Genomic DNA, 110,277 nt, shown 5'->3' with positions numbered 1-110,277 from the left:
CTGGCGCGTCGAGATCAAGCGGTATCCGAGGCTGACGGAGGTGGGTTCCTGGCGGGCCCGGACCAAATTCGGCCACCGTGCCTCACCGCTCTGGGAGGAGAAGCCGCACGGGGGCTTCTACACCCAGGACGACATCCGCGAGATCGTCGCCTACGCCGCCGAGCGGCATATCAGCGTGGTCCCCGAAATCGACGTACCGGGGCACTCGCAGGCCGCGATCGCCGCGTATCCGGAACTCGGCAACACCGACGTCATCGACACGACCTCCCTCTCCGTCTGGGGCAACTGGGGCGTCAGTCACAACGTACTCGCCCCCACTGACAACACCCTGCGCTTCTACGAGGGCGTCTTCGAGGAAGTCCTCGGTCTGTTCCCGGGGGAGTTCATCCACATCGGCGGCGACGAGTGCGCGAAGGAACAGTGGCGGGAATCGCCCACCGCGCAGGCCCGCATCGAGGAACTCGGGGCAGGCGACGAGGACGGGCTCCAGTCGTGGTTCGTACGGCACTTCGACACCTGGCTCACCGCGCGCGGGCGTCGGCTCATCGGCTGGGACGAGATCCTGGAGGGCGGTCTCGCACCGGGCGCCGCCGTCTCCTCCTGGCGCGGATACGCGGGCGGCATCACTGCCGCGCGCGCGGGTCACGACGTCGTCATGTGCCCCGAGCAGCAGGTGTACCTGGACCACCGTCAGCACGACGGCCCGGACGAACCGGTCCCCATCGGGTACGTCCGCACACTTGAGGATGTCTTCCGTTTCGAGCCGGTTCCCCCGGAGTTGGGCCCGAAGGAGGTGCCGCACGTCCTCGGCACCCAGGCCAACCTGTGGACCGAGGTGATGGAGGACGAGGGGCGCGTGGACTACCAGGCCTTTCCTCGGCTGGCCGCCTTCGCCGAGGTCGCCTGGAGCGCCCTGCCCGCCCCCGCCGAACGGGACTTCGCCGACTTCGAACGCCGGATGACCGCCCATTACGGGCGACTTGACGCCCTCGGTGTCGGCTACCGGCCGCCGACCGGGCCGCGTCCGTGGCAACAGCGGCCCGGCGTTCTCGGACGCCCGATCGAGGGAACGCCCCCGAACGTGTGAGGCGGCAAGGGGAACCGGTGTGTCGCCGTACGCGGGGCACCGGGACTTCGAAAACCCGTCCCCCTGTGAGGAGAAACGCACACAACGGGCACCGAAGGGAACAATCGGAACTGATTGGTGATGCCGTGCGAAAACGGACCATCCCTCTGACGAGAGGGGCGAATGCCTCCTAGCGGACCCCCGCGTTCGGGTCTCGCGAGAATGTGCCAGAGTTGCCACGTCCGCCCTGTCAGCACGTACCGTACGGCAACACAGGCGGGACCAGGTGGGGCAGCGGGAAGGGGCAGCCGGTTTGACCACGCACGCACCGCAGGCGGCGCAGGCCGTGACGCTGCCCGCCTCGCTGGACGAGGCTGTCGCGGCGCTCGCCGCCATGCCGACGGCCGTCCCCGTGGCGGGCGGTACCGACCTCATGGCCACCGTCAACTCCGGGCAGCTCAGGCCCGCCGCACTCGTCGGCCTCGGCCGGATCAGCGAGATCCGCGGCTGGCAGTACCAGGACGGCCACGCCCTGCTCGGCGCCGGACTCACCCACGCGCGGATGGGCCGCCCCGACTTCGCCGCCCTGATCCCGGCCCTGGCCGCCTCCGCGCGTGCCGCGGGCCCGCCGCAGATCCGTAACGCGGGCACCCTCGGCGGCAACATCGCGACAGCCGCCCCTACGGGGGACGCGCTTCCCGTGCTGGCCGCCCTGGAGGCGACGCTGATCATCGCGGGCCCCGGTGGCGCCCGCCGGGAGATCCCGGTGTCGCACCTGCTGGCCGGTGTGGAACTGCTGCGCGCCGGTGAACTGATCGGCTTCGTGCGCGTGCCCCTGCTGCACGCGCCCCAGGTCTTCCTGAAGGCCACCGGACGCACCGGCCCCGGCCGTGCCCTCGCGTCCGTCGCGCTCGTCCTCGACCCCGCCCGGCGCGGAGTCAGATGCGCGGTGGGCGCCATAGCTCCGATGCCGCTGCGACCCCTGGACGCCGAGCAGTGGGTCGCCCGGCTCATCGACTGGGACAACAACCGGACGATCGTCCCGGAGGCACTGGGTGCCTTCGGCGAGTACGTCGCGGCGGCCTGCATTCCCGACCCGGTTCCGGCCGAGGACGGCTCCGTACCACCGCTTCCGCCCGCGGTCCTGCATCTGCGGCGCACCGTCGCCGCGCTGGCCCGACGAGCACTGGGGAGGGCACTGTCGTGACCGACGACCAGTACGGCGACGACCAGTACGGAGACCGGCACGGGAGTCAGCAACGGGAGCAGCCCGGGGATCAGCGCGCGGAAGGCGCTCCCCGTGGCGGCGGCCGCTGGGACCCGCTGCCCCAGGGCGACTACGACGACGGTGCCACCGCCTTCGTGAAGCTCCCCGAAGGGGGCATCGACGCGTTCCTGGCTTCCGTGGACAGCCCGCTCGCCGCGCCCGGCCACGGCTACGTACCCCCGCAGATCGCTGCGGCGCCGGGGTCCGAGGGTGGCTCCCCGGGCGCGCCGGACGCGTGGGGCATGCCGCCCGCGCCCCCCGGGGGTGCCCAGTGGCCGGACCCGAACGCCGTGCCCCAGGAGGCCGCGCGGCAGGACGGGTTCGGCTACGACCAGAGCTCCACCGGCCAGTGGGCCTTCGAGCAGGGAGCCGGCGCGCCGGACGCCGCGGCTCCCGGAGTCGCGGGCCGCGAGGTCACCGGAGAGTGGCGGATCCCCGTCGCCGGGGGCGACCTTCCGGACGAATCGGGCGAGTTCAGTGCGTCGGCACTGGTCGAGCAGTGGGGCGGCACACCGCCCGCCACGCTCCCCGGTGGCGCGCCCGCGCCCTGGGCCACGGAGGGGGCGGGCCAGCCCTGGGCGGCCGGACTCGACCCCGAGCCGGGATCCGACGGCACGATGGGCGCGGGAACGACGTACGCGCCCGAAACCGGGCACGAAACCGAGCGCCGAACGGGCGACTCCGGTCGTACGGCCGACGGGATCGGTCACCCGGCCGACGGATCCGGTCACGCCGGTACCGAAGCCGGTCACGCGGCCGGCGACGAGGATCATGGCCCCGCCGAGGTCCCGCACGACCCCGCTGAAGGGCCTGGCGGCCCCGCAGAAGCCGCCGCGGAGCCTGAGCCTGCTCCCGGGCCGGAAAGCTCGCCGGAGGCCGCTGAGGAGGCCGTGGCGGGCGAGCCGGACGCGGTCACCGAGGCATCCGGTGCCACCGCGACCGACGCGGAGCCCGCCACAGAGCCCGACACCGCCGACGCGCCCCCCGGACTTCCCGGCGAGGAACACCCCCTCGCCTCCTACGTCCTGCGCGTCAACGGCTCCGACCGGCCCGTCACCGACGCCTGGATCGGCGAGTCGCTGCTCTACGTCCTGCGCGAGCGCCTGGGCCTCGCCGGCGCCAAGGACGGCTGCTCCCAGGGCGAGTGCGGGGCCTGCAACGTCCAGGTGGACGGACGGCTCGTCGCCTCCTGCCTGGTGCCCTCGGTCACCGCCGCCGGCAGCGAGGTGCGCACGGTGGAGGGCCTCGCCACCGAGGGCCGCCCCTCGGACGTGCAGCGGGCGCTCGCCAAGTGCGGTGCCGTGCAGTGCGGTTTCTGCGTCCCCGGGATGGCGATGACCGTGCACGACCTCCTGGAGGGCAACCCCGCCCCGACCGAACTGGAGACGCGCCAGGCGCTGTGCGGCAACCTGTGCCGCTGCTCGGGCTACCGGGGCGTCCTGGAGGCCGTCCGCGAGGTCGTCGCCGAACGCGAGGCGCACGCCGCCGACGCCGACGGGGACGACGGCGAGGCCCGCATCCCGCACCAGGCCGGACCGGGCGGCGGCGGGGTCAACCCCTCCGCGTTCGACGCCCCGGGCTTCGAACCCGCCCGCAACCACGACTCCCACGCGTATGACCAGGCTCACGGCCAGGACGGAGGCGAGACGTGAGCAACGAAGCCGCCACCGCCACCACGGCCGCGGAGTCCGCCCCCGACGCGGAGGCACTCCCGCACGGCCTCGGCGTGTCCCTGCCGGCCGCCGACGCTCGCGCCAAGACGGAGGGCACGTTCCCGTACGCGGCCGACCTGTGGGCCGAGGGCCTGCTGTGGGCCGCCGTACTGCGCTCACCGCACCCGCACGCGCGCATCCTCTCCATCGACACGACCCACGCGCGCGAGATGCCCGGCGTACGGGCCGTCGTGACCCACGAGGACGTGCCGGGGACCGAACTGCACGGCCGCGGCAGGGCCGACCGCCCGATGTTCGCCTCAGAGGTCGTACGCCACCACGGGGAACCCATCGCCGCCGTCGCGGCCGACCACCCGGACACCGCGCGCATGGCGGCGGCGGCCGTCATCGTCGAGTACGAAGTACTCGAACCGGTGACCGACCCCGAGCAGGCCTTCGAGGCCGAGGCGCTGCACCCCGACGGCAACCTGATCCGGCACATCCCGCTGCGGCACGGCGACCCGGACGCGATCGGCGAGATCGTCGTCGAGGGCCTCTACCGGATCGGCCGCCAGGACCCGGCCCCCATCGGCGCCGAGGCGGGCCTCGCGGTACCGCGCCCGGACGGCGGTGTGGAGCTGTACCTCGCCTCCACGGACCCGCACGCGGACCGCGACGCGGCCGCCGCCTGCTACGGCCTGGAACCGGAGCGGGTGAAGGTGGTTGTCACGGGAGTCCCCGGCGCCACCGCCGACCGCGAGGACCAGGGCTTCCAGCTCCCCCTCGGCCTGCTGGCGCTCAAAACGGGCTGCCCGGTGAAACTGACGGCGACCCGCGAAGAGTCCTTCCTGGGCCACGTCCACAGACACCCCACCCTCCTGCGCTACCGCCACCACGCGGACGCCGACGGCAAGCTCGTCAAGGTCGAGGCACAGATCCTGCTCGACGCGGGCGCGTACGCGGACACCTCAGGGGAGGCCCTCGCGGCGGCGGTCTCCTTCGCCTGCGGCCCGTACGTCGTCCCCAACGCCTTCATCGAGGGCTGGGCGGTGCGCACCAACAACCCCCCCTCGGGCCATGTGCGCGGCGAGGGCGCCATGCAGGTCTGCGCGGCCTACGAGGCCCAGATGGACAAGCTGGCGAAGAAACTGGGCGCCGACCCGGCCGAGCTGCGCCTGCGCAACGTGATGGCCACCGGGGACGTACTCCCGACCGGCCAGTCCGTCACCTGCCCCGCCCCGGTCGCCGAACTCCTCCAGGCGGTACGGGACTTCCCGCTTCCGCCGCTCCCCAAGGACACCCCCGAGGACGAGTGGCTGCTCCCGGGCGGCCCCGAGGGCGCGGGCGAACCGGGCGCGGTCCGCAGGGGCGTCGGGTACGGCCTGGGCATGGTCCACATGCTCGGCGCCGAGGGCGCGGACGAGGTCTCGACGGCCACCGTCAAGGTCCACGACGGCATCGCCACGGTCCTGTGCGCCGCCGTGGAGACAGGCCAGGGCTTCACCACCCTGGCCCGCCAGATCGTCCAGGAGACGCTGGGCATCGACGAGGTCCAGGTGGCCCCCGTCGACACCGACCAGCCCCCGGCCGGCCCGGGCGCCCGGGGCCGTCACACCTGGGTCTCCGGCGGCGCGGTGGAACGGGCCGCGAAAATGGTCCGCACCCAGCTCCTCCAGCCCCTCGCGCACAAGTTCGGCATGTCCACGGAGCTGCTCCAGATCACCGACGGCAAGATCACCTCGTACGACGGTGTCCTGTCGACCACGGTGACGGAGGCGCTGGACGGCAAGGAACTGTGGGCCACGGCACAGTGCCGCCCGCACCCCACGGAACCCCTCGACGAGGCGGGCCAGGGCGACGCCTATGTGGGCCTCGCCTTCTGCGCGATCCGCGCGGTGGTGGACGTCGACATCGAACTCGGCTCGGTACGCGTGGTGGAACTGGCGCTGGCCCAGGACGTCGGCCGTGTCCTCAACCCGGCGCAGCTGGCAGCCCGTATCGAGGCGGGCGTCACCCAGGGCGTGGGCATCGCCCTCACGGAGAACCTGCGCTCCGCGCGCGGGCTGATCCGCCACCCCGACCTCACGGGCTACGCCCTGCCGACCGCGCTGGACGTCCCGGACATCCGCATCGTCAAGCTGGTCGAGGAGCGGGACGTGGTCGCCCCCTTCGGCGCGAAGGCGGCGAGCGCGGTTCCGGTGGTGACATCCCCCGCGGCCATCGCGTCGGCGGTACGCGCGGCGACGGGCCGCCCGGTGAACCGCCTGCCGATCCGCCCGCAGGCAGCGGTGGTGACGACGCCGTGACGAATCCGACGCCGACACCGACACCGTCTCCGGAAGAGGAGCCGCGCTACGAACCCGGGCCGACGCCCGGCAAGGTGCTGGCGTGGGTGCTGCTGTTCCTGGTGGCGGCGGTTGTCGTGGTCGTGGGTGGCGTGTACTTCGGCTGAGATCGGGTTTGATCCCAGGTCAGAGGCTGTTGTCAGTGGTGCCGCGTAGTGTTCTGGGCAGTGGGAGGGCCTGCCGGGCAGCGGACGTTTTCGACGTCGCGTCCGGGGGACCGAGAACAACCATGCGCGGGGGAAACCATGAGCACGACGATCACGCCGACCAGGGGCGAACTGCTGACGCGCGTGGGCCTGCCGGCCGGCAAGGGCCAGGTGAGGCTCGGCGCACTGCGCACCGGGACCGTACGCACGGGGACCGTACGTACCGAGGCCGTACGGAGCGGCGCGGTGCGGGCCGGAGCCCTGCGGACGGTGGCGGACCCGACACCCGCCCGCCCCGCCCCGCTGGACCGGCGCTCGCCGGGTTCCCCGCTGGAAGTCCTGCGACGGTTCGCGGCGGCGACCGAGGAGATGGCAGCCGCGCGAGGCCAACTGGCCTTCTGTGCCGACAGCTTCGGCCCGCGGACGCTGGCGGAGACCTCCCGGCACCTGCTGATGGTGTTCGCCCAGGGCGCCGGCTGCGATGTGCTGCCGTACTGGAAGATGGCCGCCCTGATCCGCCCGCTGGCCCGGATCGCCGCCTCCGGCGCGGAGTCGGGCCTCGCCCTCGACCTGCCCGCCCGGCTCCTTGAGCAGGAGTTCGGCCACTCCAAGGTGGCCCGCTTCGAGGACGTCGACTTCCCGGCCCCGCTCACCCACGAGCCGACCCGCCGCTTCCTGAGCGGCACGGGACTCCCGGAGGACGGTGCCCACTTCGACCCGGACACCGACATACCGCTGCCGACCCTCGCGGAGTACTGCGCGGACGAGGACACGGCGACCGAACTCCCTGCAGGCGCAGGCGACTTGATCCGCCTGGGCCACCTGTCCGGGAGCAACAGCCTGGTCCTGGACGGCAGAACGGGCGCGGTCCTCACCTGGAACGAGGCAGCGGCCACCCTGCACCGCCTCAACACGGACGTCTCGACCCTCGCCTTCACGCTGTGGCTGCTGCGCCGCGCGAAGACGATCGACTTCGACGGCGAGGCGGGCAGGGTGCTCTGAGGCGGGGTGCGCGCGGTACCGAACCCCCCGTCTCGCGTCAGCTGGTCGGCCGCACGGGTGTACTGCCGCGCCCGTGCCGGCGACCGCTGAGCTCGGCGTCGAAAGTCTCCTGGGACACGCGCATGGCCTCGGCGTACACAGGGTCCTGCAGCCGCTTCCACATCTCCTCCTCGGAGACGTCCTCGACGCGGCTGACCACCCACCAGATGTTGCCGAAGGGGTCCCTGACACGGCCTCCGCGCTGGCCGAAGGCCTGGGTCGCCACGGGGGTGACAACCCGGCCGCCCGCAGCCAGGGCCTGTGCGAACGCCTTGTCCGCGTCGGCGACGAACACACGCAGCAGACTCGGCATGACGGGCCAGTCCGCACTCCGGTCGAAGGCCAGGACGACGGTGTCGCCGACCCGGATCTCACCGTGTCCGACGGAGCCGTGCTCCGTCAGCACCCGTCCCAACTCCTCGCCGTCGAACGCCTGGGTGACGAAGTCGAGGAACGCCCCGGTGTCGTCGGTGACGACCCAGGGCGCGACGGTGGTGTAGCCCGCAGGGGCGGCACTGGTCTGCTCGGTCATCGTGATCATGGTCCTCTCGTCGATGCTGAACGGCGGCACGACGCTAGGTGAGATGTAGGTCTGGTTCTGTCCCAGATGTGGGAGATGCGGTGAAGCCCAGGACGAGATGAACGGCAGCTGGGGCGGCCCTCTCCAGGAGGGCCGCCCCAGTTGTGCGCGACGGTCGGGCTGTTTGAGGCCGTGGCGGGAATCGAACCCGCGTAATTCGCTTTGCAGGCGAATCCCTGAACCACTCGGGCACACGGCCAGGTCGGGGGGCGGAGGGCGGGCGCGGTCCTGGTGGCCGTTCCCTTGTCCGGTCCGAACTTGGTGACTTGACCGTAGGGGCGGGGAGCGGGCGGGAACAAGGGAACCGGGCGGGCTGCAACGGGACTGCCACACGCCGTTCATGAACGGGGGCGCGGGGAGAGAGGCAGGGGAGGAGGGACGGCGCCGGTGGGCGTACGACCAAGGTCCCGGAGTGGCTCCTACCTCCGACAGGGGTCAACGTCAGTGGTGACCCTTACGCTGGCCTGCATGACCACCCTGGAACCGGGCGACACTGGCGTCGCATCCGACATCGCCGACGCGGACATCCCTACGGCCGCTCCGGCCGCCGTACCCGGTGAAGGTGAGGGGGTGCTGGGGCGTTCCTATCGGGCGCTCAGTATCGGGATCGTGTCCGTCGTGCTGCTGATCGCCTTCGAGGCGACTGCCGTGGGGACGGCCATGCCCGTCGCCGCGCGGGAGCTGGACGGGGTGTCGCTGTACGCGTTCGCCTTCTCCGGGTACTTCACGACCAGCCTCTTCGGCATGGTGCTCGCCGGGCAGTGGTCCGACCGCAGGGGGCCGTTGGGCGCGCTGACCACGGGCATCGCCGCCTTCGCCGCCGGGCTGCTGCTCTCCGGGACCGCCGGGGTCATGTGGCTGTTCATCGCCGGGCGGGCCGTGCAGGGGCTGGGGGGTGGGCTGGTGATCGTCTCCCTGTACGTGGTGGTCGGGCGGGCCTATCCGGAGCGGTTGCGGGCCTCGATCATGGCCGCGTTCGCCGCCAGTTGGGTGGTGCCGTCGGTCGTCGGGCCCCTGGCCGCCGGTGCCGTCACCGAGCAGCTCGGCTGGCGGTGGGTGTTCGTGGGGATTCCGATACTTGTGGTGTTTCCGCTGGCCCTCGCGCTGCCTCAGATACAGCGGCTGGCGGGCGGGCCCGTGAAGGCGGGGGAGCGGGATGAGCAGGAGGATCGGCGGCGTATTCGGCTTGCCCTCGGAATCTCGCTCGGTGCGGGGCTGCTTCAGTACGCCGCCCAGGACTTGCGGTGGGTCTCGGTCGTTCCCGGGCTCCTCGGAGTCTCGTTGCTCGTACCCGCCGTGCGCGGGCTGCTTCCCCGGGGGACCTATCGGGCCGCGCGCGGGCTGCCGTCCGTCGTGTTGTTGCGTGGCGTGGCCGCGGGGTCCTTCATCGCCGCCGAGTCCTTCATCCCCTTGATGCTCGTCACGCAGCGGGGGCTCTCGCCGACGATGGCCGGGTTCTCGCTCGCGGCGGGGGGCGCTACCTGGGCGCTGGGGTCGTCCGTGCAGGCGCGGGCGCGGATGGAGCCGTACCGGGAGCGGATGATGACGGTCGGGATGGTCGTCGTCGCCGCCGCCATCGCCGGGGCGCCCGCCGTGCTGATCGACGCGGTGCCGGTGTGGACCCTTGCCGTGGTGTGGGGGTTCGGGTGCTTCGGGATGGGGCTGGTCTTCGCCGGCACCAGCGTGCTGCTGCTGCGACTTTCCGCGCCCGAGGAGGCCGGCTCCAACTCCGCCGCCCTGCAGATATCCGACGGGCTCTCCAACGTGGTGCTGCTGGCAGCCGGGGGTGCGGCGTTCGCCGCGCTGGGCGGGGGGTCGGTGGCTGCTCATGCCTCCGCCGCGTCCGCCGGCGGCTCCCATCCGGGTGCCTTCGCGGCGGTGTTTCTGCCGATGGCGGGGGTGGCGTTGGTGGGGGCCTGGGTTACTACGCGGGTGCGGGCGGAATCTCGGTGACACCAGCTGGTACCGCGTAGTACCATCGGGGCATGGCTGGACTGAACCTGCGGTTTTCGGACGATGAGCTCGACGCGCTGCGTGAACGTGCCGCAGCGGAGGGGCGCAGCATGCAGGCGTTCGCGCACGACGCCGTGATCGCGGCCATAAACGAGCATTCGAGACTGTTCAACGAGGCCGCTGATCACGTACTGAAGGCCAGCGCCGAGCTGAACCGGAGGCTCGCCTGATGCAGTACCTGACCCTCCCCGAGTCGCTGAACCTCGCGAAGCGGCTCGGGGCGGACGACGTGCGCGACTTCGGACTCCTGGACTCGGCCCTCGTGCGCCCTCAGTCGAGTGTGTTCGGGCAGGACGCCTATCCCGACGTCTGGCAGAAGGCCGCGGCGCTGATGGAGTCCCTCGCTCGCAACCACGCACTCATCGACGGGAACAAGCGCATCGCCTGGTACACGACCTGGGTTTTCCTGCACATGAACGGACATCCACTGGACGCGGAGTTCGACGTGGACGAGGCCGAGGCGTTTGTCCTGGACGTCTGCCAAGGCGCCCTGGACGTGCCGAAGATCGCCTCCCAGTTGCCGCGCTTCGCGCGCTGACCCTTCCAGATGTGAGCTGAGTCCCATCCCCGGGTCCCCCCGCGGCGTACGCACGTTGACAGGCCCGGGCCGCCGGTAGGGTGGCCCGGTTGTCATACGCAGCCTCAGCCGTCGCTGGGGCTTCAGCCGCCGCAGAGCCGCCCGACCCACACCCCGGAGACCGTGACTACCACCGCCGCTTCAGCCGGTACCGCAGCCAATCATCACCTCTCGCCCGCCTATCCCGGCCGTGCCCCCTGGGGTACCGCCGGCAAGCTGCGTGCCTGGCAGCAGGGGGCGATGGAGAGGTATCTCAAGGAGCAGCCGCGCGACTTCCTCGCCGTCGCCACCCCCGGCGCCGGCAAGACGACGTTCGCGCTGACGCTCGCCTCCTGGCTGCTGCACCACCATGTCGTGCAGCAGGTGACCGTGGTCGCGCCCACCGAGCACCTGAAGAAGCAGTGGGCCGAGGCGGCGGCACGGATAGGGATCAAGCTCGACCCCGAGTACAGCGCCGGGCCGCTCAGCAAGGAGTACCAGGGCGTCGCCGTGACGTACGCCGGTGTCGGGGTGCGGCCCATGCTGCACCGCAACCGCTGCGAACAGCGCAAGACGCTCGTCATCCTCGACGAGATCCACCACGCCGGGGACAGCAAGTCCTGGGGCGAGGCCTGCCTGGAAGCCTTCGAGCCCGCCACCCGGCGCCTCGCGCTCACCGGTACGCCGTTCCGCTCCGACACCAACCCCATCCCCTTCGTCACGTACGAGGAGGGGAACGACGGGATCCGACGATCCTCCGCCGACTACACCTACGGCTACGGCAACGCGCTGGCCGACCACGTCGTGCGGCCCGTCATCTTCCTCTCCTACAGCGGGCAGATGCGGTGGCGGACGAAGGCCGGTGACGAAATCGCCGCCCGGCTCGGCGAGCCGATGACCAAGGACGCGATCTCGCAGGCCTGGCGTACGGCCCTCGACCCGCGCGGCGAGTGGATGCCCAGCGTGCTGCGCGCCGCCGACAAGCGGCTGACCGAGGTGCGCAAGGGCATCCCGGACGCGGGGGCGCTCGTCATCGCCTCCGACCAGGAGTCCGCCCGCGCCTACGCCAAGCTGATCCGCGACATCACGGGAACCCGGGCCACCGTCGTCCTCTCCGACGACACCGGCGCCTCCAACCGCATCGACGAGTTCGCGAACAACGACTCCCGCTGGATGGTCGCCGTCCGCATGGTGTCCGAGGGCGTCGACGTGCCACGGCTGGCCGTCGGGGTCTACGCCACCACCATCTCCACGCCTCTCTTCTTCGCCCAGGCCGTCGGGCGCTTCGTGCGCTCCCGGCGGCGCGGCGAGACGGCCTCCGTCTTCCTGCCGACCGTCCCCGACCTCCTCACCTTCGCCAACGAGATGGAGGTCGAGCGCGACCACGCCCTCGACAAGCCCAAGAAGGAGGGCGAGGAGGACCCGTACGCCGAATCCGAGAAGGAGATGGAGGAGGCGAACCGGGAGGAGGACGAGGACACCGGGGAGCAGGAGCAGTTCTCCTTCGAGGCGCTGGAGTCCGACGCCGTCTTCGACCGGGTGCTGTACGACGGTGCCGAGTTCGGCATGCAGGCGCACCCGGGGAGCGAGGAGGAGCAGGACTACCTCGGGATTCCCGGGCTCCTCGAACCCGATCAGGTGCAGTTGCTGCTGCAGAAGCGGCAGGCCCGGCAGATCGCGCACAGCCGTAAGAAGCCCGACGACGAGGCAGACCTCCTCGAACTGCCCGCCGAGCGGCGGCCCGTGGTCTCCCACAAGGAGATGCTGGAGCTGCGGAAGCAGCTCAACACCATGGTCGGCGCGTACGTCCATCAGACGGGCAAGCCGCACGGGGTGATCCACACCGAGCTGCGCCGCACCTGCGGCGGGCCGCCGAGCGCGGAGGCGACCGCGGGACAGTTGCGACAGCGCATCGCCAAAGTGCAGGAATGGGCGACCCGGATGCGGTGACGGCGCCGGCCGGGCCTCACATCCGCCCGGCCTGTCCGGTGAGGGGCGTGTGCGGCCATGCACACGCCGTGCATATCGGGAGGAAGGGCGCCAGTCCGTACCGCGGAGTGACCGGATTCTGGACGGAGCCTTCCGCTGAGCGAACCGCCTTCGCTACTGTCCCCGCAACGCACACGCCCCGTGGCAGCGACGCCGCGGAGCGCAGTCGTGAAGCGACAGCGCCCGGGAGAGCCCGGGCCGCCGCCGATCGGCCGCCTCTGACGCGCGTCGCCCACGGGACCGGCGACGCATCCGCCGTCAGGGAGCTGCCGACCTCACCACGTGAAGGAGTGGGCGTCGTGACCGCGGAGACCTCCCAGACGCTCGACCGGGGACTGCGCGTCCTCAAGCTGCTCGCCGACACCGACCACGGTCTGACGGTCACCGAACTGTCGACCCGGCTCGGCGTGAACCGGACCGTCGTGTACCGCCTGCTGGCCACCCTGGAACAGCACGCGCTCGTACGGCGTGATCTGGGCGGCCGGGCCCGCGTCGGGCTGGGGGTGCTGCGCCTCGGCAGCCAGGTGCATCCCCTCGTACGGGAGGCCGCGCTGCCCGCGCTCAGGTCGCTGGCCGAGGACATAGGCGCCACGGCCCACCTGACCCTGGTCGACGGGACGGAGGCGCTCGCGGTCGCCGTCGTCGAGCCGACCTGGACCGACTACCACGTGGCCTACCGGGCCGGATTCCGCCACCCCCTGGAGCGCGGCGCGGCCGGCAAGGCCATCCTCGCCGCCCGGCAGCAGCCCCCCACCACCCCCGGATACACCCTCACGCACGGCGAGCTGGAGGCCGGCGCGAGCGGGGCCGCGGCTCCGCTGATCGGCGTGACCGGCGTCGAGGGGAGCGTCGGGGTCGTGATGCTCGCCGACGCGGTGCCCGAGCGGGTGGGGCCGCGGGTCATGGACGCGGCCCGGGAAGTCTCCGAGGCGCTGCGCTGACCGGCCACCCTTCACCGGGCCTTCCTCGGCCTTCCGCCGACGAGGGCACGGCAGCCGCCCCCGGCCGGGAAACGCTCCCACGTTAGATTGACCTCGTGCTCTCTCGCCTCACGCGCCCCTGGGCCGTCGCCGTCTGTGCCCTGCCTGTCGTGGCCCTGCTCGCCACGGCCGCGTTCGCGCCGCTGCCGTTCACCCTGGCGCAGCCCGGCCTGACGGCGAACGTCCTCGGCGAGAACAAGGGCGACCCGGTCATCACGATCACCGGCGGGACGCCCCGCAAGACCCGCGGCGAGCTGCGGATGACGACGATCGAGGCGACCGGCCCCGACACCCACGTGAGCCTCGGTGACGTACTCGACGGCTGGTTCAGTACCGACCAGGCAGTGATGCCGCGCGACTCGGTCTATCCGAGCGGGAACAGCACCAAGGAGATCGAGGAGCACAACACCGCCGAGATGAAGCAGTCGCAGGACGCGGCGGCCGAGGCGGCCCTGAAGTACCTGGACGAGGACTCCGGCAGGATCAAGGTCACCCTGAAGCTCGCCGACGTCGGCGGCCCCAGCGCCGGGCTCCTCTTCTCCCTCGGCATCGTCGACAAGCTGGACGGCGACGGCAAGGGCGGAGACCTCACCGGCGGTCGCACCGTCGCCGGTACGGGGACGATCGACGCGGACGGCACGGTCGGCGCGGTGGGCGGGGTGGCCCTGAAGACGCAGGCCGCGCGTCGCGACGGCGCGACCGTCTTCCTGGTGCCCGAGGCGGAGTGCTCGGACGCCAAGTCGGAGCTTCCCAAGGGGCTGCGGCTGATCCCGGTGACGACTCTCAAGGGTGCCGTCGGAGCGCTGGTGGCGTTGGAGACAGGACAAGGGGATGTGCCGAGCTGTTAGCTCCGCGCATCCCCTGCCCACTTCACACCGCTGCCGACCTCACCTCACGTCGGCTCACTTGACCAGTTTCCAGTCCTGCGAGCCGTCCGTCGCCGCGTTCTGCAAGGTCAGCGGGGCTCCGGCGGACGCGCCGGTCAGGTACAGGGCCGTGTTCTTGAGCGACTGGAGTCGGTAGTAGCCGTCGGCCGTCTTGATCAGGTCCCAGCTGCCCGTCGAGCTGTTGTCGACCCACTGGCCGACACGCTGGCCGACCGTCGCGTTGCCGGTCCAGATGGCCGCCGAGCGACCGCCCGACCTGTTCAGCAGGGTCGTACCACCCTTCGGCTCGGTCACCACGTGCCAGGACTGGGTGTCGGGGTTCGCCGCCGCCCCGGCGTCCTCGAGGACCACGTCAGGTGTGTCCCCGTTGCCGAGGTTGGCGTCGTTGGTCTTGTTGCCGGTGCCGATCACCTGGCCGGTCTTGCGGTTCAGCAGCTGGTAGTAGGTGCCGGCGGAGTCGCCGAGGTCGACCTCGGCGTAGGCGATCGTGGACGTGCCCTGGTTGTTGAGGATCGCGACGCGTCCGGTGGAGTCGACGTACTGCAGGCTGCGGCTGTAGCCGGCCGGCGAGGTCGTCTGGTACTCCGTCCACACCCCGTCGCTGCGCCCGCTCTCGTTGACCCAGACGTCGCCGCTGTTCGAGGCGTTGTACACCAGGCGTCCGTCGGGAATCCGGATGAGGACCGGGCTGCCGCCCTGCGAGAGGGGCCGGGAACCGGCGACGACCGGCAGCGTGCCGACGGACATGCCGGTCTGGGAGCCGCGGAAGAACTTCAGCGGGCTGTCGGCGATCACATAGCGGGTGTTGGCCCCGCCGCCCCAGTACTCGAACGTGAGCAGCCACCGGCCGTCCGACGTGGCGACGACGTTGGTCATGCCCGGCCGTCCACCGCCGATCTCCGTCTTGCCGCCGCCCATGTCCTGCGTGGCACCGGCGACGTCGACGACCGGGACGCTCCACGCGGTGGCGCTGCCGTCCCAGGTCCGGTGGGCGAGGATCTGGCCGTGCGAGTCGGTGGCCGTGTCGTTCGCGGGGTCGAGGATCGGGACGCCGGTGACCGGGTCGAAGCCCGTGTAGTCGTTCTCGTCGGAGTAGAAGCAGACCAGCTTGCCGCCGTAGACCATCAGGTACGGCTCCCAGAGGGGGTCCACCTGCTTGTTCGTGTTCGCCGCCGCGATGTTCTGGCCGACCGCGCCCGCGCTGCCGCCCTGCCAGCCCGCGGACGCGATGACGTTGACGACCTTCCAGCTCCTGCCCTCGTCGACGCTGGAGTACAGGGCGATCGCCAGATCCTTGCGGTCACCGTCGTTGTTCGGCGTCCAGCTGGGGTCGGCGGCCTTGTGCTCCTTGTAGTAGTAGTCGTCCCCCGACACGACACTCGCCAGCAGCAGGGTGCCCTTCTTCAGCGCACCGACGTTCTGCGGAAGGACGTAGAGGTACGGGTTGGTCCAGTTGCTCGTGTACTTGGCGTACCTGGGGTCCGTGGAGAGGTACGCCGGGGCCTTGACCTCGGACAGCGGCTGCCAGCTCGTGCCGGCGTCGTCGCTCTTGTAGACCGGGAGGGTCTGGCCGTCGGCGCTGCCCGACTGCGTCACGACGGTGGACTTCTCGAACGACGCGACCAGCCGCCCGCCGGGCAGCTCGGCCGACTTCGGGTAGATCGCGCAGTTGCCCCGGCCCTTCAGGCACGGCTCGTTGCCGAGCTGGTAGAGGATCCCGCCGGTCGGGTCGTAGGCCTGCGCACTGGCCATGGGCACCGCCAGCAGCGCGCCGGCCGCGAGGAGACTCCCCAGCGCCTTCGTCAGCTTTCCTCTACTCTGCGTTCTCCGCATCACCGCTCCGATCGCTGTGCCCCGACTGCACGCATGACTGCGTAGTCAGGCCGGATTCTGTTGCCCGGATCGAGCCGCCGTCAATACTTGTGTCGCAGCTGTTTCCCGCTGTTTCCTGCGGATTACGGCTTCGATTGACGATTTCGAGGACCGGGCCGCACACTGTTCGCGACGGTTTTCTGACAGCGCAGTCCTGTAAAGGCAGTCCTGAGAAGAGGGAGCTTCGGTGGCTGGCACCCAAGGTCGTGAAGGCCGTGACGGAGTCTCGCGGCCACCGGCGACGAGCACCGATGTCGCACGGCTCGCCGGCGTCTCCCAGAAGACGGTCTCGCGTGTCATGAACAACGAGCCGTACGTCCGCGAGGAGCTCCGGGAGCGGGTTCTGCGGGCGGCCCAGCAACTCGGGTACCGGCCCAACGGTGCGGCGCGCAGCCTCACTTCGGGCCGGAGCCGCAGGCTTGGCGTGATCTCCCTCGGGGCCCGGCTCTACGGACCCATGACCATGCTCGTCGCGATAGAGCGCTCGGCGCGCCGGCTCGGCTACTCGGTGAGCGTCGCCCACACCACCGAGGACGACGAGCACAGCATCGCCGAGGCCATCGACAGCCTCCTCGAACAGGGCGTCGACGGCATCGTGCTGTCGGAGGCGATCGACGAGGGGAGCCCCGTCAAGGTCTGGCTGGACGTCCCCATCCTCACCATCGGCCGCTTTCCCGGTCTGGTCGCCGCGCGGCGGATCCGTTCGGCGGAGAAGTCGGACCGCAGCGGGTATGTGGCGACCAGGCACCTCATCGACCTGGGGCACACCGAGATCCGGCATGTGTCGGGGCCGGGCCAGTGGTGGGCGTCCCGTGACCGTGCGGACGGCTGGCGCTCGGCGCTGACCGAGGTGGGCCTCCCGGTGGCCGAGCCCGTCGCGGGGGACTGGTCCTGCGCGAGCGGTTACGAGGCGGGCCTTCGGCTGGCGGACGACGAGGCGATGACCGCGGTCTTCGTGGCGAACGACGACATGGCGATCGGCCTGGTCAGGGCGTTGCACGAGCGGGGGCGCCGGGTTCCGGACGAGGTGAGTGTCGTCGGGATGGACGACATCCCCGCCGCCCGCTTCCAGCAGCCCGCGCTGACCACGGTGGCGCAGGACTTCGACTCGGTGGCGACCGAGGGCATCGGCTTCCTGGTCGACGAGATCACGAACCCCGGCTCGACGGAACGCGTCCTGCACGAGGTGGACCCGCCGCTGGTGGTACGGGAGTCGAGCGGGCCTCCGCCGGGGAGGGGCCTGGGTTCGGCCTAGGTTTCGGTCGGGCCCTGGTTTCCCGAGGGCGCTGGCTTCGGACGGGCTCTGATTTGGTCAGGTCCTGGTTCCGGGCGGGCCCTGTATTTGCTCGGGCCCTGGATTCGGTCGGCCCCCGGTTTCAGGCGAGCCGGGGCTTCGGCGGCGCGGAGGCCAGACGCAGGCCGACCTCTACGAGGGTCCAGCCGACGCGGGTGCGGAGGTCCCGCGGGGGGCGCTTGGCGGCGAGGGCGAGACGGTGGGCGTCGGCGTCCGCGCGGAGGTCGGCGGCGCGGAGGGTGTGCGGGGCGAGGTAGGTCTCGGAGTTCATCGGGCTTCAGCCTCTCAAGTCAGGGCAAGTCGTTTCAGGGCAGGTTGAGTCAGTTCAAGTCAGTTCAAGTCAGGGCGGGGCAGGGCAGGGCGGATCAGGTCGTGCGGGTCGGGAAGACGTGGGTGTGGACGCGGACCGTCTCGGCCTCCGGGGTGCCTTCGGCCGGGGCCTGGGCGCGGTAGCTGTCGACGAGTTCGTGCATCCGGTGGATCAGTTCGAGGGCCGTCTCGGGTGTCAGCCGTAGCGTCATGTCGCTCATGTCCGAGGAGCGCTGCCAGGCGTCCGACCAGTCGTTCGCGTTGCCGAGCCAGGTCGAGATCTCCCGGGTGTGGCTGTTCGCGACCTCGTGGATGAACAGGTCGGCGGCGCCGCGGACGGCCGGGTCGGGGTCCTTGAGCAGGGCGTCGTCGAACTGCACAGCTTCGTGGGCGGCCCGCCACCAGCGCTCCCGCCCCTTGCCGTGCTCGGGCGCGTCCTCGACGAAGCCGTGCGCGGCGAGCTGACGCAGGTGGTAGCTGGTCGCCCCGCTCGACTCGCCCAGTTTCGCGGCCAGTTGAGAAGCGGTTGCGGGACCGCCACGGCGGATTGCGGTCAGAAGCTGCATCCGCAGGGGATGGGCGAGACCGCGCAGTGAACGGGCGTCGAGTACGTGGGGTGTGAGTTCTTCGGGCTGCTCCGGCATGAGTACAAAGGTAGCGTTGCAAAGAAGTACTTGCAAGGGTTTCTTTGCAACTACTTCTTTGGAACTCCCGTCACCCGCCGTGCTCCGACGCCGCCTGTTCCACCAGCGGGATGATCCGCAGGGGGACGGGGTTCTCCATCACGATCGCCGTGGCGGCCCGGACGATGCCGTCGAAACCGACGACCCGGTCGATCACCCGCTGGAGATCGGCGTTCGAGCGGGCCACCAGCCGGCACAGCATGTCCCCGTTGCCGGTGGTCGTGAGCAGCTCCAGCACCTCCGGCACGGACGCCAGGTGGGCCCGTACGTCCGGCCCCTGTCCCTGCCGGATCTGGAGCGTCGCGAAGGCGGTGACCGGGTAGCCGAGCGCCGCCGGGTCCACCTGCGGCCCGAACCCCCGGATGACGCCGTTCGACTGAAGCCGGTCGAGGCGCGCCTGCGCCGTCCCCCGTGCCACACCGAGCCGCCGGGACATCTCCAGCACGCCGATCCGCGGCTCCCGCGCCAGCAGCACGATGATCCGCCCGTCCAGCTCGTCGATCGCCACAGCGGCCTCCCTGATCCCTCTCGCGTCCTCGGTGCGGATGGTCACCCTGGTCATCCTGTACAGAAGAGCCGCCCAGTCCCGCACTCTCCTGAACAAAATGCCCACTCAACACGCGAACTATTGCGCACCTTGCAAACCCGGCGCGACCCTTCACCCATGACGCAGACCACACACCACACTCCCGACACCGCCCGGCAGGCAGACCCCTTCCCGGTCAAGGGAATGGACGCCGTCGTCTTCGCCGTGGGCAACGCCAAGCAGGCGGCGCACTACTACTCCACGGCCTTCGGCATGCGGCTCGTCGCCTACTCCGGACCGGAGACGGGCAGCCGCGAGACCGCGTCGTACGTCCTGGAGAACGGCTCCGCCCGGTTCGTGTTCACCTCCGTCGTCAAGCCCGCCACCACCTGGGGCCACTTCCTCGCCGGCCATGTCGCCGAGCACGGCGACGGCGTCGTCGACCTCGCCATCGAGGTCCCGGACGCCCGCGCCGCACACGCGTACGCCGTCGAGCACGGCGCCCGCTCGCTGGCCGAGCCGTACGAGCTGAAGGACGAGCACGGCACGGTCGTCCTCGCCGTGATCGCCACCTACGGCCAGACCCGCCACACCCTCGTCGAACGCACGGGCTACGACGGTCCCTACCTCCCGGGGTTCGCCGCCGCCGCCCCGCTCGTCGAACCGCCCGCCCGGCGCACCTTCCAGGCGATCGACCACTGCGTGGGCAACGTCGAGCTCGGCCACATGAACGAATGGGTCGGCTTCTACAACAAGGTCATGGGCTTCACGAACATGAAGGAGTTCGTGGGCGACGACATCGCCACCGAGTACAGCGCGCTGATGTCGAAGGTCGTCGCCGACGGCACCCTCAAGGTCAAGTTCCCGATCAACGAGCCCGCCCTCGCCAAGAAGAAGTCCCAGATCGACGAGTACCTGGAGTTCTACGGCGGTGCGGGCGTCCAGCACATCGCCCTCAACAGCAACGACATCGTCGAGACCGTACGGACCATGCGGGCGGCCGGCGTCCAGTTCCTCGACACGCCCGACTCCTACTACGACACCCTGGGGGAGTGGGTCGGTGACACCCGCGTCCCCGTCGAGACCCTCCGCGACCTGAAGATCCTCGCCGACCGCGACGAGGACGGCTATCTGCTGCAGATCTTCACCAAGCCGGTCCAGGACCGTCCGACCGTCTTCTTCGAGATCATCGAACGGCACGGCTCCATGGGCTTCGGCAAGGGCAACTTCAAGGCCCTCTTCGAGGCGATCGAACGGGAGCAGGACAAGCGCGGCAACCTGTAGGACCGGTGGTCGGCCGGCCGGGCGGGCCGTAGGTCACGGCTCGCCCAGTTCCGACAGTGCCTCCTTCGCCGCCCGCGCCCCCGCCGGTGAGAAGTACGGGTTGATCCGCAGCGCCTCCTCCAGATGCCGGCGCGCCGGCCCCGTCAGCCCCAACTCCCGCTCGATCATGCCCCGGTGGTACGCGTACAGCGCGCTGCGCACCTCGGCGCCGTGCTCCTTGTCGGTCGCCCGTCTCGCCCAGCCCAGCGCCTCCTCGCTCTTGCCCGACCGGTGCAGTGCCCAGCCCAGCGCGTCCGCCGCGTCGAGCCCCGGCTGCCGCGCCCACTCCGCCCGCAGCCGCCGTGCCGCCGACGCCGCGTCCCCGTGGTCCGCCTCGAACCGGCCGAGCAGCAACTCCTCGTCGACACCGCCCAGTTGTTCCTTCGCGACCCGCGCCCGCAGTGCCGCGTACTGAGCCCGCGCCTCCTCCGGACGGCCCAGTGAGTCGTACAACTCGCCCAGCTCCAGCGCGTATTGGGGCGATGGCTGTTCGACCAGGGCCGCCCGGTAGGCGGTGAGAGCCTCCGTCGGCCGGTCCAGGGCCGCCAACGCCCGTCCCTCGCCCGCCCGAGCGGAACCCAGCCCGGGATCGAGACGCAGGGCCGCCCCGAAATGCCGTAGCGCGTCGGCCGGTTCGCCGCGTTCCCAGGCCAACTCGCCCGCCCGGTACTGCCATTCGGCCTCCTCGGCCGGGCTCGTGGCCCGCGCCGCCGCGTCCGAGAGGGCCGCCTGCGCGTCCTCGCGGCGGCCCTGGTCCCGGTACACGCCCGCCGTCCGCGCCAGCACCGCCGGGACCGAAGCCGCAGAAGGCAGCTCCCGCAGCCGCTCCAGCGTCCGCCGGACCGCCTTGTAGTCGCCGAGGCCCGTGTACGCGTCCAGCAGCGCCGGGTACGACGTCCAGCGCTTCGGCGCCCGGCGCAGCGCCTCCTCGCCCCACTTCCGGGCGGCCGGGAAGTCGCGGCGCGCGTTCGCCAGCGCGGCCATGCCCACCAGACCCTCGGCGTTCCCCGCCCCGCTCGCCGGGCGCACCCTCAGTGACGTACGCAGCGCCCGTTCCGCCCTCGGGAAGTCCCCGGCGTCCGACGTCCGCAGCCCGCGCTCCACATAGGCCGAGCCGAGCTGCGCCCAGGCCTGTCCGTCACGCGCGTGCGTGCGGACGTACGCCTCGCGGTCGCCGATGAACACCCGCAGGTCGGGCAGTGCCGCGGGCGCCCCGCCGGTCACCGCCCGTTCCGCCCGGCCCCCCGGACCCGGCGCGGACCCGGCGGACGGACGGTCCGGGGGCAGCATCATCAGGGCGCCGCCGAGCACCGCACACCCCGCGAGTGCGGCGATCAACGGACGCGGGAGGACCTGACCCCGGACACGAGCACGGACATGCGCACGGACTTTCTCCATCTCCATGGCGTCACTGTGCGTCAGTACGACGACCGGATTCCCGTACCGAAAGCCCCTCGCGGACGGGGTTCACACCGATGGCCCCGAGTGCGAACCTGTGATCATGAGCCGTATCCAAGCCGCACCCGACGAAGCCCAGGGCAACCTCACGGACCGGCTGCTCGCGGAGCTGCCGGCCGAGGCCGTGCTCACCGATCCGGACGTCACCGCCGCCTACGCCAACGACATGGCGAGCTTCTGCGAGGCGGGCAGCCCGGCCGTCGTGGTCCTGCCGCGCACCGTCGAACAGGTCCAGCACGTCATGCGCGTCGCCACCGAACTGCGCGTCCCGGTCGTCCCCCAGGGCGCCCGCACCGGACTGTCGGGCGCGGCCAACGCCTCCGAGGGCTGCGTCGTGCTGTCGCTCGTGAAGATGGACCGCATCCTGGAGATCAACCCGGTCGACCGCATCGCCGTCGTCGAGCCCGGCGTCGTCAACGCCACGCTCTCCCGCGCGGTCAACGAACACGGCCTGTACTACCCCCCGGACCCCTCCAGCTGGGAGATGTGCACGATCGGCGGCAACATCGGCACCGCGTCCGGCGGGCTGTGCTGCGTGAAGTACGGCGTCACCGCCGAGTACGTCCTCGGGCTGGACGTCGTGCTGGCCGACGGGCGGCTCATGTCCACCGGGCGGCGGACCGCGAAGGGTGTCGCCGGGTACGACCTCACCCGGCTGTTCGTGGGCTCGGAGGGCTCGCTCGGCATCGTCGTACGGGCGGTGCTGGCGCTCCGGCCGCAGCCGCCCGGGCAGCTCGTACTGGCCGCCGAGTTCGCCTCGGCCGCCGCTGCCTGCGACGCGGTGTGCCGGATTATGGAGGGCGGTCACGTCCCGTCCCTCCTCGAACTGATGGACCGTACGACCGTCAAGGCCGTCAACGACCTGGCGAACATGGGGCTGCCGGAGACCACCGAGGCCCTCCTGCTCTGCGCCTTCGACACCCACGACCCCGCCGCCGACCTGGCAGCCGTCGGCGTGATCTGCGAGGCGGCCGGAGCGACGCAGGTGGTTCCCGCCGACGACGCCGCCGAGTCCGAACTGCTCCTCCAGGCACGGCGGTTGTGCCTCGTCGCGCTCGAAGCGGTCAAGGGCACGACGATGATCGACGACGTGTGCGTACCCCGGTCCCGGCTCGCCGAGCTGCTGGAAGGCGTCGAGCGCATCGCCGAGAAGTACCAGCTGACCATCGGGGTGTGCGCCCACGCGGGCGACGGCAACACCCACCCCACGGTCTGCTTCGACGCCCAGAACGCCGAGGAGTCCCGGCGGGCCCGCGAGTCCTTCGACGAGATCATGGCCCTCGGCCTGGAGCTGGGCGGCACGATCACCGGGGAGCACGGCGTCGGCATCCTCAAGAAGGAGTGGCTGGCGCGCGAGCTGGGCCCGGTGGGCCTGGAGATGCAGCGGGCGGTCAAGGCGGCCTTCGACCCGCTGGGCATCCTGAACCCGGGCAAGCTCTTCTGAACGACCCGGGGCGCGTGTCATACGTAGCCCTCCCCTTCCTGGGACTCGTCCGAGGGCCACGGGTCGCGCAGCCACAGCTCGTCGTGACAGCCGGTGGTGGGCGCGAGCAGCTCGGCGAGGCCGTCGTCGATACCGAGCTGCGCGGCCTCAGAGCCCGGGGGGACCGCCCTCAGGGTGCGCTCCAGCCATGCCGACACCTGGGGGATGGGCGCCTCCAGCAGGGCGTCCCCGTCGGGTGAACTCAGCGCCATCAGGACGACACTGCGTCCGTCGACCTTCGTCGGCCACACCCGGACATCACCGTGACCGCACGGCCTGAACACCCCCTCGACCAGGAGCTCACGGGCGAACGTCCAGTTCACGGGGTTCTCGGTGCCGATGTGGAAGGCGATGTGGACGGCGAACGGATCGTTGGTGCGGTAGGTGAGCCTGGCGGGCACGGGGATGCTCCGCTCCGGCGACAGGATGAGTTTCAGCTCCAGTTCCCGTTCCACCACGGTGTTCATCGCGTGGTTCATGGCGGGCACTTCCTCTCTCGTCGAGCGTGTCGGACGCGTCGTGCGGGGCCCTGCGGTGGCCCCGTACGAGGAGAGAGCGTGCGGAGGCGTCAGCATTACGCGGGTTCCGAGAGGTTTTTCGGAGAAGTTTTTTGCGAACGGTGTCGGAGCGGTCGCGACTGATGGCAGAAGCTGTCACGAAGGGAGTAGGTACGGCCGGAGGGGCAGTAGGGTGTGCGCCGGTCTGATAGATGTGGGGCACCCCAAATGACCCCCGAGCAGATACGGGACGACGGACATGAGCGCCCCAACCCCGGCCCCCGGTGACGACAGGCCCCGCGAAGGGTATTACCCGGACCCGTCCATTCCTGGATATGTCCGGTTCTGGAACGGCACCTCCTGGGTGCCGGGCACCAGCCGCCCGGCGCAGTCCGACGGCGCGCCCGCCGCGGCGCGGGTCGAGGAGACCGGGCCGCACTTCTTCGACCAGGACCCGACCGGCCAGGCCGCCGAGCCGCGCCGGGCGACCCCGGCCGAGGCCCAGCACGGCAGCCGGCCGGAACCGGCGTCCGCCTGGGGCGCCGACCGCTCGCACCAGTCCGGGTTCGGCGGCGACCGGGACCGCCATGTCTCCTGGGGCTCACCGGCGCAGGCGGCCGACCCGAGGACGGCCGACCCCAGGGCGGCGCACGAGCCCCCGGTCCAGCCGGACGGGCGGTCGGCCAGTACGGACGGTTCCGCGACGATCCCGCCGATGGAGCCGGACGTCGGCGACATGCCCGAGTCGGGCACGTTCGTGTTCCGCCGGCCCATCCCGGGACCGGCCGCCACCGGAGCGGAGGGAGGCGTCCCCGGCACCCGTGGCCCCGTGCCTTCCGAGGGCACCATGACCTTCCGTGCGCTCTCCCCGCGCACGGGGCGCGAAGACGGGGCGGGCGGCGCGCAGCCGGGGAGCACGGGCTCGCCGCAGGGCGCGCAGGGCCCCGTGACGGCACCCGCTCCCGCACCTGCTCCCGCTCCCGCGTCCGGCCGTGGCTTCGGCGCCGGGAAGGCCGCGGCGGCCCGTGCGGCGGCGGCCCAGGGCGCCAACCCCGCCCTGCTGCCCGCGACCCCGGCCGTCCCCCAGCAGAACATTCCCGGCGCCGGCGCGCCGATGGCCCACGGCGTCGGCGGCGGCCAGCCGTCCTGGGCCATGCAGGCGCCCCGCCCGGGCGGGGCCGAGGAGGGCGGGGAGCAGCGCCTCGCGCCCTGGAAGCCGCCCGTCGAGGACGTGTTCCAGGCGGCCGCCCGACGACAGGCCTCGGCCCGTCCGGCGAACCTCGGCAAGAGGCTGGTAGCCCGGTTCGTGGACACCCTCGTCCTCGGCGCCCTCACCGCCGTGGCCGCCGTACCGCTGGGCACCATGGCCCTCGACCACGTCAACGAGAAGATCGACGCGGCCAAGCTCTCCGGCGAGACCGTGACCGTATGGCTGCTCGACGGCACGACCGGGCTGTACCTGGGCATCGTGCTGGCCGTACTGCTGCTGGCCGGGGTCCTGACCGAGGCGTGGCCCACCGCCAGGTGGGGCCGCACGCTCGGCAAGAAGCTGCTCGGCCTGGAGGTCCGGGACATCGAGGGCCACGAGCCCCCGTCCTTCGGCGCGGCCCTGCGCCGCTGGCTCGTCTACGGCGTCCCCGGGCTGCTCGGTATCGGTGTCGTGGGCGTCCTGTGGTGCCTGTTCGACCGCCCGTGGCACCAGTGCTGGCACGACAAGGCGGCGCACACCTTCGTGGCGGGCTGACCACGGACGACCGGGCGTACGGCTCCAACACGGCCGGACGTTCGACACGGGTCGGCCCGCTACGGCGTACGCCCCAGCCGATCCGGTACCCCGGACGGCCGCTCGCCGGATGCGGGCCCGGGCGGTTCGCGGTCCACTCGGGCCATGAGCAGCGAACCGCCCCCCGGCTCCGGTCAGCAGCCACCGGACGACGACCCGTTCAGGAAGCAGCCACCGCCCCCGTCGTACGGCTCAGGCGACCCCTACGGCGGCTCGGGCGCCGCCGGCGGAGGCTCGCCGTACGGGGGCGGTGGTGCGCCGTACGGCGGAGCCGGCGGGCCGTACGGAGGCGGCGGCGGTGATCCCTACGGCGGGGCCGCCGACCCCCTCGCGGGCATGCCCCCGCTCGCTGACAGCGGCCGACGGGTGCTCGCGCGGATCGTCGACATGATCCTCGTCGGTGTCGTCGTCTGGCTGCTCACCCTGGGCTTCAACGTCAACGAGTACGACGTCAACGGCGACAAGATCGAGTACGGCCGCTCGATCGGCCAGTCGGTCATCGCCGCCGTGCTCTACATCGCGTACGACACGATCCTGATGTCCCGGACCGGGCAGACCCTCGGCAAGAAATGGCTCCGGCTGCGGGTGGCCAACCTCGACAACGGCGCCACGCCCTCCGTGCAGAGCGCGTTCGTCCGGTCGCTCGTGCTGTGGATCCCGTTCGCCTTCTGCTGCGCCTGCATCTGGACGGCGATCTCGGGCGGCTGGAGCTTCTTCGACAAGCCGTACAAGCAGGGCCTGCACGACAAGGCGGCCAAGACGGTGGTGGTCAGCACCGGTTGAGCGTGAACCGGCGCGGGGGGACGGCAACGGCGGTCGGGTGGTGCCCGTATGACGCGGGCGCCGCCCAACCGCCGTTGGCGTAAGGGGGGTTCGGTCCTGAGGTGGTCAGTAGGTGGGTCAGTCCTGCTGGGCCGAGGAGGCCTGCACCGGGACGCGTTCGCGAGGTGCCGGGGCGACGACCGCCGGGGCGGCCGACGAGGCGACGATCTGGGAGGCCGTGCGGGCCGGCCTGTGCCGGGGCACGGTCATGGCGACGAGCAGTCCCAGGACGAGTCCCACCAGGGCGATCAGTGCGACCCCCGGGCCCGAATCCGTCTGAGACAGCAGCAGCATGGCGAGCGTCGAGAGAATCACGGTGCACGAACCGTAGGTGAGCTGTGCGACGGTCGGACGAGGCGCGGTCTGACGAGGCATGGCAATCGAGTCCTCGTGGATTCGGGGGTGAGGGGAGCGTGTCGGCCTGGCTTTCCACCGGATATCCGGCGTCCGCCGACCGACTCTAATCGCGTGCATGCCCGACTGGAACGCGCGGTAAGCGTGACCTAACACACGGCTCCGGAGCACAGGGGGCGCACGGAGTCATCACGTCCACCAAGTGGACGCGCCCGCGCGCCGGTCGGGCGACACGTATGGGAAGTATCAAGCCCACATAATGCACTTGACCTGTCCAAGTCAAGGTCTGTCTTTTCTTCTAAACCTCTAGTCAAATTACGTCACTTGACTACACGCGTATACCGCCCGCGGACAGCTTCCGAACCAGGAACCCCCCATCCGCGGCGACGGACGCGGGGGAGGACCCTCAAGTGACCAGCAGACCCTGGACGTTCAGAACGGCGGCCGTGGGCGTGGCACTCGCCACAGCCGCCGCCACCTTCTCCACCTTCGCCATCGCCGAGGCCGACTCGGGCTCAGGCAAGGCGAGTTCGACCGTGCCGGCCGTGAACCGGCACGACCCGGCGGAGCAACAGCACGCCGACCACGACCTCGACGGGCCGCTCAGCCAGACCCAGGAGGCCCAGCGCGAGGAAGCCCTCCGGCAGGTCATCTCGGGCGAGTCCAAGGCCCAGAACCGCAACGGCTCACAGGTCGTGCAGCTGAAGAGCGGCAAGGGCAAGGGCAAGTACGTCGAGCTCGGCCGCGAGCGGACCGACAAGATCTTCACGATCCTCGTCGAGTTCGGCGACCAGGTCGACAGCCGCTATGGCGGCACGCCCGGCCCGCTGCACAACCAGATAGCCGCTCCGGACCGTGCCAAGGACAACAGCACGGCCTGGCAGGCGGACTACAACACCGAGCACTTCAAGCAGCTCTACTTCGGCACCGGCAAGAACGTCGAGTCGATGACGAAGTACTACGAGAAGCAGTCCTCGGGCCGCTACTCGGTCGAGGGCACGGTCTCGGACTGGGTCAAGGTCCCCTACAACGAGGCCCGTTACGGTTCCAACAGCTGCGATCCCGACAACTGCGCCTGGTACGCCGTGCAGGACGGGGTCGCCGCATGGGTCGCGGCGCAGAAGGCGGCCGGCGCGACCGACGCGGCGATCAAGGCCCAGCTGGCCGCGTACGACCAGTGGGACCGCAACGACTTCGACGGCGACGGCAACTTCAACGAACCCGACGGCTACATCGACCACTTCCAGATCGTGCACGCCGGTGAGGACGAGTCCGCCGGAGGCGGCGCGCAGGGCGAGGACGCCATCTGGGCGCACCGCTGGTTCGCGTTCGGCAGCGACAAGGGCGCGACCGGCCCCGCGGGCAACCTCAACGGCGGCACCGAGATCGGTGACTCCGGCATCTGGGTCGGCGACTACACGATCCAGCCGGAGAACGGTGGACTCGGGGTCTTCGCCCACGAGTACGGCCACGACCTCGGCCTGCCGGACCACTACGACACCACCAACACCGGTGAGAACTCGACCGGTTACTGGACCCTGATGTCGTCCGGCTCCTGGCTCGGCACCGGCGGCGACAACATCGGCAACCTGCCCGGCGACATGACCGCCTGGGACAAGCTCCAGCTGGGCTGGCTCAAGTACGACACGGCGAAGGCCGGGAAGAAGTCGAGCCACAAGCTGGGCGTCTCCGAGTACAACACGAAGAACGCCCAGGCGCTCGTCGTCCAGCTGCCGGACAAGACGGTCACCACCGAGGTCGTCCCCCCGGCGCAGGGCGCGACCCAGTGGTGGAGCGGCAGCGCCAACGACCTCAACAACACGCTGACCCGTTCGGTCGACCTCACCGGCAAGTCCTCGGCCACCCTCACCCTGGACGGCTGGTACGACATCGAGGCCGACTACGACTACCTCTACACCGAGGTCTCCACCGACGGCGGCGCGACCTTCACGCCCGTCGACGGCACGGTCGACGGCGCTGCCATCCCGCGTGACGGCAGCGGCAACCCGGCGCTCACCGGCACCGTGGACGCGTACAAGAAGCTCTCGTACTCCCTGGACGCCTACGCGGGCAAGAAGTTCGACCTGCGCTTCCGCTACTCGTCCGACGGCGGTGTCTCCCAGAAGGGCTTCGCGGCCGACGAGATCACCCTCACGGCCGACGGCGCCACCCTCTTCGCCGACAACGCGGAGAGCGCGGACGCGGCCTGGAAGACGAAGGGCTTCTCGCGCATCGGCGCGTCCTTCACGGACAGTTACCCGCAGTACTACATCGCCGAGAACCGCCAGTACGTGTCGTACGACAAGACCCTCAAGGTCGGCCCGTACAACTTCGGCTTCTCGACGACCCGTCCGGACTGGGTCGAGCACTTCCCGTACCAGAACGGCCTGTTGATCTGGAAGTGGGACACCTCCCAGAACGACAACAACGTGACCGCGCACCCGGGTCTCGGCAAGATCCTTCCGGTGGACGCGCACCCGACCCCGCTGAAGTGGGCGGACGGCACCGTGATGCGCAACCGCATCCAGTCCTACGACTCCCCGTTCAGCCTGTACCGCACGGACGCCCTCCGGCTCCACAAGGCGGACGTCCTCACGAAGGTCGCCTCCCAGAAGGGCGTGCCGGTCTTCAACGACCGGACCTCCACGTACTACGACGCGGCGACCCCGCTCGCGGGCGTGAAGATCACTGACACCAACACCAAGATCAAGATCGTCAAGGAGGCCAAGGACGGCTCCACGATCTCGATCCAGGTCGGTCCCGCAGTGAAGTAATTCGTATAACCGCAGCTCAGAGCATGATCGGCCGTGACCCCCTGGCGGGTCGCGGCCGATCGTGTTTAGGTGCCTCCTGTGCCTTTCTTATTGACACCGAGTCCCACGGGGGGTGTGACCGCATGGCCGCAGGAGGTTTCTGCAAGCTGCCCAGTGGCAGCGTGGTGGTGGCGCTGAATCTGCCCAGCCCCACCGCCCCGACCGGCAGACCCACGGGCGTGGGCCTGGACGACGTACGCGTCCTGGTGCTCGCCCAGAACCGCGCCAGGGCACTGACCCGCCTGCGCAACCTCGGCCTGCGAGCGGTCTACCTCCGGGGCAACGCGGAGCCGCCCAGCCCCGACGAGATCACGGCCGTCCTCCACCACCCCGACGGCCTGATATGGCGCACGGCCCCGGCCAACAGCGTCCCCTCGATTCCGGAGCGCACGGAGCTGTGGCACCCGATCAGGTCGCTGCTGCGGAGGCCGCCGGCCCGGGTGTGAGACGGGTGCGGGATGGGGTGTGAGACGGGTGGGACCGCCCTCCGGGGGCCTCGGCCTTTCGGCCTAGTCCCATCGCACGATGTGACCGGGCGGGTGTACGCCGTAATCTCGCCGCATGACGGCAGCTGACTCTTCCCCCGGCGGACCCCGCAGCATCGAGCAGCGCGGACGAGAAGCACTGGAACGGCTCACGCGGGACACCGACGCATGGGTCGCCACGGCCGACGCCACCGGCGAGCCGACCCTCGTACCGCTGACCTTCTGGTGGGACGGCGAGACGGTGTGGCTGGCCACCCGCGACACCAACCCGACCGGCCGCAACCTGCGCACCTCCGGCCGGGTGCGGCTCTCCTTCGGCCACACCCGGGACGTGGTCCTGATACAGGGGACCGCCCGCAGACTGACCAGCGAGGAGCTGCCGGCCTCCGTGGGCGACGCCTTCGCCGCGAAGGACGGCTGGGACCCCCGGGGGAGCGGCCCCTCGTACGTCTGGTTCCAGATCACCCCGGAGGTGATCCAGGCATGGGGAACCGTGCCCGAGATGGCCGACCGGGACCTCATGCGCGACGGCAAGTGGCTGGTCCGGGGCGACTGAGCCAGGGGCGGCCCGAGGCGGGGGGAACAGCGGCGTACGGGCTACCTACCGGACCCACCGGACCTACGGGAGGCGCCGGACGCAGTCAGACGACAGGCTTCCCCGACAGCTCCACGCCCGCCGCCCGCAGCTCCTCCAGGGCCCGCTCCGTCGACTCCTCGGCAACCCCGGCGGTCAGGTCCAGCAGGACCTGCGTGCGGAAGCCCTCGCGGGCCGCGTCCAGAGCCGTGGCCCTGACACAGTGGTCGGTCGCGATACCGACCACGTCCACCTCGTCGATCTCACGGGCCCGCAGCCAGTCACCCAGCCCGACGCCGTTCTCGTCGGCGCCCTCGAAGCCGCTGTAGGCCGCCGCGTACGCGCCCTTGTCGAAGACGGCGTCGATCGCGCCGGAGGCGACCGCCGGGGCGAAGTTCGGGTGGAAGCCCACGCCCTCCGTGCCGGCCACGCAGTGCGCGGGCCAGGAGCGCTGGAAGTCGGGGTTGTCGGCGAAGTGTCCGCCCGGGGCGATGTGGTGGTCGCGGGTCGCCACGACATGGCGGTAACCGGCGGGGGCCTGCCCGATCAGCTCGGTGATCGCGGCGGCGACATCGGCACCCCCGGCCACCGCGAGACTGCCTCCCTCGCAGAAGTCGTTCTGCACGTCTACGACGATCAGGGCGCGGCGCATGGGCGGTGTCCTTCGAGTGTCAGGGGTGCGGGCCCGGGGGCCTGGTCGGTGTGAACATGTGAACTTCCGAGCCTAGAGACTTCCGCTCCACTTCGGGAGGGGGCATTCGGGGCAACCGGCGGGCACGGACGCCTGTTGCCCCTGTGCAGCGGGGGTGTCAGCCCTGCACGGGCAGGTACTCCGTCGGAATGACGGCCTCCCCGCGCGACAGCTGGGTCGCCGACAGCGGCAGATTGGCCCGCGCGCCGGCATGCCGGTCCCGTACGACGTCCAGCGCCTCCCGGGCGACGACCCGACCGCCCTTCACCAGCTCGACCAGCAGCTGCCGGTCCGCCAGCTCGGCCGGCACCGGTCCCGTACCGATCACCTCGGCCTCCGCGAACCCGTCCCGGTCGAGCCGCCGGGCCGCCCACTTCCGGCCCCCGATCGAGGTCTTCCCACCGCTCGACTTCTTCGCCACCGGGGCCAGCGGAGCCTTCGGGTCCGCCGACTCGGCGCGGGCCACCAACTTGTAGACCATCGAGCACGTCGGGTGGCCGGAACCCGTCACCAGCTGGGTGCCGACCCCGTACGCGTCCACGGGCGCCGCCGCCAGCGAGGCGATCGCGTACTCGTCGAGGTCCGAGGTCACGACGATCCGCGTCCCGTGCGCCCCCAGCTCGTCCAGCTGCTGCCGCACCCGGTGCGCGACCAGGAGCAGGTCCCCGGAGTCGATGCGCACCGCACCGAGTTCCGGCCCGGCGACCTCCACCGCCGCCCGTACCGCCTCGGCGACGTCGTACGTGTCCACCAGCAGCGTCGTGTCACGGCCCAGCGAGTCCACCTGGGCTTGGAAGGCGTCCCGCTCGCGGTCGTGGAGCAGGGTGAACGCGTGGGCGCTCGTCCCGACGGTCGGGATGCCGTAGCGGAAACCGGCGGCCAGGTCGGACGTGCTCGTGAAGCCGCCGACGTACGCGGCGCGGGAGGCGGCCACCGCGGCCAGCTCGTGCGTGCGCCGGGCGCCCATCTCGATCAGCGGGCGGTCACCGGCGGCCGAGGCCATCCGGGACGCGGCGGCCGCGATCGCCGAGTCGTGGTTGAGGATCGAGAGGATCACCGTCTCCAGCAGCACACACTCCGCGAAGGAGCCCTCGACGCGCAGGATCGGCGAGCCCGGGAAGTAGACCTCGCCCTCGGGATAGCCCCAGACGTCCCCGGCGAACCGGTACGAGGCCAGCCACTGCAGGGTCTCCTCGTTGACGATCCGGCGCTCGCGCAGGAAGTCGAGGACGGCCGTGTCGAAACGGAAGTTCTCCACCGCGTCGAGCACCCGTCCGGTGCCCGCGACGACGCCGTAGCGCCGGCCCTCCGGCAGCCGCCGCGTGAAGACCTCGAAGACCGACCGCCGGTCGGCGGTGCCCGCCTTGAGGGCTGCCTGGAGCATCGTCAGCTCGTAGTGATCCGTGAAGAGCGCCGTCGAGGGGACGTCCACCGGCAGCCCAAGGTCCGCTGTGTTCATGGACGGGATGCTACCCCCATCTCGTCACTTTGACGATTTCCAGGGTGATTTGGCCGGTGACCCCCTTCTGGTGGCAGCATGGCCTTGTGACGTCACCCGCTCCCGTAGAGATCGAACGCACCGAACCGGCGGAGGAGACCTTCGCCGTACCCGAGCCGGACGTCCCCTGGGTCACCATCGTCCACAACGACCCGGTCAACCTCATGAGCTACGTGACCTACGTCTTCCAGACGTACTTCGGCTACCCGAAGGACAAGGCCACCAAGCTGATGATGGACGTCCACCACAAGGGCCGGGCGGTCGTCTCCAGCGGCAGCCGCGAAGAGATGGAACGCGACGTACAGGCCATGCACGGCTACGGTCTGTGGGCCACCCTCCAGCAGGACCGGAAGTAGCGAACTCACTCCATGCCAGGACACTTCGAACCGCTCCCCGGCGGCGGCGCGGCCGTCGCGCTCGACGACGTCGAGATCTCCATCATCCGGTCGCTGGCCGTCCAGCTCCTGGAGCTGATCGGACCCGGCCCCGCCGAGGACGCCCCCGACGACCCGCTCGCCGAGCTGTTCGCCGAGGGCCCGAGCGAGCCCCCCTCCGACCCGGTGCTCAAACGCCTGTTCCCGGACGCCTACAGCGACCCCGTCGACGTACCGTCGTCACCGGAACAGGCCGAGGAACAGCGGGAGTACTCCTCCGAGTTCCGCCGGTTCACCGAGAACGACCTGCGGACCGGCAAGCGGGAGAGCGCCCTCACGGTGATCCGCTCACTGGACGCGCTGGCGCCGGCCGGCGACGGGGGCGCCGTGCTCAAGCTGACGCACGAGGAGTCCCGGCAGTGGCTGGGCGCGCTCAACGACCTGCGTCTGGCGATCGGCGCCCGGCTCGACGTCATCGACGAGGAGGACACCGACCTCCTCTACCGGCTCCCGGACGAGGACCCGCGCAAGCCGATGGTGATGGCGTACCTGTGGCTGGGCGGCCTGCAGGAGACCCTCGTCACCACGCTGATGCCCTGAGGAGCCGCCGCGGATTCCGGCATGTGGGCCGTCCCGTACCAACCCTCGGTACGGCACGGCCCCTCTGCTTATCCTGGCCAGCATGCTGACCATCACCCAGGCCCTCGTCGACCAGATCGTCGCGCACGCACGCAAGGACCACCCAGACGAGGCGTGCGGCGTCGTCGCCGGCCCGGCGGGCTCCGACCGGCCCGAGCGCTTCATCCCGATGCTGAACGCGGCCATGTCGCCCACGTTCTACGAGTTCGACTCCGGGGACCTGCTCAAGCTGTACCGGGAGATGGACGACCGCGACGAGGAGCCGGTGGTCATCTACCACTCCCACACGGCGACCGAGGCCCACCCCTCCCGCACGGACATCTCCTACGCCAACGAACCCGGCGCCCACTACGTCCTCGTGTCCACGGCCGACACCGACGGCCTCGGCGAGTTCCAGTTCCGCTCGTTCCGGATCGTCGAGGGAGAGGTGACGGAGGAGGAGGTCAGCGTCGTGGAGGCGTACTGATCTCCCGCAGATCTCCCGCCGAACGCCCGCCCATCTCATCCATCGGCCCGAAAATGTCCACAGTGCGGGACGGGCCTCCAGGATCCGGACCGGGAATCGATACGATGAGCGCATGGTTTCCTACGACGTGAGCGAGAAGACGCCGGGCACCCCGCTGCTCGTGGCGCGGCTGCACGTCGACCTGTGCAGGCTGGCCAGCGCCATCTGTTGACGCTGTCCCCTGCCGCCGTACGGCCGTGAGCCGCGGCGCCTCACACGCATGACCTGCACGAACCAGCTTTTCGCGCCGCCGCGCGCCCATCGACCTACCACTCCCGACAGGAGCCCCGAGCCATGGCCATCGAGGTCCGCATCCCGACCATCCTCCGCACCTACACCGACGGCGAGAAGGCCGTCCCCGGTGCCGGAGAGACCCTCGCCGAGCTCCTCGCCGACCTCGAAACCCGGCACACGGGCGTCCAGGCCCGCATCGTGGACGACGGCAAGCTGCGCCGCTTCGTCAACGTCTACCTCAACGACGAGGACGTCCGCTTCCTCGACGGCATCAACACCAAGCTCGCCGACGGCGACACCGTGACGATCCTGCCGGCCGTCGCCGGCGGCATGGTCTGATCGGCCCCTGGCACCCATGCGCTACGACTCGCCGCTGGCCGCGGTAGGCAACACCCCCCTGGTGCGCCTGCCGCGGCTCTCGCCGTCCGCCGACGTACGGATCTGGGCGAAGCTGGAGGACCGCAACCCCACCGGCTCGGTCAAGGACCGCCCCGCCCTGCACATGGTCGAGCAGGCCGAGAAGGACGGCCGGCTCACCCCCGGCTGCACCATCCTGGAGCCCACCTCCGGCAACACCGGCATCTCGCTCGCCATGGCCGCCAAGCTCAAGGGCTACCGCATGGTCTGCGTGATGCCCGAGAACACCTCGCAGGAACGCCGCGAGCTGCTCGCCATGTGGGGCGCCGAGATCATCCCCAGCCCCGCCGCCGGCGGCTCCAACACGGCCGTACGGGTCGCCAAGGAGCTCGCCGCCGAGCACCCGGACTGGGTGATGCTCTACCAGTACGGCAACCCCGACAACGCGGGCGCCCACTACGCCACCACAGGCCCGGAGATCCTCACAGACCTCCCCTCCATCACCCACTTCGTGGCCGGCCTCGGCACCACGGGCACGCTGATGGGCGTCGGCCGCTACCTCCGCGAGCACAAGCCGGACGTGAAGATCGTCGCCGCCGAGCCGCGCTACGACGACCTCGTGTACGGCCTGCGCAACCTCGACGAGGGCTTCGTACCCGAGCTGTACGACGCCTCCGTCCTCACCACCCGCTTCTCCGTCGGCTCGGCGGACGCGGTCACCCGCACCCGGGAACTCCTCCAGCAGGAGGGCATCTTCGCGGGCGTCTCCACCGGCGCCGCCCTGCACGCCGCGATCGGCGTCGGCAACAAGGCCGTCAAGGCGGGCGAGAGCGCGGACATCGTCTTCGTCGTCGCCGACGGTGGCTGGAAATACCTCTCGACAGGCGTCTACACGGCGGCCACGACAGAGGAAGCCATCAAGACACTGCAGGGCCAGCTCTGGGCGTGAGCCCCTGACCGGCCCATCGCGAACCTGTTCGGGTTCCGCACTACGACGCGAGGTGTCGGACCTGGTCCCACAGGGCCGGGTCCACCACCCCCACCCGCCGCCGGAACTCATGAACGGGCAGGTCACGCAGCTCGTCCGTCTCCAGGAAACTCGGCCGGCCCTGGGCGTCACCCACCGCCCCGGGCGGCAACGGGATCACCCCGGGCCGCTCGTCGTGGTACTTGCTGGTGATCTTCGCGACCGTCGCGCGCCGCCCGCGCACCGCGAGCACCAGACACGGCCGGTCCTTGCCCCCGGGACCGTCCTCGAAGGGCACGTTCGCCCACCAGATCTCCGCGGGCCGGGGCCGCGCGGACCGCCCCCGCTGCCCCTTCGGCTCCCCGGGCCGACCCGGCGGCCTGCCCCCGCGCCTCGGGTGCCGATGCCCGCGCCCCCAGCCGTCCACCAGCGCCGCGACCAGCGCGAGCAGCACGACGGCCGCCAGGGCGAGCCACCATGACGTGTCCATACGGAAGACGGTACCGGCGCACTCCGCACGCCGCCCGCCCTACCGGCGCTTCACGTCCAGCCGAACCGGTGACAGCACAGGTGAGTTCGCCCACAACAGCCCTTGACGGAGGAGCGACGGGGGGTTTTGCGCCTTACGCTCGACAGCACCGCAAGAACCCCGTCACGTTCGTTTTGACGCTCCCCGCCAGCGGAGGTTTCTGCTTTATGAAGCTCACCGTCGTCGGCTGCTCAGGGTCGTTCCCGTCCGCGGAATCGGCCTGTTCGAGCTACCTCGTAGAGGCCGACGGCTTCCGGCTGCTTCTCGACATGGGCAACGGTGCCCTTGGCGAGTTGCAGCGCCACTGCGGTCTCTACGACCTCGACGCGATCTTTCTCAGCCATCTGCACGCCGATCACTGCATCGACATGTGCGCGTACTTCGTCGCACGGTACTACCGCCACGAGGGCGGGCGCTGCGATCCGATCCCGGTCTACGGCCCCGAAGGCACCGAGCACCGTCTCACCACCGCCTACGCCGACACCCCCACCGCCTCCTCCATGAGCGAGGTCTTCGACTTCCACACGGTCAAGCCGAGCACGTTCGACATCGGCCCCTTCACCGTCCACACCGAGCGGGTGCGGCACCCGGTGGAGGCGTACGGCATCCGCATCGAGCACGCCGGGAAGTCCCTGACGTACTCCGGGGACACCGGCGTCAGCGACACGCTGGAGCAACTCGCCCGGAACACCGACCTGTTCCTCTGCGAGGCCGCGTTCACGCACGGCAAGGAGAACATCCCGGACCTGCACCTCAACGGCCGCGAGGCGGGCCAGACGGCGAAACGCGCGGGCGCGCACAAGCTCGTCCTGACCCACATCCCCCCGTGGACCGACCCGCAGGTCAACCTGGCCGACGCCCGCGAGGTGTTCCGGGGACCGGTGGAACTGGCGACGCCACGGGTGACGTACGAGATCTGACGCCGCGTAGGCGCACGGAGGCCCCGGAACCGACTCGGTTCCGGGGCCTCCGTCATACATGGCTCACGCCTTGGTGAGGTCCTCGATCTCCTCCTCGGGCTCGCGGCCGGGGGTGGGGAGGTTGTACTTCGTGATGGCGAAGCGGAAGACGAAGTAGTAGACGGCACCGAAGACCAGGCCGACCGGGATCAGCAGCCAGGGCTTGGTGGAGATGCCCCAGTTGATGAAGACGTCGATGAACCCGGCCGAGAAGCTGAAGCCCATGTGCATGCCCAAGGCCCAGGTCACGGCCATCGAGATCGCGGTGAGGACCGCGTGGATGGCGTACAGCACCGGGGCGATGAACATGAAGGTGAACTCGATCGGCTCGGTGACACCCGTGACGAACGAGGTCAGCGCCATCGACATCATCATGCCCAGCACGGCCTTGCGACGCTCGGGCCGGGCGGAGTGCGCGATCGCGAGGGCGGCGGCCGGCAGACCGAACATCATGATCGGGAAGAAGCCGGTCATGAACATACCGGCGGACGGGTCGCCGCCGAAGAATCGCGGCAGGTCGCCGTGGAAGACCGTGCCGGCGGAGTTGGTGAAGTCGCCGATCTGGAACCAGGCCACCGAGTTCACGAACTGGTGCATGCCGATCGGGATCAGCGCGCGGTTGATGAGGCCGAAGAGCGCGGCGCCGAACGAACCCAGACCGGTCATCCATTCGCCGAAGTTGGTGATGACATCACCGATGGGCTGCCAGCCCACAACGACCAGGACACCGAGCACCGTTCCGAGGGCGGCCGTGATGATCGGCACAAGCCGCCGGCCGTTGAAGAAGCCGAGCCAGTCGACGAGCTGCTTGCGGTGGTAGCGCTGCCAGAGCACCGCCGTCAGGAGGCCAAGGATGATGCCGCCCAGCACACCCGGGTTCTCGAAGGTCGCGGTCTGGGCAGCCTCCGTGCCCTTCTGCCAGAAGCCGCCGCCGAGTCCGGTCCCGGTGTAGGTGGCGCCGTCGTGGCCGTCCTTGATCGGGTACTGGTGGATCACCGCGTAGTAGGTGAGGAACCCGACCACGGCGGCCAGCGCCGTCGAGCCGTCGGACTTCTTCGCGAAGCCGATGGCCACGCCTATACAGAACAGCAGGGGCAGACCGAAGGAACCGTCCAGCAGGGCGCCGCCGGCTCCGGCGAACACCTTCGCCACATCGGCGGGGATATGGAACCTCTGCTGGGAGTCCGCTTGACCGAGGCGGAGCAGAAGCCCCGCCGCCGGAAGTACGGCGATCGGCAACTGCAGGCTGCGGCCGACCTTCTGCAGGCCCTGGAACAGGCCGGATCCCCTCTTCTTCGCGGGGACCGCCGCGGCGGTGGCGGTGCTCATACATCCTCCAACGGGTGAACGTGGTCTACACCAGTCAGTGGTGTAGACCATGTTGTAGCACGGTGAAGGCCGCATAAGGAACCCACGATTTCACAATGAATGGGAACTGGTGTAGACCAGTCGGCGAACAGTGCGCGGATCGCTCGCGAAGATCGGTCAACTGTGGGTTACTGCGACAAAGCGGCTCGGACCAGGGAGTACGACATGTCCACCAAGGCAGAGAAGATCGTCGCCGGCCTCGGCGGCCTCGACAACATCGAAGAGGTCGAAGGCTGCATCACCCGCCTCCGCTGCGAGGTCATCGACCCCGCACTGGTCGACGACGCCGCCCTCAAGGCCGCCGGCGCCCACGGCGTGGTCAAGATGGGCACCGCCATCCAGGTCGTCATCGGCACGGACGCCGACCCCATCGCGGCAGACATCGAAGACATGATGTAACCCGGGAACCGAACCCCCGTACCCAGTACGGACGTTCACCCCCGCAGGGGCCCTTCCCCACCACGGGAAGGGCCCCATCCCCGTTCCCGCTAGGCTCGTCGCCATGTCACGTATCGACGGCCGCACCCCTGAACAGCTCCGCCCCGTCACCATCGAACGCGGATGGAGCAAGCACGCCGAGGGCTCCGTCCTCGTCTCCTTCGGCGACACGAAGGTCTTCTGCACCGCCTCCGTCACCGAGGGCGTCCCGCGCTGGCGCAAGGGCAGCGGCGAGGGCTGGGTCACCGCCGAATACTCGATGCTCCCGCGCGCCACCAACACCCGCGGCGACCGCGAATCCGTACGCGGCAAGATCGGCGGCCGTACGCACGAGATCAGCCGCCTCATCGGCCGCTCCCTGCGCGCCGTCATCGACTACAAGGCGCTCGGCGAGAACACCATCGTCCTCGACTGCGACGTCCTCCAGGCCGACGGCGGCACCCGCACGGCCGCCATCACCGGCGCGTACGTCGCCCTCGCCGACGCCATCACCTGGGCCCAGGGCCGGAAACTGATCCGGGCCAACCGCCAGCCCCTCACCGGCACGGTCAGCGCGGTGTCGGTCGGCATCGTCGGCGGAGTGCCCCTGCTGGACCTCTGCTACGAGGAAGACGTCCGCGCCGAGACCGACATGAACGTCGTCTGCACCGGAGACGGCCGCTTCGTCGAGGTCCAGGGCACCGCCGAAGCCGAACCGTTCGCCCGCGACGAGCTGAACTCCATCCTCGACCTCGCGGTCGCCGGCTGCACCGACCTGGCCGCCCTCCAGCGCAAGGCACTGGAAACGACGCTGGAAAGGTAAAGGGCGCACCAAGTAGGGTGCCGGTCGCGGGCAACCGCACCGCCAACCATCACGTCTTCATCGGTACGGGCGTACGGCACACCGCCGTGCGCCCGGCCAGCTGTCAGGGGGCGTACGCACCGGCTGAACCGAGCCGCACCGAGCCGCATCGACGTACCGCGCCCCGTTCTCGAACGAGAGGAACCATCACCATGGCCGTGAGCCGCCGACCCGGCCACCGCACCGCCGCCATCGCCGCAACCCTGGCCGCCGTCGCGCTGACCGCCGGTCTCACCACCGGCTGCGACGCCGTCAACAAGGCCCTGGACTGCGTCCAGACCGCCGACGCCGTCGCCACCAGCGTCTCCAACCTCCAGAACGCCGTCGAGAACGCGGCGAACGACCCGACCCAGGCGGACGAGGCCCTCGCGTCGATCGACAAGAGCCTCGACGACCTCGGCGACAAGACGGACAACACCGATGTCAACAAGGCGGTCGACGACCTCAACAAGGCCGTGGACAACGTCCGTTCGGCCATCAAGAACGGTGACGCGACCCCGGACGTCAGCGGCGTCACGGACGCGGCGGGCGAACTGACGAAGGTCTGCACGTCGTAGCTCGGCGTGGGTGACAGGACAGCAAGAGCGCCCGCGATACTGGACGCCATGACACGCCTGATCCTCGCCACCCGTAACGCCGGAAAGATCACCGAGCTGCGGCAGATCCTCGCCGACGCGGCCCTCCCCATGGACCTGGTCGGCGCGGAGGCCTACCCCGACATCCCCGACGTCAAGGAAACAGGCGTCACCTTCGCCGAGAACGCCCTCCTCAAGGCCCACGCCCTGGCCCAGGCAACCGGCCTCCCGGCGGTGGCCGACGACTCGGGCCTGTGCGTGGATGTCCTGAACGGCGCCCCGGGCATCTTCTCGGCCCGCTGGTCGGGCCGACACGGCGACGACCAAGCGAACCTGGACCTCCTGCTGGCCCAGCTCTCGGACATCGCGGACGAACACCGGGGCGCCCACTTCGCCTGCGCGGCGGCGCTGGCTCTGCCGGACGGCAGGGAGCGAGTGGTCGAGGGCCGGCTGCGGGGAGTGCTGCGGCACGCTCCGGTGGGCACGGGCGGCTTCGGCTACGACCCGATCCTCCAGCCGGAGGGCGAGACGCGGACCTGCGCGGAGTTGAGCGCGGCGGAGAAGAACGCGATCAGCCATCGGGGGCAGGCGTTCCGGGGGTTGGTGCCGGTGGTTCGGGAGTTGTTGGGCTGAGGAGTGCCAGAGGGGCCGCCCAATGGGCAGCCCCTCTTTGTGTGTGCGGCCGGTGGGACTCGAACCCACACGGGCTTTCGCCCATTGCGCCCTAAACGCAACTCGGCTGCCAATTACGACACGGCCGCCCAAAACGGTCAATTTACTCAACCGCCAGCAATCAGTCTAAGGGGATGGGCGTCAGCTGGCGAGAGGCACCCTCTCCTTTTTGCGGCACCAGGTCTCCGTCAGCGCATGACAGTTGGGGCAGAGGTATCGCAGGTTCTCCTGGCGATTGTCCCGCCAGTCCCCGTTGATGTGGTCGATCTGCAAGGTGATGGGTCGGCCCAGCCACTCTCCGGTGTTGCCGCAGCTTTCGCATGCGTACGGCACTCCGACCTCGTTCAGGGCCCGGTGCAGCTGAGTCCTGTTGGTCCGGCCCGCGTGGTCGGGTAGAACAGCCAGCACTCGGTGTGCTGTGGGCGCGGGCGCCGGGCGATCAGGTCGTCCCCAGGCTCGACGCTTGAAGTGGGTTGTGTCGAGGTCGAGGCGGGTTGCCGCGCGACGGACCCGCCGATGGTTGACGTCGTTGACGTCCAGGCCGAGGCCGCGCATCACGTCGGCATAGCTCGCGGAGCGCGGCACGAGGTCGCGAAGACTGTCTTCCGAGATGGTCGCGCGTTGATGCGAGAGATGCTCCGCACTGATGCCTTCCGCACGCAACATGCGGCTCAGCGTCGCACGGGACCGACTGTCGTCCGGTATGCCCAGAGCGCGCGCCACTCCCCGCACGCTCGTGGCTCCTGCTGCCGCCGCTTGCAGTTCCTCGGGGGTGAAGGGCAGGTCCACCTCCGCCCGATTCACCCCGGGGAAGTGACTGATGTCGATTCCTGCGGCATCGATACGACGCCTGATGTGGGAAAGGGTTCCGGTGGCCGGGGTGGCGCCCAGCTTCAGCGCTACCTCGCGCAGCGACGAGGACGAAGTCGCGGCTTCCGCGATGGCGGCGTCAGGGTATTTACGCCATGGGCTGCGCTTTGCGAAGTGGCTGGTGTCCAGCCCATGGCCGGCGACTTTCTCCTGGAGCACGCGGCGCTGACCTCCGCTGGGTCGAAGTCCGAGCCGCCGCATCAGGTCCGTCCAGTTGCGTGCCTCGCTGACTGCGGGTGTGAGCCGTTCCTTTTCGTACGGATCAGAAGGCGTCGTCGCCGGAGTCGGTGCGCTCTGCATGCTTGTTTGACCCTCCGTTCCGGCCGCGCGTTCGCAGCCCGTACGGAGTAACGAACAGTTCATCGGGCAGTCACGCCCGAAAAGTAAAGCGGCCCGCGCGAGGTCATCCCGTACGAGCCGCTCAGTCAGTAGGAAACAGGCCCTCAGACGCCCAGGTCCTTGATGATCTTGGCTACGTGGCCGGTTGCCCGGACGTTGTACAGGGCCCGTTCGACCTTGCCCTCCTCGTCCACCACGATGGTGGAGCGGATGACGCCCATGTACGTCTTGCCGTAGTTCACCTTCTCGCCGAAGGCGGCGTACGCCTCCAGGACCGTCTTGTCGGTGTCGCCGAGCAGGGTGACCTTCAGGTTCTCCTTCTCGCGGAACTTCGCGAGCTTCTCCGGCTTGTCGGGGGAGATGCCGATCACGTCGTACCCGGCGCCGGCCAGCAGTTCCAGGTTGTCCGTGAAGTCGCAGGCCTGCTTGGTGCAGCCGGGGGTCAGGGCGGCCGGGTAGAAGTAGACGATGACCTTGCGGCCCTTGTGGTCGGCCAGCGACACCTCGTTGCCGTCGGCGTCGGGCAGGGTGAAGGCGGGGGCCACATCACCGGGCTGGAGTCGCTCGCTCATCCGTCTGGTCTCCTCGTACGTCCTTGTGCGTCCACGTGCACCCTTGAAGGGTGCCTGTCCGAGCCTAACCGGGGGTGCTGACAGTGCGGTCCGAGGCGGAACTGACAGACTGTCCGGAGCAATGCATCCAGCGGACTTCGGAGGGCGTACGGTGGCGGACACCTCGGACAGCAGCAGAACCCCGGCGCAGATCGAGGCGGACATCAAGCGCCGGCGCGAGACGTTGGCCGAGACGCTCGACGAGATCGGGGTGCGGGTGCACCCGAAGACGATCGTCGGCGATGCCAAGGCCAAGGTCGTCTCCAGCGTTGATCACACCCTCGGGCGCGCCTATGTCGGCGTCAACCGTGTCGTCGGCGACGTCAAGGGACAGTTCGTCGACGAGGAGGGTGCTCCGAGGCTGGAGCGGATCGTGCCCGTCGCCCTCGTCGTCGTGGGGCTTGTCGGGCTGCTGACTCTCGGGACCCGGCGGCGCAGGGGCTGACGGGACAGGTAGGTTCGGAGGGTGAGCGCCAAAAGCAGTGAGAAGAGCATCCATCACGACAAGCTGCCCATCCGGATGCTGCACGACCGTGTGCTCGTGCGGCAGGACGCCAGCGAGGGTGAGCGGCGTTCCGGTGGCGGGATCCTGATTCCCGCCACCGCTGCCGTCGGGCGCAGGCTGGCCTGGGCGGAGGTCGTCGCGGTCGGGCAGAACGTCCGGACGGTGGAGCCGGGTGACCGTGTGCTGTACGACCCGGAGGATCTCGCCGAGGTCGAGGTGCGCGGGGTGGCCTACGTGCTGATGCGCGAGCGCGATCTGCATGCCGTCGCGGCGGACCGGTTCGAGGGGTCCGAGGACTCGACCGGGCTGTATCTGTAGGACAGGGAATCCAGGCAATCCCGGGGCTGGTGACCATCGTCACCAGCCCCTTTCCCGTTCTACGGCTTCCCGTTCTACGGCTTCCCGTTCTGCGGCGGGCTTCTCAGTCCCGTCGTGCCGAGGTCAGTGCCCCGGTGGTCACCCCCGGTGTCGTCCCTCCCGTGTCGCCGCCCGAGTCCGACGTGCCGCCGGTGCCGGTGGTGCCGCCGTCGGTCGTCGTGCCCCCGGTGCCCCCGGTGCCGGTGGTGCCGCCGCCCGTGGTGGTGGTCCCGCCGGTGTTCGTCGTGCCGCCGGTCGTGGTGGTCCCGCCGGTGTCGGTCGTACCGCCGGTCGTCGTCGTGCCGCCGGTGGTCGGGGTCCCGCCGGTGGTCGCGCCGCCGGTCGTCGGGGTGGCCCCGGTCGTCGCGCCGGTCGTCGCGCCCGGGGTTTCCGTGGTGCCGCCGTCCGTGGTGCCGCCGTTGTCCTGGCCGGCGTCGGTGCCGGGCTCGGGGTTCGGGTCGACGGGCGGGGCCTGCTCCTCGTCGGCGCCCTCCTGGAGCTGGAGGTCGAAGTCCTTCGCCTCCTTGCCCTTCAGGGCGTCCTTCGTGAACTGGGCCCAGATCTCGGCGGGGGCACCGCCACCGTTGACGCGCTGGAGGCCCATCGCGCCGTACAGCGACCTGTGCTTGCCGGTGACCGGGTCCTGGCCCATGACCGAGACGACCGTCGCGAGGTCGGGGGTGTAGCCCGCGAACCAGGCCGCCGTGTCCTCCTCGGCCGTGCCGGTCTTGCCGGCCACCGGGCGGTCGGCCTCCTGGGCCGCGGTCGCCGTGCCCTCCTCGACCACGCTCTGCAGGACCGCCGTGGTCGTGTCGGCGGCCTCCCGTGACACGACCTGCTTGGTCTTCTGCTTGGGGAGCGTCACCGTCCCCGTCTGGCCGTCCTTCGTGATCTTCTCGATGATCGTGTACGTGCCGTGCTTGCCGTGGTTGGCGAGTGTGGCGTACGCCTCCGTCATGTCGAGGACGCTGGCCGTCGACGTGCCGAGGGCGATGGACGGGTACGGGTTGAGGTCGGGGGTGTCGGAGGGGAGGCCCAGGTCGATCGCCGTCTGCTTGACCTTGGCCGGGCCCACGTCCACGGCCATCTGTGCGTACACCGCGTTCACGGACTTGTTCGTGGCCGTGCGGACGGTGATGTTGCCGTACGAGTTCTGGTCCTCGTTCTCGGGGGCGTACTCGCCGCCGCTCCAGCCCTGGACCGGGCGCTTGTTGGTGCCGTCGTAGTACGTGTTCGGGGTGATCGTCTGGCCGTCCTGGGTCACCGAGCCGTTCTGGACGGCCGAGGTGAACACGAACGGCTTGAAGGTGGAGCCGTCCTGGTAGTCACGGCGGGTCGCGTTGTTGACGTACTGCTTGGTGTAGTCGATGCCGCCGTACATCGCGAGGACCTTGCCGGTGGCCGGGTCGATGGCGACGCCGCCCGCGCGGACGTAGTTGTCGACCTTGTTGTTCTTCTTGTCGAGCTTCTTCATCACCTTGTCGTTGACGGCCTTCACGAAGGCGTCCTGCTTCGGCTTCTGCAGGGTGGTGGTGATGCGGTAGCCGCCGGCCTGGAGCTGGTCCTCGGTGAGGATCTTGTTGTCGAAGAGGTAGTCGTTGACGGCCTTGACCAGGTAGCCGCGCTGGCCGGACATGCCGGTCGAGACGATGGACTGCCTGGGCTCCGGGAACTTGATGGCCTTGCGCGCGGACTCGGTCAGCCAGCCCTTCGTGACCATGCCGTCGAGGACGTAGTTCCAGCGGGCGAGTGCGGCCGGCCTGTTCTCGGGGTGGGCGATCACGTCGTACTCGCTGGGCGCGTTGAGCAGCGCGGCGAGGTAGGCGCCCTGGCCGGCGGTCAGGTCCACGGCGTCGACGCCGTAGTAGGCCTGGGCGGCTGCCTGGAGGCCGTACGAGTTGCGGCCGGCGTAGCTGGTGTTGAGGTAGCCCTCGAGGATCTCGTCCTTCGATTTCACCCGGTCCAGCTTGATGGAGATGAAGAACTCCTTCACCTTTCGGGTGACGGTCTGCTCCTGTGCGAGGTAGTAGTTCTTCACGTACTGCTGGGTGATCGTGGAGCCGGACTGCTTGCCCTTGCCGGTCACCGTGTTCCAGGCGGCGCGGATCATCGCCTTGGGGTCGATCGCGGACTCGGTGTAGAAGTCGCGGTCCTCGGCGGCCAGTACTGCGTGCTGGGCGTCCTTGGAGATCTGCGACAGGTTGACGTTCTCCCGGTTGACCTCGCCGTCGCGGGCGAGCTGGCTGCCGTCGGCGTAGAGGTAGACGTTGCTCTGCTTCATGGCCGCGGCGTTCGCCGCCGGGATGTTCACCATGTAGTAGCCGAGCGCGAACAGGCCGATGACCAGCAAGATCCCGAGCAGGAACGTGCCGAGCACGAACCGCCAGGTCGGGATCAGCCGCCGCCATCCGGTGCGCCGGGGACGCTTGGGCTTCTTGCCGTTCGCGGCTGTCTCGGGTGTCCCGCCTGCTGCGCCTGCGGCCGCGGCTTCGGGTCGCACGTCGTCGGCTCGCACGGCGGGCTGCACGACGGTCTGTTCGCGTTGCGCGACGGGTTCCCTGACGGGGGGCTGCGCGACGGTTCGCTCGCGGTCCGCGTCAGGTTCCGGGGCGGGGTCCACGGAGGGCTCCGCGACCGGCTGCGCGACGGTTTGCGCGCCGTCCGCGTCGCGGTCCACTTCGGGCTCCACGTCAGGCTCCGTAACGGGCCTTGTGACGGGCTCCGTCACGGGCTCCGCGGCGGTTGGTTCGGGTTTCGCGTCGGGCTGCACGGCGGGTTCTTTGGGTGCCGAGCCCTGCTTCGGCTGCTGCGGCTCTGGCTGGTCGGTCATGTCGTGCACGGACTCCTGTTTCGCGTCGCACGTTGCCGTACGACCTCATTCACCACTTCAAACGTTTTCTGCGCCCCCTCTTGAAGACTGTCGCACCCGGCGATCAGTTCCCTGACCCAGGCACGTGTCCTGCCCGAAAACGCGTGGCGGGTGGGCAGGAGGGCGGACTAGGCTCCTGCGCTTCGGTCCGGATGCGTTGGGGAAGGCTGGTGTCGTGGGTTCTGGGCGGTTGTACGCGGCCGTCGCGGCGGGGGGTTTCCGACGGTATGCCACCTATCGGGTGGCCACGCTGGCGGGGGTGCTGACCAACACCGTCTTCGGCGTGATTCTGGCCTACACGTACATCGCCCTGTGGGACGAGAGACCGCACCTGGGCGGGTACGACCAGTCCCAGGCTCTCACCTATGTGTGGCTGGGCCAGGCACTGCTGATGACCATGTGCGTGATGGGTACGGGCTTCGAGGGGGAGCTGATCGAACGTATCCGTACGGGTGACATCGCGATCGACCTTTACCGGCCGGCCGACCTCCAGCTGTGGTGGCTGGCCCAGGACATGGGGCGGGCCCTGTTCCACCTGCTGGGCAGGGGGCTGGTTCCGGTGGCGATCGGCGCGTGGATCTTCGACCTGTCGCTCCCGGCCTCGCCGTCGACCTGGCTGGCGTTCCTGGGCGCGGTCGTGCTGGGGATACTGGTCAGCTTCTCGTTCCGCTTCCTGGTGGCGCTGGCCGCGTTCTGGCTCCTCGATGGCGCGGGCATCATCCAGATGGCGTGGCTCGCGGGTGTCTTCTGCTCGGGCATGGTGCTGCCGCTGAACGTGTTCCCGGGGCTGCTCGGCGAGATCGTACGGGCCCTGCCGTGGGCGGCGCTGATCCAGGCGCCGGCGGACATCCTGCTGGGCGAGGCGGATCCGGTGGGGACGTACGCCTTCCAGGCCGGGTGGGCGGTGGCGCTGCTGGGGGTGGGGCGTCTGGTCCAGGCGGCCGCTACTCGGCGGGTGGTGGTTCAGGGTGGATGACGCGGAGGTCGGCGGGGCTGGTGGTGTCGCCGGGGTGGTGGAGACCGGGGCGCGGGGTGAGCGGCGGCCGGACGACGGCGGCGGGACCGATGAGGCAGGCCGAGCAGGCCGAGCCCACGGATTCGTTGGGGCAGGCGGGGCCGGTGGCTGGGACGACGGGCCGCTGAGCCGTACCAGCCGGGTGCTCGACGGTGTGCGGGCCTATCGGATGATCGCCGCGATGTGGATCCGGTCGACGATGGCCTACCGGGTGTCCTTCGCGATGACGACGCTCGGGAACTTCGTGGCGACCGGCCTCGACTTCCTGGCGATCGTGCTGATGTTCTCCCAGATCGACCGGCTCGGCGGCTACTCGCTGCCCGAGATCGCGTTTCTGTACGGGCTGTCGTCGATCGCGTTCGGGATCGCCGACCTGGTCGTCGGGTCGATGGACCGGCTGGGCAGCCGGGTCCGCGACGGCACCCTGGACACGCTGCTCGTGCGGCCGGTGCCGGTGCTCGCGCAGGTCGCCGCGGATCGGTTCGCGCTGCGCCGCCTCGGCCGGATCACCCAGGGCCTGGTGGTGTTCGGCTACTCCCTCGTGGCCCTGGACGACGTCCACTGGACGGCGCTCAAGGTGCTGCTGCTGCCGGTGATGTTGCTCAGTGGCGGGGCGATCTTCTGCGCGGTGTTCGTCGGGGGCGGGGCCTTCCAGTTCGTGGCGCGGGACGCCTCCGAGGTGCAGAACGCCTTCACGTACGGCGGTGCCACGCTGTTGCAGTATCCGCCGGGTCTGTTCGCGCAGGACCTGGTGCGCGGGGTGACGTTCGTCGTCCCGCTGGCCTTCGTCAACTGGCTGCCCGCGCTGTACGTGCTGGGCCGCCCCTACCCGCTCGACCTGCCGGAGTGGGTGGCGTTCCTGCCGCCGCTGGTGGCGTTGGGCTGCTGCGCGCTCGCCGGGCTGGCCTGGCGGGCGGGACTTCTTTCGTACCGGAGCACGGGGAGTTAGGGCGCGTGGACAGCAGTCATCTCACAGACGGTTCCTACGATGAGTCGCTCGGCAAGTCGATCGACGAGTCGCCCGCCGAATCCCTCGACGAGGCGTTCAACGAGTCGTTCATTCAGCTGGACGGTGTCGAGAAGGTCTTCGACGTGCGCAAGAAGACCGGGTTCATGAGGAGTGAGCGGCGCGAGGTGCGGGCCGTCGACTCGATCTCCTTCCGGGTGGCGCGCGGGGAGATGGTCGGCTACATCGGCCCGAACGGCGCCGGGAAGTCGACGACGATCAAGATGCTGACGGGCATCCTCACGCCCAGCGGCGGCCGGCTGCGCGTCGCCGGTATCGACCCGTCCCGTGAGCGCACCCGTCTCGCGCGGCGCATCGGGGTGGTGTTCGGGCAGCGTACGACGCTGTGGTGGGACCTCCCGCTGATCGACTCGTACAGCCTGATGCACCGCATGTACCGCATCCCGGACGCCCGTTACCGGGAGAACCTCGACCGGTGTGTCGAACTCCTCGAACTGGGCGACCTGTTGGACGTCCCGGTCCGTCAACTGTCCCTGGGGCAGCGGATGCGCGGCGACATCGCGGCGGCTCTGCTGCACGATCCCGAGGTGCTGTACCTCGACGAGCCGACGATCGGCCTGGACGTCATCTCCAAGGCCCGGGTGCGCGAGTTCCTGCGCGACCTGAACGCCGAGCGCCGTACGACGGTCCTGCTCACCACGCACGACCTCCAGGACATCGAGCAGCTGTGCTCGCGGGTCATGGTCATCGACCACGGCCGGCTGATGTACGACGGTCCGCTGACCGGGCTGCACGAGGTGGGCGACAGCGAGCGGACCCTCGTCGTGGACCTGGAGCGTGAGCTGCCGCCGATCGAGGTGCCGTCGGCCCGGGTCGTACGGGTGGAGGGTCCGCGTCAGTGGCTGGCGTTCCCGGCGTCGGAGTCGGCGGCTCCGCTGGTCGCGCGGATCGCGGCGGAGTATCCGCTGGTGGACCTGTCGGTGCGGGAGCCGGACATCGAGGCCGTGATCGCCAAGATGTACGCCGAGCAGGCCGGGAAAACGGGGTCGAAGTCGGGGGAGAAGTCGGGACGCGCGGTCTCATAGCCTCCCTCGCGGGGACCTCGTAGGCTGCGTGCATGACGGACGACCTTCCGGAGCTGCGCGCTTCCGACGCCGATCGTGAACGAGTCGCCGAGATCCTGCGGGACGCCCTCGCGGAGGGGCGGCTCGACATGGCGGAGTTCGAGGAGAGGCTCGACGCGACCTACCAGGCGCGTACGTACGGCGAGTTGACGCCGATCACCCGTGACCTGCCCGTGGCCGGGGTGAGCGCACCCGCCGTGAGCATGGTCAAGCAGCCTGCGGGGAGCGGGAGTTGGCCGGACCGGATCGTCGGGGGCGAGGGTTCCTCGCGGTGGGGCATCGCCATCATGGGCGGGTTTCAGCGCGGGGGTCGCTGGACGATGCCGCGGCAGTTCAACGCGTTCACGTTCTGGGGCGGCGGTGAACTCGACCTGCGTGAGGCGAACTTCGCCGACCGTGAGGTGGTCGTCAACTGCGTCGCGATCATGGGCGGCATGAACGTCGTAGTGCCGCCCGGCGTCGAGGTCGTCGTGCGCGGCATCGGCATCATGGGCGGCTTCGACCACAGCCAGGAGGGGGTCCTGGGCGACCCCGGCGCCCCCCGAGTGATCATCCAGGGCTTCGCCTTCTGGGGCGGAGTAGGCGTAACCCGCAAACTCCCAAAGGCAGAACGCCAACGCCTGAAACAGGAACGCCGCCAGGAGAAACTGGAAAAGCGCAGAGACGCAGACTGACCCGTCTCAGCGACGCGGGGACATCTAGGTGTGCGGTGCGGTGCCCAAGTGCCTTTAGGGGCGCGGGGAACTGCGCGACCAGCCCCCACGGGCCCGCACCCAACAACGCACGCGGTGCCCGAGTGCTTTTAGGGGCGCGGGGAACTGCACGACCAGCCCCCACGGGCCCGCACCCGACAACGCACCCCGAACCCCAAAACAACACCCCGCCCCCCTAAAGCCGCGCGGGCGCAACCCCCTTCAACTCCTCCAAGTCGAACACCGCAGCCATCCGCGCATACCCCTTGTCACTGGGATGCAGATGATCCCCGGAGTCGTACTCCGCCCGAAACCGCCGGGGATCGTACGGATCCCGCAACGCCTTGTCGAAGTCCGCGTACGCGTCGAACACCCGCCCACCCCGGATCTCCGCGTTCACCGCCTGCCGCAGCGCCTCCGTGCTCGCCGAGTACCCGTGGAACCCCCCGAACGGCATCAGCGTCGCCCCCACCACCGTCAGACCCCGCCCATGCGCCTCGGCCACCAGCTCACGCAGCCCGGCGACGATCGTGGACGCGTTCAGGTCGCGGGGGTCGCGGGCACGCAGGATGTCGTTGACGCCCAGGTCGATGACAACGGCCTTGACGTTGGTACGGCCGAGGGCGTCCCGTCCGAACCGGGTCAGTCCGCTCGCGTTGGGCGCGGGCGTGCCCCTGCCGCCGGGCCGCAGGACGCGGTTGCCGCCGATGCCCTGGTTGACGACGCTGTAGCGGGGCACGTCCGCGCCGGCCTCGGCAGCCGCGTGCAGCCGGTCGGCGAGGATGTCGGTCCAGCGGCTGTTCGCGCCCACGGTCGACGTGCTGCCGGCGGTGAGCGAGTCGCCGAGGGCGACGATCGTGCCGTTGGCCTGGTTGCTGAGGACGTCCAGGGCGGTGACGTACCGCCAGGCCTCGATCCGCTCGGTGTACGCCGTGGCGTGCGGGTCCTCGGTGCGGTCGCCGACGGCGGCGTACGAGATCTGCCGGGACCGCGGATGGTAGGTGACCGGGCCGGAGGGGAGGGCGACGTACGTCGTCACCAGGACGTCGCTGTCGCGCGGGACCGCGACACGTACCGCGTCGCTGACGATCTGCCGTCCGGGCGCGACGGTCACCGAGGGGCTGCCGCCGAAGGTGAGCCGGCGCATGGTGGCGGCGTCGGCGGCGGCGCTGTTCTCGGCGGCGGCGACGGCGATCGAGGCGTGGTCGATGGTCAGGGGCTGCTCGCCGTACAGGTTGGAGAGCGTGACGCGGGCACTCGTACCGCCGGCCGCCGTGTGCACGACATTGCGCAGGGAGCGGCCGGCCAGGCCCTGTGTCTCGGTGCCAGGCTCGCCCTGGACGGGGGAGGCGGACCAGCTGCCGACCCAGGCGCCGACGGACGCGGGGGAGACGTCGTTGCCCGAGTCGCCGCGGGCCTGGGTGACGGACCTTGTGTGCCGGTTGCCGTCGTCGAGGGTCGCCCCGACGTATATGGCGGCCGACACGGCCACGACGAGCGTGATCATCGCGGCGAGCAGGCCATAACCGTGGCGCCTGGTCATGGGATGCGGGACTCCTTGTACGGCGGGGAGCGTGGGGCTCCGGTGGGCTGTGCCAATGATGCGGGATCGGCCTGTGCGAGCCGGCCCGAACAGTTGGGATCGGCTCATCCGGGTATACGTGGGGAACTCTTGTTCCGTTCCAGGAGTCGGTCAGGAAGGGACAATGTGTGAGGGATCACTGAACGGTGGAGCGAATGGAACGGACGAGAACGGGATCGGAATCGGGATCGGGTTCGGACGGCGGTTCCGAGGAGACCGACGGGTCTGCCGGGACCGACGGCGGGCAGCGGCAGACCCGTGCCGCGCCCGCCGCGTCCGTCACCCCCGCCGGTACGGTCCCGGGTCGCGCCATGACCTCCTTCAGCCCCGCCGACGAGGAGCGCATGCGCGGGGTGCGCCGGATGAAGCTCACGGCGACCGGGCTGCTGCTCTTCGTCGCACTGGTGTACGTCCTCGCCAAGTGGGCCGGTGAGCAGGGCGCCGGTGCCTGGACGGGCTACGTCGCCGCGGCGGCCGAGGCGGGCATGGTCGGTGCGCTGGCCGACTGGTTCGCGGTCACCGCTCTCTTCCGTCATCCCCTCGGCCTGCCCATCCCGCACACCGCGATCATCCCCACCAAGAAGGACCAACTCGGCGTCTCCCTCGGCGAGTTCGTCGGTGAGAACTTCCTCTCCCAGGATGTCGTACGGCAGCGGCTGCGCGCCGTGGGTATCGGCAGCCGCCTCGGTACGTGGCTCGCCGAGCCGGAGCACGCCGACCGCGTCACGGCGGAGCTGTCGGCGGCCCTGCGCGGGGCGCTCACGGTCCTGCGCGACTCCGACGTCCAGGCGGTGGTCGGCGAGGCCATCACCCGGCGGGCCGACGCCCAGGAGATCGCCCCCGGTATCGGCAAGATGCTGGAGAAGGTCGTCGTCGACGGCGGTCACCGGAGGGTCGTCGACCTGGTCTGCGTACGCGCGCACGACTGGCTGGTGCTGCACGAGGAGGAGGTCATGGGCGCCGTGCAGGGCGGCGCGCCCGGCTGGACGCCCAAGTTCGTCGACAAGAAGGTCGGCGAGCGCGTCTACAAGGAGCTGCTGCGCTTCGTCACCGAGATGCGTGACGCGCCCTCCCACCCGGCGCGCGGGGCTCTGGACCGCTTCCTCACCGACTTCGCCTCCGACCTCCAGTCCGACACGGACACGCGCGCGCGTGTCGAGCGGCTGAAGACCGAGGTCCTGGGGCGCGGCGAGGTCCAGGACCTGATCGCGTCCGCCTGGACGGCCGTACGCTCGATGATCGTTTCGGCGGCGGAGGACGAGCGCAGTGAGCTGCGGCTGCGCGTACGGGCGTCGCTGTTGTCGCTGGGGTCGCGGATGGCGGTCGACTCCGGGGTGCAGCACAAGGTGGACGGCTGGGTGGAGGGCGCGGCGGTGTACGTCGTGACGACCTACCAGGGCGAGATCACCTCCCTGATCACGGACACGGTCGCGGGCTGGGACGCCGAGCACACGACGAAGAAGATCGAGGCGCACATCGGTCGTGACCTGCAGTTCATCCGTATCAACGGCACGGTGGTCGGCTCACTGGCGGGCCTGCTGATCTATGTGGTGTCGCGGGCGGCGGGGGTCTAGCCGGGGCGCGGCTCGCCGCCGAGTGTCCGTGCCTGAGTACGGATACCTGAGTACGCGTACTCTGTCGGACCGTCTCCGGACAGGTGACCCTCGTACGTATGACCGAGATTACGGGGAACGGCACCACCGGCAACACCGGGAAGCTGCTCGGGCCGCTGCGGACGCGTCCCTGGGTCGAGCGCTGGCTCACACGCGCGTTCGGCGCGGCCGTCGCTTCGGCGTCGTACGTCGTCTGCGTCCCCTGGGATCTGCGCAACCGGGCGGAGGACTCGGGCTCGACGCAGGAGACGACCCCGGTGACGGGCGTCGGGGTCGCCGCCCTGGGCGTCCTGCTGCTGCTCCTGGCCGCATACTTCGGCCACCGGGACCGCAGGGGCTGGCCGCTGCTTCTGATCGCGGTCCCCCCGGCGGCGCTCATGTACGTCTCCCTGAGCACCCAACCCGGCCCACCCGACGGCTTCGCCAACGCCTGGCCTCTGACCTGGGCGTTCTTCACGCTGGTCATCGCGGCGGGGGTGCTGGTCGCGGCAGAGGTGGGACGGGCGTACCGCGTGGAGGAGGAGTCACTGGAGGGCTTGGTGTCAGCCGCCCAGAGGTGAGGGCCGTAGGCCCCTCACAGGGGCGCGGGGAACTGCGCGACCAGCCACAACGGCGCCGCAGCAACCCACAACACCCACAACACCCCCGGCACCTCAGCGGAGAGCCTAGTGACGGTCGGCGACCGCCCACGAGGCGAGCGCGACCGCTCCGGCGACCCCGAACACGGCGGGCCAGGCACCCACCTTCTTCGCCAGCGGGTGCGACCCGGCGAAGGCACCGACGTACGCGACGGTCAGCGCCGCGGCAGCGGTCACGCCCGCTTCCTCCCGCCACCGCTGCGCGGCGACGGTTCCCGCGACGGCCAGCACGGTCCCGCCGAGCTGCCGGTTCCGGCTCCAGCGGGCGACGGCGTAGCCGCCGACGAGCCCGGTGGCGGCCACGAGTGCCGTGGGAACCTTGGTCTGCGCCAGAGCCATGGTGGTCTGCCTCCCGCTAAGTCGAGTTGTGTTGGGCCGAGTCGTATCGGAGTCGTACGGGGCGAGGCTAACCCGTGGAGCTGGGTTTCCCGTTCGGCAGGTCGTCGTCCACCCCGTGGTGGTGAGGGTCCGTCCGCGATGGCGGCTGTGAAAATCGCTGTCCGATTGTCGGAACGCGGTGATAGAGATTCGGGGTGACGACGACACTCGAGTTCCCTGTTCTGCTGCGGCTGATCGACGAACGGTCGACTGCGTTCCGTGCCACGATCGCCTCCGCGCCCAGCCTCGACGTACAGGTGCCGACCTGCCCCGAGTGGACGTTGTTCGATCTGGCGCAGCACATCGGCGAGGGGCGCCGCGACTGGGCCGTCACCGTCGCCGCGGGGCCCGCTCCGGCCAAGTCGGCGGCGGAGGGCGCCCCGGCCGCGCCTCGGGAGCGCGAGGCCCTGCTGGCCTGGTTGGCGGAGTCCACGGAGCAACTGCTGGACGCCTTGCGGAAGGCCGGCCCGGATCGCGGTTGCTGGACCTGGTGGGGTGACTCGCAGTCGCCGCAGACCTCCGGTGCCGTAGCCCGGCACCAGCTCCAGCAGCTGGCGGTGCACGCGTACGACGCCCAGCTCACCGTAGGCGCCCCGCAGCCGCTGCCGGCCGAGGTGGCGCTCGACGGTGTCGACGAGTTCCTGTCCACCTGCGTCGCGACGACAAGTGCCTGGCCGCACGAGCCCGCCACCATCGACTTCCACGCCTCCGAGGGCCACTCCTGGCGCCTCTCGCTCTCCGCCGACGGCGCACGGACCACCCGCCTCCCCGAGCCCGGCACCATTCCGGCCACCGCCTTCGCCTCCGCTCGGGGCACGGCAAGCGAGCTGGTCTTCATCCTGTACGACCGAATCCCGTTCAACGCCCTGAAGCTCGACGGCGACGAACGTCTCTTCGACCAGCTCAGCGCCTGGGACCCGACTGAGTAGCCCGGATGACCAGGCCGTGACGACGCGTCACCTCGCAGGCTCGACCGCTGGTCCCGGGTCGCTATCCGCCCGGTGTCACCAGGCCCGACTCGTAGGCCACGACCACCGCCTGGGCCCTGCTGCCCAGGTCCAGCTTGGTCATCGTGCGGTTGAGGTGGGTCTTGACGGTCGCCTCGCTGATGTACAGGCGGTCGGCGATCTCCGGGTTGGACAGGCCCCGCGCGATCAGCTTCAGGACCTCCAGCTCACGGGAGGTCAACGCGTCCAGGTCGACGGGCTGTTCGACGGTGGTCCGGCGGGCGTACGCCTCGACCAGGCGGCGGGTGACGCTGGGCGCGAAGAGCGCGTCACCGCCGTCGACCGCGGCCACCGCGGCGAGCAGCCGTTCCGGGCCGGAGTCCTTGAGCAGAAACCCGGAGGCCCCGGCGCGCAGCACCCCGTACACGTACTCGTCGAGGTCGAAGGTGGTCAGCACCAGGATCCGGGGCGGGGGGTCGGCGGCCTGGGCGAGGATGCGCTCGGTGGCCTCGATGCCGTTCATGCCGGGCATGCGGATGTCCATGAGGATCACGTCGGGTGCGGTCTCGGCGGCCAGCGCCACGGCTTCCGCGCCGTCGCTCGCCTCGCCGACCACGTCGATGCCGGGCGCGGCGCGCAGCAGCGCCACCAGTCCGGCCCGGATGAGGAACTGGTCGTCGACGACGAGCACTCTGGTCATGGTGTGGCGTCGTCCCCCCGGACGATCGGCCGCGCGGAGGTCGGCAGGGTCAGCCGCACAGCGAAGCCACCTGAAGTCTGCGGGCCGATGTTGATCTGCCCGCTGTAGAGTTTCGCCCGCTCCCGCATACCAAGCAAGCCGTGTCCGCCGCCGACTCGTACTCTGTCTGGAATCACCCCCTCCCCGTCGTCCGTGACCGAAACCGTCACCTGATGCGGCTCGTACCTCAGCCGTACCTCCGCGCTGGCGCCGGGCGCGTGCTTCATGACGTTGGTGAGCGACTCCTGCACGACCCGGTACGCGCACAGCCCGACGCCGGGGGCGAGCGGGCGCGGAGTGCCCTCGACGATCAGCGCGACCGGGACGCCCCCGGCGCGGACGCGTTCGGCCATCTCGTCGAGGTGGGCCAGGCCCGGCATCGGGCCCGCCGGGGCACCGTCGTCGTCGGCGGCGCGCAGCACCAACAGCATGCGGCGCAGCTCGTCGAGGGCCTCCTTGCCGGTGGCCTCGATGGTGTCGAGCGCGGCACGCGCGGTGTCCCGGTCGGTGTCGAAGACGAACCGGGCGAGACCAGTCTGCACCGAGATCACGGACATGTGGTGGGCGACCACGTCGTGCAGTTCACGGGCGATCCGGCCGCGTTCCTCGGCCACCTCGCGCCGGGCCCGCTCGGCCTGCTCCCGGCGCAACTGCCGGGTCAGTTCGCCCAGTCGGCGGGCGACGACGCCGAACCGCCACAGGATCGCCGGGTAGACCACGGCCTGTGCGACGACGGACGGCCAGCCGTCGGTGTGGCCCACCGCGCCCGCGTACACCCAGGTCGCACCCATCAGCGCGGCGCACGGCGCGGAGACGCGCGTGGGACGCACGGAGGCGACGGTGTAGACGCCGAGCATGGGGCCGAAACTGCACACCACGGGCCAGTAGCCGGCGGTGATGAACACCAGCCAGATCGCGTGCACCAGGCAGCAGACCGCCACGGGTGCCCGGCCGCGGAGCACGAGCGGCAGATGGACCAGGACGACCAGCGCGTACGCCGTCGCGTCGAGCGGGTTGTGCCCCTGACGCGCCGCCTCCGGTCCCAGCAGCAGGGCCACACCGGTCAGCGCCGCCGTGAGAAGCGTGTCGACGGCGAGGGGGCGGGTCCTCATCGCAGCAGAGTAAGGCCTGTTCAGGCGGATGGTCGTCAACCGTCCGCTGTACCGCGGAAGTTGTAGGACCCGGACGGCTACCGCGTTGGTACGAAGGGGAGTTCAACCCCGCGTGGGACGCCGGCCGCACAGGCCCGACCGTACGTTCTGGGGGCACCAGGGCGCCGGACGATCACCGGTACCGCACTGGAAGTCCACATCCCGCATCCCGCACACCACATCTCGTATCTCGTATCCCATATCCCGTGTCATCAGCCAGGGAGTACTCATGCGCAATCGCACCATCGCCATGCTCGCCGCCACAGCCGGGCTCGTCGGGTCCGGGCTCGCCATAGCCCCCGCCGCCCAGGCCGTCCCCTCGGGATGCAGCTCCGGCGCGCTGTGTGCGTACGCCACCGCCAACTACGGCGGCGGCACCCCGCAGCGGGTCTGGGAGGACAACGCCGACCTCACGCAGTACGGCTACTTCTACTACATCCAGGGCGGCTCGCTGTTCAACAACGGCAACGACTGCAACGTGAACGTCTACACCGGGAAGAGCGGCACCGGGTCCGGCTTCAAGCTCAACCGCGGCACCGGCTGGGCGAACATCGGCTCCAACCTGCCGCACATCTCGTCCAACTACTGGTGCCGCTGACCAGCACGCGCCCCCGCCACCCACGATGAGAAACGGAACCCGCAAGGCGCTCGCAGCGCTGCTCTTCGGGGTCGTAGGGGTCCTCGGTGCCGCCGGCTGTACGCAGTCCGGCGGCACCACCCCCGACCCCGCGCTGCCGCGCCCCTTCGCCAAGGCCCTTTTCTACGACCAGCAGGAGAGGCAGGTCCTCCACACCGCGGACGAGCGTCTCGTCGCCGACTGCATGCGGCGGCGCGGGCTGCACTACGATCCGCAGCCCCTCGCGACCGGCGGCACCGACCCGCAGGACGTCAACCCGTACGGCCTGCTGACCGTCACCCAGGCCCGTCAGGACGGCTACGGCATCACCAGCGCACGCCTGGCCGCCCGCCCCCTCGACACCAACGGGGACCACGCCCGCGAGCCCCGGTGGAGCCACGCGCTTCTCGGCACCAAGAGCCATGAGGTCCGCCTCCACCTGCCCGGCGGGGTCGAGTTCCTCTACAACAGCGACGCGTGCGTCACCCAGGCCCGCCAGACGCTGTACGGGGCCGACTACGACCGGTTGTCCAGCCGGTACCAGGTGCTGTCCAACCAGGTCGTCACAGCCGTACTCAAGGACCCGCGTTATCTGCGCGCCCAGCACCGGTGGGCTGTGTGCATGCGTGCGGCGGGGCTCGCAGTGACGACCTCGGACGACCCGCGCGGCCTCGTCGAGCAACGGCTGGAACGGGCCACGGGCGCCCGGCCGGCGCAACCGCACGACGTGGCCAGGTACGAGCTGAAGGTGGCCGGCCAAGACGCCGACTGCCAACGAACGACCGACCTGCCCCACACGGTCACCGAGGCCCAGTCCCGTGCGGAGACCGCCGTCGCGGGCGCCCACCCAACCGACCTGTCCCGCCTGACCGAGCTCCGGTCGGCTGCGGTGGAGCGGGCGACGGCGCCATCGGGCGGGTAGGGCCCGTCCCGTTCGGAGGGAGGGCGCGCTGGGACCCACAGGCGGGCCTGTTGGCGACGCACGAACTCAACTCCTGTGTCAGACCCTGCTGTTACGGTCCCAGGCCATGGCAGAGAACGATGGAATCGCATGGCTCGGTGAGCGGTGGACGAGCGACCGTTACGACCCCCTCCTCGGGGACCAGGCAGGTCTCGTGTTCGCGGAAGGTATCGCGCCGCAGGACCTGGCGGTGGTCTTCGGAGCCGCCCCCTGGGAGATCCCCGAGCCGGTGGGCGCGGAGGCCAAGGCCGTCTACGACCGGACCCACCCCGACGCACGAATCCCCGGCGAACCCCAGGCAGCCGCCTACGGCAAGGAAGGCCGCTGGTCCTTCCTCGCCGGGAACTTCGACTTCCTGATCCACTTCAAAGAGGGCTTCGCGCTGCCGCAGGGAACCGGCCGGGTCGTCCTCCTCTACAACATCTCCGCCAAGGGCATGTACTTGATGCTCTACTTCGAAGACGGCCAACTGGTCTGGAACGGCGAGATCTACGGCTACTTCGACGAGGAGACGAAACGGACCGGCGGACACTACTTCGACTACGCGCCGAAGATGTCCTTCCTCAACTGGGCCATGCACGACGCGGGTTGCCGCCCAGACGTCCGCTACGTCGACGGCCGTCCGGACTTCGAGGACGAGGGCTGGATACCCGACTGGAAGCGGCGTTTCCTCAAGGGCCTGGAGATCGCCTTCGACATCTCGGTGAACCAGGAAACCTACGTCGCGGGGGGATACCCGCTGGCCAGTTTTGACTGGGCCTGATCAGCGACCTGGGCCTCACGCGGCTCACTGGGCTTGTGGGGAGGCGGGGCCCGTGGTGGCCTCCGTCGGCCGCGATACGTGGGCGACGAGGAAGAGCAGCACGCCACAGGTGGAGACCAGGATCCAGCCCGGGCGGGACGCGTGTGCGAGCTCCATCGGGCTCGTGGCCGTGACCAGGCCGCCGGCGAGAGCGATGCCGAGGGCGGAGCCGAGTTGCCGTGCGGTGGAGGTGATCGCCCCGGCCACGCCGGCACGCGCGAGTGGCAGTCCATTGACCGCGGTGTTGGTGATCGGGGCGTTGGCGAAGCCGAACCCGATGCCGATGAGCGAGTATGCGGCCAGCAGCAGGAGCACGCTCGTGTGCGGGGTGAGCCGGACCATGCAGAGCCCGCCGACCGTGATGAAACCACCGGCAAGGAGCAGCGGCAGCCTCGGTCCAGTGCGGCCGACCATGCGGCCGGACCAGGGGGCGCAGACGGTCGCTCCGACGGCCAAGGGCAGGGTCGCCACGCCGGCGGCCAGCGGCGTCCATCCCCGGGTGTGCTGCAGGTAGAGGGTGTTCAGCAGCAGGGTCATGCTCAGGGTGACAAAGACCGCCACCGCGCCCACGACGGCACCGCTGAAGACCGGGCTCCGGAAGAGCCGCAGATCCATCAGCGGCTCACGTCGGCGGGACTCGACCCACACGAATCCGGCTGTCGCCACGGCAGCCCATGCGTATCCCGCCAGCGCCGCAGGCGACGTCCAGCCGATGTGCGGCCCTTCGATCAGGACGCCGACCACGACTGCGAGGACCATGGTCAGCAGGACCTGGCCGGGCAGGTCGAGCGGCCGGGCCCGCTGTGCCCGGGACTCCGGCACGAACACCGCACTGAGCAGCAGAGCGGCCGCGATGACGGGTGCGTTGATCCAGAACAGGGCCCTCCAGTCGAGCCCTGCGAGCAGCGCGCCGCCCGTGACGGGTCCGGCGGCCATGCTCAGTCCGAACACTGACGCCCAGATGCCGATCGCCTGCGCCCGTTCCTTCGGGTCCGGCATCGCGTTCACCACGATCGCGAGCGCCACGGGGCTGAGCATCGAGGCGCCGATGCCCTGCAGGGCGCGGGCCACGATGAGTACGCCCGCCGACGGGGCGAGCGCGCAGAGGAGTGACGCCGCGCCGAACACGGCCAGCCCGCACTGGAACACCCGGCGGCGTCCGAAGCGATCTGCCAGTGCGCCGGAGGAGATCAGGAGACTGGCCAGGACGAGGGTGTAGGCGTCCACGATCCATTCGAGACCGCGCGTATCGACATCCAGGCCGCGCCCGATGGCCGGCAGACCCACATTGACGATGGTGGTGTCCAGGCCCACCAGGAACATGCTCAGGCAGCAGACGGCCAGTACCGTCCAGCGTCTGCGCGCACTCAGCATGGGTTGAACAGGGTGTGTCGTCGCGGTCACGGTCTACCTCTGATGTCCGGGAACAGTGCCCGGCAAGGCTCGGCCAGGGCGACGGCCGCAGCCCATCAATTTTGCGAACACTGCAAAACTGGATCCATGAGCACAGGAACCAGGAACGCGGAGCTGGAGCAGATCCTTGATGGCATCGGGCCCCGGCTGCGCAGGCTGCGCCAGGAACGGGGACTGACACTCGAGGCACTCGCGGCCACGACCGGGATCTCGGTCAGCACACTGTCCCGGGTGGAATCGGGCATTCGGCGCCCGACTCTGGACCTGCTCATCCCGCTGGCACAGGCACACCACGTCGCACTCGACCAGCTGGTGGCGGCGCCGGCCAGCGGTGACCCTCGGGTACACCTCCGGCCCCTGCACAAGGAGCGCGGGAGCGTCCTCGTGCCTCTGACGCAGTACCCGGGCCGAGTGCAGGTCTTCAAGCAGGTACTGGCACCCCGCCAGCCGGAACTGGTCACCCACGAGGGCTACGAATGGCTCTACGTCCTCGCCGGTCGGCTACGCCTCATCCTCGGTGCGCAGGACTTCACGCTACGGCCCGGCGAAGTGGCCGAGTTCGACACCACCGAACCCCACTGGTTCGGCCCCGCGGACACGAGCGCCGTGGAGATCCTCCACCTGTTCGGTCCACGAGGAGACCAAGCCACCGTCCGCGCCAGACCGTCCACAACCGATCCCGCCCCGCCGACCACGCCAAAACCACCGTCAACGACGTCATGACCCTCAACAGGTAGCTGGAACGGCGAGATCCACGGCTACTTCGACGAGGAGACGAAACGGACCGGCGGACACTACTTCGACTACGCGCCGAAGATGTCCTTCCTCAACTGGGCCATGCACGACGCGGGTTGCCGCCCAGGCGTCCGCTACGTCGACGGCCGTCCGGACTTCGAGAACGAGGGCTGGATACCCGACTGGAAGCGGCGCTTCCTCAAGGGCCTGGAGATCGCCTTCAACATCTCGGTGAACCAGGAAACCTACGACACGGAGGGATACCCGCTGGCCAGCGTCTACTGGGCCTGATTCCCCGGCTCAGAGTTTGGGCCCCCGACGTTCATGTACAGGGCCTGTTCGCCGAGGATCACGTCGAAGCGGTGCTCGCCTTCGTACGTGACCTGTGGGTGCACCGATATGACGGTTGTTCATGATCGGAAAGGTGAGGGCGAGAAGTCATCCTTACTGGACCGCGGGCAGGCCTGATCAACTTGCGGTGACGTCATGGCGGGAGCAGCCTGATGAATGAGAAATCTCTCGCTCCATCGCAACTGCTGCAAGTGGATCCCTATCCTGACTCCCCGTCGGGAAATGATTGAGGATCTCGCTTTGTCGCACCTTCAGCGCCGAATCCATCCAGCCAAAGATCGCATCTCGATGTACTTCGGTCGGAAGTCTGAGAGATGCCGATGGATGTGGAAAATGGTGGCGCAGAATTGATGAAAGCGCATGGAAGGAAGCTGCCATGAGTCGCTCGATTCGTATCCTTTACCGAGGTCAGAAGGGTACTATCCGCAAGAACTGGAACTGGGACGCCATCAATCTGGACACGGCAGTCCTGGTTACGGCTGCGGAGTTCGCACCGGACGAGGGCATGCAATTTCCTGGCGTCTTCAAGACACAGGGGCGGCCGCTTCTCGGTGCTGCCAACGTGTACGCCACCAATATCGGCCCTCACGGCAACGGGGCCGAGGCGGGAGGGGTGGAGTTCCTGCTGCACGTCGACTGGGAAAGTCCGCTGAACGTCGTCGTGACGATCACTGCGTTGGACCAGATCGAAGTCTTCGAGAAGCCGTAACGTCCAGTTCCGGCCCAAGTGTGAGCCGGAGCCCCGAGGTTGGGAGCGGGCTCGCGAATGAGCTCACTCCCGTCCGCCGACGCTGTGCCGGATGGTTGCCTTGCCGGTCACGTACCCGATGTGCCGGGGCTCGTCCGACAGAAGACCTGACTCAGGTGAACTCGTTGGTGCCCGCCGTATTGATGAGATGGCCGTTAGGCGGAATGTCACGGTGCTACGGTCGCGCGTATGACGCTCTCGGCATCAACAACTCGTGCCGTCGACCTGCGGGTTGAGCCCGTTGACGAGGTCCTTGATCACGTGGAGAGGTCGCTTCAGACGCGCTTGGAACGGGCCACGGCGGTGCGCAAGCGCCGCTCGGTCGGGGCTCGCACGGACCGCGAAACGTGGGTACGTATCGAGCGGCGGGGGCTCGACAGGATCGGCGTCCAGGGGTGGAACGGTACGGAGTGCGCCGCGCGTCTGGAGGGCATCGCTCAGCCCGCGTGGCAGGGATCGGTCGTCTGGCGGGACCAGGACGAGATGGTGATGTGGCGGGCCGACGAGACCGAACTCCTGCCGGGAACGCAGATCGGCACTGCCGTGCTGAGTGACGACCCGATGCTGTCCGATGAGTGGTGGCAGGCGTTCAACACCTCGCTGGACGCGCTCGCGTCGCAGGAGACGAGGCGTATTGCCACGCCGGATACCGTCACCATCACGCAGGCCCTCGTCACTGAGTCCATCCGTAGTGCGTTCTCCGGCGATTTCGACACGACTGTTGAACGGTGGGTTCCGGCCCACGCGGACCTGAACTGGGCCAACATGACCGCGCCGACGTTCCACCTCTTCGACTGGGAGGACTGGGGCAACGCGCCCCAAGGGTTGGACTCCGCCTCGCTGTGGGGGAGTTCCCTTGCCGTCCCCGCTCTGGCGGATCGCGTACGGCGGGAGCGGCGCCTCGACCTCGAGAGCGGGGACGGCAAGCTGATGACGCTGTTCGTGTGCTCGAAGATCCTCGGGCCTGACGCGCATCCTGAAGACCCTCGATTGCGGCCTGCCCGGCGTATGGCGGAGCTGATCGTCGCGGAACTTCAGAAGTGCTGACTCTCTGACCGGGCTCGGAGGAGGCTGCGGTACTGGTGGATGGCCCGCTCATCGACCGTGCTGTCGAGGGCGTTGATGAGTTCGCTCAGATGGGCGGGTTCGTTGGTGCCCACGGCGACTGCGCCGACCTGCGGGAGTCGGTAGGCGGCCCGGAAAGCGGCCTGTACTCGGGAGAGCCCGTCGCCGTCTCGGATGAAGACGCGGGGATCGATCTTGTCCCACACGGGTGCATGCGTACTGCCTGCGAACGGGCTCATGCCCCACACCTTTCCTGAGTTCAGTAGCTGTTGTCGTTCCGATCTTGAGGGGTGTGCGTCGAACGGGAGTCTCGATCGGGTGGTTGGCGCCGGCTGCGGGCATGAAGGCAGGGCCTCTTGGTAGCTCGGGGTTGCGAAGCCAACCGAGATCCAGGAGACCCTGTTGCCGCAGTTGTACGTGCACACGCCGGTGGAGTTCAACTCGGCTGCACCGACGTGTGATTGTGTCGCCCACCGGTTCGGAAACGCAGCCGATCACCCGGAACGTGTTCGGCGGTATCCCTCGGACATGACGGACGCGGAGTGGACCGTGGCCCGGCCGCTGCTGCCCGTGCCGGGCTGGCTGCGCGGCCGGGGCGGACAGCCGGAGGCGTACTGCCACCGGGCAATACTCGACGCGATCCGCTACCTGGTCGACAACGGCATCAAGTGGCGGGCCATGCCCGCCGACTTCCCGCCGTGGGACCGGGTCTACGCGTTCTTCCGCCGCTGGCGCGACCACTGGCTGGTCAAGGAGTTCCACGACCGGCTGCGCGCAAGGATCCGCGAAAGGGACGGGCGCGACACGGAGCCGACGGCTGGCGTGATCGACTCGCAGTCCGTCAAGGCGGACGCCGTCGTCGGTGCGGACAGCCGCGGCTTCGACGGCGGAAAGCTGGTCAACGGGCGCAAGCGGCACGTCGTGGTCGACACGCTCGGCCTGCTGCTGGGCGTGATGGTCACCGCCGCGGACACCGGCGACCGCGCCGCCGCCCAGGTCCTGCTGCGGCAGGTCGCCGACGCCCACCACCGGCTGGAGCTGGTCTGGGCCGACGGCGGCTACACCGGCAGCCTCGTCGAGCGCTGCCTCACCGTGCTCGCCCTGGTCCTCGCGATCGTCAGACGCAGCGACGACATGCGCGGCTTCGTGGTCCTGCCCAAACGGTGGATCGTCGAGCGCCTCTTCGCCCACCTGATGCGCACCCGCCGCCTGGCACGCGACTACGAACGCCGCACCACCAGCGCCGAAGCGATGATCTACTGGTCGATGACCCTGCTCATGACCCGCCGCCTCGCCCGGCCACACCCGCAGCGAGCGTGAACCGTCCCGGCTGCCCCTCGGCCAGCCAGCCCCGCGCGACCAGTCGCTTCGCCTTCGACCGCAGCGCCTCCACCTTGGCCGGCACCACGTCAAGACCGAACAACACGGCCAACTCCTGGCAGGTCAGCGGACCTTGACGGAGCCGGTCCCGGTCCGCGAGCGCGGTGAGGATGCGCTGATAGTCCACCGACAGCACCGACCAGGCCAGCCCCTCACGCCACATCGGAACCTGCGACTTCCTCTTCGCTGCCTCCGGCACCTGCGGCGTCTTTCCGGTCTGCTCCCCGGCGGCTGGCGCGGTCCCCTCGGCCCGGGCGGGGTCCTGCCCGCTCTCGTCCACGGGGGCCAGCACCTCGCCGACCCGCGAGCAGGCGATGGCCCACTCCCTCCATTCCCGCTCGGCCACGGCCAACTCGGCCTGGACACGGTCGGCTTCCTCCCGCAGCTCGTCAACACGACGGCGAGCACCCAGCTCACGCTGTTCCAACAGCCCAACCACCGACGGCATCCACGACCTCCCGGGCAGCGACAACACGACAGGCCACAACTCCCACGGGATCGCCGACCCTACGCCTGACCAGCGGAAACGCAGTCCTCAAGTCCGGAAAGACAACAGCTTCTGAGACCGAGGCCGAGCTGGAGACAGTTCAGGAGGATCTGACCGAACTCCTCCTGGGCATCCCGAACCTGCCGTCGGACGACGCCCCAGAGGGTGATTCCGAGGAGTTCGCCGTCGAGCAGCGCAGGGTTGGCAGCCCTCCGGAGTTCGCTTTCGAGCCCAAGGACCACGTGGACCTCGGTGAGAGCCTGGGCATCCTGGACTTCGGCCGTGCCACAAAGCTGTCGGGCCCGCGCTTCAGCGTCCTGCGCGGCGCTGGAGCGGCCTTGGAGCGAGCCCTTGCGACCCTGTTCCTGGACCTGCACACTCGCCGCCACGGCTACACCGAGCACTCGGTGCCCTTCCTCGTCACCCGCAAGACGATGACCGGCACGGGTCAGCTGCCGAAGTTCGAGGAAGACCTGTTCAAGACGAGCGTCGCGGACCGGGACCTGTTCCTGATCCCGACCGCCGAGGTCCCCCTCACCAACCTCTACGCCGACGAGATCATCCCGCTCGCCGAACTGCCGGTCGCTCTGACCGCGCACACCCCGTGCTTCCGCTCGGAGGCCGGCTCGTACGGCCGGGACACCCGCGGCCTGATCCGCCAGCACCAGTTCTCCAAGGTGGAGATGGTCCGTATCACGACCGCCGACCAGGCGCGGGCGGAGATGGAGAACATGGTCGGCCACGCAGAGGCATGCCTGAAGGAACTGGACCTGGCCTACCGGGTCGTCACGCTCGCCGCCGGGGACACCGGCTTCTCGGCGCGGCTCACGTACGACCTGGAGGTCTGGCTGCCCAGCCAGGGGACCTATCGCGAGATCTCCTCGGTCTCCGACTTCGGTACCTTCCAGGGCCGCCGCGCCGGCATCCGCACCCGCGACGAGAACGGCAGGCCCACCCCGGCCGCCACCGTCAACGGTTCCGGCCTGCCCATCGGCCGCACCCTGGCCGCCGTACTCGAACAGCACCAGCAGGCGGATGGGTCTGTGCTGCTGCCCGAGGCTCTCGTCAAGTACCTGGGGTTCCGCCGGATCTTGGCGGACGGGACGCCTTCGGAGGAGTAGGCGCTGGGCGGTGGTTACGGGTTTCGGTCCAGGACGCGTTGGTGGAGTGCCGCCGTGCAGCTCACGGTCCGCATCAGTCTTCCTCGATCAGCAAACCCGCCAGCTTAAGCATGACGTCCACCCTGTCGTCACGCCCCAAGCGAAGCCACTCGGCAAAAACCACGTCGACTTCGTCGCGCTCTGGCCGCCCGGACTGCATAAGTCGGTACAGCCGACGCTTCTTGTCGCGGCTGCTGAGAGCGGTCGCGTGCGTCAGCACCTCGCCAAGTGTCGGCAATGCCCTGCCTGCGCCTCGGATTCCTGCGTTGCATCGGTGACATTCCACTCGAAGGTTCGAGGGGTCCGTGCTAATCGGCTGGGCCGGGTCGATGAGGTGAACGATGAGCGTCGCCCTCTGGTCCTCGTCGTCTGCGTAGGTTTCACCAGCTCTGGTGCCGCAGGTCTGGCAGACGAAATCGGCCCTTTCCAGAGCTTCGCGGCGGCGGGCGCCGGAGATCCGAGGACGTAGAGATTCCTTGGGCCTTTCTCCCAGGTCGATGCGGATGCCGGTTGCCGTGAGCCGGTATTCGTCAGGCTGGAGGCGAGGATCTGTCTTGTAGTTGTCGATCTGCCAGCCCAGCTCACGAAGGTCGCGCATACGGCGATCTGCTTGGGCGACGCCTGGAACGCCTTGAAAGAGCTGCAGTTTTGTGAAGACGTTGCCTTCGCCCACTGTGGCTAGAAACTCGGCAACCCTCACCTTCGACGACCGCCGCACGGGACGTTCTTCCGTCATCGTCTCCTCCTTGTCAGATGTGAGCCGCCGTACCCCGTGGCGGCGACGGCTCGAACTACTGTACCGTCGGCGAAACGATTCTGGTGGCCGTCAGCGTCCGGCGGCGTCCGGCAAGTTCTGATCAGGGAGGTCAGGCGGTACTGATGGAAACGGTTGGCTGGGCCACTGCAGCGGTCTCCGTGGTCTGGGGCGGAGTCCTCGTGGTCGGCTATGTCCTCGACCAGATCCCTGCTTTGTCGGCCAAGGCGGAGAAGGCCATCACCGCACTGCGTCGTCTGCGGGCTGCCTGGCGCGATAGCGAGGAAGGGCGGCAGCTGGAACGGCCGGCGCTGGAGGAGGGTAAGGGGGATGCGCGGCGCAGTAGACGCTGACGACGCCTGCTGTGCCGGGCGCCACTATCCGGCATGGTTGCGGACTTTCGGGGGAGCGGTTGCTGAGCCCTGCCCTCACCAAGCGCGATGCATGCCGGTCAAGAAGTCGGCCCAGGCCCGCGCCTGTACGACGACATGGCGGCGCTCCGGTTGCTTGGAGTCCCGTATGAGAACCGCAGACGGGGAGAAAGCGGCCTCTAGGCACTCAGTCGTGTTGCCGCCGCTGTGCGACGACTTGAACCAGGCGTAGTTGGGGGCAAGCGGAGAAGCGGCGGGCATCTAGAGCTCCTTGCGGGCGCGATGGATCATGGAAGAGGAGGCTTCCATGTCCAACGCTTGTGCGCGAAGGTACTCGAACGCAAGCCGGTATCGCTCTAGTTCTTCCTCCTTCTCCAGGAAGAGGGAGCCCGTGTGGAAGTCGACATAGACGACATCAAGGGCTTGCTCGGTGCCGCCGATGATCACAAAGCTGCCGAGAGCTGCGGAGTGCGCTCCCTTGGCGAAGGGCAGTACCTGGAGAGTGATGTTGGAAGACTCGTTCGCTTCAAGAAGCCGTTCGAGTTGCTGCTTCATGGTCTCGGGGGACCCGACGACGCGGCGGATCACGGACTCGTCGAGGATCGCCCACAGGCGCGGCGGCTTCGGACGGTCGAGTACCTCTTGGCGCTTCATTCGGATGTCTACAAGCCGATCGATCTCGGCTGGTTCAAGAGGTACTTCATTGGCTCGCTGCAGTGCTGTGCTGTATGCGCGAGTCTGCAGGAGGCCCGGCACGTAGACGCAGGAGAAGTGATCCTCGCGTACGGCCTCGTCCTCAAGAGTGAGGAGCAAGTTCATGCTCTCAGGGATGGAGTCGGCGAATGAACTCCACCAGCCCTGCTGCTTGGCGTCCTTCGCCAGGACGACAACCGCGTTTCGCTCGGCTTCAGTAGCCCCGTACTCGCGGCACAGCGCATCGACCACGATCCATTTGACCGGTCCGGCCTGGGTTTCATACCGGCTCACCGTTGCCTTGGACACGTCTACGAGCCTTCCGGCCTCCTCAAGGGTCAGTCCCTTTCTGGCGCGCAACTTGCGCATCATCGCGCCGAGTTGGCGGCGTCGCGTCGTGGTGCGTGCGGACATGCGGCTCCTTGGGGCTGGACCGGGCGCAAGCCCGGGGACCTGCCCAGGCTAGGCAGCGTGGAAGTCGCTCCACTACCAGATTCACCCGATAGGTTCCCGTGAGAAGTTACATGGTGAGAGTTCTCTGTGCCATGCTCGATCGCAGACCGCTACGCAATGCAGCCGTACGGATACGGCAGGCGCAGCATGTGCGTGGCCAGGGAGAGAGAAGTCTCCATGCTCGGCTGCGAAGTCACCGAATCCCGACCGCGCTGTGTCCTGCCGTTCGAGGCAGCGCCGGCGGAAGTCCGACTGCTCCGGAGAGCCGCCATCGCGCAGCTCGGCCAGTGGGGGATGCCGGTTGCTGCTGAGGAAGTGGCGTTGCTTGTCACGGAGCTGGCCACGAACGTCATCAAGCATGTCGGCGAAGGGGTGGCGGCGACCTTGATCCTTGAGTGGCGTGGCGAGCGCCTGAGGGTGGAAGTGCACGATAAGAGCCGTGTGGCCCCGTCGCTGAGTGCTGGAGGTTGTCAGGACGAGTGCGGGCGTGGTCTGCATCTGATCGGAGGTCTGGCAGTGGACTGGGGGACGGTGCTGATGGCGGCCGGCAAAGCCGTCTGGTGCGAAATCCTGCTTGAGCAGGGCGGTGCATGTCGGCGCGTTGAACGAGCTCTGGGTGCACTGGAGGGATACCGGGCGGGACGCCCGGTCATGGCTGCGCAAGGGCGCAGTAGGGCGGTTCTTCTTGAGGAGTCCGCGGTTGAGCTGATCGCGGACTTGCTGCACTGGACCGCCGCCCAGGGGCAAGACCCAGATGATGTCCTGGACCGGGCCCAGACGCATTACGAAGCCGAGGCGGCTGCCGCTGCCTGACCGTCGGCTCATTTGGCCCTGGTTTCAGGGTCTCTCTGTCCGAGTCGACAGGGCTGCTTGCAGGAGGGCGGCGGCATCGTCCGGTGCTCCGTGTTGGTGGAGCTGGGCCGCAGCCTGCATTACGTCAAGACTGGGGTTGTCCCGTCCGTAGATATGGATCAACGTGCCTGCTAGTTCGTCTAGTTGGCCCTCCCGCAAGACGTACACGAGGGTTGCTGTCTCTACAGGGCTGAGCACTTCTGCGGAGTGGCGCAGTAGGGCCAGAGCTCCCTCTTGCCGGCCGCCGTTCTGCAAGGCTTCGGCCTGACGGGCGACGCCAAGTGCGGCTCTCTTCTCGGGATTGCTCTGCTGCCGGTCCCCCCTCCGAGGGGGGACCGGCAGCAGAGCTGCGTCACGCCGTGCAGTCAGACGCTGCCGCTGGCCGGCCCGAATAGCGCGTCTGGCAGTGGTCTTGAGTGCGCGGCCTTCCCGGGCCTTCAGTGCCTGCACCTCATGCTTCAAGGCCGCAGCCCCCTCCCGCAAGGCTGCGGCCTCCTTCTCGATAGTGCCGAGTTCGACCCGGGCGCCGCTGAGTTCAGCGGCGGTCTCGCTGGCCTGCTGCCGCAGCACCTCCGACTCGCCGCGCAAGCTCACGCAACTGCGGCATTGCTCGGCAGAGGCTGTGAAGTGCAACTCCTCCAGGCGGGCGAGCGTGATGCCCGCCTTCTCCGCGCTGCCCGCGTCGGCGCTTGCGAGCATGTGAAGACGCCTGACGATGCCCATGTCCGGCAGGTAAATGGCGCACAAGTATCTGGACAGTGACGCCTCGCCGATGTGCAGCCGGTCGGCTGCCTGCTTCTGAGTGGGAGCGCTGCCGTCGGGTTGCAAGGCCAGCAGGCGGCAGAGTTTCTGCAGTTCGGCAGCAAGCGCGCGTTTCCCTGGCGGAACGTCACTGCCGATCTTCTTCGCTGTCCAGCGGTAAGGAGTATTAGTCCCTCTAGCTCGTGGCATATCACTCACATCGCTTTCCGGGCTATGCGTAGCGAATCATCGCAAATCGGCCTGCCGTTGACGGGCTTTGTCGACATCGTGGCCGCGTAGGGCGCAGGTCGGGCCAATTGTGCACGATGGAAGGCGAGTTGTGCTCTTGCTACCTGTTGCGCAAGTGTTCCAGTGGGGACTGGTTTTCGGCTTTCGATGGAACACTGTGGATCAGCCGCTCATGGAGTGGGGGGTGGCCAAGGTGTCTGTGCTGCCGTGTGGCTTACGTCTGCACGCATACTGCGCCTTTGCTGACATGCGTGCGATTTTCGACATCAGGAGTGACAAATGGCGCTGCCGTCCTGGCGGGACGCGAATATGGGGAGCATGGCTCGGGCCGCACTGTGGCTTGTGCAGGAAGTGGGAGAAGACGAGATCTTCACGAAGGCCGAACTGCGCGAGGCGTTCCCGGACGTCGCCCAGATCGACCGGCGCATGCGCGACCTGCGTGACCACGACTGGAAGATCTCGACTAGCCGTGAGGACCCCACGCTCCGTCAGCAGGAACAGCGGTTCGTTGCCCGGGGAGCGGAGGTGTGGATCCCTGGGAAGTCGAAGGCGCCGAAGCACAAGGCGAGCCTTACTGCTGCTCAGCGCGCCAAGGTGCTGGACGAGGACGGTTACCTGTGCCGCACGTGTGGGATCGCGGCCGGTGAGGCGTACGAGGAGGGGATCGAGCAGGCCGTGCTCAACGTCGCCCGCCGCCAGGTGATCCAGCCTGGAGGCGGTGTCGCTTACCAGTTGGTCACCGAGTGCAAGCGGTGCGGTGTCGGTAGTTCGGGCCGGCAGGCCGACCTGGGGCGCCTCCTGGAGCAGGCGGCTGCCCTGTCACCCATGGAGCAGCGGGTTCTCAGCGCCTGGATTGGTGCGGACCGACGCCCCCTGAGTCTGGTGGACAAGCTCTGGGGCCAGTACCGGACGCTCCCGGAGACCTCCCGCAAGGCTGTGGCGGATGCACTCGCCGGCGCGAACGACTAGGAGAGGACGGACCGGAGAATGATGCGAGAACTTCCCGCTCCGCCGCTGGCGGACGAACTGAGTGAGCTGATCAAGAAGAAGCTCGCGGAAGCGCAGACGGCGGGCGGCACCCGCGAGACGGTGACCGTGGACTGGAACGAGCAGAAGGCGCACGTCGACGTGATCGACCTTCCGCTCAGCAAGCTCTACTTCAATCCCAGTACCCACCGCATCCGGGCCCAGCGGAGCCACGATGCCGCAAAGGACGTGGAGCTGGACCAGAACCCGTGGAGCGAGGAGAGCCAGACCTACCTCCGCTTCCTGCTCCAGGCATCGCCGACCGATACCAATCTGCGCGATGTCGAGTTCGATGCCCTCAAGGACAGCCTCGAAGAGTTTGGCCAGAACGACCCCGGGCTGGTCACCCATCAGGGCATCGTGGTCAACGGCAACACCCGGGCGGCCGCCCTGAAGCTGCTTGGCGTGCAGTCGATGCGTGTGGGCGTGCTGCCCGAGTCGTTCACCTGGGCAGACATCAATGCCGTGGAGCTGTCTTTGCAGCTCCGCCGGGACCACCGGCGTGACTACTCCTACGTCAACCGCATCATCGCCATGGAGGAGCAGGCGGCCCTGGGGCGTACGCCCGAGCAGATCGCGAAGGAGTTCCGGATCCAGGTCCGGACGTACCACCAGGAACGCTGGATCCTCGCCACGATCCGCGAGCTGATCAAGCGTAGCCAGGACGCCCGCGGCGGCGGACTCCGGCTGGTCGACTGGGAAGGCGCTCAGGAGCGACTCAAGGAACTTCAGCGCTTGTATGTGAAGTTGGAAACGCTTGACCGCGACCAGGCGGACATTCTCAAGGAACTGCGTCTGGCCGCCATCCTGCTCAACTTCTCCAAGACCGACGTACGGCACATCAACGAGGACTTCCTCAAGGAAGGGCTGGAGCAGAAGCTGCTTTCTGCTGGTCCGGCGATTGAGGACCGTTCTGAGACCAAGCCGACGGGTGTCATGATCCCTGGGCTCGGGGTAGAGGTGCCGCCCGCCTCGTCCGCGGTGGCTGAGATGAAGGCACTCAACGACCGTCTGCTGCGTGCCGCCGCTGTCGTGCGCAGTAGGAGCGAGGCCGATCTCGGTAACGAGGCGAAGGAACAGGCCCAGAGCATTCTGGACGACGCACAGAAGACCTTCGATGAGGCCATCGAGGCCGCTGGCCGCAGTGCGCGGCTGCGAAAGCGCAAGCAGCTCGCGCCGGCCCGGCTCGCGGAGGCGTGCGCCAGCATCGACCAGTGCGTGAGTGATCTGGTGCAGGCCCGTACCTCTCGCAGCCTTGATGAGGAAGCTTTCGATGACGCGGTGATCAAGCTCCGTGGCAGCCTGTTGAAGCTTGCCAAGCAGGCCAGTCGCGGTCTCCAGGATCCAGGCGACGGTGTGGCCTGGCTGATGGACGCCGTCGCCACGGAAGGCCGACAGTGACGAACGAGTCGAGCGAAACGTCTCTGCACCTTGGGTTTGACGAGACACACACGCGTGTCGTGCTCCGGACCACAGAGCACCATCAGCCGGACTTGGTCCAGTTGGCCGCCCGTTTCCGGACGGGAGGCCAACTCGGCCTGCTCAGCGCTTCTGTTGCCCTTGATGACTTCCTGGCCAACCTACAGATCCTTGGTGACTGGTCCGACCCCACCGGTGTGGAGTGGTCTTCTGCCCTGAGGAAGCTGGCGACTGGTGTCCTCCAGGACGCGCGGACCGTCGAAACCAGGCTGGCGGGCACGAGGTCCTCCGGCGAGGTCGACGCGGACGATGTTCTGAGCCTGCTTGGCGACAACTGGAAGGGTGAGCTGAGTGCCTTCCAGCGCAGGGACATCGCGAAGCTGCTGTCCCTCCAGCACGGTGCCAACTTCAGCGTGCCCGGTGCCGGCAAGACGCGTGTGGCGCTTGCTGTGTATGCGGCTCAGAAAGCCGCCGGCCATGCGCGGAGGCTCCTGGTCGTTTGCCCGAAGTCGGCCTACGACTCATGGCGTTTCGAGACGGCGGAGTGTCTGACGCACGCGCTGCGCGTCAACGTCTTGGACGGGTCTCTGGACCAATGGGCGGAGGTGCTCGTTGTCAATTACGAACGGCTGGACCGTTCACTGTCGATGCTGACTTCTTGGCTGGCAGCTCAGCCCTCCATGATCATTCTGGATGAGGCGCACCGGATGAAGCTTGGATCCCGGGGCACCTACGGTGCCGCGTGCATGGCTCTCGGGCCGCATGCGGACCGGCGCCTGATTCTCACGGGTACGCCGGCTCCCAACGGTTCCAAGGATCTGGAAAACCTCTTGGGCTTCGTGTGGCCTGGCCACGGACAGCAGACCGTTGTGCGTGCCGTGGCTGGGGGAGACCTGCGCCATGCAAGTACGGTGCTGCGGCCGTTGTTCACGCGGACGACCAAGCAGGAACTCGGTCTGCCTCCTGTCGACCTGAGTATCCGCTACGTGGACATGCCGCCTCTGCATGACGAGATCTATAGCTCCCTGGTCAGTGGGATGAGCAACGGCGCGGCCAGGGAGGATCTCAGCGCGCTTGGCAAGACGGCTCTGCGGCTCCTCATGGCCGCGACGAGCCCGGCCCTGCTCTTGGAGGGAGCTACCAAGTACGAGCCGCTGGCCTATCAGTTGCCTCCGTTGGAACCACCCCCGGGGGGCTCCCTGTACTCGAACTTGCAGAATCTTCCTGATTACGAGCTGTCACCGAAGTACAAGGAAGCCGTTGCGATAATCGCCGCGAACGCGGCGGTAGGTCGTAAGACGCTGGTCTGGACGACGTTCGTCCGAAGTCTGACGACGCTGGAGCACATGCTGGAGAAGTTCAGCCCGGCTGTGGTTTACGGGGGAACCCCCGACCGGGAGGAACAGCTCCGTCGGTTCCGGGAAGACCCGGCCTGTATGGTGCTCATCTCCAATCCGGCAACCTTGGGCGAGGGCATCAGCCTGCACCACGTCTGTCATGACGCGGTCTACGTGGACCGTGACTTCATGGCCGGGCGGTTCCTGCAGAGCCTGGACCGTATCCACCGTCTTGGGCTCGCGCCCGACACCGAAACGCGGGTCACGGTTCTCGCGGTGCGCAACTCAATCGACGAAGTTGTAGCCGCACGGCTGGAGCAGAAACTGACCTTCATGGGGCAGATCCTGGACGATCCCACGGTCCAGCAACTTGCTGACCTGGAGGAGGAGCCGGCGGTGGCGGCCGGTCTGGCGCCGAGCGACATCGAAGCGCTGCTGAGCCACCTGGGGGGCAACCGGTAAGGGCTGCGTACGGCGGACGCGGCGCACTACGCTCGCCTTGTGTCCTCCGAAGCCGATTGGACAGCCCCGGAAGGTTCCTGGGCTTCGTCCGCCGCCCGCCGCCGCAACATGCAGGCGATCCGCAGCCGCGATACAAAGCCGGAATGGCTGATCCGGCGTCTGGTGCACGCCCGAGGGCTCCGCTACCGGGTGGCAGCACGTCCCCTGCCTGACCTTCGCCGGACGGCCGACCTGGTATTCCGTCCGGCAAAGGTGGCGGTATTTATAGACGGCTGCTACTGGCACGGATGCCCTGAACACTATGTGCCGCCTAGAACGAACTCCGGCTATTGGTCAGAGAAGGTAGTGCGTAATGTGAAGCGGGACCGGGATACAGATCATCGGCTCGTTGAGGCGGGCTGGCTTGTGCTCCGTTTCTGGGAGCACGAGCCGTCAGTGATTTGTGCCGACAAGATTGCCGAGATGGTCCTGGCGCGCCGGAGCGTGAGCGGTTCCCGATGAAACTGAGATTTCCAGCTGATGTGGCCTGTCATCCAAGGCGGCGGTGCCTGAGGAATCGATGCTGTATTCGCGGAGGAGTTCTTCCCGGTGATCTGGTCGTAGAACCGCGGCGATTGAGCGGCCGACAGCTTCGGCAACTGGTGGCGGAAAAGCGTTGCCTACCTGTCGGTACCTTGCAGTCTTTTTCCCCTGGAACCGCCAGTCCCGCGGAAACCCCTGGATCATGGCGGCTTGCTCAACGGTGAGCATAGGGCCGTTCTCCCTGAACAGGTCCCGCTCCGGGTCGCATGTGTCCGGATCGTTGGCCACCCCCATGGCGTCAACTCCCATAGCTTCCCAGGCCCTCTTCGCTCGGGTGGGCCCGAGGTCGGCGCCGCCATGTTTCCTGGACCCACCTACCAAGGTGGGGGCTACGCCACGCCCAGCGGCTACGGACTTCTGAGCGGCGTCAAGCCAGTCGTTGTAGACATCCTCCCCCGTCCGCTCGCCAGGCTTGGCCAACTCGCCCCGCTTGTTCTTGTCCCAGTACTGGCGGCACCGCTCCCGCATGGTCTTTCGGAGAGTCTCAGCGACGGTTGCTTCGTCGTCCCTGATTCCCACCGGCCAGCTGAATTCATTTACGCCGGGCTTTGAGTAGTCCTCGCGGATCGCGACCAGGATGGCTCTGGGGCGCAGTTGAGGGACACCGAAATCCTTCGCGTCGAGTCGACGCCAAACCTTGCGCATCTCAAGGTCCTGAGCTGCTGCAGAAAGTGACGTATCAATAGAGGGGATTGTGTAGCCAGCACGGCGCAATCGATCGAGAATATTGGCTCGATATTCGATGAAAACCTCCGGAGGCTCAAGGATGCCTCGGACGTTTTCGATCATGATCGCTTTTGGGGTCAGTTCTTCAATGATGCTCAGCGCGGCTGGGAAAAGGTCACGCTCGTCGTCCGCTCCCAACCTTTTCCCGGCTAGTGAAAATGGGGGGCAGGGAACTCCGCCTGCGAAGAGGTCGAGAGTGTCGCCCTTGAGGTCGAGGGCCTTGCGTACATCCGATGCAAGAAAGTCGTTGACGTCCATCGGAGCGAGATCCCGGGCCTTTTGGGGTGTCCACCCCGGCCAGCGTCCAACGTTGGCCCGCAGAGTGCTGACCGCATGTTGGTCCCACTCGACAAGTGCCAAGTGATCAAATCCGGCATTGTGCAGCCCCACGGCTTGACCGCCGGCTCCCGCACAGATCTCGATCGAGGTCAGTGGCGTGGTGAACTGCGGTCGCTTCTGGCCGCTGGGGGGCATGCCGCTCCTTCTAGATTTAGCCATCGTGCTGAGGAGAGTCCGCGTCGTCGTCGGTCGCTCCGAACCAAGAGTCTCGCACTTACCAGGCTGTACATAGGTATCAGCAGGCGATCTGTGCAAGAGGAGTCTCTGACCAGTGGGAATGAAGGCTCGCAGGCAGGAGGCGTTCTGTTGGTTGAGACGGTCTGTAAGACGGCTGTGGACAGGCGAAGCTCGCCGTCGGGGGTCACCGTGCTGCCCACCGTGGGTTTGCCACCTGCTCTGAGCTTGAGCTTCATCCCGGCTGGCGCAGCAACTGATCGACGCTGGCGAAGCAGACGCGCTGCCCTTGTCTGTCGGCTGGTTGGGCGATTCAGCAGGCCGTCGCGCGGACGAGAACGAGTTCGGTGCTCGCCTTGCGGCGAGTGGGTCTGTGGCCTCGGCGTAGGTGAACACGTCCTCCAAGGTGCGCAGTCGCAGCCCGGGTTGGTTGGGGACGGTGGTAGGCCGGATCTCGACGATCGCCCGGCCGGTGGTGGACGAACTCACCTCGTAGACCAGACGCGGGCAGTCCCCTCGTTGAACGTTGCCGACACAGCCCCACCCTTCTGTTCAGCACTCCGGGTTTGTTCACTGTTGATGCCGAACAGGCATGAAGATCGGATTCTTCCCGCCCCAGGGCCCAGGGCTGCCGACCTCAGGCACAGCCCCGGACCTCGCTGGCACCGCAGACGGCGCTGAGACGAGTGAGGCCGCCGCTGATGATCGCGCATTGTGCGGACTGGTGAAAAGACGCTGACGGCGGGCCCGGCAGAGATCCTTTCCGTCGGTAGGAGATGTTCGACGCTCTGAAGGGGCTGTATTGCGGGTCAGCCCGTAAGTCTGTCTCCGACGCGGTCCGGTCTGACCACCAGACCGCCCCCTGAGGCCTCGCCGCATCATGTACGCATGATCACCATTCACCTGAAGTACGAGATTGACGCCGACAAGATCGACGACTTCGAGGACTACGGGCGCCGCTGGGTCGGCCTCGTCAACCGGTTCGGTGGGACCCATCACGGCTACTTCCTGCCCAGTGAGGGCGACAGTGACATCGCCTACGCCCTCTTCTCGTTTCCCAGTTTCGCCGCCTACGAGCAGTACCGCACCGACAGCGTGTCTGACCCGGAGTGTCAGGAGGCGTTCGAGTCGGCTCGGCGTACGCGTTGCATCAAGCGGTATGAACGCCGCTTCCTCCGGCCGCTCGACGGCGTTTCCTAGGCCTGGGCCAAGTTATGAGCCCGGGTCTGGGTCTGGGGCGGGGTCTGGGACATGGAAAGACCTACAGCCGAGCGCAGCGCCGCGACCATCGCGGTGGTCGTGGGGTTCGTGGTGTCCGTGTGGCGGGTTGCGGCGAACAGTTGGCGGTGGATCGGGTGGTCCTCGATGGGGGACGTGTGGATTCCCGGTGTGGTCGGGTCGATGGCCGTCCGGGGGATGAGTGCCGTGGCGAGGCCGGCGCGGGCGAGGGTGAGTTGGGCCGTGATGTCGGCGGTGACGTAGGGCGTCGACGGTGTGAAACCGGCCTGGTGAAAGGCGTGTTGGATGGCTTGTCCGCAGTCCGTCGTCGGGGGCGGTACGACCAGGCGGTGGGTGGTCAGGTCCCGGAGGGATACGGGGCGTTCGCCGGGGTGGTCCGTCGCGGTGACGATCAGCAGGGGATCGTCGAGCAGCCGGTGGGTGACGACGCCCCGGGGCGTGGCGTCGGGCAGGTGGTGGTACCGCTGGCCGAGCACGACATCGACGGTGCCGAGCGGGAGTTCCCGTAGCTGCGCCTGATCGGTGATCAGGCAGGTGACGGTGAGCTGGGGGTGCTGTACGGCCAGTGCGGTCAGGGCGGGGGCCACGATGCGGGCGACTGTCGACGGCAGCGCGGCGAAGGTGACGGTGTCGCCGACCGTGCCCCTGGCAGCGGCGACGGCGCTCTCGGCCTCCCGTACGGCGTCGAAGATGCGGTCGGCGTGTTCGACGAGCACTCGGCCCGCCTCGGTCAGCGCCACCGTGCGTCCGTCGGGGCGTAGTAGGTCGACCCCGAGTTCACGCCGTAGTGCGGTCAGCTGTTGGGAGACGGCCCCGGCGGACAGGGCCAGTGACTGCGCGGCCGCGGCGATGGAGCCGCGTGCGACGACGGTCTTGAGCATGTGCAGGCGGCGGATGTCCAACATGACTCGATAGGTTATCTAAAGGGTTGGAGGAGGAAACATCTCCTTGTCCTATTGGGTTCTGGTGCGTGACCTTTGGTCCATGGAGATCTTCGACTGCATCAATGTCGTGGCCCGGCCCATCCATGACTTCGGTGACGAGTTCATGTCCGACGAGGCAACCAGCGCCGTAGGCCTGCGCGCCGGGTTTCCGCCAGGGCGCGGGTTCTACTGCCGGGGCCGGTTCGGGGTGCTCGGCGAAGTGCCGGTCGCCGTGGTCCAGGCGGTCCAGGGGTTCCTCGGCCCCGGTCTGGTTTCCCCGGGCTGGCTGGCGGGACGGGCCGTGATGCCGGCCGGGGATGCCGCCGCCTGCTACGCCCAGGCCATCGGGCAGTGGGGGCGCGCTCACATCCCCGGCGACGTCGACGTGGAGCACTTCAACCGGCTGGCGCAGCAACTGATCGACGCCGCCGACGCGGACGCCCTGCCCTTGTTCGCAGGCTGGCGCGCGCAGCCGTACCCCGGCGAGGACCCGGTCGGCGCGGCCATGCAGCGCGTGCACGTGCTACGAGAGCATCGAGGCGCCTGCCACCTGGCTGCCGTGCGCCTGTGCGGGCTGACCGCCCAGGAGGCCATGGTCATCAACCTCGGCGCCGAGCAGGCGGCCCACTATGGCTGGGAGCCACCGCACCCCGTAGCCGCGACCCTGCTCCCTCGATGGCAGCGCGCCGAACGCCTCACCACAGAGTTGCAGGCACCGCTCTACGCCACCCTGACCGCCCGCCAGCGCAGCGAATTCGCCCAGCTCATCGGCGAGTTGACCGCCACGCCGGTCAGGTTGGCGGGACATGCATCGAGCTCGAACACCGTCGCGCTGTCCGGCGTCACCCTCGGCGTCGGGTCCGATGGGCACGCGGACTGGCGTGCCGACGGGGTTCAGGGCGAGGGGCGATGAGCGGCACCCGGTTCCACCTCACCAGCCACCAGCCACCAGTGACCCGGCACCGGCCACCCGGCACCGGCCCACCGCGCCCCACCCCCACCCCTACCGCGCCGCAACCGCCCCGTCGTACACATTCCCCGGCGTAACAACCCCGGTAACCGCCCGCGCCAACAGCGTGGACGGCTCCTGGCCCCCGCTCGTGATGTCCGTGTTGATCATGATGACCAGGGTGGCCTTCTGCGACGGCAGATAGACCGTCACCGTCTCGTAGCCCGGGATGGAGCCGTTGTGGCCGATCCAGCCGTTGGCGTTGAAGATGCCGAGGCCGTAGCTGAGGCCGGGGTGGCCGGTCGGCAGGGTCTTGAGGCGTTCGGCCTGGGTCTGGGGGGTGAGCAGAGTCCCGGTGGCGACGATGGGTGCCCAGCGGCGCAGGTCGTGCAGGTTGGAGATCATCGCGCCGGCCGCCCAGGCCCAACTCGGGTTCCAGTCCGTGGCGTCGGCGACCGCGCCGGTCAGCGTCTGGTTCGTGTAGCCGCGCGGATGCGGCTCGGGGAACTCGGCGCCCTGCGGGAACAGCGTGTCGTGCAGCCGAGCCGGGTGCAGCACCCGCGCGTCGATGAAGTCTGCGAGCCGCTGACCGCTGACCTTCTCGATCACCAGGCCGAGGAGGATGAGGTTGGAGTTGGAGTACTGGAACTGCGTCCCGGGCGCGAAGGTGTTCGGGTGCCGGAAGCCGTACGCGAGGACTTCCCGCGGGGTGAAGGAGCGCTGCGGGTCGCTCAGCAGGTCATGGGCGAAGTCCGGGTCGGCGCTGTAGGGGAACAGGCCGCTGCGCATCTCGGCCAGGTGGCGCAGGGTGATCCGGTGACCGTTCGGTACGCCGTGGACGTAGCGGGAGATGGGGTCGTCCAGGCGGATCCGGTGGTCGTCGACGAGTTCGAGCAGCGCGGTGACCGTGAAGGTCTTGGTCTCGCTGCCGATCCGTACGTAGGAGTCGGCGGTCATCGGCCGGCGGGTGGCGGTGTCGGCGACTCCGGTCGCGCGGACGTAGCTGCCCTTGCCGGGCATCCACAGGCCGACGACGACACCGGGGATGTCGGCCTGGCGTCGGACGTCCTCGATCGCCTTGTCCAGGCGGGCGGTCACCTCGGGGCCGAGACCGCCCGGCGGGCAGTCGTCCAGGTGGTGCCGGGTGTGCAGGTCGTGGCGGTCGTGGTCGTCGGCCCTCGCGGACTGGACGGCCGCGGCGGGAGCCGCTGCCGTCGGGATCAGGGCTGCGCAGGCCGCGAACAGGGTCGCGGCGAGCATCCGGCGGTGGGGGGTACGTCGCATCTGGGGGTGCCTCTTCCGGTCACGGGCTCGGGTTCGGGATCGGGTCCGGGCTTGGGCTCGGACGGCAACATCACCATCGGTGACCCGTCGCGAAGGGCCCCTCGTGATCGCGTACCGGCGAGTCCACTCGTTCGGCACGTTCGGCACGTTCGGTACTCGCACTGGATCGTGAAGACGCGGGCGGGCGGGTGCCCCGAATGGCTCGTCGATGCGACACGTGCCGGGGCAGGGCCTTCACTGAGAAGCATGTCCTGCCTTGATCACGCGCCCGCTTGGCGCCTTCGCTCCGCTGCGATACTGGGCCTGATCGCGGCCCTGACCTGCGGCGGCTGTACTGGTACGGGTACCGATACGGGTGCCGACACCTCCGCCACCGTCCGTAGGGCGGCCGCGCGCACGTCGCCGCTGCCCACCGCCCCGCCGGCCCAGCCGCCGCCGAGGATCACCCGGGCCCAGGTCGACGCCGCGGTGGAACGGCTCGACGGCGTCGTACGGGACGTCATGCGCAGGACCGGTGTGCCGGGGGTCGCCGTCGGTGTGGTCCATGACGACAAGGTGCTGTACCTGAAGGGCTTCGGGGAGCGAAAGGCCGGCTCGAAGGGCCGGGTCGGGCCCGACACCGTCTTCCAGCTCGCCTCGGTCTCCAAGCCGGTGGCGTCGACGGTGGTCGCCGCCACCGTGGGTGACAAGACCGTCGGCTGGGACGACCCGGTGGTCAAGCACAGTCCCGGCTTCGCCCTCAAGGATCCCTGGGTCACCGGCCACGTCACGCTCGCCGACCTGTTCTCGCACCGCAGCGGGCTGCCCGACCACGCCGGGGACATCCTTGAGGACCTCGGCTACGACCGCTCGTACATCCTCGAACATCTGCGGTACGAACCCCTGGATCCGTTCCGGGCCAGCTACGCGTACACCAACTTCGGGCTGACCGAGGCCGCGGAGGCCGTCGCGCGGGCGGCGGGCACCAGCTGGGAGAAGCTGTCCGCCGACAAGCTGTACCGGCCGCTCGGCATGGACTCCACCAGCTCGTCCTTCGCCGACTACGAGAAGGCCGCGAACAAGGCCGTCACCCATGTGAAGCAGGGCGGCACCTGGCGGGCCGAGTTCGTACGGGACGCGGACGCGCAGAGCCCGGCGGGCGGGGCCAGTTCCACCGTCCGGGACATGACGAAGTGGCTGCGACTGCAGCTCGGCAACGGGGAGTTCGAGGGACGGCAGGTCGTCGACGGCGCCGCCCTGGACACGACCCACCTGCCGCACATCGTCTCTGGGCCACCGCACACGCCGGCGGGCAGGGCCGGGTTCTACGGGCTTGGCTGGAACGTCGGTTACGACGACGAGGGCCGGCTGAAGCTGGGCCACTCCGGGGCCTTCGCGATGGGCGCGGCCACCAACGTGACGCTGCTGCCCCTGGAGAACCTCGGCATCGTCGTCCTCACCAACGGCGAGCCCATCGGCGTACCGGAGGCTATCGCCACCACGTTCCTCGACATCGCGGAGACGGGCGAGCCCACTGTCGACTGGCTGACGTTCCTCGGCCCGATCATCAAACAGGCGGCTGCGGGCGAGCGTTCCGAGACCGACTACAGCAAGCCTCCGGGCCGGCCCGCATCGGCCCGGGCGAACGGGGCCTACACCGGAACGTACGCCAACGACTTCTACGGGCCGATGAGCGTGAGCGCCCAGGGCGACGACCTCGTGATGCAACTGGGGCCGAAGAAGCAGAAGTTCACCCTGCGGCACTACGACGGCGACACCTTCAGCTACGCCACCACGGGCGAGAACGCCGTCGGCCTGTCCGGAGTGACCTTCACCGTCGGGGCCGACAAACGCGCCGACAAGGTCCGGGTCGAGAACCTCGACACGAGCGGCCTCGGCACCTTCACCCGGCGATAGCCGGCGACCGAGGGGGTACGGCTATGGGGTGATGGCACCGTTCACCGCCATGTCGAAGCGGCCCTGGGTCTTGCCGTTGACCTTGAGGTGCTTGAGCCAGCGCTTCGACAGGTCGTGCAGGTGGATGTGCTGCCCCTCCCAGGGCATCGAGTGGCCGGCGCACTTCGCCGTGACCAGGATCTTGTGAGCCCCCGTGATGGCGTCATAGAGCGCGGGGACGTGGAAGTCGAGCGGGGAACCGGGGACGGGCGGTGTTGTGTTGGCGGTCGTGTCGTTCTCGCCGTGAATGATCAGCACGGGCACGCTTCCGCCCAGGACGCCATCCTGGCCCGCGGTGTCCTTGTTCCAGCCCCCCGACACGAAGTTCCGGTACCGGTTGGCTCCCGCCGGCTTGCCGTTCGGCTGCAGCTTGCCCCAGGTGCGGCCGATCGGGTCGTTTTCCATGAGGGCTTCCCAAACGAAGTCGAGGATGCCGGGTTCACGCTGGCTCGTACAGGTCACCGGCACCTCTTTGGCCCAGGCACTGTCGAAGCCGGCGTACGTGAAGACGTGGGTGGGGAAGCCGGACACCGGCAGCGGCGGAGGGACGGCGAGACCGGCGGGCGGGAAGATCGGCGCGAGCAGGAACAGGCTCTCCACCTTCCCCGGATTCTTGATCGCGTACGGTCCCATCGCGAACGCGGCCGCCGACCAGCCGATGAACGCGACCTTGTAGACGTTGCGCAGGCTCCGGATGTAGTCGACCACCGTGCCCAACTCGTCTTGGTCGGTCTGGGAGTTGCTCAGTACGTAGGGGTAGGTCGCGGTGCGCGCGGGCGGGTACGCAAGCGGGGGAGAGATATCGGCCTGCTGCTTGGGATTGACGTTGCACGGGTCCTCCATGCGGGGGCGCGGCGACCGGCCCGAGCCCTGGAGGTCCATCATGAAGACGTCGTACCCGTCCTGGGCGAGCGCCTGGGCCCAGCTGTACGTGGTGTGCTGGAAGTCGTAGCCGGCCAGCACCGGCACGCTTCTGCCGTGCAGCATGAGGACGACCTTGCGGTTCGCGGGGGGACCGGAGGAGCCGTCGCGTTCGCGTACGAAGAGCTCGACCAGTTCGTCCTTGTTGGCGTCCAAGGTCGACTTGTGCTTGACCCAGTGGTCCTTCGCTTCGACGAACATGAGGGATCCTTCCGTTGGCTCGGGCAACGGGTCGGGTGGGCGGTAGCCGTTGTGGAGAGCGTCTGTCGCTCGGATCTCACTGGCGATGGGTGTGCCTACGCGTATGGGTGTGCGTGTGCGTCTACCGGTGAACGGGCTTACGGCTGCCGCTGTTCACAGACGGGACGCTCGGCTCCAGGAAGGTTCTGCACAGCTCTCTCCCACTTTGCACCCGCACCGCGGATATCGCATCCGTACGGAGGACGCGTGAGGCAAAGGCGAGGGCGACCGGGACCGGGCCAACAGCCGCTGCTCTTACCCCCGGCGGCTACCTTGTCCGCCATGACGAGCACACCCGGGAGCGACCGGTCGCCCCGCATCTCCGACCAGCTCCACTCCCTCACCGGCAAGGTCGTCGTGATAACCGGCGCGGCCCGAGGTCAAGGTGCCGCCGAGGCACGGGCGTTGGCCCGAGCCGGAGCCACGGTGATCGCAACCGACGTACACCCGGACGGAGTTGAGGACTGCCGGAAGCTGGACGTCTCCGACGAGGCCGACTGGGCGGCTCTGGCCGCCGAACTCCGTGAGACGTACGGGCACATCCACGGGCTGGTCAACAACGCCGGTGTCATCCAGCGGGACCGGCTCGGCACGGTCCGCCCGGAGGACTTCGCCTACGTGCAGTCGGTGAACACCACCGGGCCGCTGCTCGGCATCCAGCACCTCACGCCCCTGATGCCGCCGGGTTCGTCGATCGTGAACGTCGGATCCTCCGCCGCGCTCACCGCGTACTACCCGGTGGCGTACACGGCCAGCAAGTGGGCACTGCGCGGGGTGTCGAAGATCGCGGCAACGGAGTTGGGGCCGCGAGGCATCCGGGTCAACACGGTGCACCCGGGCTACATCGAGACGGAGATGACCGCGGCCGCCACCCCGGAGTTCCGAGAGGCGATGTTCCGTGAGACACCACTCGGCCGCAGCGGCACCGTCGACGACATAGCCCCCCTCGTCGTCTTCCTCCTCTCCGACGCGTCCTCCTTCATCACCGGCACGGAGATCCCCGTGGACGGCGGCCTCACCGCGCACGGCGGGGTCAAGTCCATCTCCGACGCGATGAGATCGTAGGCGTCAACCGTGTCGAAGGCGCCGGCCGGGGAAAGGGGGGCCTCTGCGGCAGCAGGGCAGGTCGGCCCCCACGCGCAGAGAAATCGGGGACTTCGCGGCCGATCAGGATGGGGGCGTACGCGGCCCCGGCGACCCCCGGGCGGGGCTCTGGGCACAGTTCGCGACCCCCTGGTCGGCAGCCTCCGGGTAGGCGCTCAGTCACCCGCCCAGCCCCTCGGTAAAGAGCCTCTGACCTGGTGTTTTCTATGAACTCGCCTACGCTGGGGGTGTTCTGCGGGGCACCAGTGGGAGGGGACATCGTGAGTGAGGAATTCGCCGAGTACGACGCCAGCCACATCCAGCTACTGGAGGGGTGGGAGGCCGTCCGGAAGCGGCCCGGCATGTACATCGGCTCGTCGGGTGAGCGTGGGCTGCTCAACATGGTGTTCGAGGTCGCCGACCGGGCGGTGAACGAGTTGCTGGCAGGCCGTGCCAGCTCCGTCGAGGTCACTCTCACGCCCGACGGCGGCGTGCGTGTCGCCGATGACGGGCCAGAAACACCAATCGACGAGGCGGGAGGCACTGGTGGTCCCGAACTCGAGGCCCTGCTGACCCAGATACAAGCAGCAACAGGACCCAGCGGCCGCCATGACGTGGCGCTCAGCCCCTTCGGTGTGGGGCCCTTCGTCGTCAACGCCCTGTCGCGCCGGATGACGGCCGAGGTGCGGCGCGAGGGTGTCCGCTGGGTTCAGGAGTATGCGCGCGGCGTGGCCGTCACCGAGCTCAGTGAGGCGGGTACAGCAACCGGCAGCGGGACGACCATCGCCTTCTGGCCCGACACCGACATCTTCGAAACTGGCGAATTCTCGTTCGACGCACTGGCGGCGCGCTTCAGGGAACTGGCCTTTCTGAACCGGGCGTTGGACATCTCGCTCATCGACCGGCGTCGGCCGGACGAGTCCCGGTCGGCCCGGTTCCGGTTCCCGGGCGGTGCCCGGGACTTCGTCGCCTTCCTCGACACCGGGACAGCGGCGCCTGTCCTCACGGAGACCATCGCCTTCGAGCTTGAGGACCCGAGGATGGCGGGAACGGTGGAGGTGGCCCTGCGTTGGTGTGACTCTCATGAGGAGCGGCTCCGTAGCTTCGCCAACAGCCGGCCCACTGCCGGGGGCACGCACGAACTGGGTTTCCGCGACGGGGTGGTGGCGGCGGTCAACGCGTACGCGCGTGAGCGGCTGCTGACAGATACGGAACCCGGGCTCGACGCCGATCGGATCGGCGAGGGACTGACAGCCGTCGTGTCGGTGAAGCTGGACCATCCCGAATTCGAAGGCTCCACCCGCGGCGTATTGGGCAACCCACAGGTACGGACCTGCGTGGGGCAAGCAGTCCAGGAACACTTCGGTACGTGGCTGGAGGAGCACCCGGAACAGGCCTCGGCCCTCGTCGGTCGAATGCAGGGCACCCGCCGACACTGAGCGAGCGGACCACCCGCGCCGCTGACCGGCGATGATTGACGCGTGCGGGCTGGACAGTGGCGTTCGGCGGGTTCTCGGGGGTGGGGCATTGACGGAGGTCAGGTCAGGCAAGCAGGGCGCGTTCAACGTGAACAGGGTCGGCATGGAGTGCCGGCCGGTCCCGTTGAGCTTCAGCGTGCGCGAAGTCGAGGGGCTGTGGCGGGTGAGCTGCGGCGCGGCCCAGGCGGGCGAGCTGGCCGACCTGCTCGTGTCCGTGGCGAACGACGCGGTCGCGGTGGTGTCGTTGGAGACCAACTCCTACCTGGACGAGGACTGGCATCCGCTGCGGCCCTCGCTGATCGCGGCCGACCTCGGCGTGCCGTGCACGGTCCACCCCCTCGGATCCTGGGCGGCCGGCACGAACGGACTCGCGGAGGAGGTTTTGGTGCTGGACCGCGACCTCCTGCCCCGTCTCCTCGACGGCACGTGGTCGCCGTACGAGCTGACGCTGATCGACGTGCCCGCCGACGTGACCCCGGAGCAGCTCGACGAGCTCGCCCTCGTGCTCGGCACGACCGGCATTGACGAGCCGCTCCTGAGTCGCCTGGGAGACTCCCGGGTCTGGTTCTCGGGCCACGACGACCGCTACGTGTTGTTGGAGACCCGCGACCCCGCCCTGCCGGCCGCGGTCCTGGCACGGCTGCTGACCTTGCTGGCCGGCTCCGCCCTCGCTGAACTCACCGAACATGCCGAACTCGCCGAGGAGCCTCTGTCGCGCGTTCCCGAGCCCGGACCCTGGCTGCCCGAGCAGCTGATCGCCACCGCACCTCATTGGATCGGGGCCCTGGGCGACGTCACCAAGGATCTGGTCACCGTCAGGCTGGCTGCCCTGCCGGGCCCGTGGCGGCTGGGAGTCTCGTTCCCGGAGCGGGCCGACCTCACCGCGACGCTCGACGTACGCCACGACACCTGGCGGATCTCGCCCGCCGAATAGCGCGAGGAGTCCTCCCGGGCGAGGGTGCCGGGTGTCAGACGCTGATGCCTGGTGCTCTGGGGCCCCCGAGGCATTTTCCGTGTGGCCACGGCCCAGCGGAACCGGGTGGCGTCCCTGCGTTCGACTTACCGTTCGAGGCGGGCATTCGGGTGATTCTGTGCGATCAAAGATTTTAGGCTATTTAGTATCTTGTTCCGTGACAGACGGGAAGGGCCGGCGGCGACCGGTCGACCACGTGACCGGTGTGATCGTCCTTGGGGCCGGACCCGCCGGCCTGGTGCTCGGCAACATCCTGGTGGACCAGGGGGTCGACTGCGTCGTCCTGGAACGGGCCGAGCGCGCGTACGTGGAGACGCGGGCGCGTGCCGGGTTCCTGGCCGCGGGCACCGTGCGGATCCTGGAGCGGCACGGCCTCGCCGAGGGGCTGCGCCGGCGCGGGCAGCCCCACAGCACCTGTGAGTTCCGTACCGAGGACGGCCGTTTCCGGCTGGACTACAGCGGGCTCGGACAGGGGGAACAGCACACCGTCTACCCCCAACAGGAGCTGGTGACCGACCTGTTGGCGCGGTTCCTGGAACGCGGCGGACAGATCCGGTTCGGCACCGAGGCCACCGCCGTACGCGGCGCCGACAGCGAGCGGCCCGAGGTGGCCGTGCGTGAGGCCGACGGGCGGCCCGGCCTGTGGCGGGCGCGGTACGTGGCCGGCTGCGACGGGCGGCACGGCGCCGCCCGGCGTTCACTGTCGGCCGGCACGGTCCGCCACCACCGCGATCACGGCGTCACCTGGCTCGGTCTGCTCGCCGAGGCGCCGCCCAGTCTGGACGCCGTCGGCTACGCGGTCCACGCGCGCGGGTTCGCCGGGCACATGGCCCGCACCAGCGAGGTCACCCGCTACTACCTGCAGTGCGAGCGCGGGACCCAGGCCGAGGACTGGTCCGAGGACCGGATCTGGGACGAGCTGGAGCTGCGGATGCGGGCGCGGGAGTACGGCCCGCTGCGCCGCGGGCGCGTCGTGCAGCGGGCCGTCGTGGACCTGGAGTCCGACGTGCTCGAACCACTGCGCCACGGCGCGCTGTTCCTCGCGGGCGACGCCGCCGGTCTGATCAGCCCGTCCGCCGCGAAGGGCGCCAATCTCGCGGTCCTGGAAGCGTCGCTCCTGGCCCGCGCCCTGATCGACGACCTCACCGCCGGGAACCCCGAGGGCCTCGACGCCTACTCGGCGCGGTGTCTGGCCCACATCTGGCGGGCGCAGGAGTTCTCGCACTGGATGATCGGGCTGCTGCACGGCCCCTCCGGCGCGGACGGCGAGTCGCTGTTCCACAACTCCCTGCGCCGCTCCCGTCTCACCTCGCTGCGCACCTCGCGCAGCCACCAGGACTGGTTCGCCGAGCACTACGTCGGCGTGTAACCCACGGCCGGCCCAGCACCCACAAGCTCAGCCCCCTCCCACGGACACGCCAACAAGCCCCGCACCCGCGTACATGTGCGATGCGTGCACATGTACGCGTATACGCACGTCCATCGGAGCGCACACGCCGGCGCAAATCCACCGGCGCACAACACCGGCGTGCATCCACATGCGTATCTCCCCGTCTCCCCATGCGTACATCCGTACGCGTGCGTCCGAACCCCGGAATGAGGATCTCCCCGTAATGATCACGGCATTGGCGGGCGACACGTCCCGCCTGCGCGAGACGGTCGACTTCGTCAAGGAACAGGACACCGCCACGCTGCTCCGGCTGGTGCTTCCCGGGCTCGACGGCCCGGAGTTGCGGAGCCTGGTGGAGCGCTGCGCGTTCTCGCACGCGGCGCTGCTCGTCTTCCCGCCCGACCAGGCGGCGCTGGACGCCACGCTCGCCGACTGCGGGCTTGTCGCGGACGCGCCGCAGCGGCCGAGCGTCGTCGTGCGCGAGCGTCTCGCCGTACGGCACAAGCGGAGTGCGGCGGAGCTCGACATCGGCGTGCTGCGCCCAGCGGTGGAGTGCGCGGACGGGGTACGGCGCATGGTCGAGCTGTTCGCGCTGACCGTGCCGCCCGGGTCGGACCTCGAAACGGTCGCCGCGCACGAGCGGGAGCGACAGCACGAGGCTCATGTCGCCTTCGAGGTCGAGGCACCGGACCCGTTGGTGCTGCGCGGCCTGTGCGCGGCCTTCGCACGGTACGGAGCCACCCCCGACGGCGGCGGCTACAACCCGCACGAGGACGGCACGGTGTTCTACTTCGCCGCGCCGGCCGAGGCCAAGGCCGGCTACCGTCGAGTGGAGCTGTACGTCCCCGGCGACCACCGTGACCTCCTCGACGCCCACCTCGACGAGCACCGTGGGCGCCGGCCCGCCGAGACCCTGCTGCGGATGCTCACCGGGGCGTGGACGACACAGGCCCTGGCCGCGTTCGTACGGCTGGAGGTGGCCGACGCGATGGACGAGACGCGGGGCGTCGACGTGGCCGAACTGGCCCGGGACATCGGTGCCTTCGCGCCGAACCTGGCCACCCTGCTGCGCTACCTCACCATGCTCGGCGTGGTGACCGAGGACCGCGACGGTTTCCGGCTCACGGACACCGGCGCTCTGCTGCGCGCGGACGCCGAGGGGTCGATGCGGTCGCTGGCGCTGATGTACGGGGGGCCGTTCTACGAGTCCTTCGCCGGGCTCGGGCACACCGTGCGCACCGGACAGGTCGCCTTCGAGCAGCGCTTCGGCGAGAACCACTTCGACCACTTCGCCCGCGATCCCGAACTCGCCGAACTCTTCGACCAGTCGATGGCCGCCGGTTCCCGGATGTTCGACCCGCTGCCGACCCACCCCGTCCTCACCGGGGCGCCCGAAGGGGCCACCGTGGTCGACATCGCGGGCGGCAACGGCGAGTTGCTCGGCCGGATCCTCTCCGCGCACCCCCGTCTGCGCGGCCTCCTGCTGGAGCGCCCGCACACCGTCGAGACCGCCCGCCGGCTCCTCGGCGCGGCCGGTCACACGGCCCGGTGCACCTTCTCCGTGGGCGACTTCGCGGACGTACCCGCGGGCGGCGACGTCTACGTCCTGTCGCGCGTCCTGCACGACTGGGACGACGACCGCTGCCGCGAGATCCTGCGCCACTGCGCCCGTGCCATGTCCGACGACGCCGATCTGCTCGTTGTCGAACGCGTTCTGCCCGCCGACGGCTCGGCCTCGCTGGCCACGGCCTGGGACCTGCACATGATGTGCAACGTCGGCGGCCGGGAACGGCGTGCCGACCACTACGCCCAGCTGTTCGCCGAAGCGGGCCTCACCCTGGCGGGCCTGGCACCGCTGCCCCTGGACGGCAGCGTGCTGCACGTCCGCAAGGCCGCCCGGTGAACCCTGTCGTCACTAGTCACAGTCACACCACGCCCGCATTCGGAGCGCGGTGAGGGCGGTGTGGACCTCGTACGACCAGGGCCATCAAGGCCGCGACGAGGCAGATCGCGGCCAGTGCGGTCCAGACGACGTCGTACGTGCCGAACAGGTCGCGGGCGGTGGCGCCGAGGAAGGCCGAAGCGCCCGCCCCCACTTGGTGAGCGGCGTTGGTCCAGCCGAAGACGATGGGACCGTCCTCGCCGTAGCAGCGCTGGGTGAGCGCGATGACCGGCGGGACGGTCGCGACGTCGACGAGACCGTAGACGACGGCGAAAACCATCAAGGAAGGCCCGATGGTGGACGTGAGCACCATCGGCAGGGTCAACAGGGTGAGCGCGCGGACGGTGAAGTAGACGGCCAGCAGACGACGGGGCTCGAAGCGGTCGGTGAGCCAGCCGGAGACAACAGCGCCCAGGGAGGAGAAGACGCCGATCAGGGACAGCGCCGAGGCGGCGGCGGTCGCGTGCATACCGTGGTCGTGGGCGGCGGGCACCCAGTTGCTCCACGCCTACGAGGACTACGAGCAACGGGAGCCGGCCTTGTCCGCGCCGCTCGCCGAGGCGTTCGCCCGCATTCGCCCCGGCACCCGTGTCGCCTCCATCTGCACGGGCGCCTTCGTGCTCGCGTCCGCCGGGCTGCTCGACGGGCGGACCGCGACGACGCACTGGAGGTACGCCGACCAGTTCGCCCGGCTGCTCCCCAAGGTCGAGCTGGACGCGGGCGTGCTGTACACCGACGGCGGCGTGCTCACCTCGGCGGGGTGCGCCTCCGGGATCGACGCTGCTGCTCATCATCGCAAGGTGATCGCGGATGTGGTCGAGACTCTTGAGGTGTTCCACGTTGTCGTGGAGGGAGTCGGGGGTGTGGCCGGCGAACTCCGAGACGAGTCTGACAGCCGCGGCTCGGCTCTCCTCCAACTGTTGCTGCTGCGCGGCGACTTCCGCCTGTTTTCGGGCCAGCAGGAGGTGTCTCAGCACTCAGCTTGATCTTCGAGTTGATCTTCGAGCCGAGCACCGAGGCCTTCCCGCCTCGGCTTGGGAAGGCCTCAGGCACCGCACGAGCCGTAAGGGCCCGACCAGCTTCCTACCCGTCTACGCCCCTACCCGCCTACAGGTAAGGGCGGGTGATCAGCTCGATCGCATGGCCGCCGGGGTCCTTGAAGTACACGCCCCGGCCGCCGTGCTCGGTGTTGGTCTCGCCCGGGCGTCGCATCTGGGGGTCGGCCCAGTGCACGACGCCGTTGTCGCAGAGCCGCTGGTACGCGCGGTCGAACAGCTCCTCGTCGATCAGGAAGGCGTAGTGCTGCATCTGGATCTCCACCGGCGGCTCGGCGAACTGCAGCAACACCCCGTCGGGGAGCTGGATGTTGATGAACGGGCCCCAGGAAGGCGCTTCCGGCAGCTCCAGCAGTTCCCGGAAGAAGCGGGCCGACTCCTGGCGGTCCTTGGAGGCGATGATGGTGTGGTTGAACGCGACTGTCATTCGGCTGACCTCTGTACTTGTTCGGCACGAAAAGGGACTCGTGGTGCACAAGTACCGGGAGGTCCGCGTGCCGAATGGTCTGCCGAACCGAGCGGATGCCGATGCCGCATCCGCCGCGCGATCAGCTCTCCACCGGATAGCCAATCCGTGCGTGGCGCCGCAGCGCCGGTCCGGTGTTCATGTCGGGTGACGCTACCGAACGCCTGCCCAGCGCTCAACCCCTACCGAGGACCGACCGTCGGGTGAGACCTCCCCCGGACCTGCTCCCCGGCTGCCCCACCCGACCTCACCTGCCGTGCCCTCGTTCTCTCTACGCCCCGATACCGCTATACCGCGACCCGCCCGTGACACCCCTCGTAGGCCGACCCCGACCCGCACCAGCACTCGGCGCCCCGCTGCGGAGGCCACACCACGGCCAGCCCTCGGGCGGCCAGAGTGGTCGCGTACTGCGGCAACAACGCCACCTCCCCGGGAGAGGCCTGCTCCGACGCCGCGAACGCCTCGTACGAGGGCACCGTCCCGGTCACGATCCCCAGGTTCGCCGTGCCGGACGCCGCCAGCTCACGCAGGGACGCCTCTATCGTCGCGAGGTGCTCCTCATGGGAGAGGTACTCGTCTGCCAGGCCCGGATACGCGGCGACCAGCTCCGCCAGTTCCGCCGCCGGCCAGTGCAGTACCGCCACCGGGAACGGGCGGGACAGCGCCTCTCTGAACGCGCCCAGCTCGGCCCGCAGACGCGAGATCTCCGCCTCCAGCTCCGCCGGGTTGTCCGAGCCCAGGGACCAGACGCGCTTGGGGTCGTGGAGCTCGTCCAGCGACACCGACGACGAGTGGAGCGTGTCCGCGAGCCGGTCCCAGTCGTCGTGGGCCACGCCCAGCATCCGGCGGACGCGGTGACGGCCGTAGAGAAGGGGATGGGTCGAGTACGGGGGTTCCTGCGCGTCCGAGATCAGGAGGCGGGCCGCCTCCGTGAACGTCTCCTGGGCCGCCTCCAGCTCGTCGTGGGACTCCAGGGACTCCGCGATGATCACCCAGGGGGCCGGGTCGCGCGGGGCCTCGGCGCGGACGCCGTCGATGATCGCCCGGGCCTCGGCCTCGTGGCCGTACTCCCACAGGTTCGACGCCTTGAGGGCCCGTACGAGATGGGGGCTCTCCAGGGTGATCGGGGACTGGAGCAGACGGTCGTACAGGGCGGTCGCGGCGGGGCGGTCGCCGGCCAGTTCCAGGTGGGCCGAGGCCTGCACGAGCAGGTGTTCGGCGTCCTCGGGGTAGAGGCCGGCGGTCCGCTCCAGGCGGGCCGCTTCGGCGACGTGGTCGACGTTTTCCGGAGGCGTGTCGGGGCGCATGAGATCACCGTACTGCCGACGCCCGTCAAAGAAGAGGGGCGTCCATGAGAGTGGTCACCGGGGAGTCAGCGGGGAGGGGAGGCGACCCGGCCCGGCGACGCCTCCCCTCCCCGCTGACTCCTCACTGACTCCCCGGTTACGTCCGGGTCACTCCTCAGCGACCCAGAAGCGACTCAGATGGTCACCCCGTCCACCTGCAACGTCTGCACCGCGCCCGCCGCGAACGGCACCGCCACCGTCTTGCCGCTCAGGAACCTGTCCGAGCGGGCCGTGTAGAGGTCACCGCCGCCGCCCGTCACCGTGTTCCAGCGGGGGACCACTCCACCCGAACCACCGGTCACCGTGGTGAAGTTGCCGAGGTTGAAGGTCAGGGTCTGGGCCGAGGTGGAGGTGTTCAGAGCGACGATCACCAGGCGCTTCGCGCTCGCGTCGTACGCCGCCACCGCGTAGTCGACGCCCGTGTCGAGGATCGTCATGCCGGGGCGGATGTGGCGGCTGAACTGGGCCATCACGTAGTGCTTCGTCTGGACGGTCGTCGGCTGGAGCGTGTTCTCGTCGTAGGCGACCATCGCCCAGCCCGCCGTCGGGTCCATGACCTGCCAGTACACCCAGGCCGTGGGGTGCAGCCAGCGGAAGTCCAGGAGGAGGTTCGACGCCAGGGTCCGGCCGGTCCCGTCCTTGTCGCCCGTCTCCGAGTTCCACAGCTTCTTGCCGGACGTCGTCACCACGTCCGTGTAGAGGAGGTCGCGGCGGCCCCCGGAACCCTGGTAGCCGTGCACGTTGACCTGGTTGACCAGCGCCTTCGTCGACGAACCGAAGGCCGCCCAGGTCGAGCGGGCCACGTCGTAGTTGGTCTCGTCGGAGGCCGAGATCTTGATCCCGGTCAGGCCACGGGTGTCCAACTCGCTTCTCATGTACGGGAGTACGGCGGCCTGGACCGAGGCGTCCATGTGGCAGCCCTCCTGCGTACCGGTGGCCGTCCACCAGTTCGCCGAGGGCTCGTTGAACGGGTCCACCGTCGCGAAGTTCACGCCCCAGTTGTTCTTGGCGTACAGGGCCACGGCGGCCAGGTGGGAGGCGTGCTGGCGGTAGTTCCAGGTCTGGAGGTTGTTGCCGCCGCCCGCGGCGCCCGACGGGTTGTGGTTCGAACACATCCACCACATGGGCGAGTTGGCGAACAGCTCCGTCGTCGCCCCTCGCGACACCGCCTTCGTCAGCATCGCCCGCTGCTTCGCGTCCGCCGACCAGTTCCAGGCCGAGGACGTGGGGTCCTCGTTGTTCCAGTCCTGCCAGTAGCCCTCGATCTGCTTGTACGCCGGGATGTTCGCCGACGCCGTCATGGTCGTGCCGCCCACGCTGTTCCAGCTGGACGCGCCGAGGTTGTAGCGGGCGATGTTCAGGCCCAGACCGGGCAGCGAGGTCCCGTTGTACGTCACCGACTTGGTGGTGAAGAAGAGGTCCGCGAAGTCGTCCCGGGCGCCGAACACGTTCGCCCACCAGGCGAGCGAGGTGCCCCAGCCTTCCCAAGTCCCGTACTTCGTCGCCGGGTTGACCGTGATGGTCGCGTCGGCCCGCGCGGTGCCGGTCGCCAGAGCGCTGCCGAGGACAGTGCCCCCTGCCGCGGCCAGCAGAGATCTGCGTCGGATCATGGCTTCTCCTGTCCGGAAATGACCTGCCCCGTTCATGCCAGGGGAAGCATCAGGTGTGGTGGGTGGGGTTGTCGAGAGTTATGACAGCGCTTTCTAAAACCACTGGACGAAGGGGCTGCCAAAAAGCGGACGGACAGGGTCCGCGGCGGGGGAGGGGCAACCTGGTCAGGGGACAGACCTGGTTACTTGGCGAGGTCTGCCCTATCGTGCGGCCCGGCGTCCCCGTGAGCGGGCGGCGAAGGAGGCGTACGCATGCGGGCTCGGGCTCCTGTGATACGGCACCGGACACTCCGCCGGCGTGCCCTTCGTCGCCGTGCGCTGTGGAGCTGCGGCGAACTCCTCGTCACCGTCGGCACGGTCCTCGCCCTTCTCGTCGTCCACCAGCTGTGGTGGACCAACCGCCAGGCCGAGCAGGGCGCCCAGCGCGAGGTGCGAGCCCTGGAGAAGGAGTGGGGGAACCCCGCCGGTCCGGAGGATCCGGCGAACCCGGGAAGCGGCTCCGGGTCCGGGGCCGGCTCCGACAGCCGGGCCGAGACTTCCGCCACCGCCGGCCGGAACGGCACCCGCGTCACCAACTCCAGCTCGTCCAGCCCAAGTTGGTCGCAGGCGTACGCCATCCTCAGCATCCCCCGGCTCGGTCTGCGCGTCCCCGTCGCCGAGGGCGTCAGCAAGCCGGACGTCCTCAACAAGGGGTACGTCGGCCACTACCCCGGTACCCAGCAGCCGGGCCAGGCCGGGAACTTCGCCCTCGCCGGGCACCGCAACACCCACGGCGAACCCTTCCGGTACATCAACCGGCTGCGGCGCGGTGACGCCGTCCGGGTCGAGACGGCCGACGCGGTGTACTCGTACACCGTCGACCGGACACTTCCGCAGACCTCCGCCCGCGACGACGGCGTGATCAGGACCGTCCCCCGCTCCACCGTCAGGCCGGCCTACGGATACCGCACCCCCGGCCACTACCTCACGCTCACCACCTGCACCCCGGAGTACACGTCCCGTTACCGTCTGGTCGTCTGGGGCACGCTCACGTCGATGCGACCCCGCTGAGCCGAGCCGGTCATCCGGATCGGGCATCCTGTATAACGAACGAACGAGCGCACGAACGACAGATGCGAGAACAGCTGTGAGAGGGGGCGTGGGCATGATCCGGAGCTGGAGTCCGGTCCGGGTGAACCCGCGTACCGCCGCCGCGCTGTTCCTTCTCCTCATCGAGGTCGCGCTGCTCGACGCCGGCACCCTCTCCGCCGCCGTCGCCCTCGCGGCGACCGCCGCGGCCGGGTCCGCGTTCGCCGCCTGCTCGCTCATCGTCTCGCGCTGCGCCCCCGCCGCGCCGCCCACCCGGGTCCGTACGGCCATCCGCGACCGCGCCCGCCGTACGGCCTTCCTGCCGCAACGGGACCCCGACGCCCGTGGCCGCACCCGCCCCCGCGCCCCCGGACTCGCCCTCCGGACGACCACCGCGTAGGGCGCAGCATCGAGCGCAGTACCGACAGCTGACATCCCCGCGCGGGTCGTCATACCGAGCTACACCGATCTCCGCATCCACGGAATCTCCGGTACGACGAGACCCTCGGAGGGCTCACTCACCCATGTCCACGTTCCTGTCCGCCTTCGCGGACCTGGTCGGCCGTCTCGCCGACCTGCTCCAGCCCCTCTTCCACAACTCCTCGGCGGCCGTCGCGATCATCCTGTTCACGGCGTTCGTACGACTCCTCGTGCACCCGCTCTCCCGTGCGGCGGCGCGGGGCCAGAAGGCGCGTGCCGCGCTGCAGCCCAAGGTCGCCGAGCTGCGGAAACGGCACGCGAAGGACCCCAAGAAGATGCAGCAGGCCGTCATGGCACTGCATGCCGAGGAGAAGGTCTCACCACTGTCGGGATGCTTCCCGAGTCTGTTCCAGCTGCCCGCGTTCTTCCTGCTCTACCACCTCTTCTCCAACGCGGAGATCGGCGGCCGGACCAACAACCTCCTCACCCACAAGCTGTTCGCCGCGCCGCTAGGCGACCGCTGGGCAGACGCGCTCGGCGGGGACGGGATTTTCGGGGCCGCCGGGCTCGTCTACCTCGGTCTGTTCGTGCTCGTCGCCGCCGTGGCCACCTTCAACTACCGCCGCATGAAGCTGGTGATGGCGGCCAACCCGATGTCGGTCACCACCGGCGGTGGTGAGGCGGTGCCCGGGGTCGCGTCCGCCGCCAAGCTCGCGCCCTTCATGTCCTTCCTCACGCTCTTCTCCGTGGCCGTGATGCCCCTGGCCGCCGCGCTCTACATGGTGACCAGCACCACCTGGAGCGCGGTCGAGCGGGCGGTCCTCTACCGCTGGCAGCTCGCGCCGCAGGCCGGTGCACAGGCCGGTGCACAGGCCGATGCGCAGGCCGGTGGACTGTCCGGTTCGTCGCCCACCGCCCAGTCCAGTACGTGAACCGGGTATTGCGGACCGGACGGCCAGCTTGGACGATCGACCAGTCCTCCGATGAATGACCTAGGGAGAGAGCGACCATGAAGCTGCTGCGAGTCGGTACGGCGGGGTCGGAGCGGCCCGCGCTGCTCGACGCCGAGGGAACCCTGCGGGACCTGTCGGGGGTCGTCCCGGACATCGACGGAGCGCTGCTCGCCGACGACGCGGCGCTCGGCCGGATCAGGGCCGCCGCCGACGCCGGTGAGCTGCCCGAGCTGGACGCCACCGGGCTGCGGATCGGGCCGCCGCTGACCGGCGTCGGCAAGATCGTGTGCATCGGGCTCAACTACCACGACCACGCCCGCGAGACCGGCGCCGAGCCGCCCGCCGAGCCGGTGATCTTCTTCAAGGCCGCGGACACGGTCGTCGGACCGTTCGACACGGTGCTCGTCCCGCGCGAGTCGACGAAGACCGACTGGGAGGTGGAACTCGCGGTCGTCATCGGACGTACGGCCCGCTACCTCGGCTCGCACGAGGAGGCGCTCGCGCATGTCGCCGGGTACGCGGTCGCGCACGACGTGTCCGAGCGCGAGTTCCAGCTGGAGCGGGGCGGCACCTGGGACAAGGGGAAGAACTGCGAGACGTTCAACCCCCTCGGGCCCTGGCTGGTGACCGCGGACGAGGTGCCGGACCCGCAGGGGCTCGGCCTGCGGCTGTGGGTGAACGGCGAGCTGAAGCAGAACGGCACGACGGCGGAGCAGATCTTCGGGGTCGCCGAAGTCGTGCGCTACGTCAGCCAGTTCATGACCCTGTACCCGGGTGACGTCATCAACACGGGTACGCCGGCGGGGGTCGCGCTGGGCGCGCCCGAGCCCAAGCCGTTCCTTCGGGCGGGCGATGTGGTCGAGCTGGAGATCGACGGGCTCGGGCGGCAGCGTCAGTCGTTCAAGGACGCGTGAGCGCTCCGCTTGGGGCGGGGGAAATTGCTGCGGGTTGGGTGGGGGCTGGTCGCGCAGTTCCCCGCGCCCCTGGAGGGGCGCTTCGCGCCCTCTCAGGGGCCGTCCCCTGCGCCACCGAGGTGATCAGCTCCCGCAGCCTTGCCACGTACAGGCGCATGTTCTTGTGCGCCACGTCCGTGTCGGGGTAGCGGGCCGCGAACTGGAGGCCCTCGTGGAGGCGGGTGATCCAGGCGCACACCTGGTCGCCATACGAGACCCGGATCAGCCCGTACGCCTTCAGGTCATCCCACCTCTCCGAGCCCGCGATGTCCCGGGTGTCGACGAACGAGACGATCGAGTACAGGTCCGGTGAGGTGGGCCGGAAGTCGGAGCCCAGCAGCTTCAGCACCCGGGCGATGGGCATCCTCGACAGGGGCCGCTTGGCCCGCAGCGCGGTGCGGACCAGGTCGAGCGCGCCGTCGAAGTCCGAGACCTCGCCCACCGGGATCTCCAGCGGCGCGCCGCCCACGTACCAGCCGACCGAGTCCGACCACTCCGACCTGGCTCGGGTGTGGAACGGCACGACGGTGCGGTACACCTGCTGCCCGCTGATCTCGCGCACGATGAGGGCGGTGGCCGCGAGGATGCCGACCATGCTGCCGCCGTACGGACGGCAGTACGCCTCGAACGCCGCCGCGTCCGCGTCGTCCGTGAGCCAGTCCCGCATCAACTTCTGCGTGGGCAGCGGCCCTTCGGGGTCGAGCCCGAGGTCGACGGGGAAGTTGGGCAGCCTGCCGTCGCACCGGGCGATGAACTTCCGCCACTCGGCGACGATCGAGTGCGTCTCGTCGATCCCGTCGGCGTGCGTACGCTCGCTCGCGCAGAAGTCGACGTAACTGGCGACCGGCGCCGCTTCCACGGTCCTGCCGTCGAGGCCGGCCGTGTAGAGCTGGTGGATCTCGTGGACGATGCGGAAGATCGAGTACGAGTCGACGTTGGTGTGGTCGAACGCGAGGTAGACGCTGGTGGTGTCGTCCCTGACGACCGCGCTGTAGATGAAGTTCGGCCAGGTCAGCGCGTCCGCCGCGATGTCGAACCGATCCTGCAGATAGCGCGACAGCGTCGCCCCGTCCCGGAAGTCGCCGACGTCCTCACGGTGCAGGACGACGGAGTCGGGCGCGAGGGTGAAGCGCCGCAGTTCGTCGTCGGGGGACCCGGGCGGCCCGTCCGCCCACCGGAAACCGCTGCGCAGCGTCTCGTGCCGCAGCGTCCAGATGCGCAACGCGTCCTGGAGGACGTCGAGATCGACCCGTCCGGGGATGTCGAAGGCCGTGCCGAGCCAGGTCGGTACGAACAGGCCGTCCTCACGCACCGTTCGCGCGGTCCGGACATGGGCTTCCTGCACATACGCGGGTGGTCGGGTGTCATCCGGCAGTTGGGCCACGCCTTCGACGGCCGTCGGATGCAGGGTCCAGGTCACGAGCCGTCCGGGCCGGATCTCGCAACGGTGGATATCGGTCAATCGCACGGGACTTCTCCGTTCGCATGCGTGTCACCGGGCTCCTGGATCCCGCCCGATGACACGTGCAGACCAACGACCGGATGCGTCCGGAGGAAACGCCGCCCCTTCAGGACCCCTTCAATGCGTCAGAGGTTCAGGGCTTCAGCAGCTGGGCCAGGCGGCGCCAGCCGTCGCGGGGGAGGGTGCCCCTGGCCCCGTCCTCGACGACCTGGAGGGTGACGTGGTCCGCGCCCGCCGTGTGGAAGGCGTCGATCCGCTCACGGATCCGGTCCTCGCTGCCCCAGGCGAACACCGCGTCGACCAGCCGGTCGCTGCCGCCGTCCGCGAGGTCGTCCTCGGTGAAGCCGATGCGCAGGAAGTTGTTGGTGTAGTTCGGCAGGGTCAGATACACGGCGAGGGAGCCGCGGGCGGTCGCGCGGGCCCGGTCCGGGTCCGAGTCCAGGACGACCTTCAACTCCGGCGCCAGCAGCGGGGCTTCACCCATCGCCGCACGGGCCTGCGCGGTGTGTTCGGGGGTGACGAGATACGGGTGCGAGCCGGCGGCGCGGTCCCGGGAGAGCTCCAGCATCTTCGGGCCGAGCGCGGCCAGCAACCGGCGTTCGGCGGGCTGTCCGGCCGCGTCCAGAGCGTCCAGGTACTCGACCATGGCGGCGTAAGGGCGCCGGTAGCGTTCCGTCTGCCCGGCGTGACTCACGCCGAGGCCGAGCAGGAAGCGGCCGGGGTGGGACGCCTCCAACTCCGCGAACAGGGACGCCGTTTCGGCCGCCTCGTACTGCCAGATGCTCTGGATGCCGGTCGCCACGACGAGCCGCGAGGTCGCCTCGACGAGCGGAACGGCGTGCCGTACACCCGGGCTGCCGCCCAACCAGAGGGCGCCGAAGCCCAGTTCCTCCAGTTCGGCGGCGGCCTCGGCGCGCTCGGTGAGCCCCTCGGGGTCCTCCGAACGCAGCCCGAAACTCCAGATGCCGTACCGCCCGACGGTCTCCTTGAGCGAGTCCACCTGTGAGGAGCTGACCTGGTTCATCGGTTCGGTTCCCTCCGAGTCCGGATGCCGTGCCTGGCTCCCGACTCAAACGGAGGGTGCCTCGGGATAATTCCCGGGCGCGCCCCACTGAGTGCTCTGTCTGCTCTGTCCGCTCCCGCCCGGACAGGTCCTAGACCTTCAGGAAGATCTCCAGCGCCTCTACGACCATCCGGTGGTCCTGGAGCTGGGGCAGCCCCGACACCGTCACCGACCCGATCACGCCGGCGCCCTCGACCGTGATCGGGAACGAGCCGCCGTGGGCCGCGTAGGTGTCGGGGTCGAGACGCGAGTCGTCCTCGAACGTCGTGCCCTTGGCGCGGAACCGGGCGCCCACCAGATAGGAGGCGGCGCCGTAACGCTCCACCACCCGGCGCTTGCGGTCGATCCAGGCGTCGTTGTCGGGGGTCGAGCCGGGCAGGGCGGCGTGGAAGAGCTGCTGGCCAGCCCGGTGGATGTCGACGGCCACCGGCGCCTGCCGCTCCCGCGCCAGCTCCACCAGCAGCGATCCCAGCGCCCACGCGTCCTCGTGCGTGAACTGGCGGAACACCAAGTGCCGCTGCTGCGCTTCGAGTTCGTCGATGCTCGGGGTGAGTTCGGGCGCGATGCGCGGCCCGAGCGAAGGCTGTCCGGTCGCCTTGTGGCCGAGGTGCTGGCCGGTCTTCTGGCTGGTCATCGCAGGGTCACCGTCACCTTCTCGTTCGCGGAACGCCGAGCCGCTTCCAGTACGTCGAGCGCGGCTGCCGCCTCCAGCGCGGTCACCGGGTTGGGGCCGCCGTCGCGCAGGGCCGCGGCGATCGCAGAGTAGTACTTCTCGTAGGCCCCGGGCAGTGTCGGCTCCGGCCGGCCGCCACCCGTGAGCGGGGACTCTCCGGACCCGACCCGGCCCCACATGCTCTCGGCTTCGAGCCCCCAGCCGGTGTCCCCGGGCCGGCCGCCCGCCTTCAGGGCGTCCTCCTGCGGGTCGAGGCCGTACTTCACGTACCCGGCCCGTGAGCCCAGCACCCGGAAGCGCGGCCCGAGTTGGGCGGTGGTGGCGGAGACGTACAGGTGCGTGCGGACGCCGCTCGTGTGGGTGAGCGCGATGAACGTGTCGTCGTCGGTCTCGGCGCCCTGGCGGCGGATGTCCGTCTCCGCGTACACGGAGTCGACGGGGCCGAAGAGGACCAGAGCCTGGTCGACGACGTGACTGCCGAGGTCGTACAGCAGTCCGCCGAACTCCGCCGGGTCGCCGGACTCGCGCCAGCCGCCCTTGGTCTGCGGGCGCCACCGCTCGAACCGTGACTCGAACCGGTACACGTCACCCAGTTCGCCCTCCGCGAGCAGCTTGCGCAGCGTGCGGAAGTCGTGGTCCCAGCGGCGGTTCTGGAAGACGGAGAGAAGCAGTCCCCGCTGGTCGGCGAGGTCGGCGAGGTCACGCGCCTCGGCCGCCGTGCCCGCGACCGGCTTGTCGACCACGACCGGCAGGCCGGCCTTGAGAGCGGCGGTCGCGAGCGGGACGTGCGTCTTGTTCGGGGACGCGATGACGACCAGGTCCAGCTCGTCGGCGCGGGCGAACAGCTCGTCCGGGGTCGCGGCGACCCGTACGGCCGGGTGTTCGGTGCGGGCCTGCGCCTGGCGCTGGGGGTTCGCCGTGACGACGGTGTCGAGGACGAGGCCCTCGGTGGCGGCGATCAGCGGGGCGTGGAAGACGGACCCCGCGAGGCCGTAGCCGACGAGGCCGAGGCGGAGGGGGCCACCGGACGTGCCGGTCATTCCAGTCGTACCAGTCGTACCAGTCATGCCGTCCACTTTCGCAACGCTGTTGCCAAAGTGCAAGCAGCGGGGACAATGACTCGGGTGAACAGGACGAACGCCAATGCCGCGACGAACGCCATCGCCGCGACGACCACCGGCGCCCCGGTTCCCGGGGTGAACCTGTTGGCCCTGCGCAGCCACAACGCCGCGCTCGTCCTCGACCTCCTGCGCACGGCCGGCGCCGAGGGCATCAGCCGCCTCGAACTGGCCGAGCGGACCGGCCTGACCCCCCAGGCGGTCAGCAAGATCACCGCCCGACTGCGCACGGAGGGCCTCGCGGCCCAGGCAGGCCACCGAGCCTCGACGGGCGGTAAGCCCCGCACCCTCCTGCGCCTGGTGCGGGGGGCGGGCCACGCGGTGGGCGTCCACCTGGACCGGGACGAGGTGCGAGCGGTACTGGTGGACCTCACGGGGGCGGTGGTGGCGGAGCGCGGTGCCCCACTGGACCTCGGCGCGGGGTCGCAGGCGGTGGTCGAGGGGACGGCGGGGGTGGTGGAGGCGCTGCTCGGCGGGGGGCCGGGGGAGGGCGAGTTCTTGCTCGGGCGGAGGACGGGAGGGGTTCCCGGGGCGCCCGGAGGTCTCGGCGACGCACACGGCCCGCTGCCCGCCGAGGGGCCCGGGGAGGTTGGTGCGCTGCCTGGTCAGGAATCCGGGGAGACCGGTGTGCTGCCTGTTCAGGGACCCGGGGAGGCCAGAGCGTCACTCGGCCAACGTCCCGGGGAGGCCGGTGTGCTGCACGTCGAAGGGTCTGGGCCTGAGTCTGGGCGGGAGGCTGGGGGTTCCGGTGAGTCCGGTGTGGCGGGCGGGTCGGGAATGGGGGGTGTCGGTGTCCTCGGGGTCGGTGTTGCCCTTCCCGGGCCCCTTGATCACGTCAGGGGCGTCCTGCATCGGGTCACCGGGTTTCCCGAGTGGGACGGGTTTCCGTTGCGGGATGCGTTGGCGCGGCGGCTCGGGGTGCCGGTGGCCGTCGACAAGGACACCAACGCCGCCGCGTTCGGGCTGGCGCTCGGCGGCGAGGGCGGGTCCTTCGCCTACCTCCATCTCGGTACGGGGCTGGGGGCCGGCCTGGTGATCGGCGGGACTCTGCACCGGGGGACCAGGACCGGGGCGGGCGAGTTCGGGCATCAGGTCGTTCAGCTGGACGGACCCCCCTGCGGCTGCGGCGACCGTGGCTGTATCGAGGCGCTGTGTCTCGGCGCGGTGGCTCGCGGCGACCTGGACGAGGCGGCGCGGGTGCTCGGCGTCGGCGCCGCGAACCTCGTGGGGCTGCTGGACATCGACCGGGTCCTGCTGGGCGGCCGTACCGTCGCCGCCGACCCTGACCGCTTCGTACGAGGGGTCGCCACCGTCCTCGCCGAACGCGCCCGGCGCGAGGGCGCCGACCAGCCGGTGCCCGTACGGGTCGCCCCCGGAGGGGCGCGCGCGGTCGCCGAGGGCGCGGCCCAACTGCTCCTCGCGCCGCTGTTCGGACGCGCGGAGGGATAAGGGACAAGGGATAGGCGGAGGGAACTCTCCGTGGAAAAACTCCGTGGGATCAGCCGCCCCGCCCTGCGATCCTTCGCCCATGACCGCACGCAACCGGCGCAGACGCCCCCGCCGCAGACTTCCCCCGCACCGGGCCTGGCCGCTGACCACCACCGACGTCAACGAGTCCCTCGGTGAACTCGCCGCCGACATAAGGGAGTTGCGCTTCCTCACCGGATCCGACAGCGGGGCGGTCGTGCTCGGAGCCCGCTGGCTCGCCCCCGCGTCCCCCAACTACGGCCGAGGCATCCACCCGGACGACGTCGGTTTCTCCGTCGACGTCCACCCGGTCGACGCGGCCGAGCGCGCCGCCATCCGTACCGTCCTGAAGGAAACCGCCCTCCCACAGCTCCACGCCTGGATCACCCAGGGCCTCGCCGCCCCCGAGACCTGGCGCCAGACCTCCCACCTCCACTACTGGCGCCTCGCCGACGGCAACCTCACCCACACCGACGAAGAGACCTGAACCGCCGACCGAACCCGTGTCGCCGCGTCCGCCGATCGGGCGCATGTGCGAGCCCGTTCGGGGCGTGCCCCCGCATCGCCCGGAGCGGTGCCGCTCGACGACCCCACCGGCCCGGCATGGTCATGTGTTCATGCGACTGTGTACCCGCGTGACCGCGACCGTGACCGCCCCCCTCACCGCTGCCGCCGCCCTCCTCGCCGCCTTCCTCGCTGTCCCCGGAGCCCTGACCGCCCCGGCGTACGCGGCCGGCTGCGCCACCGCCCCCGGCGACCGCGCCTTCCCCCTCACGACCCGCATCCACGGCGGGCCCGCCACCTACGAAGCCGGTGGCGAGCACCAGACCTGGCGCCTCGACCTCATCAACAACACCGCGCTCACCTGCACGGACATCCACCCCGTCCTCGTACTCGTCGACGAGCGCCGTGCCCTGACGACGGCTCAGCCGAGCCTGGAGTTCTACGACGGACACCGCGCCCGCCCCTATCCCGTACGGTTCGAGGCCACCGACGCCGACGAGACCATCGGGGTGTTCGACGGTGACGGGTTCCCCGGATTCACCGTCGGGCCCGGGCAGAGCGTCTCCGTGAAGGTGCGGCTCGCGATCGGCGCCGACGCGGTGGCCAACGAGGTCGTCGCCAACGCGGCCGTGGTCCAGCGGCACGACAACGACGGCGACTGGGTCGGCGAGTCCAACGACTACCGCTTCCGCGTCGTCCCCGACACCGACCCGGCGTCGGCCGCACCCGTACCGCCACCGACACCGCCCACGTCCGCCCCTGCTCCCGTCCCCGGCGTACGGGAACCGGGACTGCCGACCGGCGCCGGTGAGCTCGCCGGCACCGGTCGACGCGACACCGCCCTCCGCCTCTCGGGCATCGCGCTCACCCTGATGCTGACCGGCGCCGGAGTCATGCTGCTCGCCCGGGTCCGAGGTGTGGGACGGACCTGAATCGGCCATTCCCCCAAGATCCGGCCTGTGACAGGCTGGGCGCACGCGGCACCTCGTACGCGCGTACGGCAATGCCCAACGGAAGGCCCCGCAGGGCAACGCAAACGCAACGCGACACCACATGCAGTGCAGGAGCAGGAGACCGGACATGGCAGACCGCAAGCCCATCGACTCGTGGCTCACCGACATGGACGGTGTGCTCATCCACGAGGGCGTGCCGATCCCCGGCGCCGATGCCTTCATCAAGAAGCTGCGCGAGTCGGGCAAGCCCTTCCTGGTGCTCACCAACAACTCGATCTACACCCCCCGGGACCTGCACGCCCGGCTGCGCCGCATGGGCCTGGAGGTGCCCGTCGACAACATCTGGACCTCGGCGCTCGCCACCGCCAAGTTCCTCGACGACCAGCGCCCCGGCGGGACCGCCTACGTCATCGGCGAGGCCGGCCTGACCACCGCCCTGCACGACATCGGGTACATCCTCACGGACCACGAGCCCGACTACGTCGTCCTCGGCGAGACGCGCACCTATTCCTTCGAGGCCATGACCAAGGCCGTACGCCTGATCGAGGGCGGCGCCCGTTTCATCGCCACCAACCCGGACGAGACCGGCCCCTCCGCCGAGGGCCCGCTGCCCGCGACCGGTGCCGTGGCCGCGCTGATCACCAAGGCGACCGGCAGGAAGCCGTACTTCGCGGGCAAGCCGAACCCCCTGATGATGCGGACCGGGCTGAACGCGATCGGCGCCCACTCCGAGACCAGCGCGATGATCGGCGACCGTATGGACACCGACGTTCTCGCGGGCATCGAGGCCGGGATGCAGACCTTCCTGGTGCTCACCGGCCTGACCGGGCCCGACCAGGTCGAGAACTTCCCGTACCGCCCGTCCAAGATCGTCGACTCCATCGCGGACCTCGTCGACCGCGTCTGAGCCGCCCGCTCGACAGGAACCCGAGGCCCTCCAAACCCCTCGCGACCCGTACGGAGCAGTCGTACCCGCTCCGGAGATGCGAACCGGCCGCGGGAGGAGGAGTCTCCAGGTGTCTGGAGGTTCACGATGGGTTCCATGCGGCTCACTCTCTGTGCCGGCGCCGTGGTCGCCGCCGCTCTCACTTCCCTGCCCGTGGCGTACGCCGCCGACGGGGGCATCTCGGTGACACCGGCGTCCCCGGTCCCCGGCAGCGACGTACAGCTGGTCGTGCGCGGCTGTGCGGGGAAGACGGGCACCGTGAAGTCGGAGGCGTTCGTCGCCGACGCGCTGCTCGCGAGGCAGGGGCAGGACGGGGCGCTCGTCGGCGGGTCCCGCGTCCGCTCCTCGCTCACGCCGGGCACGTACGACGTCACGGTCGGCTGCGACGGACAGCACGGCAAGGTCAGGAGCGCGATCACCGTGGCCGTACGGGGTGAGGGTGAGGGCGACAGCGAGGGTGCGGGTACGGGGTCGGCGGGTGTGGGGGAGCGGCAGCCGTCCTCGCCCGAGCCCTCCCGTACGACGGCCGCCTCGCCCTTCGCTCCCGTGCCCGCCGGCGGTGGCGGTGCGGCGGACGAGCTGGCCGCCGACGCGCGGGGCACCGGTCCCGGTACCGGGCAGGCGGTGGTCGGTCTGGTCCTCGCGGGTGTGGCGGCGGTCGTCGTCGCCGTGCGCGGGGTCCGCCGGGGCCGTGGGACGGACTGAACGCCATGTCCGACGACTACCGCGAACGACCCCCCGGCACCAGCACCAGTACCGGCACCGGACGCCTGACCATGGGCGTGGCCTGGGCGCTGCTGCTGCTCGGCCTGTGGACGTGGGGCCGCGAGGTGACCGACGTACGCCATGGCATATCCGCGCCGACCACCGGTGACATCGCCGCGGTCGGCCGCCCCCCTGACCCCGAACTCCCGCCCGCGCACGAGCCGTTGGGCGGCGCCGTGCCGCAGCGTGTGGACATACCCGAACTGGGCGTGCAGGCCCCGGTGGTGGCCCGCGGCCTCGACCGGCGCGGCGCGATCGACCCACCGCCCTACGACCAGGCGGGCGTCGTGGGCTGGTACGGATCCGGCACCCGGCCCGGCGCCGCCGGAACCGCGCTCCTCGTCGGGCACGTGGACACCGAGACCAGGCCCGCCGTCTTCTACAAGGTCAGCACCCTGCGGCCGGGTGCGACGATCCGGGTCACCCGAGCCGACGGCAAGGTCGCCGAGTTCACCGTCGACGACGTCCGGGTCCTGCCCCGCGACCGCTTCGACGCCCAACAGGCGTACGGCACCCGGCAGTCGGGCCGCGCGGAACTCCGGCTCATCACCTGCGGCGGTACGTTCGACCGGGTCTCCCACACCTACACGGCGAACGTGGTCGTGTCGGCGTACCTGACGGGCGAGACCGCCTGACGCCAAGCCTTCGGTGAGTGCGCCCCCTGCGTCTGACTCCGCGTCTCACCCTGCCCGGTCGACGACCCGCTCCCCCCAAGAGCCGCCGACCGGGCTGGTCCTCGACCGCGCGCGCACGGGCTGCGGGAGTAACCCGGCGTCCGGCGCGGGAGGTTCGGTGCCCGTCCCCGAGAACGCGGACGGTGAACTGTTGGCCTGTGCTGGGGCCGTCTGAGACGACTGTAGAACGGATGAGCGCCCAGGCCTAGACATGAATGACGCCAAGTCCCCGGCCAGTGGCTCTGAGTTATCCACGCAGGTAGTAGATAGTTCTACGAGCTGTCCCGTCGGCGCCGCCCAGGCCCCTCTGTTCAGGCCCGGAGGTACGGGAGTACCACGCCCGAACACGCTGTAACAGGTAGCCGACAAGGATCTGGCGACCTCGTGGGCGCCCGGCCACCTATGTCAGGATTGAGGCATACGACACTGCATCCAGGGGGGCCAGGACAGTGCATCCGAGGGGGAGTTCGATGTTCGGCAGTAGGGGGGCGACCTGCGGGAGGGCGTCCGTGGCGGTGCTGGGGGCGGCACTGCTGTTCACGGGGTGTTCCGCGTCCTCCGACAAGGGGGACGACGACGGGCCGGCCAAGGGGGCGGAAGCCCGGATCACCCAACAGCCCAAGGGGACCAACCCGTTCTGGGTGAACCCCGACGGCAACGCGGCGGAACAGGTCGCCGCGTACGTC

At 69.5% G+C, this 110,277-nt stretch carries 111 protein-coding genes, 2 tRNA genes and 3 pseudogenes (2 of these 116 only partly in view); 75 read left to right on the top strand and 41 right to left on the bottom strand.

The features are described from left to right. From OG241_RS21545 to OG241_RS21520, 6 genes are all read left to right on the top strand, one after another. Positions 1-1,087: the 3' portion of a beta-N-acetylhexosaminidase gene (locus OG241_RS21545; protein ID WP_405817157.1), read on the top strand. The gene continues 539 nt to the left of window position 1, outside the view; 1,087 of the gene's 1,626 nt are visible here — the last part of the coding sequence; the start codon falls outside the window, past its left edge; its stop codon occupies positions 1,085-1,087. A 292-nt stretch (positions 1,088-1,379) separates the two neighbouring features. After that, on the top strand, positions 1,380-2,273 hold the full coding sequence (locus tag OG241_RS21540) for a xanthine dehydrogenase family protein subunit M (RefSeq protein WP_044471667.1): 894 nt from the start codon (positions 1,380-1,382) through the stop codon (positions 2,271-2,273). Next, complete coding sequence (locus tag OG241_RS21535) at positions 2,270-3,985, top strand: 2Fe-2S iron-sulfur cluster-binding protein (RefSeq protein ID WP_405817156.1); 1,716 nt, start codon at positions 2,270-2,272, stop codon at positions 3,983-3,985. Before OG241_RS21540 ends, OG241_RS21535 begins: the two co-directional genes overlap by 4 nt. Beyond that, complete coding sequence (locus tag OG241_RS21530; protein ID WP_405817155.1) at positions 3,982-6,291, top strand: xanthine dehydrogenase family protein molybdopterin-binding subunit; 2,310 nt, start codon at positions 3,982-3,984, stop codon at positions 6,289-6,291. Before OG241_RS21535 ends, OG241_RS21530 begins: the two co-directional genes overlap by 4 nt. Then, a complete protein-coding gene (locus tag OG241_RS21525) occupies positions 6,288-6,437 on the top strand; it encodes a hypothetical protein (RefSeq protein ID WP_405817154.1) in 150 nt (49 codons plus the stop codon). The genes OG241_RS21530 and OG241_RS21525 overlap by 4 nt, the downstream gene beginning before the upstream one ends. 138 nt (positions 6,438-6,575) lie before the next feature. Then, on the top strand, positions 6,576-7,478 hold the full coding sequence (locus tag OG241_RS21520; protein WP_405817153.1) for an SUKH-4 family immunity protein: 903 nt from the start codon (positions 6,576-6,578) through the stop codon (positions 7,476-7,478). Between the two features lie 37 nt (positions 7,479-7,515). Here OG241_RS21520 and OG241_RS21515 read toward each other — a convergent pair whose 3' ends face one another. Both OG241_RS21515 and OG241_RS21510 read right to left on the bottom strand, forming a co-directional pair. Further along, complete coding sequence (locus OG241_RS21515; protein ID WP_405817152.1) at positions 7,516-8,049, bottom strand: VOC family protein; 534 nt, start codon at positions 8,047-8,049, stop codon at positions 7,516-7,518. A gap of 175 nt (positions 8,050-8,224) precedes the next feature. Continuing rightward, positions 8,225-8,296 (bottom strand) — tRNA-Cys (locus OG241_RS21510). A gap of 269 nt (positions 8,297-8,565) precedes the next feature. Between OG241_RS21510 and OG241_RS21505 the strand changes: the two genes are divergently transcribed. The 6 genes from OG241_RS21505 to OG241_RS21480 all read left to right on the top strand — a co-directional run bounded on the left by OG241_RS21505 (position 8,566) and on the right by OG241_RS21480 (position 14,483). After that, the gene (locus tag OG241_RS21505) at positions 8,566-10,050 is read left to right on the top strand and encodes an MFS transporter (protein WP_405817151.1); all 1,485 of its coding nucleotides are present in this window, start codon (positions 8,566-8,568) and stop codon (positions 10,048-10,050) included. Positions 10,051-10,082: 32 nt separating this feature from the next. Next, positions 10,083-10,280: a hypothetical protein gene (locus OG241_RS21500; protein ID WP_371660291.1), complete on the top strand. Its 198-nt coding sequence runs from the start codon at positions 10,083-10,085 to the stop codon at positions 10,278-10,280. Further along, positions 10,280-10,648, top strand: a complete 369-nt coding sequence (locus OG241_RS21495) for a type II toxin-antitoxin system death-on-curing family toxin (RefSeq protein ID WP_405817150.1) — start codon at positions 10,280-10,282, stop codon at positions 10,646-10,648. Before OG241_RS21500 ends, OG241_RS21495 begins: the two co-directional genes overlap by 1 nt. A gap of 162 nt (positions 10,649-10,810) precedes the next feature. After that, positions 10,811-12,616, top strand: a complete 1,806-nt coding sequence (locus OG241_RS21490) for a DEAD/DEAH box helicase (protein ID WP_405817149.1) — start codon at positions 10,811-10,813, stop codon at positions 12,614-12,616. Between the two features lie 338 nt (positions 12,617-12,954). Continuing rightward, the gene (locus tag OG241_RS21485; RefSeq protein ID WP_405817148.1) at positions 12,955-13,596 is read left to right on the top strand and encodes an IclR family transcriptional regulator; all 642 of its coding nucleotides are present in this window, start codon (positions 12,955-12,957) and stop codon (positions 13,594-13,596) included. Positions 13,597-13,691: 95 nt separating this feature from the next. Beyond that, the gene (locus tag OG241_RS21480; RefSeq protein WP_405817147.1) at positions 13,692-14,483 is read left to right on the top strand and encodes a S16 family serine protease; all 792 of its coding nucleotides are present in this window, start codon (positions 13,692-13,694) and stop codon (positions 14,481-14,483) included. 54 nt (positions 14,484-14,537) lie between these two features. On the opposite strand, the gene OG241_RS21475 is transcribed toward OG241_RS21480, so the two are convergent. Continuing rightward, positions 14,538-16,355, bottom strand: coding sequence for an RICIN domain-containing protein (locus OG241_RS21475; RefSeq protein ID WP_405817146.1), 1,818 nt, complete (start codon positions 16,353-16,355; stop codon positions 14,538-14,540). A gap of 226 nt (positions 16,356-16,581) precedes the next feature. On the opposite strand from OG241_RS21475, the gene OG241_RS21470 reads away from it, so the two are divergent. Beyond that, on the top strand, positions 16,582-17,649 hold the full coding sequence (locus OG241_RS21470) for a LacI family DNA-binding transcriptional regulator (RefSeq protein ID WP_405817145.1): 1,068 nt from the start codon (positions 16,582-16,584) through the stop codon (positions 17,647-17,649). Between the two features lie 121 nt (positions 17,650-17,770). Here the strand turns inward: OG241_RS21470 and OG241_RS21465 are convergent, their stop codons facing one another. The 3 genes from OG241_RS21465 to OG241_RS21455 form a co-directional block, all read right to left on the bottom strand. Then, positions 17,771-17,959 (bottom strand): hypothetical protein, encoded by a 189-nt coding sequence (locus OG241_RS21465; RefSeq protein WP_405817144.1) that lies wholly within the window; start codon positions 17,957-17,959, stop codon positions 17,771-17,773. 94 nt (positions 17,960-18,053) lie between these two features. Next, positions 18,054-18,641: an ArsR/SmtB family transcription factor gene (locus tag OG241_RS21460; protein ID WP_405817143.1), complete on the bottom strand. Its 588-nt coding sequence runs from the start codon at positions 18,639-18,641 to the stop codon at positions 18,054-18,056. A 70-nt stretch (positions 18,642-18,711) separates the two neighbouring features. Then, positions 18,712-19,188 (bottom strand): Lrp/AsnC family transcriptional regulator, encoded by a 477-nt coding sequence (locus tag OG241_RS21455; protein WP_405826358.1) that lies wholly within the window; start codon positions 19,186-19,188, stop codon positions 18,712-18,714. A gap of 156 nt (positions 19,189-19,344) precedes the next feature. Between OG241_RS21455 and hppD the strand changes: the two genes are divergently transcribed. Continuing rightward, positions 19,345-20,490 carry a 4-hydroxyphenylpyruvate dioxygenase gene (gene hppD / locus OG241_RS21450; RefSeq protein ID WP_405817142.1) on the top strand — a complete coding sequence of 382 codons (1,146 nt, stop codon included), beginning with the start codon at positions 19,345-19,347 and terminating at the stop codon, positions 20,488-20,490. Positions 20,491-20,523: 33 nt separating this feature from the next. Here the strand turns inward: hppD and OG241_RS21445 are convergent, their stop codons facing one another. Continuing rightward, the gene (locus OG241_RS21445) at positions 20,524-21,933 is read right to left on the bottom strand and encodes a tetratricopeptide repeat protein (protein ID WP_405817141.1); all 1,410 of its coding nucleotides are present in this window, start codon (positions 21,931-21,933) and stop codon (positions 20,524-20,526) included. A 91-nt stretch (positions 21,934-22,024) separates the two neighbouring features. Between OG241_RS21445 and OG241_RS21440 the strand changes: the two genes are divergently transcribed. Continuing rightward, entirely contained in the window at positions 22,025-23,431 is a 1,407-nt protein-coding gene (locus OG241_RS21440; protein WP_405817140.1) for an FAD-binding oxidoreductase, read from the top strand. A gap of 17 nt (positions 23,432-23,448) precedes the next feature. On the opposite strand, the gene OG241_RS21435 is transcribed toward OG241_RS21440, so the two are convergent. Beyond that, the gene (locus tag OG241_RS21435) at positions 23,449-23,937 is read right to left on the bottom strand and encodes an SsgA family sporulation/cell division regulator (RefSeq protein ID WP_405826356.1); all 489 of its coding nucleotides are present in this window, start codon (positions 23,935-23,937) and stop codon (positions 23,449-23,451) included. A gap of 289 nt (positions 23,938-24,226) precedes the next feature. On the opposite strand from OG241_RS21435, the gene OG241_RS21430 reads away from it, so the two are divergent. Next, positions 24,227-25,711: an RDD family protein gene (locus OG241_RS21430; protein ID WP_405817139.1), complete on the top strand. Its 1,485-nt coding sequence runs from the start codon at positions 24,227-24,229 to the stop codon at positions 25,709-25,711. A 144-nt stretch (positions 25,712-25,855) separates the two neighbouring features. Beyond that, positions 25,856-26,533 carry an RDD family protein gene (locus OG241_RS21425; RefSeq protein ID WP_405817138.1) on the top strand — a complete coding sequence of 226 codons (678 nt, stop codon included), beginning with the start codon at positions 25,856-25,858 and terminating at the stop codon, positions 26,531-26,533. A 117-nt stretch (positions 26,534-26,650) separates the two neighbouring features. Here OG241_RS21425 and OG241_RS21420 read toward each other — a convergent pair whose 3' ends face one another. Then, a complete protein-coding gene (locus OG241_RS21420; RefSeq protein ID WP_405817137.1) occupies positions 26,651-26,947 on the bottom strand; it encodes a hypothetical protein in 297 nt (98 codons plus the stop codon). Positions 26,948-27,336: 389 nt separating this feature from the next. Between OG241_RS21420 and OG241_RS21415 the strand changes: the two genes are divergently transcribed. From OG241_RS21415 to OG241_RS21405, 3 genes are all read left to right on the top strand, one after another. Next, positions 27,337-29,700 (top strand): immune inhibitor A domain-containing protein, encoded by a 2,364-nt coding sequence (locus tag OG241_RS21415; RefSeq protein ID WP_405817136.1) that lies wholly within the window; start codon positions 27,337-27,339, stop codon positions 29,698-29,700. A 122-nt stretch (positions 29,701-29,822) separates the two neighbouring features. After that, positions 29,823-30,185 (top strand): hypothetical protein, encoded by a 363-nt coding sequence (locus OG241_RS21410; protein WP_405817135.1) that lies wholly within the window; start codon positions 29,823-29,825, stop codon positions 30,183-30,185. A 115-nt stretch (positions 30,186-30,300) separates the two neighbouring features. Continuing rightward, a complete protein-coding gene (locus tag OG241_RS21405; protein WP_405817134.1) occupies positions 30,301-30,780 on the top strand; it encodes a pyridoxamine 5'-phosphate oxidase family protein in 480 nt (159 codons plus the stop codon). 85 nt (positions 30,781-30,865) lie between these two features. Here the strand turns inward: OG241_RS21405 and OG241_RS21400 are convergent, their stop codons facing one another. Together OG241_RS21400 and OG241_RS21395 are read right to left on the bottom strand one after the other, a co-directional pair. Then, complete coding sequence (locus tag OG241_RS21400; RefSeq protein WP_405817133.1) at positions 30,866-31,450, bottom strand: nicotinamidase; 585 nt, start codon at positions 31,448-31,450, stop codon at positions 30,866-30,868. Between the two features lie 157 nt (positions 31,451-31,607). Further along, entirely contained in the window at positions 31,608-32,948 is a 1,341-nt protein-coding gene (locus OG241_RS21395) for a nicotinate phosphoribosyltransferase (RefSeq protein ID WP_405817132.1), read from the bottom strand. Positions 32,949-33,034: 86 nt separating this feature from the next. Between OG241_RS21395 and clpS the strand changes: the two genes are divergently transcribed. The 6 genes from clpS (at position 33,035) to OG241_RS21365 (ending at position 36,045) form a co-directional block, all read left to right on the top strand. Next, a complete protein-coding gene (gene clpS / locus OG241_RS21390) occupies positions 33,035-33,343 on the top strand; it encodes an ATP-dependent Clp protease adapter ClpS (protein ID WP_334594042.1) in 309 nt (102 codons plus the stop codon). Between the two features lie 12 nt (positions 33,344-33,355). Beyond that, complete coding sequence (locus tag OG241_RS21385; protein WP_405817131.1) at positions 33,356-33,961, top strand: DUF2017 domain-containing protein; 606 nt, start codon at positions 33,356-33,358, stop codon at positions 33,959-33,961. 82 nt (positions 33,962-34,043) lie between these two features. Then, on the top strand, positions 34,044-34,466 hold the full coding sequence (locus OG241_RS21380) for a Mov34/MPN/PAD-1 family protein (protein WP_405817130.1): 423 nt from the start codon (positions 34,044-34,046) through the stop codon (positions 34,464-34,466). A gap of 112 nt (positions 34,467-34,578) precedes the next feature. Beyond that, complete coding sequence (locus OG241_RS21375; protein WP_107090850.1) at positions 34,579-34,677, top strand: putative leader peptide; 99 nt, start codon at positions 34,579-34,581, stop codon at positions 34,675-34,677. 122 nt (positions 34,678-34,799) lie between these two features. Further along, positions 34,800-35,078 (top strand): MoaD/ThiS family protein, encoded by a 279-nt coding sequence (locus OG241_RS21370; RefSeq protein ID WP_006381347.1) that lies wholly within the window; start codon positions 34,800-34,802, stop codon positions 35,076-35,078. A 16-nt stretch (positions 35,079-35,094) separates the two neighbouring features. Continuing rightward, positions 35,095-36,045: a PLP-dependent cysteine synthase family protein gene (locus OG241_RS21365; protein ID WP_405817129.1), complete on the top strand. Its 951-nt coding sequence runs from the start codon at positions 35,095-35,097 to the stop codon at positions 36,043-36,045. A 40-nt stretch (positions 36,046-36,085) separates the two neighbouring features. Here the strand turns inward: OG241_RS21365 and OG241_RS21360 are convergent, their stop codons facing one another. Further along, the gene (locus OG241_RS21360) at positions 36,086-36,553 is read right to left on the bottom strand and encodes a type II toxin-antitoxin system PemK/MazF family toxin (RefSeq protein WP_405817128.1); all 468 of its coding nucleotides are present in this window, start codon (positions 36,551-36,553) and stop codon (positions 36,086-36,088) included. A gap of 206 nt (positions 36,554-36,759) precedes the next feature. On the opposite strand from OG241_RS21360, the gene OG241_RS21355 reads away from it, so the two are divergent. After that, on the top strand, positions 36,760-37,512 hold the full coding sequence (locus tag OG241_RS21355) for an MBL fold metallo-hydrolase (RefSeq protein WP_405817127.1): 753 nt from the start codon (positions 36,760-36,762) through the stop codon (positions 37,510-37,512). Positions 37,513-37,575: 63 nt separating this feature from the next. Here the strand turns inward: OG241_RS21355 and OG241_RS21350 are convergent, their stop codons facing one another. Beyond that, entirely contained in the window at positions 37,576-38,880 is a 1,305-nt protein-coding gene (locus OG241_RS21350) for a PTS transporter subunit EIIC (protein WP_405817126.1), read from the bottom strand. A gap of 99 nt (positions 38,881-38,979) precedes the next feature. Here OG241_RS21350 and OG241_RS21345 point away from each other — a divergent pair, with 99 nt between their 5' ends. The 4 genes from OG241_RS21345 to rdgB all read left to right on the top strand — a co-directional run bounded on the left by OG241_RS21345 (position 38,980) and on the right by rdgB (position 41,406). Continuing rightward, a complete protein-coding gene (locus OG241_RS21345; protein WP_405817125.1) occupies positions 38,980-39,318 on the top strand; it encodes a glucose PTS transporter subunit EIIB in 339 nt (112 codons plus the stop codon). A gap of 103 nt (positions 39,319-39,421) precedes the next feature. Further along, positions 39,422-40,159 (top strand): ribonuclease PH, encoded by a 738-nt coding sequence (rph, locus tag OG241_RS21340; protein WP_405817124.1) that lies wholly within the window; start codon positions 39,422-39,424, stop codon positions 40,157-40,159. Positions 40,160-40,350: 191 nt separating this feature from the next. Then, positions 40,351-40,755: a hypothetical protein gene (locus tag OG241_RS21335; RefSeq protein ID WP_405817123.1), complete on the top strand. Its 405-nt coding sequence runs from the start codon at positions 40,351-40,353 to the stop codon at positions 40,753-40,755. 48 nt (positions 40,756-40,803) lie between these two features. Then, positions 40,804-41,406, top strand: a complete 603-nt coding sequence (gene rdgB, locus OG241_RS21330) for an RdgB/HAM1 family non-canonical purine NTP pyrophosphatase (protein ID WP_405817122.1) — start codon at positions 40,804-40,806, stop codon at positions 41,404-41,406. A 44-nt stretch (positions 41,407-41,450) separates the two neighbouring features. Here the strand turns inward: rdgB and OG241_RS21325 are convergent. From OG241_RS21325 to bcp, 3 genes are all read right to left on the bottom strand, one after another. After that, positions 41,451-41,534 (bottom strand) — tRNA-Leu (locus OG241_RS21325). A 52-nt stretch (positions 41,535-41,586) separates the two neighbouring features. Continuing rightward, positions 41,587-42,615 carry an HNH endonuclease gene (locus OG241_RS21320; protein ID WP_405817121.1) on the bottom strand — a complete coding sequence of 343 codons (1,029 nt, stop codon included), beginning with the start codon at positions 42,613-42,615 and terminating at the stop codon, positions 41,587-41,589. A gap of 143 nt (positions 42,616-42,758) precedes the next feature. Further along, positions 42,759-43,226: a thioredoxin-dependent thiol peroxidase gene (bcp, locus tag OG241_RS21315; RefSeq protein WP_405817120.1), complete on the bottom strand. Its 468-nt coding sequence runs from the start codon at positions 43,224-43,226 to the stop codon at positions 42,759-42,761. Positions 43,227-43,377: 151 nt separating this feature from the next. Between bcp and OG241_RS21310 the strand changes: the two genes are divergently transcribed. Both OG241_RS21310 and OG241_RS21305 read left to right on the top strand, forming a co-directional pair. Beyond that, positions 43,378-43,710, top strand: coding sequence for a DUF3618 domain-containing protein (locus OG241_RS21310; protein WP_405817119.1), 333 nt, complete (start codon positions 43,378-43,380; stop codon positions 43,708-43,710). A 75-nt stretch (positions 43,711-43,785) separates the two neighbouring features. Next, positions 43,786-44,088, top strand: a complete 303-nt coding sequence (locus tag OG241_RS21305; protein ID WP_405826354.1) for a GroES family chaperonin — start codon at positions 43,786-43,788, stop codon at positions 44,086-44,088. 103 nt (positions 44,089-44,191) lie between these two features. Here the strand turns inward: OG241_RS21305 and OG241_RS21300 are convergent, their stop codons facing one another. Beyond that, the gene (locus OG241_RS21300) at positions 44,192-46,957 is read right to left on the bottom strand and encodes a transglycosylase domain-containing protein (protein ID WP_405817118.1); all 2,766 of its coding nucleotides are present in this window, start codon (positions 46,955-46,957) and stop codon (positions 44,192-44,194) included. Positions 46,958-47,171: 214 nt separating this feature from the next. On the opposite strand from OG241_RS21300, the gene OG241_RS21295 reads away from it, so the two are divergent. The 4 genes from OG241_RS21295 (at position 47,172) to OG241_RS21280 (ending at position 50,776) form a co-directional block, all read left to right on the top strand. After that, a complete protein-coding gene (locus OG241_RS21295; RefSeq protein ID WP_405817117.1) occupies positions 47,172-47,972 on the top strand; it encodes an ABC transporter permease in 801 nt (266 codons plus the stop codon). A gap of 163 nt (positions 47,973-48,135) precedes the next feature. Continuing rightward, a complete protein-coding gene (locus OG241_RS21290) occupies positions 48,136-48,960 on the top strand; it encodes an ABC transporter permease (RefSeq protein WP_405826352.1) in 825 nt (274 codons plus the stop codon). A 59-nt stretch (positions 48,961-49,019) separates the two neighbouring features. Then, positions 49,020-50,063, top strand: coding sequence for an ATP-binding cassette domain-containing protein (locus OG241_RS21285; RefSeq protein WP_405826350.1), 1,044 nt, complete (start codon positions 49,020-49,022; stop codon positions 50,061-50,063). Between the two features lie 32 nt (positions 50,064-50,095). Continuing rightward, complete coding sequence (locus tag OG241_RS21280) at positions 50,096-50,776, top strand: DUF1707 domain-containing protein (RefSeq protein WP_405817116.1); 681 nt, start codon at positions 50,096-50,098, stop codon at positions 50,774-50,776. A 214-nt stretch (positions 50,777-50,990) separates the two neighbouring features. On the opposite strand, the gene OG241_RS21275 is transcribed toward OG241_RS21280, so the two are convergent. Next, complete coding sequence (locus OG241_RS21275; protein WP_405817115.1) at positions 50,991-52,337, bottom strand: SGNH/GDSL hydrolase family protein; 1,347 nt, start codon at positions 52,335-52,337, stop codon at positions 50,991-50,993. A gap of 194 nt (positions 52,338-52,531) precedes the next feature. On the opposite strand from OG241_RS21275, the gene OG241_RS21270 reads away from it, so the two are divergent. Then, positions 52,532-53,950, top strand: coding sequence for a DUF445 domain-containing protein (locus OG241_RS21270; protein ID WP_405817114.1), 1,419 nt, complete (start codon positions 52,532-52,534; stop codon positions 53,948-53,950). Between the two features lie 98 nt (positions 53,951-54,048). Continuing rightward, positions 54,049-54,549 (top strand): hypothetical protein, encoded by a 501-nt coding sequence (locus tag OG241_RS21265; RefSeq protein WP_405817113.1) that lies wholly within the window; start codon positions 54,049-54,051, stop codon positions 54,547-54,549. 105 nt (positions 54,550-54,654) lie between these two features. Here the strand turns inward: OG241_RS21265 and OG241_RS21260 are convergent, their stop codons facing one another. Next, positions 54,655-54,966 carry a hypothetical protein gene (locus OG241_RS21260; protein ID WP_405817112.1) on the bottom strand — a complete coding sequence of 104 codons (312 nt, stop codon included), beginning with the start codon at positions 54,964-54,966 and terminating at the stop codon, positions 54,655-54,657. A gap of 194 nt (positions 54,967-55,160) precedes the next feature. Here OG241_RS21260 and OG241_RS21255 point away from each other — a divergent pair, with 194 nt between their 5' ends. Then, entirely contained in the window at positions 55,161-55,934 is a 774-nt protein-coding gene (locus OG241_RS21255) for a maleylpyruvate isomerase N-terminal domain-containing protein (RefSeq protein WP_405817111.1), read from the top strand. A 61-nt stretch (positions 55,935-55,995) separates the two neighbouring features. Here OG241_RS21255 and OG241_RS21250 read toward each other — a convergent pair whose 3' ends face one another. Next, a complete protein-coding gene (locus tag OG241_RS21250) occupies positions 55,996-56,652 on the bottom strand; it encodes a response regulator (RefSeq protein ID WP_405817110.1) in 657 nt (218 codons plus the stop codon). Then, on the bottom strand, positions 56,649-57,803 hold the full coding sequence (locus OG241_RS21245) for a sensor histidine kinase (RefSeq protein ID WP_405817109.1): 1,155 nt from the start codon (positions 57,801-57,803) through the stop codon (positions 56,649-56,651). The genes OG241_RS21250 and OG241_RS21245 overlap by 4 nt, the downstream gene beginning before the upstream one ends. Positions 57,804-58,071: 268 nt before the next feature. On the opposite strand from OG241_RS21245, the gene OG241_RS21240 reads away from it, so the two are divergent. The 3 genes from OG241_RS21240 (at position 58,072) to OG241_RS21230 (ending at position 60,182) form a co-directional block, all read left to right on the top strand. After that, positions 58,072-58,440 (top strand): peptidase inhibitor family I36 protein, encoded by a 369-nt coding sequence (locus OG241_RS21240; RefSeq protein WP_405817108.1) that lies wholly within the window; start codon positions 58,072-58,074, stop codon positions 58,438-58,440. Between the two features lie 25 nt (positions 58,441-58,465). Next, positions 58,466-59,380 carry a hypothetical protein gene (locus tag OG241_RS21235; RefSeq protein ID WP_405817107.1) on the top strand — a complete coding sequence of 305 codons (915 nt, stop codon included), beginning with the start codon at positions 58,466-58,468 and terminating at the stop codon, positions 59,378-59,380. A 106-nt stretch (positions 59,381-59,486) separates the two neighbouring features. Continuing rightward, positions 59,487-60,182, top strand: coding sequence for a hypothetical protein (locus tag OG241_RS21230; protein ID WP_405817106.1), 696 nt, complete (start codon positions 59,487-59,489; stop codon positions 60,180-60,182). Positions 60,183-60,206: 24 nt separating this feature from the next. Here OG241_RS21230 and OG241_RS21225 read toward each other — a convergent pair whose 3' ends face one another. Continuing rightward, complete coding sequence (locus OG241_RS21225; protein WP_405817105.1) at positions 60,207-61,595, bottom strand: MFS transporter; 1,389 nt, start codon at positions 61,593-61,595, stop codon at positions 60,207-60,209. 126 nt (positions 61,596-61,721) lie between these two features. Between OG241_RS21225 and OG241_RS21220 the strand changes: the two genes are divergently transcribed. Together OG241_RS21220 and OG241_RS21215 are read left to right on the top strand one after the other, a co-directional pair. Then, the gene (locus tag OG241_RS21220; RefSeq protein ID WP_405817104.1) at positions 61,722-62,357 is read left to right on the top strand and encodes a helix-turn-helix domain-containing protein; all 636 of its coding nucleotides are present in this window, start codon (positions 61,722-61,724) and stop codon (positions 62,355-62,357) included. Positions 62,358-62,450: 93 nt separating this feature from the next. Continuing rightward, a complete protein-coding gene (locus tag OG241_RS21215; protein WP_405817103.1) occupies positions 62,451-62,660 on the top strand; it encodes a hypothetical protein in 210 nt (69 codons plus the stop codon). Between the two features lie 177 nt (positions 62,661-62,837). On the opposite strand, the gene OG241_RS21210 is transcribed toward OG241_RS21215, so the two are convergent. Further along, on the bottom strand, positions 62,838-63,098 hold the full coding sequence (locus OG241_RS21210; protein WP_405817102.1) for a hypothetical protein: 261 nt from the start codon (positions 63,096-63,098) through the stop codon (positions 62,838-62,840). On the opposite strand from OG241_RS21210, the gene OG241_RS21205 reads away from it, so the two are divergent. Beyond that, the gene (locus tag OG241_RS21205) at positions 63,097-63,429 is read left to right on the top strand and encodes a hypothetical protein (RefSeq protein ID WP_405817101.1); all 333 of its coding nucleotides are present in this window, start codon (positions 63,097-63,099) and stop codon (positions 63,427-63,429) included. The two genes, OG241_RS21210 and OG241_RS21205, sit on opposite strands and share 2 nt — an antisense overlap. 228 nt (positions 63,430-63,657) lie before the next feature. Next, the gene (locus OG241_RS21200) at positions 63,658-64,515 is read left to right on the top strand and encodes a hypothetical protein (RefSeq protein ID WP_405817100.1); all 858 of its coding nucleotides are present in this window, start codon (positions 63,658-63,660) and stop codon (positions 64,513-64,515) included. On the opposite strand, the gene OG241_RS21195 is transcribed toward OG241_RS21200, so the two are convergent. Next, a complete protein-coding gene (locus tag OG241_RS21195; RefSeq protein WP_405817099.1) occupies positions 64,503-64,772 on the bottom strand; it encodes a hypothetical protein in 270 nt (89 codons plus the stop codon). The two genes, OG241_RS21200 and OG241_RS21195, sit on opposite strands and share 13 nt — an antisense overlap. A gap of 289 nt (positions 64,773-65,061) precedes the next feature. Here OG241_RS21195 and OG241_RS21190 point away from each other — a divergent pair, with 289 nt between their 5' ends. Continuing rightward, positions 65,062-65,853, top strand: coding sequence for an IS5 family transposase (locus tag OG241_RS21190; RefSeq protein ID WP_405812650.1), 792 nt, complete (start codon positions 65,062-65,064; stop codon positions 65,851-65,853). Here OG241_RS21190 and OG241_RS21185 read toward each other — a convergent pair. Further along, positions 65,810-66,361: a hypothetical protein gene (locus tag OG241_RS21185; RefSeq protein ID WP_405812652.1), complete on the bottom strand. Its 552-nt coding sequence runs from the start codon at positions 66,359-66,361 to the stop codon at positions 65,810-65,812. The genes OG241_RS21190 and OG241_RS21185 overlap by 44 nt on opposite strands. A 98-nt stretch (positions 66,362-66,459) precedes the next feature. On the opposite strand from OG241_RS21185, the pseudogene serS reads away from it, so the two are divergent. Beyond that, positions 66,460-67,521: pseudogene (serS, locus tag OG241_RS21180) on the top strand (serine--tRNA ligase); the annotation flags it as partial. 73 nt (positions 67,522-67,594) lie between these two features. Here serS and OG241_RS21175 read toward each other — a convergent pair. Beyond that, positions 67,595-68,296, bottom strand: a complete 702-nt coding sequence (locus tag OG241_RS21175) for an HNH endonuclease (RefSeq protein ID WP_405817098.1) — start codon at positions 68,294-68,296, stop codon at positions 67,595-67,597. Positions 68,297-68,496: 200 nt separating this feature from the next. On the opposite strand from OG241_RS21175, the gene OG241_RS21170 reads away from it, so the two are divergent. After that, positions 68,497-68,667, top strand: a complete 171-nt coding sequence (locus OG241_RS21170; protein ID WP_405817097.1) for a hypothetical protein — start codon at positions 68,497-68,499, stop codon at positions 68,665-68,667. Between the two features lie 75 nt (positions 68,668-68,742). Here the strand turns inward: OG241_RS21170 and OG241_RS21165 are convergent, their stop codons facing one another. Next, entirely contained in the window at positions 68,743-68,946 is a 204-nt protein-coding gene (locus OG241_RS21165; RefSeq protein WP_405817096.1) for a DUF397 domain-containing protein, read from the bottom strand. Beyond that, complete coding sequence (locus OG241_RS21160) at positions 68,947-69,792, bottom strand: helix-turn-helix domain-containing protein (protein ID WP_405817095.1); 846 nt, start codon at positions 69,790-69,792, stop codon at positions 68,947-68,949. Positions 69,793-70,008: 216 nt separating this feature from the next. Between OG241_RS21160 and OG241_RS21155 the strand changes: the two genes are divergently transcribed. Continuing rightward, on the top strand, positions 70,009-70,644 hold the full coding sequence (locus tag OG241_RS21155) for an ATP-binding protein (RefSeq protein WP_405817094.1): 636 nt from the start codon (positions 70,009-70,011) through the stop codon (positions 70,642-70,644). A 24-nt stretch (positions 70,645-70,668) separates the two neighbouring features. Here OG241_RS21155 and OG241_RS21150 read toward each other — a convergent pair whose 3' ends face one another. Continuing rightward, positions 70,669-71,643 (bottom strand): hypothetical protein, encoded by a 975-nt coding sequence (locus OG241_RS21150; protein WP_405817093.1) that lies wholly within the window; start codon positions 71,641-71,643, stop codon positions 70,669-70,671. Positions 71,644-71,952: 309 nt separating this feature from the next. On the opposite strand from OG241_RS21150, the gene OG241_RS21145 reads away from it, so the two are divergent. The 4 genes from OG241_RS21145 to OG241_RS21130 are packed head-to-tail and all read left to right on the top strand — an operon-like array spanning position 71,953 to position 76,418. After that, positions 71,953-72,642, top strand: a complete 690-nt coding sequence (locus OG241_RS21145; RefSeq protein ID WP_405817092.1) for a hypothetical protein — start codon at positions 71,953-71,955, stop codon at positions 72,640-72,642. A gap of 18 nt (positions 72,643-72,660) precedes the next feature. Beyond that, on the top strand, positions 72,661-74,100 hold the full coding sequence (locus tag OG241_RS21140; RefSeq protein ID WP_405817091.1) for a hypothetical protein: 1,440 nt from the start codon (positions 72,661-72,663) through the stop codon (positions 74,098-74,100). Continuing rightward, entirely contained in the window at positions 74,097-75,917 is a 1,821-nt protein-coding gene (locus OG241_RS21135; RefSeq protein WP_405817090.1) for a DEAD/DEAH box helicase, read from the top strand. Before OG241_RS21140 ends, OG241_RS21135 begins: the two co-directional genes overlap by 4 nt. Before the next feature lie 39 nt (positions 75,918-75,956). Then, positions 75,957-76,418 carry a very short patch repair endonuclease gene (locus OG241_RS21130; RefSeq protein WP_405817089.1) on the top strand — a complete coding sequence of 154 codons (462 nt, stop codon included), beginning with the start codon at positions 75,957-75,959 and terminating at the stop codon, positions 76,416-76,418. On the opposite strand, the gene OG241_RS21125 is transcribed toward OG241_RS21130, so the two are convergent. After that, entirely contained in the window at positions 76,350-77,699 is a 1,350-nt protein-coding gene (locus OG241_RS21125; RefSeq protein ID WP_405817088.1) for a DNA cytosine methyltransferase, read from the bottom strand. The two genes, OG241_RS21130 and OG241_RS21125, sit on opposite strands and share 69 nt — an antisense overlap. A gap of 927 nt (positions 77,700-78,626) precedes the next feature. Between OG241_RS21125 and OG241_RS21120 the strand changes: the two genes are divergently transcribed. Next, positions 78,627-78,938, top strand: coding sequence for an NIPSNAP family protein (locus OG241_RS21120; protein ID WP_405817087.1), 312 nt, complete (start codon positions 78,627-78,629; stop codon positions 78,936-78,938). Here the strand turns inward: OG241_RS21120 and OG241_RS21115 are convergent. Further along, positions 78,935-79,882: a LysR family transcriptional regulator gene (locus OG241_RS21115; RefSeq protein WP_405817086.1), complete on the bottom strand. Its 948-nt coding sequence runs from the start codon at positions 79,880-79,882 to the stop codon at positions 78,935-78,937. The genes OG241_RS21120 and OG241_RS21115 overlap by 4 nt on opposite strands. A 79-nt stretch (positions 79,883-79,961) precedes the next feature. On the opposite strand from OG241_RS21115, the gene OG241_RS21110 reads away from it, so the two are divergent. Next, positions 79,962-80,813 (top strand): helix-turn-helix domain-containing protein, encoded by an 852-nt coding sequence (locus tag OG241_RS21110; RefSeq protein ID WP_405817085.1) that lies wholly within the window; start codon positions 79,962-79,964, stop codon positions 80,811-80,813. A gap of 90 nt (positions 80,814-80,903) precedes the next feature. Here the strand turns inward: OG241_RS21110 and OG241_RS21105 are convergent, their stop codons facing one another. Continuing rightward, positions 80,904-82,133 (bottom strand): serine hydrolase domain-containing protein, encoded by a 1,230-nt coding sequence (locus OG241_RS21105; protein ID WP_405817084.1) that lies wholly within the window; start codon positions 82,131-82,133, stop codon positions 80,904-80,906. A 246-nt stretch (positions 82,134-82,379) separates the two neighbouring features. Between OG241_RS21105 and OG241_RS21100 the strand changes: the two genes are divergently transcribed. Next, positions 82,380-84,029 carry a serine hydrolase gene (locus OG241_RS21100; protein ID WP_405817083.1) on the top strand — a complete coding sequence of 550 codons (1,650 nt, stop codon included), beginning with the start codon at positions 82,380-82,382 and terminating at the stop codon, positions 84,027-84,029. A 21-nt stretch (positions 84,030-84,050) separates the two neighbouring features. Here OG241_RS21100 and OG241_RS21095 read toward each other — a convergent pair whose 3' ends face one another. Further along, positions 84,051-85,190: an alpha/beta fold hydrolase gene (locus OG241_RS21095; protein WP_405817082.1), complete on the bottom strand. Its 1,140-nt coding sequence runs from the start codon at positions 85,188-85,190 to the stop codon at positions 84,051-84,053. A gap of 321 nt (positions 85,191-85,511) precedes the next feature. Between OG241_RS21095 and OG241_RS21090 the strand changes: the two genes are divergently transcribed. The 5 genes from OG241_RS21090 to OG241_RS21070 all read left to right on the top strand — a co-directional run bounded on the left by OG241_RS21090 (position 85,512) and on the right by OG241_RS21070 (position 92,056). Then, positions 85,512-86,294, top strand: coding sequence for an SDR family NAD(P)-dependent oxidoreductase (locus tag OG241_RS21090; RefSeq protein WP_405817081.1), 783 nt, complete (start codon positions 85,512-85,514; stop codon positions 86,292-86,294). Positions 86,295-86,593: 299 nt separating this feature from the next. Then, positions 86,594-87,751: a DNA gyrase subunit B gene (locus tag OG241_RS21085; protein ID WP_405817080.1), complete on the top strand. Its 1,158-nt coding sequence runs from the start codon at positions 86,594-86,596 to the stop codon at positions 87,749-87,751. An 88-nt stretch (positions 87,752-87,839) separates the two neighbouring features. Next, positions 87,840-88,724 carry a hypothetical protein gene (locus tag OG241_RS21080; protein WP_405817079.1) on the top strand — a complete coding sequence of 295 codons (885 nt, stop codon included), beginning with the start codon at positions 87,840-87,842 and terminating at the stop codon, positions 88,722-88,724. A 244-nt stretch (positions 88,725-88,968) separates the two neighbouring features. Next, positions 88,969-90,132, top strand: coding sequence for a 4-hydroxybenzoate 3-monooxygenase (locus tag OG241_RS21075; RefSeq protein ID WP_405826348.1), 1,164 nt, complete (start codon positions 88,969-88,971; stop codon positions 90,130-90,132). A 244-nt stretch (positions 90,133-90,376) separates the two neighbouring features. Then, positions 90,377-92,056 carry a methyltransferase gene (locus tag OG241_RS21070; protein WP_405817078.1) on the top strand — a complete coding sequence of 560 codons (1,680 nt, stop codon included), beginning with the start codon at positions 90,377-90,379 and terminating at the stop codon, positions 92,054-92,056. A 22-nt stretch (positions 92,057-92,078) separates the two neighbouring features. Here OG241_RS21070 and OG241_RS21065 read toward each other — a convergent pair. After that, a pseudogene (locus tag OG241_RS21065) lies at positions 92,079-92,600 on the bottom strand (MFS transporter); the annotation flags it as partial. Between OG241_RS21065 and OG241_RS21060 the strand changes: the two are divergent. After that, a pseudogene (locus OG241_RS21060) lies at positions 92,593-92,886 on the top strand (DJ-1/PfpI family protein); the annotation flags it as partial. The pseudogenes OG241_RS21065 and OG241_RS21060 sit on opposite strands and share 8 nt — an antisense overlap. 316 nt (positions 92,887-93,202) lie before the next feature. Here the strand turns inward: OG241_RS21060 and OG241_RS21055 are convergent. The 3 genes from OG241_RS21055 to OG241_RS21045 form a co-directional block, all read right to left on the bottom strand. Beyond that, a complete protein-coding gene (locus OG241_RS21055) occupies positions 93,203-93,577 on the bottom strand; it encodes a VOC family protein (RefSeq protein WP_405817077.1) in 375 nt (124 codons plus the stop codon). A 326-nt stretch (positions 93,578-93,903) separates the two neighbouring features. Next, complete coding sequence (locus OG241_RS21050) at positions 93,904-94,923, bottom strand: hypothetical protein (protein ID WP_405817076.1); 1,020 nt, start codon at positions 94,921-94,923, stop codon at positions 93,904-93,906. Between the two features lie 173 nt (positions 94,924-95,096). After that, positions 95,097-96,572, bottom strand: coding sequence for a beta-1,6-galactanase (locus tag OG241_RS21045; RefSeq protein WP_405817075.1), 1,476 nt, complete (start codon positions 96,570-96,572; stop codon positions 95,097-95,099). Between the two features lie 252 nt (positions 96,573-96,824). Here OG241_RS21045 and OG241_RS21040 point away from each other — a divergent pair, with 252 nt between their 5' ends. From OG241_RS21040 to OG241_RS21025, 4 genes are all read left to right on the top strand, one after another. Further along, complete coding sequence (locus tag OG241_RS21040) at positions 96,825-97,622, top strand: class E sortase (protein ID WP_405817074.1); 798 nt, start codon at positions 96,825-96,827, stop codon at positions 97,620-97,622. A gap of 94 nt (positions 97,623-97,716) precedes the next feature. Beyond that, positions 97,717-98,040, top strand: coding sequence for a DUF6412 domain-containing protein (locus OG241_RS21035; protein ID WP_044471562.1), 324 nt, complete (start codon positions 97,717-97,719; stop codon positions 98,038-98,040). A gap of 124 nt (positions 98,041-98,164) precedes the next feature. Beyond that, entirely contained in the window at positions 98,165-98,992 is an 828-nt protein-coding gene (locus tag OG241_RS21030; protein ID WP_405817073.1) for a YidC/Oxa1 family membrane protein insertase, read from the top strand. 77 nt (positions 98,993-99,069) lie between these two features. Continuing rightward, positions 99,070-99,927 (top strand): fumarylacetoacetate hydrolase family protein, encoded by an 858-nt coding sequence (locus OG241_RS21025; RefSeq protein ID WP_405817072.1) that lies wholly within the window; start codon positions 99,070-99,072, stop codon positions 99,925-99,927. Here OG241_RS21025 and OG241_RS21020 read toward each other — a convergent pair. The 4 genes from OG241_RS21020 to OG241_RS21005 form a co-directional block, all read right to left on the bottom strand. Beyond that, positions 99,914-101,434: a condensation domain-containing protein gene (locus OG241_RS21020; RefSeq protein WP_405817071.1), complete on the bottom strand. Its 1,521-nt coding sequence runs from the start codon at positions 101,432-101,434 to the stop codon at positions 99,914-99,916. The two genes, OG241_RS21025 and OG241_RS21020, sit on opposite strands and share 14 nt — an antisense overlap. Before the next feature lie 127 nt (positions 101,435-101,561). Further along, positions 101,562-102,452 (bottom strand): LLM class F420-dependent oxidoreductase, encoded by an 891-nt coding sequence (locus OG241_RS21015; RefSeq protein WP_405817070.1) that lies wholly within the window; start codon positions 102,450-102,452, stop codon positions 101,562-101,564. Positions 102,453-102,582: 130 nt separating this feature from the next. After that, positions 102,583-103,125: a heme-degrading domain-containing protein gene (locus OG241_RS21010; RefSeq protein ID WP_405817069.1), complete on the bottom strand. Its 543-nt coding sequence runs from the start codon at positions 103,123-103,125 to the stop codon at positions 102,583-102,585. Beyond that, positions 103,122-104,204 carry a Gfo/Idh/MocA family oxidoreductase gene (locus tag OG241_RS21005; protein WP_405826346.1) on the bottom strand — a complete coding sequence of 361 codons (1,083 nt, stop codon included), beginning with the start codon at positions 104,202-104,204 and terminating at the stop codon, positions 103,122-103,124. The genes OG241_RS21010 and OG241_RS21005 overlap by 4 nt, the downstream gene beginning before the upstream one ends. Before the next feature lie 75 nt (positions 104,205-104,279). Between OG241_RS21005 and OG241_RS21000 the strand changes: the two genes are divergently transcribed. The 7 genes from OG241_RS21000 to OG241_RS20970 all read left to right on the top strand — a co-directional run. Next, on the top strand, positions 104,280-105,731 hold the full coding sequence (locus OG241_RS21000; RefSeq protein WP_405817068.1) for an ROK family protein: 1,452 nt from the start codon (positions 104,280-104,282) through the stop codon (positions 105,729-105,731). A gap of 79 nt (positions 105,732-105,810) precedes the next feature. Beyond that, the gene (locus OG241_RS20995) at positions 105,811-106,236 is read left to right on the top strand and encodes a hypothetical protein (RefSeq protein WP_405817067.1); all 426 of its coding nucleotides are present in this window, start codon (positions 105,811-105,813) and stop codon (positions 106,234-106,236) included. A 148-nt stretch (positions 106,237-106,384) separates the two neighbouring features. Beyond that, a complete protein-coding gene (locus OG241_RS20990) occupies positions 106,385-107,185 on the top strand; it encodes a hypothetical protein (RefSeq protein WP_405817066.1) in 801 nt (266 codons plus the stop codon). Positions 107,186-107,333: 148 nt separating this feature from the next. Beyond that, a complete protein-coding gene (locus OG241_RS20985; RefSeq protein ID WP_405817065.1) occupies positions 107,334-108,113 on the top strand; it encodes an HAD-IIA family hydrolase in 780 nt (259 codons plus the stop codon). Between the two features lie 126 nt (positions 108,114-108,239). Continuing rightward, complete coding sequence (locus tag OG241_RS20980) at positions 108,240-108,857, top strand: hypothetical protein (RefSeq protein WP_405817064.1); 618 nt, start codon at positions 108,240-108,242, stop codon at positions 108,855-108,857. Between the two features lie 5 nt (positions 108,858-108,862). Next, on the top strand, positions 108,863-109,552 hold the full coding sequence (locus tag OG241_RS20975; protein WP_405817063.1) for a class F sortase: 690 nt from the start codon (positions 108,863-108,865) through the stop codon (positions 109,550-109,552). A 509-nt stretch (positions 109,553-110,061) separates the two neighbouring features. Continuing rightward, positions 110,062-110,277, top strand: the beginning of a protein-coding gene (locus tag OG241_RS20970; RefSeq protein ID WP_405817062.1) for a glycoside hydrolase family 6 protein. 816 nt of this gene lie beyond the right edge of the window; 216 of the gene's 1,032 nt are visible here — the first part of the coding sequence; it begins with the start codon at positions 110,062-110,064; its stop codon lies off the right edge, out of view.

This window comes from Streptomyces sp. NBC_01390 (genome assembly GCF_045040105.1).
Classification (GTDB): Bacteria; Actinomycetota; Actinomycetes; order Streptomycetales; family Streptomycetaceae; genus Streptomyces.
This window is presented reverse-complemented; position numbering and strand designations above follow the sequence as displayed.

Excerpts from the sequence above, each read along its gene's own strand:
- OG241_RS21520 (WP_405817153.1), top strand. The coding sequence starts at position 6,576 with ATGAGCACGACGATCACGCCGACCAGGGGCGAACTGCTGACGCGCGTG.
- OG241_RS21515 (WP_405817152.1), bottom strand. The coding sequence starts at position 8,049 with ATGACCGAGCAGACCAGTGCCGCCCCTGCGGGCTACACCACCGTCGCG.
- OG241_RS21505 (WP_405817151.1), top strand. The coding sequence starts at position 8,566 with ATGACCACCCTGGAACCGGGCGACACTGGCGTCGCATCCGACATCGCC.
- OG241_RS21500 (WP_371660291.1), top strand. The coding sequence starts at position 10,083 with ATGGCTGGACTGAACCTGCGGTTTTCGGACGATGAGCTCGACGCGCTG.
- OG241_RS21495 (WP_405817150.1), top strand. The coding sequence starts at position 10,280 with ATGCAGTACCTGACCCTCCCCGAGTCGCTGAACCTCGCGAAGCGGCTC.
- OG241_RS21475 (WP_405817146.1), bottom strand. The coding sequence starts at position 16,355 with ATGCGGAGAACGCAGAGTAGAGGAAAGCTGACGAAGGCGCTGGGGAGT.
- OG241_RS21465 (WP_405817144.1), bottom strand. The coding sequence starts at position 17,959 with ATGAACTCCGAGACCTACCTCGCCCCGCACACCCTCCGCGCCGCCGAC.
- OG241_RS21460 (WP_405817143.1), bottom strand. The coding sequence starts at position 18,641 with ATGCCGGAGCAGCCCGAAGAACTCACACCCCACGTACTCGACGCCCGT.
- hppD (WP_405817142.1), top strand. The coding sequence starts at position 19,345 with ATGACGCAGACCACACACCACACTCCCGACACCGCCCGGCAGGCAGAC.
- OG241_RS21445 (WP_405817141.1), bottom strand. The coding sequence starts at position 21,933 with ATGGAGATGGAGAAAGTCCGTGCGCATGTCCGTGCTCGTGTCCGGGGT.
- OG241_RS21435 (WP_405826356.1), bottom strand. The coding sequence starts at position 23,937 with ATGAACACCGTGGTGGAACGGGAACTGGAGCTGAAACTCATCCTGTCG.
- OG241_RS21430 (WP_405817139.1), top strand. The coding sequence starts at position 24,227 with ATGAGCGCCCCAACCCCGGCCCCCGGTGACGACAGGCCCCGCGAAGGG.
- OG241_RS21425 (WP_405817138.1), top strand. The coding sequence starts at position 25,856 with ATGAGCAGCGAACCGCCCCCCGGCTCCGGTCAGCAGCCACCGGACGAC.
- OG241_RS21420 (WP_405817137.1), bottom strand. The coding sequence starts at position 26,947 with ATGCCTCGTCAGACCGCGCCTCGTCCGACCGTCGCACAGCTCACCTAC.
- OG241_RS21410 (WP_405817135.1), top strand. The coding sequence starts at position 29,823 with ATGGCCGCAGGAGGTTTCTGCAAGCTGCCCAGTGGCAGCGTGGTGGTG.
- OG241_RS21405 (WP_405817134.1), top strand. The coding sequence starts at position 30,301 with ATGACGGCAGCTGACTCTTCCCCCGGCGGACCCCGCAGCATCGAGCAG.
- OG241_RS21400 (WP_405817133.1), bottom strand. The coding sequence starts at position 31,450 with ATGCGCCGCGCCCTGATCGTCGTAGACGTGCAGAACGACTTCTGCGAG.
- OG241_RS21395 (WP_405817132.1), bottom strand. The coding sequence starts at position 32,948 with ATGAACACAGCGGACCTTGGGCTGCCGGTGGACGTCCCCTCGACGGCG.
- OG241_RS21385 (WP_405817131.1), top strand. The coding sequence starts at position 33,356 with ATGCCAGGACACTTCGAACCGCTCCCCGGCGGCGGCGCGGCCGTCGCG.
- OG241_RS21380 (WP_405817130.1), top strand. The coding sequence starts at position 34,044 with ATGCTGACCATCACCCAGGCCCTCGTCGACCAGATCGTCGCGCACGCA.
- OG241_RS21375 (WP_107090850.1), top strand. The coding sequence starts at position 34,579 with ATGGTTTCCTACGACGTGAGCGAGAAGACGCCGGGCACCCCGCTGCTC.
- OG241_RS21370 (WP_006381347.1), top strand. The coding sequence starts at position 34,800 with ATGGCCATCGAGGTCCGCATCCCGACCATCCTCCGCACCTACACCGAC.
- OG241_RS21365 (WP_405817129.1), top strand. The coding sequence starts at position 35,095 with ATGCGCTACGACTCGCCGCTGGCCGCGGTAGGCAACACCCCCCTGGTG.
- OG241_RS21360 (WP_405817128.1), bottom strand. The coding sequence starts at position 36,553 with ATGGACACGTCATGGTGGCTCGCCCTGGCGGCCGTCGTGCTGCTCGCG.
- OG241_RS21355 (WP_405817127.1), top strand. The coding sequence starts at position 36,760 with ATGAAGCTCACCGTCGTCGGCTGCTCAGGGTCGTTCCCGTCCGCGGAA.
- OG241_RS21350 (WP_405817126.1), bottom strand. The coding sequence starts at position 38,880 with ATGAGCACCGCCACCGCCGCGGCGGTCCCCGCGAAGAAGAGGGGATCC.
- OG241_RS21345 (WP_405817125.1), top strand. The coding sequence starts at position 38,980 with ATGGGAACTGGTGTAGACCAGTCGGCGAACAGTGCGCGGATCGCTCGC.
- rph (WP_405817124.1), top strand. The coding sequence starts at position 39,422 with ATGTCACGTATCGACGGCCGCACCCCTGAACAGCTCCGCCCCGTCACC.
- OG241_RS21335 (WP_405817123.1), top strand. The coding sequence starts at position 40,351 with ATGGCCGTGAGCCGCCGACCCGGCCACCGCACCGCCGCCATCGCCGCA.
- rdgB (WP_405817122.1), top strand. The coding sequence starts at position 40,804 with ATGACACGCCTGATCCTCGCCACCCGTAACGCCGGAAAGATCACCGAG.
- OG241_RS21320 (WP_405817121.1), bottom strand. The coding sequence starts at position 42,615 with ATGCAGAGCGCACCGACTCCGGCGACGACGCCTTCTGATCCGTACGAA.
- bcp (WP_405817120.1), bottom strand. The coding sequence starts at position 43,226 with ATGAGCGAGCGACTCCAGCCCGGTGATGTGGCCCCCGCCTTCACCCTG.
- OG241_RS21305 (WP_405826354.1), top strand. The coding sequence starts at position 43,786 with ATGCTGCACGACCGTGTGCTCGTGCGGCAGGACGCCAGCGAGGGTGAG.
- OG241_RS21300 (WP_405817118.1), bottom strand. The coding sequence starts at position 46,957 with ATGACCGACCAGCCAGAGCCGCAGCAGCCGAAGCAGGGCTCGGCACCC.
- OG241_RS21280 (WP_405817116.1), top strand. The coding sequence starts at position 50,096 with ATGACGGACGACCTTCCGGAGCTGCGCGCTTCCGACGCCGATCGTGAA.
- OG241_RS21275 (WP_405817115.1), bottom strand. The coding sequence starts at position 52,337 with ATGACCAGGCGCCACGGTTATGGCCTGCTCGCCGCGATGATCACGCTC.
- OG241_RS21270 (WP_405817114.1), top strand. The coding sequence starts at position 52,532 with ATGGAACGGACGAGAACGGGATCGGAATCGGGATCGGGTTCGGACGGC.
- OG241_RS21265 (WP_405817113.1), top strand. The coding sequence starts at position 54,049 with ATGACCGAGATTACGGGGAACGGCACCACCGGCAACACCGGGAAGCTG.
- OG241_RS21260 (WP_405817112.1), bottom strand. The coding sequence starts at position 54,966 with ATGGCTCTGGCGCAGACCAAGGTTCCCACGGCACTCGTGGCCGCCACC.
- OG241_RS21250 (WP_405817110.1), bottom strand. The coding sequence starts at position 56,652 with ATGACCAGAGTGCTCGTCGTCGACGACCAGTTCCTCATCCGGGCCGGA.
- OG241_RS21245 (WP_405817109.1), bottom strand. The coding sequence starts at position 57,803 with ATGAGGACCCGCCCCCTCGCCGTCGACACGCTTCTCACGGCGGCGCTG.
- OG241_RS21240 (WP_405817108.1), top strand. The coding sequence starts at position 58,072 with ATGCGCAATCGCACCATCGCCATGCTCGCCGCCACAGCCGGGCTCGTC.
- OG241_RS21235 (WP_405817107.1), top strand. The coding sequence starts at position 58,466 with ATGAGAAACGGAACCCGCAAGGCGCTCGCAGCGCTGCTCTTCGGGGTC.
- OG241_RS21230 (WP_405817106.1), top strand. The coding sequence starts at position 59,487 with ATGGCAGAGAACGATGGAATCGCATGGCTCGGTGAGCGGTGGACGAGC.
- OG241_RS21225 (WP_405817105.1), bottom strand. The coding sequence starts at position 61,595 with ATGCTGAGTGCGCGCAGACGCTGGACGGTACTGGCCGTCTGCTGCCTG.
- OG241_RS21220 (WP_405817104.1), top strand. The coding sequence starts at position 61,722 with ATGAGCACAGGAACCAGGAACGCGGAGCTGGAGCAGATCCTTGATGGC.
- OG241_RS21215 (WP_405817103.1), top strand. The coding sequence starts at position 62,451 with ATGTCCTTCCTCAACTGGGCCATGCACGACGCGGGTTGCCGCCCAGGC.
- OG241_RS21205 (WP_405817101.1), top strand. The coding sequence starts at position 63,097 with ATGAGTCGCTCGATTCGTATCCTTTACCGAGGTCAGAAGGGTACTATC.
- OG241_RS21210 (WP_405817102.1), bottom strand. The coding sequence starts at position 63,098 with ATGGCAGCTTCCTTCCATGCGCTTTCATCAATTCTGCGCCACCATTTT.
- OG241_RS21200 (WP_405817100.1), top strand. The coding sequence starts at position 63,658 with ATGACGCTCTCGGCATCAACAACTCGTGCCGTCGACCTGCGGGTTGAG.
- OG241_RS21195 (WP_405817099.1), bottom strand. The coding sequence starts at position 64,772 with ATGAGCCCGTTCGCAGGCAGTACGCATGCACCCGTGTGGGACAAGATC.
- OG241_RS21190 (WP_405812650.1), top strand. The coding sequence starts at position 65,062 with ATGACGGACGCGGAGTGGACCGTGGCCCGGCCGCTGCTGCCCGTGCCG.
- OG241_RS21185 (WP_405812652.1), bottom strand. The coding sequence starts at position 66,361 with ATGCCGTCGGTGGTTGGGCTGTTGGAACAGCGTGAGCTGGGTGCTCGC.
- OG241_RS21175 (WP_405817098.1), bottom strand. The coding sequence starts at position 68,296 with ATGACGGAAGAACGTCCCGTGCGGCGGTCGTCGAAGGTGAGGGTTGCC.
- OG241_RS21165 (WP_405817096.1), bottom strand. The coding sequence starts at position 68,946 with ATGCCCGCCGCTTCTCCGCTTGCCCCCAACTACGCCTGGTTCAAGTCG.
- OG241_RS21160 (WP_405817095.1), bottom strand. The coding sequence starts at position 69,792 with ATGTCCGCACGCACCACGACGCGACGCCGCCAACTCGGCGCGATGATG.
- OG241_RS21155 (WP_405817094.1), top strand. The coding sequence starts at position 70,009 with ATGCTCGGCTGCGAAGTCACCGAATCCCGACCGCGCTGTGTCCTGCCG.
- OG241_RS21145 (WP_405817092.1), top strand. The coding sequence starts at position 71,953 with ATGGCGCTGCCGTCCTGGCGGGACGCGAATATGGGGAGCATGGCTCGG.
- OG241_RS21140 (WP_405817091.1), top strand. The coding sequence starts at position 72,661 with ATGATGCGAGAACTTCCCGCTCCGCCGCTGGCGGACGAACTGAGTGAG.
- OG241_RS21125 (WP_405817088.1), bottom strand. The coding sequence starts at position 77,699 with ATGCCCCCCAGCGGCCAGAAGCGACCGCAGTTCACCACGCCACTGACC.
- OG241_RS21120 (WP_405817087.1), top strand. The coding sequence starts at position 78,627 with ATGATCACCATTCACCTGAAGTACGAGATTGACGCCGACAAGATCGAC.
- OG241_RS21115 (WP_405817086.1), bottom strand. The coding sequence starts at position 79,882 with ATGTTGGACATCCGCCGCCTGCACATGCTCAAGACCGTCGTCGCACGC.
- OG241_RS21110 (WP_405817085.1), top strand. The coding sequence starts at position 79,962 with ATGGAGATCTTCGACTGCATCAATGTCGTGGCCCGGCCCATCCATGAC.
- OG241_RS21105 (WP_405817084.1), bottom strand. The coding sequence starts at position 82,133 with ATGCGACGTACCCCCCACCGCCGGATGCTCGCCGCGACCCTGTTCGCG.
- OG241_RS21100 (WP_405817083.1), top strand. The coding sequence starts at position 82,380 with ATGTCCTGCCTTGATCACGCGCCCGCTTGGCGCCTTCGCTCCGCTGCG.
- OG241_RS21095 (WP_405817082.1), bottom strand. The coding sequence starts at position 85,190 with ATGTTCGTCGAAGCGAAGGACCACTGGGTCAAGCACAAGTCGACCTTG.
- OG241_RS21090 (WP_405817081.1), top strand. The coding sequence starts at position 85,512 with ATGACGAGCACACCCGGGAGCGACCGGTCGCCCCGCATCTCCGACCAG.
- OG241_RS21070 (WP_405817078.1), top strand. The coding sequence starts at position 90,377 with ATGATCACGGCATTGGCGGGCGACACGTCCCGCCTGCGCGAGACGGTC.
- OG241_RS21055 (WP_405817077.1), bottom strand. The coding sequence starts at position 93,577 with ATGACAGTCGCGTTCAACCACACCATCATCGCCTCCAAGGACCGCCAG.
- OG241_RS21050 (WP_405817076.1), bottom strand. The coding sequence starts at position 94,923 with ATGCGCCCCGACACGCCTCCGGAAAACGTCGACCACGTCGCCGAAGCG.
- OG241_RS21045 (WP_405817075.1), bottom strand. The coding sequence starts at position 96,572 with ATGATCCGACGCAGATCTCTGCTGGCCGCGGCAGGGGGCACTGTCCTC.
- OG241_RS21040 (WP_405817074.1), top strand. The coding sequence starts at position 96,825 with ATGCGGGCTCGGGCTCCTGTGATACGGCACCGGACACTCCGCCGGCGT.
- OG241_RS21035 (WP_044471562.1), top strand. The coding sequence starts at position 97,717 with ATGATCCGGAGCTGGAGTCCGGTCCGGGTGAACCCGCGTACCGCCGCC.
- OG241_RS21030 (WP_405817073.1), top strand. The coding sequence starts at position 98,165 with ATGTCCACGTTCCTGTCCGCCTTCGCGGACCTGGTCGGCCGTCTCGCC.
- OG241_RS21025 (WP_405817072.1), top strand. The coding sequence starts at position 99,070 with ATGAAGCTGCTGCGAGTCGGTACGGCGGGGTCGGAGCGGCCCGCGCTG.
- OG241_RS21015 (WP_405817070.1), bottom strand. The coding sequence starts at position 102,452 with ATGAACCAGGTCAGCTCCTCACAGGTGGACTCGCTCAAGGAGACCGTC.
- OG241_RS21010 (WP_405817069.1), bottom strand. The coding sequence starts at position 103,125 with ATGACCAGCCAGAAGACCGGCCAGCACCTCGGCCACAAGGCGACCGGA.
- OG241_RS21005 (WP_405826346.1), bottom strand. The coding sequence starts at position 104,204 with ATGACCGGCACGTCCGGTGGCCCCCTCCGCCTCGGCCTCGTCGGCTAC.
- OG241_RS21000 (WP_405817068.1), top strand. The coding sequence starts at position 104,280 with ATGACTCGGGTGAACAGGACGAACGCCAATGCCGCGACGAACGCCATC.
- OG241_RS20995 (WP_405817067.1), top strand. The coding sequence starts at position 105,811 with ATGACCGCACGCAACCGGCGCAGACGCCCCCGCCGCAGACTTCCCCCG.
- OG241_RS20985 (WP_405817065.1), top strand. The coding sequence starts at position 107,334 with ATGGCAGACCGCAAGCCCATCGACTCGTGGCTCACCGACATGGACGGT.
- OG241_RS20980 (WP_405817064.1), top strand. The coding sequence starts at position 108,240 with ATGGGTTCCATGCGGCTCACTCTCTGTGCCGGCGCCGTGGTCGCCGCC.
- OG241_RS20975 (WP_405817063.1), top strand. The coding sequence starts at position 108,863 with ATGTCCGACGACTACCGCGAACGACCCCCCGGCACCAGCACCAGTACC.